We start from the raw sequence: 115343 nt of genomic DNA on the forward strand, positions 1-115343 counted from the left end.
CGGTGAATTAAAGCGTTCCTACGGTACACTGGAGCACCTTGCCCTGATTGCTTCCCATGACCTCCAGGAGCCGCTGCGGACTATTCAGGCTTTAGGCGACATCGTGATCAGCCAATATGCTGATCAATCTGGTGCCGGTAACGTCGAGATTGTTCATCGCATGCAGCGCTCGGCGAGTCAGATGCAATTGCTGGTAAACGATCTGCTCACCTACTCGCGCCTGATACTCCCCCAGCAGGCCTTCCAGAAAATAAATCTGGAAACGCTGGTGCAGGAGATCCTCGCCGAACTGAGCGGTCAGATTCAGGAGAAGCGCGCTCAGGTGGTGGTGGAATCGCTGCCGGTAATCCGGGGTGGTGTGGCCCAGTGGCGGTTGCTGGTGCATAACCTGGTTGCCAACTCCCTGCTGTGTAGCCGGCCCGGTATTGCTCCCGAGGTGCAGATCCGGTCACGCACCATCGCCGGCCGTGCCGCCGGCGGTATTGCCGGTTTAGAGGCCAACAGAACCTATTATGAAATCAGAATATCGGATAATGGTATTGGGTTCGATGCCAATGAGGACCCGGACCATATTTTTGATCTCTCGCAACGGCTGCATCCGGAAACCGGCCAGGCCGGTACTGGTATCGGGCTGGCGGTGTGTAAGCGGGTGGTAGAAAACCACGGTGGTATCATTATAGCGCAGCGTACTCCGGGAGAGGGAACCACATTTCTGATCTATATACCGGTCTCAGGTCGACAGCTCTGAACGACGTGACCATTAGATGAGAGTCGCTTTACCGGTTCGGGCCTGCCCGGCTTATCCGGCATTGACAGCCGGCGAATGGATCAGAGCGTAACCGGGCCGGTTTCCAGCCACTCCCGGCGAAACAGCAGCACCAGATCCTGCAGCTCGTTTATGGCCGAGGGCTTGGTGATGTACATATCGGCCTTCAGCCGTCTGGCAAGGGCTTTGTCAAATTCGTCGTCCGATGTGCTGTAAATCACAATGGGAATATCCTGGTACGCTGTGTTACCTCTCATGGCTTTCAGCACCTCCCAGCCGTCCATGCGGGGCATATTGATGTCGAGCAAAACAAGATCCGGCTTGTCTGTCTGGTGGTTCAGGTGATCGAGGAATTCTACACCGTCGCTGGCAAACTCTACTTTACAGTCGGGATAACTGTCCCGAAAGGCAAGCTGGAGAAAGAAGCGGTCATCCTCATCATCATCGGCAACCAGAACCAGGGGATTTTTATTCTCCATGAGCAGAAGCGTTTAGCCGCTAAAGCTAAGATTTAATCAATTTATCCCCAAATAAAATACAAAAGAAGAACAACGGCCCTTCCAGCGGGCCGTATCATAAATCCACGGGCTCCTGGTTAACTCTTACCAACATACGTTGTTGACATCACGCTAACGTTAAAATTTTTAATCCACTATGACAGCTCCCAAAGGTAAACTTATTCCGATAGGAGGAAGCGAAGCCAGAGAAACCAGTGAAGAAGCGACGAACAGTGAGATCCGGCAACGGGATTTTTTTGGCTCCGGTATTCTCAAGACCTTTCTTAACGAAATTGATAAGTCAAATCCCCGGATTGAAGTCATACCGGCGGCCTCTGAAGTGCCGGAGGAAATGGGGAAACAATATGAAAAGGCTTTCTCCGATCTGGGTGTCAAAAAGATACACATCATGTATATCAAGGACTCGGCGGATGCAGATAACCCAGAAAACCTGGAACGGCTGGAAAAAGCCGATGCCGTGCTGTTTACCGGAGGAGACCAGACGAACCTGATTGACAAGCTGCTCGACACGGAGTTTATCAAGAAGTTGCAGGATGAGTACGTGAATCGGGATTTGGTCATTGCAGGGACCAGCGCCGGAGCAGCCGCCATGTCGAGACTGGTCATCCGGGAAGGAAAAAGCGCGGAGTCGCTGATAAAAGGCATGGTGGAAACTGAAAAAGGCTTGTCTTTGCTGCCGGGTGTGATTGTTGATACCCACTTTATGGAACGGGGTCGCCTGCCCCGGCTGACGGAGGCCCTGCTGCGGAATCCCGGCCTCATTGGGGTTGGTCTGTGTATAGATACCGGCGTGGTCATTACCGAAGGAAATAAAATGCGGGCTATTGGTTCCGGGGGCGCTTTTGTGGTCTTAACCGATGAGTCTACCTATACGAATTATCATAAGGTGCCCGAGATGGAGTCGGTTTATCTGGACAACCTGAAGGTGCATATCCTGGCCAACGGTGCCGGTTTTCTGCTGAACGAACGCCAGTTTGTGCCGAGTGAGCCGGTCAGTGAAGTGAAGTAAAGGCAGTGAATAAAAAGAGTCCGGCCAGAAAATCAGTGCTTTCTGACCGGACTTCTTATAAGCAGCACCACCAACAACGCCGGTGGCTGCCTTTACCCTGGGTCTACGCTAAAAAGGCATCTATAAATCAACCTAATCAAATCTTCCTGCTCCTGTTTTGGTCCCCGGTTTCGCGCTTCAGGTACGAACCTGAGGCTGAAACCGGGGTTAACTCGTAGTGAGTGGCAGAAGAATGAACCCGGCCAAGTGCCGAACTCATTTGCGTCGAATCGAATTCTTTTCAGAACCTGATTATAAAACTCGGACGCTGTAATTGCGGAACAATTATGGCCGGCGAAGTAAGGAAACGGCCCCGCACCAGTTACCTGTTTTCCTCAGGCTGGTTATCAGGGGTGGTGCTGTCACGGGTATTGCCACCGGCCAGCCCTCCGCCACCGGGCATGCCGCTGCCAGCCCCTGATCCAGGACCTGAAGCCGCCGGATTTCCGCCATCAATCAGCCCGCCACGGGTGCCGGTCCCCAGACTACCGCCGGCCATGCCGCCCTCGAGATGGGTTACCACCGTGCCGTCAATGTCCTCACTGTCCCTGTTTATGTCGGGATCATTATCGTCCCGATCCAGGTCGGTCTTATACAATCGCTGTCCCATGTTGGCCATGCCTGCACCGGTACCGGCACCCGTGCCTCCGCCCGTACCGCCATCGGCCATACCACCCCCAGAACCGGTTGCCATACTGCCGCCGGAGCCGGCCCCGGTATCACCGCCCATGCCGCTGTCGGTGCCGCCCCCGTTACTTTCCATACCGCCATCGGTACCCGCAGCGGTGCGGCCGGCAATACCCCCGCCGGTACCGCCGTCAGTCATGCCTCCGCCGGTGCTGTTGCCCATGCCGGCTCCAGCGGCTGCGTTGCCGCCCGTAGCGCCATCCGTCATACCACCCCCGTTACCGGCCTCATCCGTTGGGGCATACATTCTGATTTGTGCTTTCATACAATTTGACGATTTTCTTAGTAAGACTAACCAGGAGCCCTTCCGTTTTCTTTCCTTATGGAATGGCAGTTCAAACGGACAGGAGCGCGTGCTATTGGCTAATTTTAATCTGGCGAAAACGTTTTTTTGTTATTTTTGAAAGAACCGCCTACACAGATTCGCTACCAGTTCATACAATAAACCAGTTCAGTTATACCGTTGTGGTTCTCCTGAACAGCAGCGGTACATCACAGCGTCAGTTCTTTTCAACGTTTGAAGACTGTACGATCAACGTTACAAAGCATGAATCTACTCACTGATTACCTGCGCTATCCGGCGCTGATTTCGCATCTGACCGGGGCCGATAATTATACGTGGCTTTCCTTCCTGAATGGTAAGAAAGTGCTGTTATCCAAGCCGATTTGTTATTTTGAGAAGCGCTTGCCCCACTTTATCCGGGTGCATAAAACGGCGGTTGTTAATCCGGCGTATATTGAGGACCTTCAGTGCCCTCCGCGCCGGAAAATGGCGGGGGCCGTTCATATGAAATGCGGCACGGTACTGCCTGTCGGACGCCGTCGCTGGGCGCAGGTAGTTGAACTACTGCAGCAACCGCTTTCCAAAGAGACCTACCTGGTCCGGGATTCGGGTGAGCAGGTGCCGGCGCTAACTTTTTCCCGTAGGGAAACAAGCAAAGGTCGTCGGGTCTTTATTATCATCAAGGATGATATGCGGGCGCTTTTATTTCAGAAACTGATGGAAGAAAAATGGCCGGATTATGAACTGATCTTTTTTGAAAACGGCCCGGCCATGCGTCAAATGCTGGTTGCCTGCACGGACCGTCAGTTGCCGGCAGCCATCATTCTCGACCTTAGCAAATCCTGTGCGGATATGCAGAAAACACTGAGTTTTGTAAAGTCAACAAGCCGGCTGCAGCATTTACCAATTCTGGCGTTTACCCCCTCCGTTTCGGATGCGAATCAAAACTACAACCTCGGGGTAAATGCCGTCATTAAGACGCCGACCGATATTATGCTGTTTACCCAGGCAGTGGAAAAAGTAGGAAATTACTGGTTCTCAGTAGCTGCTTTACCGAATTCCTGCGACTTGCAGAAGGTCAACGTCTAATAACGTAGTCTTGTATACGTAAGGAAGTGACGTATCCTAACGTCACTTCCTTCTTATTTACTGGTAAAACGGGAAATCAGGCAAGGTTACCGTTTCCCACCAGTATTCCTTGATAACCTGAAAACAGTGCAACCATTCCTGGTATTGCGTTGGCTTTACCAGATAGGAATTAATGCCCTGACGGTACGACTCTGCAATATCCTGTGGATTATTGGAGTGACTCAAAACCACAACAGGTATTCTATCAAAGGGTGGATCCAGCTTCTTTATCTGATTCAGCAGTTGCCAGCCGTCTTTCCGGTCTGGCAGGTATAAATCCATCAATATCAGTTTGGGTGGTACTTCAGCCCGGTTTGAGCAGGTCGTCAGATAATCCAGCGTTTGAGCAGCACTTGTTGTTACTACTGGTTCCACTTCGGTAAAGTTTTCCTGCATCGCTTTCTGCATAAAAACCCAATGGTCAGGGTTATCTTCAACAACCAGCACTTTGGGAGCTACACGGGAACGGACCAGGGTTTGAGCGCCATTATATAAATGCATAGAAGAATTTAGGATGGACACGAATACAAAGATACGGTATTCTACTTGTTACATAGATAGGAGATAGATTTTTTGTCGGCTATTCTGGCAGGCAAAACGCCCTTAAACGAGCAAATTATCGTAAGAAAGCGGGGGCGTGGACCGAATCCTAACAGCAGCTGGTCAATTCAGGCATTATGTCACCGATCTGCTGTTATGTAGGTGTCATTCGGGGATACTTTTACAGTGTAAGCCAGAGGAGCAGAACAGATGATAAATCGAGTAAGGGTATTATCCCTGCTATTGGCTCGTAATCAGTATTAAGATATAACGTTCTGGGGGTACATAACTATCAGGTGAGGCCGGCACCTGGAGGCTGGTCCGCCTGATAGCTTATGTTGTTTGCCTCCTAAATGAATATACCGGATATGATAGTAAGCTATGGCCAGCAGATTGGTGAGTTAGTAGAGGGCTTAACCTGGAAGAGCGCCATTGAGAGCCCAGTTGTGGCGGTAAGCGTTCCTTTTTGTAAAGTGCAGTGGTGGAATCTGATGGGCTATCGGGAGAAGACGGATCCCTTTGAGCACCTGCTTAGTATCAGTTGGGATATAAATCCCTCGGCCTGGTACCAGTTAACCAGACTCTTTGGTAGCCTGCCCAATGTTGAGTCTTCCCTGATGGCATCGTATAAATGCCCCTGTTTACAACCGCTGTATTGTCGCTATTTGCTAATGAACAATGGCCTGAAGTGGGTCGGTGTAAGAGTTTATGTAGTTGAGACCGAATAAACCAGCCAGAGGGTATGGCATTATTTGTAGACCATTTGCCATTATCGATAGCGTTGCTGTCGGTGATGGCCATGTTTATGGCTGGAATTCTCGTCAAGCTAGAAGATAGAAATAAAGCGCGAAAGCGGCTTAAAAAGAAGTTGAAAAAAAATAGACTTAAAGTTCGGATGTAGACTCTTGGTTTTTGACAGTTATTTTCTTGGTTCAAGGTAATTACAGTCAGGCACCCCATTCTGTAGGGTGCCTGATTTTTATATGTTAACGTATAGTACTTAGAGTTTGAAAAAGACAATTAAAAATGGCTTAAAGTCAAGCAGATGATAACCGGTCAGGGTTCCGGATAAAAAGTAAAATAAAACTATCTGTAAAGGAACAAAAATTCTATAGTTATTGTAGGGCTTGCGTAGGAAGTATCCGGTTTTATTCCAATATTTGTGATGCTAAACTGGATAAAATCCAGAGATTAGTCCACCGTATTCAAATTAGCTAGTTCATAGCGTCTCCCGGTTCAGTTTCCTAAAGAACTGAACCTTCATGAAAAGACCGGTCTTGTTAGAATACCGGCCACCTGACAAAACATAAATCATACGCGATTGCCTGTTTGTAAAAGCAGGTTTATCGTACCCGTGTCCTCTGCTACTTCTCAGGAAGAATCAGGGTAACCAGGTTTCTGTGTCGCATCCCGACAGAGGAGCATTTAAGTTTGCCAGAATGGAGAACAGCGTATAAACACATATACCTAATGCGTAACGGTTATCTTGCTTTAGTAGCGGAACAGACTGATGAGAAATCAGTAAACATTCCGGGATTCGATCTCAATGAACCTTCCTCTTATCCGGTGGTGGTGTACCCTTCCGGAATGAAATTACTGGAAACCCTTTCCAAACAACCTGTTGTTTCGCTTCCAGAATATATTGTACTGGATCTTGGCAAAGTGGAAGATGAGGATCTGGAAGCCATCCGGATCTTGAAAGCCGATGAGCGATTCCGGTCTATCCCGGTTCTGACCCGTCGCCTGACTAGTTCACGTCGTTCCATCTATCATCTGGATCCGCCCGCGACTAAGTCACTTCCGTTTGTGCCCTATCAGTAAAGCTACCGGTTCACGCACCGGTCCACATTTCGAGGCAATTTGGTACAAGGCTAATCCAGACTGATCCTATTTTATGAACCAGCAGGCCGGCAGAATATTGTATGGGTCGGTCGGCAGATAATACCCTTACTTTGTTATTTTTGTAGTTTATGCCTCATTCATAACTGACGCTAAACTACATGAAAAAACGTTTCCTGATGCTCCTGATGGCTGCCGGTCTCGCCCTTCCCGGCTGGTCGCAGGTGACTTTCCCGCTTAATGGGGTCTATGACGAACGGCCCGGCGTGTATGCTTTCACCAACGCTACGATCGTTATTGACCCCCAGACCACCCTCGATAACGCGACGCTCCTGATTCGCAACGGTATCATTGAAGCGGTGGGCAAAGATGTGAAGCTGCCCGCTGGTGCTGTAGTAACCAACCTCCAGGGCAAGCGCATCTACCCAGCCCTGATTGACCTCGAATCTACGTACGGTATGCCCGAGGTAAAACGGGCCCCGGGTCAGGGCGGCCGGGCACCCCAGCAACACGAATCAAACAAAAAAGGCGCCTACTACTGGAACCAGGCCATCCAGCCGGAAACCGACGCCAGCCAGTTGTTCAAGGTAACCGAACAAAGCGCCGACGAACTACGCAAACTCGGTTTCGGTGCCGTGTTGACCCACCACCACGACGGCATTGCGCGGGGGAACGGTGCCCTGGTTTCGCTGGCCGACGACCGCGAAAACACGGTAATGCTGCGGGCGGGCGTTTCGGCGCATTACTCTTTCAGTAAAGGTACCTCCACGCAGGCATATCCTAATTCGCCAATGGGTTCGGTGGCCCTGCTTCGACAGGCATTTTATGATGCCGACTGGTACAAACGGGGTGGGGCTAAAGAGCAGGCCAACCTGTCGCTGGATGCGCTGAGCAAACAGAAAAGCATACCTCAGATTTTTGAAGCGCCGGACAAATTCGGTATCCTGCGGGCCGATAAGATCGGGGATGAATTCGGCATTCAGTTTATTGTAAAAGGTACCGGCGATGAATACCAGCGGCTCGATGAGGTAAAAGCCACCGGCGCTTCGCTGATTGTGCCGCTTGCCTTTCCGCAGGCCTACGATGTTGAAGATGCCTGGGATGCCGATAACGTCTCCCTGGCCGAACTGAAGCACTGGGAGATGGCCCCCGCCAATGCCGGTATGCTGGCGAAGGCGAATATTCCTTTTGCCCTGACAGCTGCCGGCCTGCGCAACAAAGCCGATTTCTGGAACAACCTGCGGAAGGCCATTGAATACGGTCTGCCCGAAGCTAAAGCGCTGGAAGCGTTGACTACGGCTCCGGCCCGGCTGATCAAAGCCGATGATCTGCTGAGTACCCTGCAAAAAGGCAAACTGGCCAATTTCATCATCACCTCGGGTAATCTGTTCAGTCCCGATAATATCATCTACGAAAACTGGATTCGCGGAAACCGGCATATCGTCAACGATAAGAGCGTGGCCGACCTGCGGGGAACGTATACCCTGACCATTGGCAACCAGAAGAACCTGAAACTGCTGATTACTGGCAAGTCGGTCGAGAAGCCGGAGTACCAGATCACGGTGAACGATACGACCCGACTAACGCCGAAAGTGGCCGTAAGCAATGACCTGCTGTCGATCCAGGTGCAACTGGACAAGAAACCCGGCACCGGGACCACCCGCCTGACTGGCTATCGTGAGAACGGAAGCCTGAAAGGCGACGGCACGCTGCCCGACGGCACGCCGGTAAAATGGACCGCTACGCTGGCACAGGCGTATCAGCCCACGGCCACCAAAGCGGATACCAGCAAGGTGAACAAGCCCGAAATTGGTAAGCCCCTCTACCCGTTTGTGGGCATGGGGAATACCGAAAAACCGAAAGCCGAGACGCTGCTGATCCGCAACGCTACCGTCTGGACCAACGAAAAAGATGGTATCATGGGCAGTACTGATGTGCTGGTGCAAAACGGCAAAATCGCTCAGGTCGGCAAAAATCTGGCCGCTCCGGCCGGCGCGAAAGTCATTGACGGTACGGGTAAGCACCTGACCAATGGCATCATTGACGAGCACTCGCACATTGCCCTTTTCTCCGTAAACGAAGGCGGACAGAGCAGTTCGGCCGAGGTGCGGATGGGTGACGTGGTCAATTCCGACGACATCAACATCTACCGCCAACTGGCCGGGGGGGTAACGTCTTCGCAGTTGCTGCACGGCTCGGCCAACTCCATCGGCGGACAGTCGGCGCTGATTAAGTTAAAGTGGGGTGAGTCGCCGGAAAATATGCTGATTAAAGGAACTGACGGTTTTATCAAGTTTGCCCTGGGCGAGAACGTGAAGCAGTCCAACTGGGGTATTGCCAACCCGACCCGGTTCCCGCAGACCCGGATGGGCGTTGAGCAGGTGTACTTCGACCATTTTGTGCGGGCCCGTGAGTACGACAATGCCTGGAAGAAATACAATGCCCTGCCGGCCAAAGAAAAGCTGAACGCCGTGCCGCCCCGACGGGATATTGAGCTGGACGCCCTGGCCGAAATTCTGAATAAGAAGCGTTTTATCACCTGCCACAGCTACGTGCAGTCGGAGATCAATATGCTGATGAAAGTAGCCGATTCGCTGGGCTTTAAAGTAAATACCTTCACGCACATTCTGGAAGGCTACAAAGTAGCGGACAAAATGGCCAAACACGGTGCCGGTGGTTCTTCCTTTGCCGACTGGTGGGCGTACAAAATGGAGGTAAAAGACGCCATTCCGTACAATGCCGCTCTGATGCAGCGCGAAGGCGTGACGGTGTCCATCAACTCCGACGATGCCGAAATGGCCCGCCGGTTGAACCAGGAAGCTGCCAAAACAGTCGAGTATGGTGGTATTGCCGAAGAAGACGCCTGGAAAATGGTGACGCTGAACCCCGCCAAACTGCTTCACCTCGACAACCGGCTGGGCAGCATCCGGGCCGGTAAAGATGCCGACCTGGTTCTCTGGAACAACAACCCGCTGTCGGTTTACGCCCGTCCGGAGAAAACGATCATCGACGGCGCCATCTATTTTGACCTGCAGGCCGAAGACCAGAAGCGCGGGGAGATGCAGAAAGAACGCGCCCGCCTGATTCAGAAAATGCTGACGGCCAAAGTCGGTGGGGCCCCGACCCAGCGGCCGACCTTCCGCCGGGCCCGCATGTTCCACTGCGAAGATGTGGAAGGGATTATGGCCGAAGGAGAGACGGAGCACAAGCACTAGACCCAGGTAAAAAGACCCAAAAATTAACATGAAAAAAATAGTAGCATCTATACTGGTTCTGACAACGCTTCAGAGTTTCGCGCAGAACCCGGCCCCGGCCCGGCCGCAGATCCGGCCGGTGGCGCTGACCGGCGGCACCATTCACATTGGCAACGGCCAGGTAATCAACAACGGTACCGTTGTGTTCGATAAGGGCGTAATCACCGCCGTTGGCGACGCCAGTACGCCCATCGACCGCAACAATACCGATGTTTATAACATTGCCGGCAAACACCTCTATCCGGGGCTGATTTCGCCGGCATCGACGGTTGGCTTACAGGAAGTAGCGTCGGTAAAAGCGACGCTGGACTACAATGAGATTGGGGTTCTGAACTCAAACGTGCGGGCGCTCATTGCCTACAATACCGATTCGGAGGTCATCCCAACCATTCGCAACAACGGCGTGCTGCTGACGCAGGCCATGCCCTCGGGCGGTACCATATCCGGTAGTTCGTCGATCATGCATACCGACGGCTGGAACTGGGAAGATGCCGTACTGAAAGCCGACGATGGCCTTTGGCTTAACTGGCCCGGCTACCTGTCGCGGGAGTTCAACATGGAGGATTTCTCGGCCAGTCTGAAGAAGAACGACAAGCGGAATGAAGCCATCGCCGTGCTGAAGGCCACGTTTGCCGACGCCAAAGCCTACGCCGAACTCACCAATGCAGACCCGGTAAACCTGAAGTTGGAGGCCATGCGCGGGTTATTTACCGGTAGCCGCAATCTGTACATCCGGGCCGGTTACGGGAAAGACATTATCGAAGCCATCAAATTTGCGAAGGAGATGGGCGTGAAGAAGCCGGTCATCGTCGGTGGCGAAGAATCGTACCGGGTTGTCGATTTTCTGAAGGAAAACAACGTCCCTGTTATCCTGAGCGAAGTACACCGGCTGCCCGGCCGGCAGGACGAAGATGTGGATATGCCGTATAAACTGCCGGGTGTTCTGCAAAAAGCGGGTATCCTGGTCAGTCTGAGCTACCCCGACGAGTGGTGGCGGACGCGCAACCTGCCGTTCCTGGCCGGAACTGCCGCCGGTTTCGGCATCCCTGACCGCGAGGATGCCCTAAAGCTGATCACGTCCAACAGCGCCCAAATTATGGGCGTGGACCATCTGGTGGGTACGCTGGAGAAAGGGAAGCAGGCTACCCTGTTTGTCTCAAAAGGCGATGCGCTCGATATGCGCACCAACGTCGTTGAAATGGCTTTCATCCAGGGCCGTAACGTCAACCTCGACGACAAGCACAAGCGGCTGTACGAGAAGTACCAGGAGAAGTACGGCCACAAACGCCCGTTGGCGGAGAAGAGGTAAGTTTCGGCCGCAGGGCGGGCCGACGCTTCGGAGCTGACCCGGACAATCAAAAGCGAGCCGACTATGCGTCGGCTCGCTTTTTTTTAGAACTTTGCGGGCGTTTAAGGGCCATCTGTCAACAGCCAGCGCATGATCCGTATCTTCCAGCAGGACGAAACCTCCGTACGTAAAATAAAAGACCTGGATTCTTTTTCCGATACCGAGCATACGCTTTGGGTTGACCTGCAAAACCCCTCCGGCCAGGAAATCAAAAGCGTGGAGGAGAAGTTCGACGTCGACTTTCTGACGCAGCAGGAGCAGGCCGAGATCGAGAGCAGTTCGCGGTACATTGAGGAAGACGAATACCTGATTGCCAACTCCAACTTTCTGATTCCGGATAAAGAGCAGCGGTACCTGAACGTGCCCGTCAGCTTTATGCTCAAAGACGATGTGCTCTTTACGTACCGCAACAATGCCGACCTGAAATCATTTGCCGATACCGTCAAGAAAATCAAATCCAAACGGGCCGTCTTTCGCGATGGGGCCCAGATCCTGATCAACATCTTTGAGTCCCGCATCGACTACGACGCCGACCTGGTCGAGATGGTGGCCCAGGAAGTAAAGGCCATCAACAAACAACTGGACCTGGATGCGCAACTGGATCGTGAAATGCTGCTGAAGATTAACGATTATCAGGAATTGACCATGTCAATCCGGGAGAATATCGTGGATAAACAGCGGGTGATTTCGTCCATGATCCGGAGTGACGGCTGGTTCAACGATGCCGAGCAAGCCAGGTTGCGGACGCTGATCAAAGACATCAATTCACTGATTGATCATACCAATTTCATCTTCGAGCGGCTGGAATTTCTGCAGGATACCTTTCTGGGTCTGGTAAACCTGGAGCAGAACCGGATCATCAAGATCTTTACCGTCGTTTCTATCGTTTTCCTGCCCCCGACGCTGATCGCGAGTATTTACGGCATGAACTTCGACATAATGCCGGAATTGCACATGACCTTTGGCTATGCCCTGGCGCTGGGGCTGATGTTTCTGTCTTCGCTGGTAACCCTGTACATTTTCCGCAAGAAGAAGTGGCTGTAACGCACTGCGTGGTAAGGTGGTAGGGCTACCAGTCGGCGGTAGCCCTTCAGCGCTCCACACTCACGCGGCTGATAACCGGCCAGTGATCAGAGACATATACCTCACCATTCACAATGGGCAGGTAATCGTGCCGTTTAACGCTAATAGCTGGACCGACCAGGATAAAATCGATGGCCGGTCCCGGCTTACCCTTACCAAAGCCGTTGAAAGAGGCTGTACCGCCGGTATGCGCTTCTTCCGAAAGGCGTTCGGTATTGATCAGGCGGAAGTTGGCATCGGTGGTTAGGGTCTGAATAGCGGGAGAGGCCTCCGGGGAATTAAAATCGCCGGTCAGGATCACCGGCAGGCCGGCGCTGAGTTCCTTGATCTTGCGAATCAGTAACCTGGAGCTGTTTTGCCGAGCCTGTTCGCCAATGTGGTCGTAGTGCGTGTTGATGACGAACAGCTTACGGCCGGAGCGTTTTTCCCGAAACTGCCCGTAAGTGGCTACCCTGGTGATGGCGGCATCCCAATTTTTACTGCCTGGTACATCCGGCGTTTCCGACAGCCAGAAGGTGCCTTGGGTGAGTACCTCAAATTTGTCTTTGTTGTAAAAAATGGGAGAGAATTCGCCCTTGGTTTTTCCATCGTCACGGCCAACGCCAATCCAGGCGTACTGGGGCAGTTGCTGCTGCAAATCGTAGATCTGCCCGGCCAGCGCTTCCTGTAAACCAGCGAAATCAACCTGGTAATCGGTAAATACCTTAGCGGCCATCTCTTTGCGGTTCGGCCAGGCATTAAGGCCATCTTGCGGGTTGTTGTACCGGATATTGAAGGAAAGAATATTGAGCGGCAGCGGGCGGTTCTGCTGGGCCGGGGCGATACCGGAGAAAAGCATCAGTAAGGCAGGAAGCAGGTATAGTTTCATGCAAGGTTGACGATTGATACTGGATAAATAATGGTTTTTGGAATGAACACAACTGTAAAAGCGCTGGTGCGGGTTTATTTTACCGTTAATGGCACCATAAAATCAAAATTGACCTATATTCATCAGCCCTGGGCTTTTTCATAGTACTTTCGGTCTTTTGTCGAGAGCCGCCCCGGCTCACCCACACTGTTTTATGTTATCCTCACCAGATACTCCTCTTTCTCTGGACATGAACGGCTTACTGAATCAGGCTCCCTTTGGTGCCTTGATTTTTACGGCAACCGATAGTTCCGGGACCCTTGATGACTATAAACTCACCTATGCCAATCAGACGGCGGTCTGGCTGCTGGGTCGGCCGGCCAATAGCCTGCCGGGGCTGGCGCTGGCCGACCTGCTGCCTTCAACCATTGAGCTAACGACCGCGAATCTGCTCCGGAGCCAGTATGTAGGGCAGCCGGTGCATTTTGTCTGGTTGAACCAGGCCGGGCAGGGCCAGCAGACACGGTGGCTGGAGGCTTCGTTTCGGGAGCTTGACCACGGGATCGCCATGTACCTGCGCGATGTCACGGACGAGCATCCGGAGGCCGTCGGAAAACGCACCGAAGTGGAATTGCTGCGGGCCGTCATCAACAACTCGCTGAACGGGCTGATGCACTGCGAGGCTATCCGCAATGACGAAGGAACGATCATTGATTTTCGGGTCAATATCCACAACCAATCTATGACTGGCCTCACCGGTGTGCCGGGCTCTACCGCCAGGGTGAATACCTTTACGGGCCTGGACCCGTTCGTGATTTCGTCCGGCCTGATGGATGGGTACAGCCGGGTGGCCGTTACCGGCGAACCCCTGCGGGTATCGTACTACTACGAACCGATTGACCGTTGGCTCGATGTGTCGGCGGCCAGACTGGACGATGGCATTGTGGTGTCACTGGTGGATATTACCATGGCGCGGCAGGCGGTACGCGAGAAACAGCAGAATGCCGAGTGGCTCGCCAGACTGTACAACAGTTCCATCAACGGCATTGTAATTCTGCAGGCGGTGCGGGATGAGCAGGGGCAAATCGTCGACCTGGTTTATCAACGCGTCAACCGGGTGGCCGAGCGGATTCTGGGTTACCCCTCCGGGTATATGAATGGCCGGAAAATACTGGAAATTTTTCCGGCGGTAAAAACTACCGGTGTGTTTGACCAGTACGTCCACACCATTGAAACCGGTGAAGCCAGACGCGTTGAACTCCATTACCCGTTTGATGGTCTGGAGATCTGGTTTGACCTCTCGTTCCAGAAACTGGAAGACGGTATCGTCATCAGCTTCCTCGATATAACGCCCATCAAGAAAGCCTCCATACGGCTGGAAGAACAGGCTCAGCTGCTGAACGGAATCCTGGATGGTTCGCTCAGCGCTATTCTGTGGTTAACGGCTATCCGGAGTGAAACGGGCGAGGTAGAAGACTTCCGCATCGAGACGGTGAACCAGGCGGCCAGCCAACTATTGAAAACGCCACTGGAAGGGCTGGTCCAGCAACGAATGCTGCCTCTCTTTCCGGGTGCTATGTCAACCGGCCTGTTCGACCGCTTCAGCCGGGTGCTGGCATCTGGCCAGCCCGAGCGCTTTGAGCAGGTCTACCAACAGGATGGTCAGAATGGCTGGTACGATGCGTCGGTAACCAAACTGAACGATGGCGTGGTGCTGACGTTTCAGGAGATTACCGATAAAAAGCTGGCCCAGTTGCAACTGGAGGAGTCGGTGCAGCAGTTGAAGCGTTCCAACGAAAACCTGGAGCAGTTTGCGTACGTGGCGTCGCACGATCTGAAGGAGCCGCTGCGCAAAATCACCGCCTTTGGCGATGTATTGCAAAGTCAGTTTGGTCATCAGTTGGGGAGCCAGGGGCAGGATCTGATCCGGCGTATGCAGCAGGCCGCCGACCGAATGAATACCCTCATCCGGGATCTGCTGTCATACTCCCGCCTGGCTACCAAAGCCAGAAACCGGGAGCGGGTCGATCTGCAAACGGTCGTTACCGACGTGCTGACCGACCTCGAACAGGTAATCCGGGAAAAAGATGCCGACATTCAGGTGGCCGAATTACCGACTGTGGTTGGTGACGGATCGCAATTGGGGCAGCTGTTTCAAAATCTGCTGAGCAATGCCCTGAAGTTCGTGGCCGACGGAACGCCCCCCCGCATCCGGATCGGCTGCGAAGCCGTAGCGGGTCAGCGTATTCCGGCCTTTGTTGCGCTCGCCCCTAAAGAGCAGTACTGGAAAATCACCATATCCGATAACGGCATCGGGTTCGATCCCAAATATGCCGACCGGATTTTTGAGGTATTCCAGCGACTGCACGGCCGCGGCCAGTACGAAGGTACCGGCGTGGGGCTGGCCATTAGCCGGAAAGTGGTCGAAAACCACCGGGGAGCCATCACGGTCGATAGCCAGCCGGGTGTGGGAACGACGTTTTACGTGTACCTGCCACAGGCCTAAGCCGCCAGGCTTGCCGGTGTTTTGTTGAACCGGAAGAAGCAGTAACTACAAAAACTGCTCAGGGCCGTCAGCAAATGCCAAAGCGCATGGCCCTGAAAGAACGAGTACGGATCGCAACCTACCTTTTGTACATCCAGCGTCCGGATGTAGATGGCCAAAACCACCAGCACCAGGCTCAGCAGCACCACCCAAATGGAGCGTTGGGCCCGGAACTGGGCATAATGGATCACCATACCGGCGTTCAGCAGCAGAATCAGGGCGGGGACTAACCGGGCGCTGGGTACCAGCCGAGCGAGGGGTAAAAACATGCCAATCGCTACAAGGACCGCGGCTATCCAGAGCCATTGCTGGGTGCTGCTCAGCCGGATGCGGTGGCCGAGGTGATAACCGGTAATCCCCAGCAGCGTAAGCAGGATGCTGTAGGTGGCGTTCATATCTACCCGCTGGCCCAGGTAGGTCAGCGAAGCATGAAAAAACGCACTCCCGATACTGAGATAGATAAAGCAGACTCCCATCAGCGCAGACAGCAGGGGGAAGCCAGCTAACCGGTTGGGAGTGTGGCTGGTCCGGTAGCGGTTGTCCTGCCGGGCAACCAGCAGGATGAGGACGCCAAAGAAGAAGTAAGCCAGGTTGGAGTACGTGTTTACAGGCTGGTGGAAGAAGCGCTGGGGGTGATTGAACTCGCAATACTCCACCGTCAGGGCCGACTGGCTGACTTTCATGGCCGACCACACGCTGGCCGTCAGGGTTTTATCCAGCCCAGCCCAACCGATTAGCATGAGGATGGTGGCTACGCCTGCCTGTAAAATTAACCTGGATAAAACGGCGGTCGGCATGGTCTGAATTGGGTGTAAAGCTGAATTTAAGCGACACTTCGTTAAAATGAGCCTGGTTACCGGACACGCGCTACCGGGTAGCGGTTGTGGGTCGGTTCGTAATAAGGTGAGTTTTGGTAGACAAACTCCAGTTGGGCGGCTGCGCTTTCGGCAAACGCTTTGTCGGCGGCTTTGCGTTCATCCAGTTTTCGGCGCACCTCGGGATGGTGTTTCAGGTAATCGGCGGCTGCGTCTTCAAACACATAGTCGGAGAAGTGTTCTTTCTGACCCAGTATGCTGTCGAAGAAGTTCCAGGCAAAAAACGAATCCACGCCCTGCGGCTCCAGCGTTTCTACTATATAGCGGTTTGCCGGCTGGTTGACCGGGATCAGATAATCGCCTTTGTAGTAGGGTAGTTGCCGGCGCTCGGTACGTACCTGCACCCCCGTATGCAGGTAATGCCCTTCGTAGGGGCGCTGGCCGGTTTTGTAATCGGCAATGTAGTAAACCTCCACCTCCAGGGTAATGTCGCGGGCCAGCGGCTGCATCTGCACACCGTTGCGCTTCAGCCGGTCGATCACCTCGCTCCAGCCCTGCGGAATGACGTAGGCGGTGGGCTTTTGCACCTGCACATCCGGTACGAACGTATTCCAGTAGGGAATCTGCTTCGAGAAAGGAGCGGAGCGGTCGTACCACAACCGGCGCAGACCCGATACCTCGCTGGGTTTATAGCGGGCGGCATAGCCCCGGAACGTGATCGAGTCGACTTTCGACCGGTCGGGTTTGTAGCTGACCGTGAAGGTTGTTTGCCGGCTTACGGCTGCATCGGCCTCTCGCTTGTTGGTGGTAAGCTGCGTAGCGTCACGCTGGATCAGTCGCAGGGCTTCTTCCATAAACGCTAGCGTGCCCTTCACGCGGGAGGGGTAATCTTTCAGCATATGCAGCTCCACCACAAAGCCGATGCAGTTGAACAGGGCTGCGTAGCCCGAACTGTAGCGGGGGGCGTCATTGAACCCGGCAATGCCGCTCTCGGGGGTGTCGGTAAAATTGTTGACGTACGGCACCGGCTCGAAGCCCCGGCTGGTCAGCGCTTTGTCCAGTTCCGGTTGCAGGGTTTTGGTCATATAGCCGGACACCATCGGGTGCAACTTGTCTTTCTGGGTGGCAAAATAAGTCAGGATATGCTGGTAGTCGGCCCCGTTGCTGGTATGGTTGTCGATCAGAACATGCGGCTTGTAAGTCTGGAATATCCGCTGCCAGGACACTGCGTTCTTGGAATCCGCTTTGATGAAATCCCGGTTGAGGTCGTAGTTGCGGGCATTACCCCGGAAGCCATATTCTACCGGCCCGTTCTGGTTAACCCGCGATACGCCCCGGTTCAGGCTACCGCCAACATTGTATACCGGCACAATACCAATCAGCACATTTGGGGGAACTCGGTTGGCCTTGAGCATCTCACGGGCCCAGATCATGCTGGCGTCAATGCCTTCGGGTTCGCCGGGGTGGATACCGTTGTTGACCAGCAGCATGACCTTACCCGGAGTGGGGGTAAAGCGTTTATCCGCCGACAGCAGCAACAGGTGCAGTGGTTTGCCGATGTCGGTGGTGCCGGCTTCAATCAGTTTCGCCTGGTCGTACTGCCGGTCGAGTTGCTGGTAGAATGCGATGATCTCGGGGTAGGTAGCCGTCTCCTGGCCGTTGGTTCGTTCGTAGCGGGTGAGGAGGGAAGGGGCGGTCTGGGAATAAAGGAGGAATGGGAAAAGGAGGAGGGCGATCAGTAGGAAAATGAGTCGGGCGGTCATAGACGAATTCAATTGTGACATCCGGCAAAGTTCTCGAAAAATTGCGTTGCCCCTGCAATTTCTGACCGTTTACGTACTGTTTGTGGCTCAGTTCGTGATCGGTAAACGGCTTACCATGATTACCGGCGAATTTAGCAGACCGAAACAATCTATCCATAAACATCATTCACGATCATGACAAACGGAAAAATAATCCTGGTAACCGGTGCCACCGGCAAGCAGGGTGGGGCCCTTGTCCGGCATCTGTTGACAACTGACTTCAAAGTTCGGGCGCTCACCCGTAACGTAAACAGCGAATCAGCCCGCAGGCTTCAGGCGCAGGGGGTTGAGGTGGTTCAGGGCGATCAGGAAGACAAAGCCAGCCTGGAGCGGGCGCTTAACGGTGTCTACGGCGTATTTTCCGTACAGAACTTCTGGGAAAAAGGCGTAGGCTATGCCGGTGAAATCCGGCAGGCCCGCAACCTGATTGATGCCTCCGTGCAGGCAGGTGTCAACCATTTTGTGCAGGCTTCCATTGCCGATGCGGCTGCGGCCAAGGGCGTTATGCACTGGGAGAGCAAGGCAGCCATTGAAAGATACATCGACCAGATAGGGTTGCCCCGCACGTTTCTGCGGGCGGTGTTCTTTATGGAGAATTTCTTCGATCCGAAATCCGGATCTGTTCTGTTTCCCATGCTGGCGGGTACGCTGCATCCCAATACCCGTTTCCATATGGTAGCCGTGGATGATATTGGTGCTATGGGCGCTTTTATCTTCCAGAATCCGCAGGTGTATATTGGTCAGGCTCAGGATGTAGCCGGTGACCAGTTAACGCTCGCCGAAATCAGGGCAACGTTTGAGCAGATCACCGGCCGCAAAACTCCGGCCTATACCATTCCCAAATGGATATCGCGGTTGATGATCAGCGATATGGTGAAGCAACTGGAGTGGAATAACAAGCCCGGCTGGTCGGTCGACATGAATACCTTACGGGCTGTTTTCCCAAATCTGACCAGCTTTGCAGAATTCCTGAGCCAACACCAGACTAAGCAGACCGCCGGCCGGATCACGGTTTGACCACCAGCGCCGGATCGACCGTGACGATGACGCGCCGGTAGCTGAACAAATTGGGCGTGCCATTGTCGCGAACTTCGCAGATCAGGTGAATGGTAACAGGTTTGTCGACCTTGGGAGCGATAAAGCGAACGCTGGACGTTTTGCTGGCGCTGAGGGTAACCGCTCCGGAGTACGTACCGGCTTCCTTGTAGACAAACCAGTTGAACGAAACGGCATTCCCGTCCGGGTCGGTGGTGCCGGTAGCGTCGGCTGTTACGGTGGCTTCGGGCGCTACCGTCATCCGGACAATGGCTTTGCTCTTGTCGCCCTGCAAGGCTACCACCGGGTTATGGTTCGCTTCGGCGTAGGTACGGGCCACGCACCAGTCCATGCGGGCGGCAAAATCATGCTGAAAGGCTTCGCGCCAGCGCCAGATGGTGGCCTGGTCAGAAACATGGATTTTACCGTCTTCGGTAACTACTTCGTCGCGGGAGTCCTGGGAGTTGGTCCAGATCGGGTGGGTCTCAGCGTAGCTCTGGTACCAGACATAGCGGCCACCCCAGCCGCCGTAGGCCGGACTGATGCTGCTGCCCAGCCCGTTGTCGATCAGGCTCAGAAACGATGGGGTGTCGCCTTCCATGATGTACTCCAGCCGGGGGTAAAATTCGCCCAGTGGGCCGTGGTTTTTCATTACGTGCTGCTCCAGCCAGGGGTTGTCTACCAGGGAAAACTTGTGCATCGGCCCGTTTTTATAATGCCGGTCGCCGGAAATACCCGACCAGGTTGCCCGGTAGTATTCACGCCAGTCGTTATTGCTGGGACTAACCACGTAGAACAAACCGGGAAACTCCAGCCGCATCCAGCGGCCGGCATCGTCCTGATCAGAGATGGAGTACACGCGTAGTTTAGCCACAAACTGGTCCAGGGCGGCTTTGCTGCGCGCTTGGCGGACTTCCCAGAGTGCCTGAGCCAGGCAGTTGGCTCCGCCCCAGACGCTGATCCAGATGTGCCGGTCATCGGCGCGATCAACTGCCTTGATGATTAACTGGGAGCCCGACGAGCTTTTACCAGGCCCCACACCCTCCATTCCGAAGAGAGGCAGGTGTTCAGCAACGCCGTTCATCAGGTGCGCCTGGGTCGGGAAACCCGGTGCGTGTTTCAGCAGGTTATCACGTACCTGTCCGTAGCGGTTTACTGCTTCCACCAGCTTGTCTTTCCGCACTTTGCCGCGCAGGTGGGTAGAGGTGGTGGCAATCATGCCCTCCACATCATACTCGTTGGCGTAGACCAGAAATCGCACCAGCGACTCCTGATCGTCCGGTTCGTTAGTTACGTCGGTCAGGACGATCACGCGCGGTTTAGGGACTTTCTCAAAACTGGCTGCCGGAATGGGTTGGGCAAATACCTGACTGGCAAACAGGAATAATACTGTCGTGAACAGGCTGGTTATAGACTTATTACGGGACATAAGGGTATGGTTATCTTAGTTTCAGGTAACCAAGATATAGGCAAATAGCCAGAAGTTTGTTATCCGGTTCCCGAGTCGACGGTGTAAACAAACAAGTCTTTGCCCCATTGCTTCACATGAATTTCCGTGGCACCGGGGAAACTACGGATACCACTCCGCACAGCATCGTCAACCGTACCTTCTACATCGCCACTGCCGAGGGCTTGCTCACCCTGCCAGGCAGAATAGGTCAGACGCTTTCCGTCGATAATCTCGAAAACGTCCTGTTCGATGAGGTCGAACATAAACCTGGTTTTTCCCGTATTCAGGTAATCATTAATATGCCAGTGGCTCTGGCTGTACACGACGGTTATCTCGTCTTCCTCCGACCAGAGTTCAATCGCGTCTCCACCAGTTTCCTCCTCAATCTTGCCCAGCAGATAGTTTTCGGTCTCTTTAATTTGGATACCCTTTACGCCCAGCGATTGGTATTGCTCCAGAAACGCACATAAGTCGCGAACGAATTGGTCTAGTTGCTCTTTTTCAATCATGGATAGAATAGGCTGCGTGATGTGTGAATATAGTGAAGTCTTTTAGTTTACCCGCTTCCGTTCTTCCTCCGACCCAGTGCTGCGTTTGCTGTTGACGCTTACCTTCTGGTTGCCAAACTCCCTTGTATAAGTCAGCCGCACCACGCGAGGTTCACTGAAGTTAAACCATAAACGGGTATCCAGCGATAAGGCCGGAATTTGCGTGATAGTACTATATCGGGCGGTCCAGAATAAATCGCTGACCGACAGGTTCAGCGTGCCCCGGTTAGCCGAAAATTTCTTCTGGATACCAAGGGCTACCTCACCCAGCGACAGCGACCGGCTGAAGCCCTCAATGGCCGGCGCGATGTAATAGGCCGTCAACTCGGCGGTAAACTGCCGGGGCAGCCGGAACGTATGCGCCGTATTGATCTGCCCGCCGAACTGCCCAAGCCGGTACTGCTGGCTGTTGCGGGTGTACTGCACCTGCGCCTGGGTCGCCATCAGGCTGTTCTGACTCTGCCACCAGCGGGTGATGGTGATGGGTAGCGTCAACGTCAGGGTCAGGGCATCGCCGTAGTCGAGGTTGTCGGCCCGGAGGGTAAGCGAATTGGAGGCCGGGTCGACGAACGGAACAAAGCGGCTCATAGGACTACGGTCGTGGCTGTACCGCAGGGCGACCGTATATTGGTTGAAGGAGTAGGACGCATTGAAAATGTCGGCAAAGGTAGGTTGCAGACCCGTATTGCCGGTCATGAAGAATTTGGGGTCGAAGAAGATACTGAACGACGCCAGCAGGTCGAACGGCGGACGGGTAATCCGGCGACTGTACGAAAACTGGTAGTTGTGTTTATCGTCGATCTTCCGGGAGAACAGCATGTTGGGGAACAGGCTCCAGTACCGGCGATTCACCAGTGGTGCCTCCGCTTTGTCGCGCATGATGCTGCGGGTGTACTCCGTACGCAGCCCAAGCACCAGCGTGGTTTTCTCCGAGACACGGGTGTTTAGACTGGCGTAAGCCGCCCCGATCTTTTCGTTCAGCCGGTCGCGCCGGTTAAACGCCGAATCAGCCTGCCAGCCAGTAATCTCCAGCCAATCGCGGGTAATTTCGTTGGTGAGCCGGAACTGCGAACCTTTAATGCCTAGTTCGAGGGTACTCTTCGGCCACAGTTTACGGCTGTAATCGGCCTTCACCACCCCGGCCCGGATTGGCGTTAGCTTCAGTACATTGAAGCGCTCCTGCCGGCTATCGGTCTGCCCCTCGCTACGGTAATTATTAAGGTATTCATACGGATTGTTGTTATAATAGTCTAGATAGTCGGCGTCGACGGTCAGGGTATGGTCGGGCGCAAACTGGTGGCGAAGGTTCACGTTCCCCATGGCATGTTTCCAATGGTTGAGTTCGTGCATGCTGCCGTCGATAAAGCTCAGGCTGCCGGGCCGCGTAATCGCGGTATGGTTGCGCGAGTCGGTTGTGAACCGGTTGGAGTACCCCGACAACAACACCCCTACGGTCGTTTTGGCACTGAGCTGAATATCGGTTCCCAGGCGAAAAGTATGCACCACACGTTGCCACGTACGGTTGATGAACAAGTCGGTGCGGGTGAAAGCGCCATCAGCCGGAATTGTCCGCTCATTAATCAGCCGCTGAAAGCCTTTGTCATTGACCAGCGAATAAGTAGCGTAGAGGTTGACCCGGCCCTGCTGATGGTTCAGGTTCAGTGAGCCGCCATAGCGTGGGTACCAGCCGTAGCCGCCCGTGAGGCTGTATTGGCCGTTGGTGCCGTCCTGCTCCGGCCTATGGGCGTTTTTCTTCAGGACGATGTTAATCAGCCCCGCATCGCCTTCAGCATCGAACCGAGCGGGTGGGTTGACAAAAATCTCAATTTTGTCGACGGTACTGGCGGGCATACCGCTCAACTGCTGAAGCACCACCGAGAGGGGCAGGCGGCTCAGTTTCCCGTCGATCATTACGGCTACGTTGGCTTTCCCCTGCATGGACAGCGCGTTGCTCTGCCGGTTGACCGACAGGCCCGGTGCCCGTTCCAGCACGTCGAGTACATTGCCTCCGGACGAGGTAATACTGCTCTGCACGTTTACGACCAGCCGGTCCATCTGCTGTTCAAACAAGGGCTTTTTGGCGGTAACCTGTACCTCACTGAGTTCCTTGGTATCCTGTGCTACCTGTAGTACCGCCAGCGTGGGCGCTGGAGCATTGGTCGTGATGGTGAACGGGGTAGAGTACGTTTTCCGGTACCCGACCATCGTCGCCATAAGCAGGTAACTACCCGGCGGTACTCCGTCCAGGCTGTAGACGCCCGCATCGCTGGCCACCATACCTTTCACAACGGTAGAGTCTTCGGCTTTTAACAAATGGACATTGGCAAACGCCAGTGGCTTGCCGCCAGCCTCCTGTACCTGGCCCCTGATTTGTGACTGGCCATAAACATTTGTAACGATCGCCAGCAAAATCAGCAACCATTTTGGCAGATTGGTAGTCGTTCTCATATGGTTAAATGAAGGAAGGTTCTTGTAAAGAGCTTTAATACAAGAAGTTAGTCGAAAAACAGCTGCGTTGCGCAAACTTTTGAGCGAAAGGCAGGCTGCTGCGAAAGGGGAATCCAGCTGCGGAGTGACTTTTTGTTTTGTCCGGTACTTTTCATAATATCAGGCAGTTATATGCCGGTTGCCGATATTTCTCTTCCGGGAACGCGCATGCACTCAAACCGCTTAACCTCTGCCTTATGCCACTGAATCGTTTTTCGTATGCGCTTCTGCTGGGTTGTGTCTTGCTGACTGCTCCGCTCCGGGCGCAGCAGATTGATACCACGTACAACCAGAAAATAAAAGAATACACCACTGACCCCCGGTTCCTTCCCACCTCGGTTTTGAACCTGCCCGATGATCCCAGGGTACCGTCACCCCGAAAGCATTTTGGCCAGATCATTGGTACACCCGGAATCCTGCACCGCACAACGGAGATTTACGGGTATTATCAGAAGCTGGCGCAAGCGTCACCCAACCTGACCATGCAGCACGTGAGTACCACCGAAGAAGGCCGGCCCATTCAGCTGGTGGCCATTGGCAGTGAGGATGCCATCAAACGGCTGGACCATTACAAAAAGCAACTGGCGCTGCTGGCCGATCCGCGCCAAGTGGGTAATCAGGATGTATCAAAAATTATCGGTGACAGCAAGCTGGTGTATTACCTGAACGGGGGTATGCACTCGCCGGAAATGGGCTCGCCCGAGATGTTGATGGAACTGGCGTACCGGCTCATTACCAGCCAGGCGGAAGAGATTAAAACCATCCGCGACAACATCATTGTGCTCATCAATCCCATCTCCGAACCCGACGGTTGGGATAAGCAGGTCGACTGGTATTACCGCTTTACCAAAAATCGGAAGGAGTACGACGATGGCTTCCCCAAGTCTCCGCCGTATTGGGGTAAATACACCGTACACGACAACAACCGCGACGGCCTGCAGGTATCGCAGGCCATCACCAAAGCCATTTACAGGATCTACTACGACTGGCACCCCACCGTGATGCTCGACCTGCACGAGTCGGTACCGCTGCTGTATATCTCTACCGGTACCGGACCCTACAACGAGACCATCGACCCGATCACCATCGGCGAGTGGCAGATCATGGCCAACCACGACATTACGACCATGGCGGCCCAAGGTATACCAGGTGTTTTTACCTGGGCGTTCTACGACGGCTGGTATCCGGGTTACGGTATCTGGGTGGCCAACAACCATAACTCCGTCGGCCGCTTTTACGAAACCTTCGGCAATGCGGGCGCCAACACCTACCTGCGCGATCTGGCCGAGCAGAAATACGCCGGTGACCCCGCCACCACCAAGGAATGGTACCGCCCGGCCCCGCCCACCGAAAAAGTCTACTGGTCGTACCGCAACAACATCAACTACATGCAGGCGGGCGTGCTGGCGTCGCTGTCGTACGCGGCCAATAACCGGCGGTTGCTGCTTAATAACTTTTACCAGAAAGGCGTAAACAACCTCCGGAAAGGTACCAACGAGACACCCCGCGCCTTTGTGATTCCCCAAAAGCAGCGCGATCCGGCCATGGCTGCTTACCTGGTCAACCAGCTCCGGACGCAGGCTATCGAGGTCCACAGAGCCGAGTCGGGCCCGAACCAGGGTGACTATGTCGTGCTGCTGAACCAGCCCTACCGCAACCTGGCCGTGTCATTGCTGACCAAACAGAATTATCCCAAAGAAGCCAAATTTCCGCCTTACGATGACATCGCCTGGACGCTGGGTTACCTGAACGGTGTAGAGGTCAAAGCCGAAGACAGCGTGAAGTACGCACCGGCCGACCTGCGGCTGGTCAGCGATGAGGTCAGGTATGCCGGAAAGATCGACGGTGAGGGCACCAGCTTTATGCTCAACTACAAGGCCCAGAACACCGTGTTACCCGCCATGTACTGGCTGAAGACCCAGGCCAAACAGGGGAAAGCTGTTGTGCTGGATACCAAATCGGTACTGGATAAAGATACACTGGCCGCCGGAGCGGTTTTGTTCAGAGGCTTAACCGCCGATCAGGCACGGCGAATGTCAACTCAGTTCGGGCTTGACCTGAAAGCGATCAAAACGGAACCGGAAGGGCTGGGTGCGCCCTTGCGGCAGCATGAGGTCAGTTTACCCCGCGTAGCCATCTACCACACCTGGTACTACACCCAGGACGAAGGCTGGGCACGGTATACCTTCGAGCAGCGCGGCATTCCGTACACCTCCATCCACAAAGACCACCTGAAAGCGGGCGACCTGCGCAAGAAATTCGATGTCATTCTGATTCCCCGGCTGGTAGGTTCGGCCGCCAATTTCATCCACGAGATCGACCGGAAGCATGGGCCGCTGCCATTCACCAAAACCACCGAGTTTCCGGCCCACGGCTTTCCCGATGCTACGGCCGATATGACGGGTGGACCCGGCTTTGAAGGGTTACAGCAACTAAAGCAGTTTGTCGAGGCCGGTGGGGTGCTAGTCACGCTGGACAATTCGTCGGCCATTATTACCGAGACGGGTATTGTCCGCGATCTGGAGCCGTACAATGCCATGGCTGCGGGCTTGTTTCATCCCGGCTCGGTGGTGCAGGTAAAAGCCCGCAGACCCGAGCATCCGGTGCTGTACGGCTTCCCCGAAACCTTCCCGATTTTCCGGGGGAACGGGCCGCTGCTACAAACGCGCAAATACAACCGCGACCTGATGCTGCTCCAGTATGGCACCAAACCGCTGAAAGACGAGGAAGAATACAAAGGACTGATTATGGGGATGCCCGACCGTAAACCCGTAAAACCCGCTGACCCGAAAACTACGCCCAAAGAGCCTTCCTACGTGCTGTCCGGTATGGTGCGCAACGAGCAGGCCATCATCGGCCACGGCGGCATCTTCAACGTGCCGGTAGGGGCCGGGCGCGTCATCGCCTTCACCTTCGATCCGTTGCACCGCTACCTGAACCACCACGATGCCCCACTGCTCTGGAACGTCCTCATCAACTGGAACCACCTGGACACGCCCGCCAACCCGGCAGCGGTGACGGAGTTGGGGAGTGGTAGCGATAAGGCAAAATCGGGTGGGGGGCATTAAATAACGAAGCCTTGGAAGAGTCGGTCCGGGTAAACCGAAACTAAACTGTTTACCCGGATTGGCTCTACCGTTCACTAAATTCAATGCTATAATTCTCCATCATTCCGTTTCTTTCTTTTATTTTCTGGTCAATTTCGGGCTTGTCCGCCCAGCGACTCAGCGTTATATCATCGTGAATGGTTATCACTCCTCCTAAACCCTTCCCTGTATGGATTCGCTGAAAATCCGCATCCCCGGCAGAGTCATCAACAACAGTCCGGACGATGAAGCATACGCAACGTTGCCGGACAGCCGGCTTCAGATAGAAAAAACGTATGAGATCAGCGCGACTACCCGTGGGGAGGCTGCGTCTGCGGCCCCGGAGGTTCTCGATGAACAGAAGGTAGTTCAGTTTGAGTTTACCGACGGCACCGTCTGGCTTGGCGACTACACCACCATCGAAGACATATTTCCCGGTACGTCGGCACAGGTCAGAAGCGTGGAGGCCGGCGAAAAGGACATCATCGACATACCCGTCGAACTGGCAACCGGGGATCAGAGCCGGGGTGATCTGCTGCAAAAAGTGGTGCTGAAAGTGGTGAAAATCTTCACCAAAAAAGCCGTGCTGCCGCCCCTGATCCGCACCCTGGCCGAAAACTTCGAGAAGCGAATGCTGGACAACCGGTCGGGCGTGTACCGGCTGACGGAGGAAACCGTGGATGGGAAGAAGGTCCTAACGCTCGTAAAGCCGGAGTTTGAGCCCGATGCCCATTACCTGCTGTTTATCCACGGTACGGCCTCGTCTACGCTGGGCGCGTTCAGCAAATTACAAGGGTCAAAAGCCTGGGAGTTGATGCACCGGACGTTTGGCCGACGGATACTGGCCTTTGAGCACGAAACTCTCACTAAAAGCGCAGCCGAAAACGTGCTGGATCTGGTACAGCAGTTGCCGGAAAAAGCCGCGCTGACCATTATCAGCCATTCGCGGGGTGGGCTGGTAGGCGATATTCTGAACCGATATTGCGCCGGCGACGGGGCACCGGATGGGTTTTCGGCCAAGGAGAAAAATTTTCTGCGCCGGCAGGACCGGACCGGCGACCTCGATTGTCTGGAAAAGATAGACGAAGCCATCCGGTCGAAAACCCTCACCATCGACAAATTTATCCGCGTGGCTTCCAGCGCAAGCGGCACTACGCTGGCCTCTAAACGGCTGGATATTTACTTCAATGTCATCGCCAACCTGATTGGGATGGCTACCGGGCAGGCGGCCAATCCGGTGTTTGTGGCCCTAAAGGAACTGATCGTGGCCCTGATCGAAAGCAAGGGCGATGCCTCGTCGCTGCCGGGGCTGGAGGTGCAGAACCCGAAGTCGCCGTTCAATCAGATGCTGAACAATGCGGCCCCCGAAACCACCATCGACACGCCCCTGCTGGTCATTGCCGGTGATTCCCGGCTGAGTCTGCGGTGGCAGGCCATCAAAGTAGCCCTGGCCAATGTGTTTTTCCTGGCCGACAACGACCTGGTAGTCAACACCCGCTCCATGTACAACGGAGCCAAACGCGCCGACGGCCGGGTGCAGTATTTCTTCGACCAGGGCGGCACCGTCGATCATTTCAACTATTTCGGCAACGCCCATACCCAGACCGCCCTGTTTCACGCCTTGCAAACCCCGGCCGGGCTGCCCGCGCCGAGCTTTACGAGACTGGACAGCCGGGACTTTACCAAACAGGAAATCCGCAACATCCAACTGTCGCTGCCGGGCGGCAAAGTGTTTGAAGATAAAGTGTCGGGCAGCAAACCCATTGTGGTGCTACTGCCGGGTATCATGGGCAGCACGCTGACGGTCCGCAACGACTTGGTATGGATCAATTACTGGGGTTTTGTGGGCGGGAGCCTGACCAGTCTGGCGTATTCGCCGGCCAACAACCCCAACGTGCGGGCCGACGGCCTGGTGGGTAGTTCGTACCGGAAGCTTACCGAGTACCTGAAACGGGACTACGACGTGGTCACCTTCCCGTTCGACTGGCGTACCGATATGGCCGCCAATGCCTCAGCCCTGAACCAGAAACTGCTTGACCTGATGAAGTTCCGGCAGCCGGTTAAGCTGGTCGGCCACTCCATGGGTGGGGTACTCATCCGCGATTTTATCCTCAACTTCGACAGCACCTGGCAGGTGCTAAAAGCCACCCGCGATTTCAGGCTGCTGTTCCTCGGCTCTCCGCTGGGCGGGTCGTTCCGTATTCCGTACGTGCTGTTCGGGCTGGATTCGCTCATCAACACGCTGGATATGGTGGATTTGACTAACTCGCAGAGAGACCTGCTGGAGGTGTTCTCGAAGTTCCCCGGCATACTCAGCCTGCTGCCGCTGACCACCGATGGTGACTATGATTTTGCCAGTCCGGATACATGGGAAATCATGCGGAACGCTTTCGGTGATGCCAGGTGGCCGATTCCCCCCAAAAACCTGCTGGATGAGTTCAGAACGTACCGGGATACCATTCTCGACAGGATCAGCCGGAACCAGCTCGATCTCGGCGAGGCTATGTACATTGCCGGACAGGCTCGGCACGGTCAGCAGACCGTGAGCGGCTACCGCATTGAAAACCGGACTACCCTGCTTGGCCCCCGCCGGGAACTGGTTTTTCTGGCCACGCAGGAGGGCGACGAGAGCGTAACCTGGGACAGCGGCATACCGGCTTCGCTAAACGCGCAGAACGTGTATTACTCCGACGTGCCGCATGGCGAACTGGCCAATGATAGTAAACTGTTCGGGGCCATTGCCGATCTGCTGAGCTGGGGAGCTACCAGGCAGTTGAAACGGACCCGACCTACGGTGCGTAGCATCGATAAAGAGTTCAGGGCCAAAACCCGGATGGACTTCAACCTGACACCCGAGGGCGTCGAGAAAACCCTTTTGGGGCTGTCGTCGGAGAGTCCGTTTACGCCTGGTAGTGTTCCTATTACGGTGTCGGTCAGTAACGGCCACCTGAAATACGCAGCCTACCCGATCATGGCCGGCCACTTTGAGGACGACGGCATTCAGTTTGCCGAAGCGGCCATCGACGGGTATCTGAACGGAGAGCTAAGCCGCCGGCACCAGTTAGGGCTCTATCCGGGCCAGTTTCTGACCAGCGAGACGGTTGTTTTTGACGGAAAGACAGGCTTGAACGGAGCCTTAATTCTCGGCCTGGGCCGGCAAGGGCAACTCACCGAATTCCGGCTGGCCGCCAGCGTGGAGCAGGGGGTGGCCAACTACCTGGCCGATCTGAATAACAGGCTGATGCGGCAGCCCGACCATGCTGCACTGACGAAACCGTTTGGTATTTCGGCCCTGCTAATTGGCTCCGGCTATGGCGGTCTGCGCATCGAGAACGCCGTCCGGGCCATTATTCAGGGTACGCAGGATGCAAACGAAAAAGTCCGCCGTATCTATAAAGTACCGAGACTGATCGAAACCATCGAGTTTATTGAACTGTACAAAGACCGGGCGCTGGCCTGCGTGAAAGCCATCAACGCCATTGCCCGAGACGAAAACCGCTCACTGGCTATCTTCAGAAGCAGCACGCCCATTAAGAAGCTCACCGGCTGGCGCGAACGCCTGCCGCTCGATGATACCACCGAGTGGTGGACGCGCATCTCGGTCCGTCACCAGACGGAGGAAAAAACACCGGCCGGCAACCCGCAGCCTGTTTTGCGGTTTTCGGTATCTACCGATGCGGCCCGGTACGAAGAGCGGCCGCTGCTGACCATTGATGCAACGCTGACCAGTATGCTGGACGATTTGTCGCGGCAGAACGCCTGGTCGCCGGAACTGGCCAGGGCGATATTTGAATTGATGGTGCCTAACGACTTCAAGCCGCAGGTAAAACGGCAGAGTAATATCAACTGGATACTGGATAAGTACACTGCCGCCTTTCCCTGGGAGTTGCTGCAGGATCGGGTAGCCGGAGCCCGTCCGTTATGCGTCAGCGCCGGTATGATCCGGCAGTTGGAGACGGGCAATTTTCGGATCAACGTCACGCCGGTGGTGGAGACTACCGCCATTGTTATTGCTGATCCGGACCTGAAAAATCCCTTTATGCAGTTGCCGGCGGCTCTGGAAGAAGGGACCAAAGTGGCCGACTCGCTGGCGGTGCAGGGGTTTGCGGTCGATAAGGTTTCGGGCGGTTCGGCGGCTCAGATTCTGCAGACTTTATTCAGCAAAGATTTTAAGGTGGTGCATTTGGCAGGCCATGGGGTGTTCAATGCCGATCCCAGGCAACCAACGGGTATGCTGATCGGCCCGGATGCTTACCTGACCCCGGCGCATATCGATCAGATGAGCAACGTACCTGAGCTGGTATTTGTCAATTGCTGTTACCTGGGCAAGGCCGACGGAGTGGCCGAAGACCTCCGGCGTGACCGTTTCCGGCTGGCGGCTAATATTGGGACCCAACTTATCGAAATCGGAGTAAAAGCCGTAGTAGTAGCCGGCTGGGCCGTCGAAGATAGTGCCGCGCACACCTTTGCCGAGCGCTTTTACCAGTGCCTGTTTGAAGGTAGTCAGTTTGGCGATGCCGTGAAAAAAGCCCGCAAGTCGGTCTACGAAATACACGGGACTATCACTAATACCTGGGGGGCATACCAGTGCTACGGTGATCCGTTCTACCGGCTGTATGACAGTATCCGTAAGCCGAAGCTAACCTACGATTTTGTGATTGCGGAAGAAGCGGAAATTGAACTCAGCAACCTGCTAAATCAGACGGAGGTACGGGGCTACGATCCGGGAGAAATCCTGCAGACGATGGACGCCATTGAGCAGGCCTGCCGGCGGGATGTCATCCAGAGCGTTCGGATTACCGAGCTTCAGGCGCTGTTGTATAGTTCCCTGAATCAGTACGAACTGGCTATCGCTAAGTTTTGCGAACTCTGGAAATCCGAGAAAGCCGGTTTTTCTTTCTCTACTACCGAAAAATATTGCAACACTCAGGCCAAGTGGCAGGTGTACCAGGTAAAGCGGAACGGATTTGACGCGAAGCAGGCCAGGGCCGCCATACAGGAAGCCATTGCCGATCTGCAGCGGCTGCTTGCGTTTGGCGAAACAGCCGAAAGGTTAAATTTGATAGGGAGCAGCTATAAACGGCTGGCGTTTCTCAGTAACGACAAAGACAAACAGCAGGCATACGAACAGGCGGCTACGTATTACCAGAAGGCGTACAGGATACCCGGCAATAAAGCCAGGTATTACCCGCTCTCCAATTGGTTGTCAGTCGAAAATGCGCTGGTGCTGACTGGAACCCGCCATTGGGGCAAAAATGATATGTCGAGGAAAGGTCAGTTGGCTAAGCTGAACGAAGAGCTGGCGGTATTTACCGGAATGCAGGAAGTGGAGCGAGACTATTGGGACTGGATTGCGGAAGCTACCCTGAACCTGACCAGGCTGGTACTGGGTGATCCGGATGTTACCTACCTGGATGTCCTGGACCAATATAAATCAGCCTGGCAGGTAATTGGCAACGAGGGCCAGCGCCAGGCCGAGATCGAACACCTGGAAATACTGGCAGATGCGTTAGGGATGAGTCCCGGGAAGGCGAAAGAAAGCCTGGCTGCTGTCAGCCGCCTGAAGACCGAACTGGAAGTGCTGGTGTAGACTTCGGGGTGGGTCGGGGCCTTACTGGCGTTGGTTTAAGTCTGTAATTTTCAGGTTAGCGAGGACCAGCGCGGCTGCGGTCTTTATCTGCACCCAGTCTTTTTTCTTTTCCAACTCCGGCAGCAGCGAGTAGGGGACAAAAGCATCGCGGGTAATGCGGTTCAAGTCCCGGAAAGGCTGACCGGCTTTCCAGGTTGCATTGGCGAAACGGCACAGGAGATCTCGATCCAGAAGCAGCAGGGATTCGTCGACTATGGATTGTAAAATTTCCGATGGCCGTTTGCGCTTCAGTGTCGCCAGGTAATCAACTCCGCACTCTAAGGCGTAAAATCCGGCCAGGTTCACGGCGATTTTTTCTTCCTGACCAACCTGGGCAACCATCTCCGGTATAACCTGTTCCGGCAAAATGGCTGGTTGGGTGTCGGTGAGGTTCTGGTTGTAAGCGGCTTCCAGTTTTTGAGAAATGTCAAGGGCGAACGCTCTACTGCGAAGCATGCTGCTCAGCTGACCAAACTCCGGATCGCTGGATGGTAGCTGATTTTCTTTAGGTTCCATAATCGCCAAATCTATGAAATACCTCTAACTTTCCCTTTCCGGGGTGTCGAATGTTATTTTGGAACAAGGCTATAATGGCTGTTTCAGACGCTCATCTTCTTCTCCAACTCATTAATCACCAGATTCCAGCCGGCATCATTATCGGGCTTGCCAATGCTGATGACGTTCTTCTTCGTCTCCCCGGAATCGTCGGTTTGCTGAAACTGGGCCAGTTCGGTGCGTTGCCAGCCACAGGGCTGGAGTTCGATAAAGAAGAATTTGGACTTGCTGTCTTCCAGTTGTTTAATGGCCAGCGGAATTTCGGTTTTCATGATGTATTCGGTCGCCAGAAAATCGGGGCTGAGCAGGAAGATAACCACGTCGGAGTTCTTCATTTCGTTCCGGATGGCATCGTCCCATTTGGAGCCGGATTCGATCATGCGGTCGTACCAGGGGTCGATGATGCCGTTGGATTTCAGGATTTCCAGGTGTGTCACGAATCGCCGGATGAAATCGGCGTTTTTGGACGAGTAGGAGATGAACAGCTTTTTGGGCAGTTGCTCAAAGTCCATGAGGTGCTTGAAGTCGTTTACGCTAAAGGTTTTGCCGTTTTGGGTAAACTCAAAGCGCTTATTGGCGGCTTCGTCGCGGAGGTACTGCACATCGAAAAATTCGCTGCTGTTGACGGAGATTTCCTTGCTCACGGTCCAGCCTTTGTTCAACTCATCCAGCGTGGCTTCAATCTCGCGTTCCAGCCCGTTTTTCCGGAAAGGGGTCATGGTCCAGATGTTGACGATGCCCCTGGTCGTATCTTTCAGCAGTTCGACAAACACCATTTGTTTGCCGGTGCCTTCGCCCCGGCTGACGATGATGCCGTTGCGCCAGAAAGGAAAGTTGCGTATCCCGGCCGAGGTATCGATACTGGCCCCCTTCAGGTAGCGCGCAAACAGGTTCAGCAGCAGCGTTTTGTGGAAATAGGCGCGGTACAGGTAACGCAAATTGTTGTGGGTGAAGGCGTTCAGGAAAAAGGCCACCGATGAATCGGGTTTGACGGGCAGAAACTGCGGGGCCAGGTACTCGGTGTCGTTGATTTTCAGAATCGAGTTGTTGCGCAGCAGGAGCGCCAGTACGTCTTCGTGATGTTCTATGTGGCTGACCTGCTCTTTCCGGAAAAAGCCTTTATCGTTGCCTCGTTTGGCTACATCCATGATTTCCTTGATCAGCTCGTTCAACCGGTTGATCCGGGTGAATACCACGCCGTCGTCTTCGGAGCGTTTGTCGTAAAAGACAATGCCGATGGCGTTCAGGATCTGGGCGATGATCTGCGCGTTCTCCTTGGTAAACCTCACCGCCGGGTCGTTGATGATGTCCTGACAGGCTTTCCAGAACTCGTCCAGCGACACGGCCCGGAAGGGTTGCGGCTGGTTCAGGTAGTGGTCGATGATTTTGTACTCAAACTCGATCAACTGGCGGCCGGTCAGGTTCAGCGCATTCAGGTAGTCACTCAGCACCTCAAACAGGATGCCGGTACGTTTCTGTTTCGTCAGCGAGAGGTTGAAATAACCGGCAATGTTGGGGTATCGCTCCGAGAGCGTTTTCTGATCCAATCGGCCCTCCTCCAGGTCGATCTTGTTTTGCAGGACCAGCACGGGCGCCGAGTTGCCCGATCTGGGTATGGCCTGGGTCGATGGCTGAAATGAGGGCCGGAATTTGTCAATCAGGTTATAATTGATCGATTCCAGCCAGTATTCGAGCGGAAAGTTTTCGTAAACGAGCGCATCCGCCTGACCCGCTACGGCTTCCGTTTCGACCGAGTAGTTATTGGTCGTGGTATCCCACAGCAAAATATAGGCCGTATCGTGCGAGTAGTACATCCGGTGGGAGTCGTGGTAGTAATCCTGCCCGCCGAAATCGAAAATATTGACCTTCATCAACGTACCCGACTCCGATCTCAGAAAGGGTGCATCCCAACTTTTAATATCCAGCAGATGGGTGGAGTTGTGGTTGGGGGTCAGATCTGCACCCCGCAGAAATTCGCTGAAATTGGTTTTGCCTACCTTGCTGTTGCCGACCAGAATAAACTTGACGATTTCGAGCTTGCGGGTACCGTAGGTTTTAGCATCCGCGAAGTACTTAAGCACCGCCGACCGGCCCTTTTCAATCACTTCAATAGACGGTTCTGCCAGGGTTGAATTATCCTTGATAAAAATGCCCTGTTCGCTGTCGTCATAACTATAGTGCAGGGCAACGTTCAGGCCATTTTTTATATGGATCAGCAGGGGCTTAATGGAGATAATCTGGTTGTTGGTCAGCGTGATCCGTTTCAGGTTGGGTAACTGGCTCAGTTCGTCGAGTCGCTGGAGCCGGTTGTGCCCCATGTACAGGGTGGTTAGGAGTTGCAGGTGGGTAATGCCGGCCAGACTGTCGATCTGGTTAGACGATAAGCCCAGTAGTTTCAGCTCTGTATTTTTCTCCAGATTTTCAATCCGGCCAATTTTGTTGAATTGCAGATCGAGCACCTGAAGCCGGGTCAACGTATCCAGATGCTCGATCCGCTCCAGTTCGTTGTAGGTCATACTCAGCACTTTCAGCCTGGTCAGCGTCTCCAGGTTCTCAATTTTCCGGATGGCGTTGCGGTCCAGGTACAGTTCTTCCAGCTCGGTCATTTCCAGTAGGTCGCGGGGAATGGTTGTGAGGTTGCACTCTACAAGTTTCAGGGTGCCGGTTTTCTTTTCTTTTTCCTGCCGTATCAGTTCCAGCGCCCGGCTGTTCTGCTTCAGTTGCGCAATCGCCGTCAACGCACCGGCTATTTCGGTATAGGCATCTTCCCGGTTCAGAAACTCCTTAATGGGCTTGCCAAACCGGGGCAGCGCCTGAAACTCGGCGATGGGCGTTTGGCCCCAGGCACACTCCTCCAGAATAATCGGAATTACTTTAATGGCCGGATCACGCTTACCCCTTGCCAGAATCTCCGCCAGCTCGGGGTCTTTCCGGGTCGACTGCAGGTAGTTCTCCGAAACCAGCAGCAGGTACACATCGGCCTGCTGGCGAATCTCCTGTAGCCGCTGCTCCCAAACGTCACCCGGCATCAGGTTTTCGTCGGAGGAGAAGCGAACCGGCTCTTCGGTGGACCCAATAAATCGTTCGAGTTCCTGTTTGATCGATGCGTCGCGGTGAGAATACGATACAAAAACCTGTAAGGGCGGGGTTTGGTCAGCCAGTTTCATGGCGCAGATCGGGTTAGGTTGGGAAAAATTTAGCAATTATTCCGCAGCAACGGGCTGCTTCACCGGAAAAATGTTGTGCGAAGCGACACCGGATAGTGGACCACAAACAGCAGAGGCCGGACCATGGCCAACTGGGATCCGGCAGGTCTTCCGTCTATCGTTCAGCGGCTGAAATCGTCCAACCATGAGTAGTGCGACGGCTGATTGGCCTTTGTTAGGACGAGATCTTCTAACCTGCATGCAACGAAGAATATTTGTTAAAAATACCGGTATGCTGGCGGCAGCCGTGACTGCCGTCGGCTCCGATGCCTTTGCGTTATCGCAACCAGCACAGCCCCTGGCCAAAAACAAACTGCCCAAATGGAAGGGATTTAACCTGCTGGACTTCTTTTCGCCGAACCCGGCCGGGCAGCGGATCAAAACCACCGACGAGCACCTGAAATGGATGCGCGACTGGGGCTTTGACTTTGTGCGGGTGCCCATGGCATACCCGTCCTATCTGAAATTCGACCGCAGCCGGAATATAAAACCCGAGGAGGTGTACCAGATTGACGAGCAGGCGGTGGAAAAGATTGACAATCTGGTGCAAATGGCGCACAAACACGGCCTGCACGTCAGCCTGAACCTGCACCGGGCACCCGGCTACTGCATCAATGCCGGTTTTCATGAACCGTATAACCTCTGGACGGATCAACCGGCGCTGGATGCGTTCTGCTTTCACTGGAACATGTGGGCGAAGCGGTACAAAAACGTATCGGCCAAAAAGATCAGCTTCGACCTGCTGAACGAGCCTAACATGCGGGAGGATATGAATGATCAGCACTCCAAAAGCAGCCCCGTGCCGGGAGATGTGTACCGTAAAGTAGCCATTGCCGCGTCGGATGCGATCTGGAAGGAGAACAAAAAGGCGCTGATTATTGCCGACGGCAACCGGGGCGGTTCAGCCGTGGTGCAGGAACTGGCCGACCTGAACATTGGGCAAAGCTGCCGGGGCTACAATCCGGGTATCATCTCGCACTACAAAGCCCCCTGGGCCAATAAAGACCCGGAAAACCTGCCGGAACCCAAATGGCCGGGACAGGTGGGCGACCGCTACCTCAGCCGCCAACTACTGGAAGAACATTACAAGCCCTGGATAGACCTGAAGAATCAGGGCGTTGGGGTCCACTGTGGCGAGTGCGGAGCCTGGAACAAAACCCCGCATGATGTATTTCGGGCCTGGTTCGGCGATGTGCTGGACATTCTGTCGTCCAACGGCATCGGCTTTGCCCTGTGGGAGTTTATTGGCTCGTTCGGCGTCCTGAACTCTGGCCGTACCGACGTGGCCTACGAAGACTGGCACGGCTACAAACTGGACCGCAAGCTGCTGGAATTGATGCAAAAAGCGTAGAGCGGAAGCCTTAAGCGAGTCCGGATACCTTAGGTTGATGCCCCGGTTGCCCAGGGGATATTAGCTGCTGTAGTCCAGAACCCTGGCGGCTGCCAGAGCGAGCGCATTGATTGTATCAATTTCCGCTTGCGAGGGTTGGCGTTTCTCGCGGAAATAGGTGCCAAACGTACCTAAAACTTTGCCATCATAATTCTTGATCGGGGTGCTCCAGGCCGAAACGAATCCTATGGATAAGGGAAGATGACGTAACTCGGCCCATTTATCACCCTGGAGGAAATCAGAAGTTATTACCATTGAACCCGTTGCCGCAGCAGCCGCGCAGGTGCCAACCCTGGCATTCGGTTTAAGGCCATCAATAGCCGTCAGGTAGTCATACGGTAGTCCGGGAGAAGCACCGTTGCGAAGCAAACCCTCGCTATCCAGCACGAGAATTGATGAAACGGAATCATTGCCGGATGCGAGTTCAGCGGCATGGACAAGGTGCGCCAGGATTTTAGGTCTGGCGACACCTTCTTCCAGCATTTGTAATGCTTCCAGCACGGTTGTTTCAACAATTTCTGATGTCATCCATCCCAACAATTTGACTACTTAACGAAATAAACAACCAACATACTGAAATTATTCTACCTATTCAATAGAGTCTGTTTACTTAAATGGGAATTTATTATCGACAGGTCATTTCGGTTTCGTTTACCATAATCGGTTCATCGTTACGCAAGTCGGGTTATTTTGCTCAGTCCTCAATTGCCTCAATCCCAAGTTCTTTAAGACGTTCCAGGTGATCCTGCATAGCCCTGAGCTGTTCCGGGGTATGACCCTGCCAGTCGGTAACCTCACCGGTGACCCGAAGCGGATCACGGGTACGGTACGACTTTGTGGGGTTTCCGGGGTATTTCTTGTCCGTCAGGTTGGGGTCATCCTCAATCGGGCCGGTCGGCTCTACGATATAGATTCTGCCCCGCCCTTCGCCCAGGGCCAGTTCGGCTCCCCAAACAGCCGCATCCAGGGTGGCGGTCAGGTACACATAGGCCGCCTGCTTCCGTATGCCGTAGTTTGAACGGAAGCCAGGCCCGATCAGGTCCCCCGGCTTCAGGTTGGCCTTCGTGCCATGATAGAATGGCTGTAAATGCAGGTCTTGGTTAGACGCTGCCGGCTTGTCAGCCGGTCTGTCTGTTACCATTATCGTTACACCGGTTGTGGTTGAATGATAATATTAATGATTCTGCACGACCCAACAAACTTGTTAATCAAAAAGTGGCTCCTAACTTGCGGCCCGACTCAAACAGAAAAAACGTAAAGCGGTTTTGTAACGGAAACCAGGTAGAGAATAGATAACATATGCCTTCAGGATTTTTTGCTTTATTAGATGATATTTCGGCGTTGGTAAAAGTAAGCGCTGCCAGTTTAGACGATGTGCCTACCCAGGTTGCCAAAACGACCGGAAAAGTTTCGGGTATTGTCATTGACGATACGGCGGTTACCCCCAAGTATGTCGTGGGCCTCGATCCGTCCCGTGAGCTTTCCATTATTTACCGCATTGCCAAAAAATCGCTGATCAATAAACTGCTTATTTTAAGTCCGGCGGCCTTGCTGCTCGGGTACTTTGCCCCCTGGGCCATTACGCCAATTTTAATGGTAGGGGGTGCCTATTTATGCTACGAAGGGTACGAAAAAGTGCATTCTATGTTTAGCAAGCACCACGATGAGCCCATTGAAAGCGAGGCAGTAAAAGTAATTACGCCGGAGGAATTGGAACAGGAACGGGTTACGGGTGCGGTTCGCACGGATATTATCTTATCGGCAGAAATTATGGCCATTGCGTATAGCCAGGTAACGGGCCAGCCAATTGTAAACCAGATTGTGGTGATGCTGGCCGTGGCGGTTTTTATTACCGTGGCCGTGTATGGGTTTGTGGGCCTGATTGTGAAAGCGGACGATTTTGGGGTTCACCTGGCCCAGGAAAAACACCACCCGGCTACGCAAAAAATTGGTCGTGGTATTGTAACGTTTATGCCGCGCTTCCTGGCTATCCTGGGCTATGTGGGTACGGCAGCCATGCTTTGGGTCGGTGCCGAAATCATTGCCCATGGCATACCATATACCAATCAGTTACTGCACGATTTAGAACATGCCTTAGCTGCCATACCGGCAATAGCCTGGTTGGCCAAAGTGCTGGTTAGTGCTATTGCAGGACTGATGATTGGTTTTGTCGTTGATAAGCTTGTAAAACTGGTAAAGCTGATTTTGCCGGACAAACGGGTGGCAAAAAATGCAGCATAGCCAAAGCAGCAAACCTGCGCCAAGGCAGCTGGACGTCTTGGCGCAGGTGTACAACTTTTATCGACCTCCCTCCGTATACTTCGCTGGAGCGTTGTTCTTGGGCATGGTTTTCTGAATGAACTTTCGCAGGTTTTCGTTGCTGGAGGCCAGGTCTTCTTTGCGCAGGTACATCATGTGGCCACTGCGGTAACCTTCCCAGTCCATGCGGTCTTTCAGCTTACCGCCGGCGTCCATCTGCCACAGGTTGTACTTGGCGTTGAAGTAATCGCAGGCGCCATCGTAATAGCCGGATTGTACCAGCACGTGCAGGTAGGGGTTCTGGGCCATGGCCTGCCGCAGGTTCTCGCCGGTCTGGTTGTTGGTATTGTCCCAGGGGCGCACCGGCCCAAACATGTAATATTTCAGGTCGGTCTTGTAGTTGAGCTCTTCGCGCATAAACAGGTTGATGGCGGGCGTAAACGAGTGCAGCCAGGATGTCAGCTCGGAGTTATAATCGGGGGCGATACCCGCATCCTTGCTGTCCATACCCAGGTAGCGCGAGTCGAGCCGGCCGACGGTTTGTCCCCGGTCGCGGAGGAGTTCTTTCCAGAAGAATTGGGTGGGTACATCCAGGTTCTGCTGCATCACGGCTTTCTCCGACAGACCCGAGTAGCGGGCGACTCTGGCGGCTATCTCTTTCCGCTTCTGGTCGCTCAGCGCACCCCCCATGGCCAGCGCGGGCAGGTACTCGGCCATGGTAAACGTCTCGACCTCCGGCAATATTTCGGTCAGGTCTTTCTTCTGCAGATCGGGCGGAAGCATTTTGTGGTACCAGGCCGTGGCGGTAAAGTAGGGCAGTTTCAGGGCTCCCTGAGCCGGACCGGCGCGGTTGATGCCCAGATCGGTGGGGGATACCAGCACCACGCCGTTCAGGTACATCCAGTGGCTGTTTTGCAGCTCCAGCGCCAGACCTGATACCCGCGTGGTGCCGTAGCTTTCGCCGATCAGGTATTTGGGCGACGCCCAGCGGTTGTAGCGGCTCACAAAGGTATTGATCCAGTCGGCGAGGTATTTGATATCCTGATTAACGCCAAAAAAGAGCTTGGCCGCCGGAACATCTTTGTTGGCGGGACGGGAGAAACCGGTATTCACTGGGTCGACGTACACAATGTCGGCCACATCCAGAATGGAGTGCGGGTTGTCTTTGATACCGTACGGCTGAACGGGGTAGCCCTCGTCGTCTACTTTCAGGATGCGCGGGCCGGTATAGCCGATCATCATCCAGACCGAGGCCGTACCGGGGCCGCCGTTAAACGAGATGACCAGCGGCCGGGTCGAACGGTCGGCAACATCGGAGCGCTCGAAATACGTGAAAAACACACCGGCAACGGGTTTGCCGTCTTCGTCCCAGACCGGAATGGTGCCGGCCGTGGCTTTGTAGGGAACCCGCTGGCCTTTAATGGTGACCTGACCGCTGGTGACCACCTGCGAGTCAAGGTTCAGCGTGCGGCTTTTGGCCTGCCCAATGAATGTTTCTTCCTTCGGAGCAGGTTTGTCTTTATCGGTGGCCGGCTTCTGGGCGTAGCTGCCGGATAGCGTCAGGCAAACAGCCAGACCGAGTAGTAACGTTTTATTCATGATCCTAAGAATTCACAGGCAATAGCGGCCTGCCACAATAAGGTGGGTACTTTTCCGGTGAAGATAAATAAATTTGCTGAATGTAAATTTATTTACCAAAATAACGATATATAAAGTCATAAGCTAAATGGTTAAAATCTCTCTATACTGCCAAAAAAAGCCTTTTTTGTTGCCTTCATTATTGGTTTATTTCGTCTTAGTGCTTGTACCTTTTAGGGGTAGTTTGTACCTTTATCGTATCCTGATGCAAGGGATTCTAATACGAGGTACAAATCTTAGAGCTAAGGAACATGAATGTATCATTACGCGAAAAGCCAATCAGCGACGGGCGCAAAAGTCTTTACCTTGACTTTTATCCTGCCATCCTGCACCCTGACACCGGCAAGCTTACACGTCGGGAATTTTTAGGACTGTATATTTACGCCAAACCCCGTTTGGAGCTTGAACGGCAACACAACAAGGAAACCCGGCTGTTAGGCGAAAACATACGCGCTCAGCGGCAACTGGAGGCCCAACGCGGGTATTATGGTTTCCTCAGCAAGAAAGCGGAAAATAAAGACTTTTTGGCCTACTTCCATGAACTAGCTAAAAAACAGAAGTCAGAAGGGATTTTTAAAGGTAGCCGTAACAGTTGGATGAGCGTTTACCGCCACCTGCATTTGTTCACTGATGGTCAGTTAATGAGCAATGACGTTACCGAAGAGTTTTGCCGTAACTTCAGAGAGTACCTGACCTCAGCCACTTCTTTAACCCTGCCTAAGTATGGCCGCGAATCCAGCCGAAGCCCTGAAAGTCGCAAACTAAATCATAATTCCGCCGTTGCCTACTACACCGTTTTCAAAGCCTCTTTAAAGCGGGCCGTTGATGATAAGATACTAGCCGCCGACCCCTCACAGAAGGTAAAGCGGCTTACCCGAAAAGAAACGCAGAGGGAGTTTTTAAACCTTGCCGAACTGCAAGCCCTTGCCCGTACCGAGTGCGACTTACCCGACCTGAAGAGGGCCGCGCTGTTTTCCGCCCTCACTGGCTTACGTTACAGCGATATTGCAAAGCTGGTTTGGTCGGAGGTGTATTCTGATGAGACGGGCCATTACCTACGCTTTACGCAAAAGAAAACCGAAGGGGTAGAAACCATGCCGTTATCTGATTCGGCCTATCAGCTTTTAGGCCAGCCGGGAACGGCAACCGAAAAGGTATTCCCCCGTCTTGCCTATTCGCCCTGGCAGAACCAGAAGCTACAGTTATGGGTATTTGCGGCAGGCATTCACCGGCCTATTACCTTTCATGCGTTCCGGCATACGTTCGCTACGCTTCAGCTTCAGCAAGGAACCGACATCTACACCATATCCAAGCTACTTGGACACCGCGATATAGCCACTACGCAGATATACGCTAAGATCATCGATCAGCAGAAGCGGGACGCTGTAAATCGGCTAAAGATTGACCTGTAAGTTATTCTCACGTTTTTTACCTCTAACCGCTTCAGTTTATGCAAAAAACTACCCAAAAGGCTAAGGACAATTACGGACAGCTAGCAGGCAAGGATATTAACGCAGAGGCTATAGTTAATCAATCGGTAAGTGGCAGTGGCAATCAGGTAACCGGTACAGGTAGGGATATGATAAGAATTACCCAAATAGGCAACGGCAACATAAACGCAGGCACAGGGGGGAAAAATTACGTTCGGCAAATTCACCACCACAATTACTACCACAACGCCCCGCCCGAACTGCATACTGCATTGACCTACCTTATCGCTAAGATTGAAACCTTAGAGCGAAAAATAGATGCACTATCAGCAGAGGTAAAGCAGCTGAGGCAACCCCAGGCAACAGAACTGCTTAATACCCTGAATTAATCCTAAACCCGGTATCCTGGAACAATACCGGCTTACTTATTACCTCAACATCTGGAGCAATGGAACAAGAGGAACAACCCATTATACCAAAGCCAAAGCCCGTTAATCTGGTTGAACTAGCACTCAGAGAACTAGGAACAACCCCTTACACCAAAGAGAATCAAATAATCTACATTGAACGACGGATTCGTAAGGCCATAGAACACTGGTTGCCTATTCACATAATTAGGATTAAGGCCGATTTAACCTTACTGGCAAACCCCGCACAGGAAACACTACCTTTTCTGCAAAGTCAATTAGAGCAGGCCGGACAGACGCTAAAGGAGTTTGACAACTGGAGAACTCTTAGAACGCAGAGCCTTGAGCAGCTAGTTATTCACCTTATCAGCTACAGCCATTTCATACTAGATCATAACAAAGAATGGCTGATGCAGGAGACCGCGCTAGGAGCAAATGAGTACGTAGAAGGCTGGAAAGAGTTCCTAGACTGCACATTACCAGAAGTGAGAAGATACGAGGAGGCTTGCGGCTTGTCTGCTTATATTGACTGGCTTAAACAGGAAATTGAGTCTAAACAAAACCCAAAAGCAGCTTCTATCCCGCTGTTACCAGAAGTTAACCTAAAGAGGCTAGAATATGCCTACCCGGTAAAAGTTGCTATGGACGAACTAGAAGTACCAAAGCCCTTTACCATTGACAATCTGATTGCTGATGTAGAACGCCGAATGCAGGAGGAGGAAAGCTTATACGGCATAATAGATGCATCCATCCTGAAGGAAGAAATAAAAGCAGAGCTAAGGCAACAGATCAACCCCTCAGAGGAAGCATTACCCTACCTGAAAGGCATTTACAGCCGGTATTTTGATTTCCTGAAAGCGAATAATCCAAGCTGGATAGAGGCAACAAAGCTAAGCCGACAGCAGGCCAGCAAAGAAATTGCAGAATGGGGTTTTCCTATTCCTGAAAAGCTAACCAGCCCCTTAACCTTTCCTGTTATTACAGATCAGGTAGAACTACGGCAAGCCTGGCTTACATTCCGGCAAGCCACTAATCAGGACGTTGTGTACTACAGCCACGCTTACGCCTGGTTAGATTTTCTGGAGTGGCTAAAAACGGAAATGACCAAGCAAACAACCCCTCAGCCGATCAGCCAGCCGCAAGAGCCGACAGCCACCGCAGCCAGTGAGCAGCAGAACGGTAAAGCAGATCAGCCGCCAACCTCAGCCGTATTCATTGTCCCTGAAGCCAGAGCCGGACTATATGAGGAAATTACCCCCTATGTAGATGAGGCTGAACGGTCCGTCCTTAGAGGGCTTTTAGAGGGGGCCACCTTAGAGAAGCCTATTACTATACACTGCCAGCAAAACGAATTTGCCAAAGTCTTTCATCTGTATTTGAAGGCATACCAGATTACCCGTAAAGGCAAGCTTTTTGCTCACTGGTTATGTTCAAATTTTCAGCGTAACGATGGGGGGAAAATAGTACCTCTTACGCCAAGTACGATGGAAGCCCATATGTAAGGGAAATGGCTACCTAAGTCTTAATTTACCGTCTCCGTTGTTTCTACTTTGTTTCTCCGTTAGGGCTTTCCGGTATTGAGTCGGATAGCCCTTCTTTTTGTCTTTTGCGTCGGTACTAACGAACACCGACCAATGACAGTAGACTTTCAAAAACTCGTAGAAGATGTCAGCGGCATAAAAGATATGCTACTGACGCTAACCGCCCGACTGGACAATCAGCAGCCAGCCACCGCCCCGCCCGCTGATGAGATTCTAACCGTAGGACAGGCAGCGGATTTATTAGACCTGACCACCGCAACGGTTTACGGCCTGGTTTGGGAACGTAAGATACCCTTTGCCAAACAGGGTAAACGGCTTTACTTCAGCAGGCAGGAGTTAACAGAGTGGATACGTTCAGGCAGGCAGAAAACCTCAGCCGAACTTACCCAGGAAGCCCGCCAACTAATCGAGCATAGGCAGACCCGCCGAACCCGTTCCAAAGAAGCTAAGAGCAAAGGAGGGCTAACGGCAGCATGAAGCCTATAGCCCTTGCCGATGCCAACGGCCTGCAACTTTCCCCCGCTGAAACCGTCGAACTATTCTTACTCCTCAACAGAGTAGCCGAAAAGAGAACCACTGAGGAGGACCGCCGTTTTGCCTACACCCTGCTTTTACGTTCAGCCAGCCTTTACCCCGGCTACGCTGAAACGACCCGCCAAAAGCCACTAATCCGGCCTACACACGGCAGAGGGAAAGGAGGCAGGCTGTGAACCAATATTTGCAGGAGCTTATCAGGCTTGACCTTGAAGCCAAACGGCTGAAGTGTCCCAATGTTCCGGCCTTTGCCATTAAGCCAACCAAGTACAGCGATAAGACCGCTAACGACCTTACCCGCGCTATCATTCGCTGTATTGAACTGTATGGAGGTTATGCCGTACGGGTACAAACGCAAGGCCAATTCAATGAAAAGTTAGGCCGATGGACAAAGGGAACTACAAAGACAGGTACGGCAGACATTCACGGCATTTACAACGGCCAACACCTCAGCATAGAGGTTAAGATAGGCCGCGACAGGCAGAGCGAAGCCCAACGCAGGACCGCCGATCAGGTTAGCCGTTCAGGAGGCCTGTATTTTATCGCTAAAGACTTTGAATCCTTCTGGCAATGGTTTCATGCCATTGACGCAAACAGCCCCACCAACACCGCTTTTCAGCACCAGCCCGTAACACAAAAAGAAAGGAGGCCCGAATGAGCAGCTTTGCAGCATTACCCACCGAACCCCCTGGAGCGTTGGAACAGTCCGAAGATACGGCTTATTCCCAGGCTTCACAACCTGACGTTATCGACGAACTTGAGGCAACAATCAGCTACGATGCTGAGCAGGCTAAAGACATGAGGCCAACGGTAGTTGTCCTTAAGCCAGATTACGAGGTTGCTATTGACCTATGGCTTTTCAAATTCAACCCAAAAGCAGAGGTTTGGGGGTTTGCCGGAATTTACCGAGATGGAGCGTTAAGGGTACTGGAGCTAAAGGGATATTACAAACGCTACCGGCCCGACGAAAACAGCTTTTACTTTATTCAGTCTGAGGAAAACATCATTCATGAGGTCATTACAACCCGAATGCTGGATTCTGTAAAAGCATATGTCGAGGCAGACCGGACGCATATAAAACAGGGACCGTATGAAGCCACGTATGAGGCCCGCAGCGAAACGCTAAAGCGGCAGGTACACTTACTCTTTAACGACCGCTTCTTACAATCCCTGGCCACCCACACAAGGCCAATCCTGCAGGACACAAAAGACCGCTGTTTTATTCCCTTCAAGAATGGCATAGTTGAGGTAACGGCTAAAGGTATTCGTTTACTGCCTTATTCGATGCTAGATAAATCCTGTGTCTGGAGAACCCACGTAATTCAGCGGGACTTTAAGCCAAACGCGCCTACACATTGCCACTTTGCCACATTTCACCGGAATGTATCTAATGATGAGCCGGACCGAATAAAGTCGATGATGTCGGCAACCGGCTACCTGATACACCACTATAACAGCCCCTCAGACGGACAGGCCGTAATTCTCTATGATGAAGAGATAACAGACGGTAAGACACCCCAGGGAGGAACCGGAAAAGGAGTATTCTGTAAGGCTACGGCTCAGTTTAGGCCCGTTGCTGTAATCGATGGTAAGAAGTTTGACCCAAACGACCGCTTCTGTTTTCAGCAGGTCAACTTAGATACGGTCATTATTCAAATCGATGACCCAGACCGAAAGAAGTTTTCCTTTGAACGGTTTTATTCTGTCCTGACTGAAGGGATAACGGTAGAAAAGAAAAACGAACACGCCTTTAAAATTCCTCTTCTGGAGAGTCCCAAAATTGTTATCAGCACCAACTCGGTTTTGGAAAGTGAAGGGTCCTCCAATATCCGGAGGCAGTTCGTTTTAGAGTTCTCCGACTACTACAAAAAGCGTATAAAGTTTGGGGAAAAGTCTAACCCTATCGTTGACGTTCACGGCTGTACATTCTTCACCGATGATTGGGACGATGACGAATGGAGCCGGTTTGACCGCTACATGGTCGACTGTGTGCATACGTACCTAAAGGACGGATTACAACCGTACAAGTCCCGCAATGTAGCCGCCAACCGCCTGAAGCAAATCACTGGAGACGACTTTTTTGATTGGGTAACGACCTGTGATGAGGGAGCCGGTTTAGTGCCAGATCGGGAGTACCAGACCGCCGAACTGTTCAACGATTTTAAGACCCGCTATGCAATTGACGATCTAAAGCAGCGAGGGTTTACCAACAAGATCAAAGCCTATGCAGCCAGTAAAGGGCTAACCTATAAAGTCAGTCCTGATAAGAAGATACCTAAGTTTTCTCTCCTCAAACAATAGGGGTTAGGGGTTAAGAAAGCCTATTATTATTGGGTATATATATTTTGAGGTAAAAACAGAAAAAACATACATACCCCTCTATAATAGTATCCTTAACCCCTAACCCCCGTTTTTGATTTTGTAAAGCGCTTATTTACAGTAGGCTATAAAAATAGCAGCAAGGAATTAAGACAAAAGCAGCTTACACCCGTAGTGATGAGGTCAACCAAAATTATGCAGCCGAAAACCTACCGTTATCAGCTTCACTCCAAAGCAGGGAAGATCAATTGTCCTGATTGCGGAGAGAGACACAAACGCACCCTCAGCCGGTATATTGATACCCAGACCGGAGAGGCATTACCTGAATGGTTCGGACGTTGTGACAGGCTGGATAATTGCGGTTACAGCCTCAGCCCTTACGACAAAGGACCGTCGGGAATGAGCTACGCTGATGAGGTCAGAGAGCAGGACCGGCAAGAGTGGAAAAGCCGCCAACCGATCAGGCCGACCCTCAGAAGCCCCAAAGCCTCAGCAGCCCCAAACCCGCCAAAGGTTGCAGCCTCAGCAAAGCCCGCCCAGCCTATCTGCAGCTTTCCTGATGAGGTGTACCGCCAAACGCTGACAGCCTACCACCGCAACAACTTTGCCCGCCTGCTATGGCAACAGTTCGGCATAGGAGCCGGTAACGAATTACTAGAACGCTTCAGAGTGGGAACCCTCAGCCGTTGGCCCTACACCGGAGAGGCAGGAGGAACAATCTTTTGGATTGTTGATGAGCAAGGGAAAGCCAGAGGTGGAGAGTTAAAACTTTTTGGCCCTGATGGACATACCCTTGATAAAAGTTGGGTTCATACTGCCTTAACTCAGAAATACAAAAAGAACCGTCAACCCGTACCTGACTGGCTAACCGATTACAGCAACAACGCCCCTAAATGCCCCTTTCCTTTTGGCCTTCACCAGTTAGCGACCGAACCGACAGATAAGCCCGTTGCTATTGTGGAAGCCTGCAAAACAGCGGTCCTGTGTTCGGGCTATTTCCCGGCTTTTATTTGGATGGCTACCGTTGGGCTATCTTATCTTAAAGAAGAACGCTTACAGCCCTTAAAAAGCCGTTCTATTGTCCTGTATCCTGATGCCAGTACCACCGGCAATGCTTACCAGACCTGGAGCCGCAAAGCTGAGGAGCTAAGAGCCGTTGGCTATAAGATCAGCGTATCTGATTACCTGGAGAAGCGGGCAACGCCAGAGGAGAAAGCAGCCGGATACGACCTGGCAGATTACCTCCTCAAAAGAGGTAGAGGCTACCCGCCTGAATGGGATAACCTACCAGATCAGCAGCCAACCCACCGGCTAATTATCAGCCCCAGGCTGAGGGAACTTGCCCCGGCATTGGCTGAATGGTTAGGTATTGATATTGATGAGGTGAAGCTATGGGGCTTTGCCCCAATCCTATAAGCCTGTTAACTCTTATCAGTATGAGATACACCCAACGAACAACCGTTAAATTTAGGCAGGGTTACCCCGCAACGACTGTTTACTTTCGTATCTGCAAATACACAAAACAGTGGTATTGCTCACCTGAACGCAGAGGTAACTATTCCCCCATTGGAGCCGAATTGCTACGATTAGAACGAGCCGCCCGCAAACTGTCATGCCTTGTATTCTTTCGCCAATGTCCCGAAACCAAGCAATACTTCACCACCCGCGACCCTAACCAGCGCTGGAGTGATGAGGGCAGACGGATTTGTGAGCAGCGGGAAAAAGAGAAGAAAGCGGTACTATGGCAGCGGTATAAAGACCGCCCAGAGGTCAGAGCTAAACGCAAAGAACAGGACCGGATGAGGAACGGAACCGAACGGCGAAAGGCAAGCCAGCGCACCTGGAGAGAAGCCAAAAAGAGCAGTTAGTAGGGCAGACCACCCCACCGCTAAGGGTATGAAGTTAGTTTAGTGTCAAAATTATTACCCCCCCCCCAGGGGGGCTAAAGTAGTCCTCAAAAAAACGCCTTTTTGTACACCGCTGATGCCCTAAAAAAAATCCGTGTCAAAATTCGTTTGGTTTTCTTTCACTGGTAACATGGAAATATACCCCGTAAATCAGCCCTAATACGCCGTTTTTAAGTCCATAGATCAGCAAAATACAAATCATAAAAGGTAAAAAACTGCCATAAACTGCCATTTATTGCCCTATTTTATGCCATTTTCAGCACTTTTTGAGCCTTAAAACAGGCATTTACAGGCTATTCAACCCCTATTCAGACCCATTTCAGTAGGTCTGTTTTTGTAGCTTTTCTGCCTTTCCAGAGCCTACAGCGGCTTTTTGTGTGGAGGTATACCCCCCCCGGTAATTTTGCACGCGTTTACTTGCGCCTGGTCATGCGGTCGTATTTAATGAAGTCGGCAGAGATGCAAACCACCCCCCGGCCTTTGCCTAAGTGAATAGGGCATTGTAATTTGTGTAGCACACATTCTGTAACCCAATGGGACTAGAGATCAGAAACGGCAGACCCTATTATTACCGCAAGGTCAGAAGAGACGGTAAAGTTACCTCTGAGTACGCAGGCAGCGGCATAGTAGCCGAATACGCTGCATTGATGGATGAGGCAGACCGACCCGACAAAGAACAGCAACGGGAAAGCAGTCGACAGCAGCGAGAAGCTGACCGTAAAGCCGATCAGGAGTTACTAAGCCTGGAGCAATCATTAAACGAGTTATTCACCGCCGTAGCCCTGGCCAATGGCTACCACAAAGTAAAACGACAATGGAGAAAGAAACGCCAGCGGTAAACCCACCGGCTCAAACTAATCAGGAAAGGTTAGAAGAAGCTAAACAGGTTAACGACCGCCTGTATGACCTGATGCACCGATGTAACAACCCGGCCAAACCTGACCCCCAGGCCAGAAAGGAGCTAAACAGCTTTATTGCTGAGGGAGGGCCAATCGTTACCGAAATAATGAAACGGCAGAACGGACTTTACAGCTACGCGCTAAGCCAGCGAATAGATAAATACGGTGGAACCGATGCCTTCAAAGAAACAATCCTATTCAAGTGCAATGACCTTAGAGATAGGCTAGGGTATCAGGACGCTAACCAGCTTGAACGGCTTGCTATTGCTCAGGTTGTTCTTTGTTGGCTAAACCTTCACCTAACCGAGTTAGGCTATAGCGATGCCTTTTCACGGTCCCTTACCTTGACATTGGGTATCTACTGGGAGAAGCGGTTAACAATGGCTAGTAAACGCTATAACAAGGCACTGGAGACGCTTTCTAAAATGCGTAAGATGAAGCTTACCGTTCAGATCAACAACGCCCAAAACCAGATAGTAAACAACGGGTAAGGCTACGCGCCCGCGTAGTGACCCCCGAAAAATCTACAGTTCGCAGGAAACAGGCTTTTTTACCTTTTTTCTGGAGTCGAAAAACTCTTCAGCCGCGAACAGTAAAGCCGTTGCCGTACGACCCTAAAACAATACTGCCAACTGCTAAAACCTATATAGGCCCGTTGGCAGTTGGCAGTATCAGCAGACCAGCCAACCGACCAACCAGAGCAGCAAGGCCAATCCAATAAGGCAGGCAATGTAAGGAGCTAGTAAGCGGAGGTACTTTATCAGCTTCATACGCTGGAGACGCTGACACCTGGAAGCGGTCACAACTTGGAGCAAAAAGCCCAAAAAGCTGTTAGTTTGTCGTTTTTAGTGCCTTATTTGTACCTTAACTTTTGTGTACTTCAATAAGTGCAAGATTTACAGGCAGTTACTATAAAACTATAATTTTCTGAATGCAAACCAGCCAGATCATAGCCAATTTGGGTATCGAAGCCTTGAACCCAATGCAGGAAGCTGCCCACCAGGCGATTTTACAGGATACCGATACGTTCCTGATTGCCCCCACCGGTTCCGGTAAGACGGTGGCCTTTCTGTTACCCATTCTGCGGCTGCTTGACCCTGACCAGTCGGGCGTTCAGTGCCTGGTGCTGGCACCGTCGCGGGAGTTGGCGCTCCAGATCGAGCAGGTCTGGCGTAAAATGGCGACCGGCTTTAAAGTCAACGTCTGCTATGGCGGGCACCCCATGGCCGTCGAAATCCAGAGCCTGAGCCAGCCGCCGGCCCTGCTGATCGGCACGCCCGGCCGTGTTGCCGACCACCTGGACCGGGGCACCGTCGATCTGTCGGCCGTGCATACGCTGGTGCTGGATGAGTTCGACAAATCGCTGGAACTGGGCTTTCACGACCAGATGGCGTTTATTGTTGAAGGCCTGACAGGGCTGCGCAAACGCGTGCTGGTCTCGGCCACCGCCGGCGTTCGGATTCCCTCGTTTGTCGGGTTACGGTCGCCAACCAAACTCACGTTTGAGCGCGAAGAAGAGGCCGGGAGTTTGGCCATGAAACTGGTTCTGTCAGACGAGGAAGACAAACGAACCACGCTGATTAACCTGCTCGGTTCATTCAACGGGGAGGCCGCCCTGATCTTCTGCAACCTGCGGGAAACCGCCGAGGACGTCAGTGATGCCTTGAAGCGCAAAGGGTTTTACGTCACCTTTTACCACGGTGGCCTGGAGCAGGACGACCGCGAACGGGCCCTGATCCAGTTCCGGAACGGCAGCATTCCGTACCTGGTCACCACCGATCTGGCAGCCCGTGGGCTGGATATTCCCGAGATGAAGCACGTGATTCATTACCAGCTGCCCATGCACCAGCACGAGTTTCTGCACCGCAACGGCCGCACGGCCCGCATGCACGCGTCGGGTACGGGGTACGTGCTGCTCCACCCCCAGGAGCCGCGACCACCTTACCTGGATGCGTCGATGGAGGAGTTGGCGGTAGCTTCGCAAAATTTCCGGCCGGAGCCGCCGGAGTTTGTAACCGTGTATATCAGTGGTGGCAAGAAGAACAAGCTGAACAAAGTCGATATCGTCGGCTTTTTCTCGCAGAAAGGGGGGCTGGAGAAAGGCGACCTGGGGCTAATTGACGTGAAGGACTTTATCTCGTTTGCTGCCGTCAACCGGCGTAAAGTGAACGACCTGCTGGCGCGTATCAAAGACGAAAAAATGAAAGGCAAAAAGTATAAAATTGAGGTAGCCCGGTAGGGTGTTGGTAGACTGGTTGATTGGTTCATTAGTTAACTGGGTGTTCGGAAAACCAATAAACCAATTTACCAGTTAACCATTGAACGAATCAATCAACAAAACCATGTCATTTTACTCAACCCGGCCCGAAGACCTGCTGTTTGATGCTGCCCGCAAAGGGGATGTCGACTACCTTAAGCAACTTGTAGAGGCCGGAACGGATATGAACATCCAGGATCGTAAGGGTTTTACGCCACTCATCATTGCCGCCTACGATGGCCACCTGGAAGCTGCCCGCCTGCTGCTCGACGCCAACGCCGACGTAAATGCCCAGGATGCCAGCGGCAACACGGCCCTGATGGGCGTCAGCTTCAAGGGCTACGCCGATATTGCCCAACTGCTGCTGGAACGGGGTGCCGACGTGAATCTCCAGAACGGCAACGGTGGCACCGCCCTGATGTTTGCCACCATGTTTGGTCGTAACCAACTCGTCAAACTCCTGCTCGAAAACGGGGCCGACCGCTACATCCAGGATCTCCGGGGCCAGACCGCCCACGACATCGCCATGATGCAGGGGAACGAAGAAGCGCTGACGATGTTATAGGCTTGATCCGGTAAGGGTCGTATCACCTTCAAATTTGAGCCGGCGTTATCTCAACGAATCTGAGGTAGCTCCGGCTTACCTTTTGCAAGCATTCAACTCACGGTTAACTGAGCCGATAAGCGAGTTAATCTGCCGGACCGATTTTGTGTTTTTTGGGTTCAGAAGTATTCTCTTCGTTCTTCACCTGCGTTTTAAATATAATTAATACCGGTTCAAGGGGCGTTTTTCACGGTTCGGTGTTAAGGTTGCCGGAGAACTCATGAATAAAGCAAAACTTTGTCATGCCCAATGGGGCAACGGCGTATCTCACGCTGGAAAAAACAACCACATCCACACGATCACTCATGAAAACGTATGCATTCCTGATGCTGGCTGCGCTAATCAGCCTGGCATCCTGTAAAGATGGAGAAGTAGGTCCGCAGGGACCAAAGGGCGATACCGGTGCCCAGGGTCCTAAAGGGGATACCGGCGCTCAGGGTCCGAAAGGTGATCCGGGTATTCCAGGTACCGGCAGCGCCTGGAGTTATATCTACGAAAAGCAGTCGTCAAACGTGATGGCCGGAGGGCCCGTGTATGATGCCACTACCAAACAATACACGTCCTTTGGCCGCAAATCATTTACTCCCGAGAAGTATGCCACCATTGCCGACAAGGGTGTTGTGCTGGTTTACCTGCGGGATGGCGTTAATGCCTGGACGCTCAGTACGATAACCACCCACTTTGTGATCAGCGATTTGGAAACACAGGGTGCCCGCATCGAGACAGTCGCACGGACTGAACGGGATAAAGTAGAGGTAACGGCGAAATTCATTAATGATTTGAACAATGACCAGTCGCTTAAAAACTACCGATTTGATGTCAAGATCATTCTGATTGAGCCAACGGCAACGGTCGTCAACGACATTCGGACGGGTCGGCTGGACCTGACCAATAGTCAGGCTGTTGAGAAGTATCTGACCATTCAAAAACAGCAGTTGATTCGATAAGCGCTTTACGTACCCAGAAAACCCAGGCTCTTCGCATCACTGTGAAGAGCCTGGGTTTTCTGGGTATTCTGCCATCCCGCAGAAATTGAATGGCAAAGCCTACTTTCCCGGTCGCGACGGGCGAACCTCGATCTTACTCGGCAGCGTGCGCGGGTGCATACGAAGAATGTCCAGCACCAGGTGACCGATGTCTTCCGGTTGAATCTTCCAGGCATCTTTTTCGCTGGGTTCGTGGTTGTTGAAGTGCGTAGCCACCGAGCCGGGCATAATGGTGCTTACTTTGATGCCTTCATTGCGCAGGTCGAGCATAACGGCCTGCGTAAAGCCGACCAGTCCAAATTTGCTGGCGTTGTAGGCGGCACCATTCTCAAAGAAGTTGGTACCGGCCAGGCTGGCAATGGTAATAAAGTAGCCCTCTGATTCCTTTAGGGCGGCAATAGAGGCTTTGGCAGAGTAGAATACGCCGGTCAGGTTGATGTCGATGGTTTCGTGCCATTGCTCGGGCGTCAGTTCCTGAATCGGGGCGAAATGCCCGATACCGGCATTGGCGATAACGTAATCCAGCCGGCCCCATTGTTGCAGGATGGTGTCTACGGCCCGCTGCTGCGAAGCCAGATCCCGAACGTCTGCTTCAATGCCGATGGCGGTGGCCCGGTCGGCCTGCGCCAGGTGAATGTTGTTGAGTTTAGCAGCCGCTTCGTCCGCAGCCTGCTGAAAGCGGCTTGTAACGGCTACGTTTACGCCTTCCTTGATGAGTACTTCGGCAACGCCGTAGCCAATGCCTTTGGAGCCGCCGGTAATAAGGGCTGTCTTTCTGATGTCTGCCATGGTTTGGGTGACTGGTTAATTGGTTGATTCATTGGCTGGAGTGCCAGCTTACCTGGATTTGGTTAAACAGGCCAGGGAACCTTAAAAATAACGGTTGTGGGCGGTGAAGGTTTACCGGTCAGGGACAATTTGGCGCAACGGGATACGGCATCCGATTGGAAAGCAGGTCAATAATGAATAGAATTGCTGCATGATTACCTACCGCGAAGCCTTACCGGTCGATGCCGAGCCTATTGCCCAACTCCATGCCCGAAGCTGGCGACATGCCTACCGGGGGATTCTGTCTGACGATTACCTCGATAGTAATGCGCTGGACGATCGCCGGGCCCTATGGCAGGAACGCTTTAATCGGCCGGCCTATAGTCAGTATATCCTGACGGCCATCGAAGACGATCAGATCAAAGGATTTGTCTGCGTGTACCGGGATTATGATGAGCAGTGGGGAGCCCTGGTGGATAATTTGCACGTAAGCCGGGAGTTGAAAGGACAGGGAATTGGTAGTGAACTGTTGCGTGGTGCAGCGCGCTGGGTTCGCCAGACCAGTTCGCATCCGGGCCTGCATCTGTGGGTGTTTGAGCAGAATCTGGCGGCCCGGCGGTTTTACGGTTATCTGGGTGGTGAGAGCGTTGAACGGGCTGTTAAGGCAAATCCTGGCGGGGGAGATGCCGTCTCGCTCCGGTACGTCTGGCGGACAGTAGATTCCCTGCTTTAACTACTTAGAACAACGATCAGGTAATTTCCTGTACACGGTACATCGTATGTTAAAAGCTGTTCTAGCCGGGGTGGTTCTTTGTTTGCTGCAGTGGCCGCTGCTGCCATCGATTCAGTCAAAAGTATATACCTGGCGGGAAACCCCGGTCATCCGGAAAGCTAACTCCGAACAGCGAAAGATTCTGGACGGAGAAACACTGGACTTCCGGCATATGGCGGTCCATGCGACTACGCTGCCGGCGCATCAGGCTCCGCACCCGGCGCACAAACACAATGACGAAGAACTCATCATCATCAAAGAAGGTGAGCTGACCGTAACCATCGAAGGGAAGACAAAAACGCTCGGTCCCGGCAGTGTCGCCCTGATGATGCCCGGCGACGAACATGGCTTCGAAAACAAGGGGGATAAACCGGCGACCTACTATGTCATGCGCTATGAGTCAAAGGAGCCGGTGGATCTGGAGCGGGGCCAGAAAGCCGGCGGCTCATTCTGGGTCGATTGGAACGAGGTAGCTTTTAAACCCCATGACAAAGGCGGTATCCGGCGCATGTTTGACCGCGCTACGGCCATGACCAAACGCTTTGAGATGCACGTCACCACCCTGAACCAGGGATTATGGAGCCACCCGCCCCACACGCACCGGGCCGCCGAGATCCTGCTGATGATCGACAATAACGCGCAGGAGAGCATCAACGGCGTTCTGCAACCAGCTACCACCGGCGACCTGATCTTTCTGGAGTCCAGCGTTCCGCACGCTATCCAGAACACCAGCCCCGGTGCCTGCACCTACTTCGCCTTCCAATTCGAGTGAAGAGAGAGGAGTGATGAGTTAAGAGTGATGAGCGATGAGTTGCTGGCGCGTCAACTTAACTCATCACTCAACAGTCCTCCGCATCGGCAGAATGATGTGGAAGGTAGCGCCCTGGCCTTCCCGGGCCTCGGCCCAGATCCCGCCCTGGTGGTTGTTGACGATCCGCTGGCAGAGGGCTAATCCGATACCGGTACCTTCGTACTGTTGCCGGTGGTGGAGTCGCTGAAAAAGGCCGAAGATCTTGTCGGCAAACGCCGGTTCAAAGCCAATACCATTGTCGGCTACGATAATCTCACAATGCGGCAGCCGGTGATTCAGCGTTTCAAAACCGTTAACCTCCTGCGCCGACAGTTGCCGGCTGGTGATGGTAATGACCGGCGGTACACCCTCCCTGGTAAACTTAAGCGAATTGCTGATCAGGTTGTAAAAAAGCTGATTCATCTGCAGGGGAACGGCGTCGATGGTGCCTAAATCCCGGTACTCAACCCGCCCGTTTTTCTGGGTCAGCAGCAGGTCGAAGTCCTTCAGGACGGTGGCAATGGTCTCGTTCAGGTCTACCTCCGCAACGGACTGCGCATTGTGGTTGATGCGCGAAAAGTCAAGGATGTTTTTGATGAGCACCGACATGCGGTTTGCCGACTCCTCGATTTTGTGCAGGTACCGGCGGCTTTCGGCGCCAATGTCCTCCTGAAATCGTTCGGTCAGCAGGCCGGAGTAGATCTGAATTTTGCGCAGGGGCTCCTGCAGATCGTGTGATGCCACGTAGGCGTAGCGCTCCAGTTCCTGGTTTGACTGCTGAAGCTGGAGGTTCGATTTCTTGAGTTCTTCCGTCCGTAACTGCACCAGTTTTTCCAGCGCCTGCTCGGTCATGCGCTGGGCGGTAATGTCCTGCGATGTGCCCCGGACCAGGTACGGAACCCCCTCGTCGGTGAAAAATACCCTGGCCTGCGTGTGGAGGATGCGTTCTTCGCCGGTCTGCTGGTTGATAATGCGATACTCCAGGTCCATCCGGCCACCCGACACCGGGTTCAGGGCCGCCTGAAACCGCCGGTCAAGTTCCGCCACGTCGTCGGGATGCATGCACCGGGCAATCACTTCCGGCGTAACCGCTTCCGTGACGCCCAGCCACGTTTTCGTGCGGTCGGCGGTGGTCATTTTGCCCGTCACCAGGTTGTTGGTCCAGGTGGCCAGTTCCGCCAGGTCAACGGCTTCGCGGAGGCTTTCTTCGGCTTCCTTCAGCTGCCGGTTAGCCAGTACCGATTGGGTAACATCCACCGCCATGTTCAGGATAGCGTATACGTTGCCGTCGGCATCCCGCAGGGGTTTGTAGGTAAAATTGAAGTAGAAGGTCTGCAGTTTTCCGTCGACCATCAGGTTGGCCTGGTCTTCGGTCGCCTGGTAGGCAACACCGGTGGTATATACCTGAGTCAGCAGCTGGTAGAAGGGCTGGCCCTCCAGTTCCGGCAGAGCCTCACGCAGCTTTTTGCCGATGACGGAGGCATCTTTGCCCCAGAGTTTCAGCATGGCCTCATTGGCGAGCTGAATCACCATGTCCGGGCCCGAATACACGGCCGTGGCCATGGGCGCGTCCAGCACTAGGTTTTTGAAACGCTTCTCACTTTCTTCCAGTTCTTTTCGGGCCTGCACCTGCAACGTCACTTCGGTGGCAACGACCATGATCCCGTTGATGGAGCCGCTGGCTTCCCGAACGGGGGCATACACGAAGTTAAAGAAACAATCTTCCAGCCGGCCTTTGCGCTGGAGCTGAGCCAGCACTTCGTAGCCGTAGTGCGCGTTGCCGGATTGGTAAACCCCTTCGAGCAGTTCAACAAAACCCTGCCCTTCAATTTCCGGCAGCGCTTCCAGCAGGGGCTTGCCGATGATCTCCGGCCCTTTCCCCCACAGGTTGAGAATGGCTTCGTTGGCCGATTCAATAACCAGCGTCTCTCCCCGCAACAGGCCAATGGCCATGGGGGCCTGCATGATCATGCTGCGGAACCGGGCTTCGCTTTCAACCAGAGCCTGCTGGGTGGCCAGTTCAGGGCGCATATCCCGCATCACGGCTCCTACCGCTACCGGATTGCCGCTGTCGGGGTCATCGATGCGAATGGTGTTGTTGAAAACGGGAAAGATTTCGCCGGTCTTAAGGTGGCGAACCAGCATCACCCCCGACCAGCGCCCCGTATTCATCACCGACGGTAATACTTCCTGTTCTACAAGCGGGAAATGCTCGGGCGCGTGGAGTTCAGAAATCGGCGTCTCCAGCACCTCCTGTTCGTTTTCGAAACCCAGCATGTCCCGACCGGCTTTGTTCAGGTAGGAGTTACGACCGTCCAGTTCCAGGATCGACATCAGCTCGATGCTGTTATCGACCAGGGCCAGCATTTTTCGCTGTGCTTCCTGGGCGATCAGTTCCGGCCGGAGGTCGCGCATGGTAAATCCCCGGCCAATGGGCTTGCCGGTATGCGGATCATCAATCCGGATGCCGCTGGCGTGGCACGGTATGAGTTCACCGGTTTTAAAATGCCGGAGGGTTACGCGTCCCGACCAGGATCCCTGGCTCAGCAGGGTTGGTACGGCAACATCCCTGATCACGCTGAATTGGTCGGGGGTGTAAAACTCGGGTACGGTCTGTCCGGCGGTACTTCCTTCGTCCAGCCCGACCAGGTCCCGGCCCGCCCGGTTGATGTACACCACCTGACCTTCCAGCGTGGCAATGGCCATAAAGCTGAGGCTGTTGTCGACCAGCGCCTGTAACCGCTGCTGGTCCTCCCGCAGCGCCACATCCTGGGTGATGTCCTGGACAATGGAAAACAGGCTTTCGGGCTGTCCGGCATCACCCGGATTGACGGTCGTATGGAGGCTGATCCAGATGACCCGCTTGTCTTTGCGGACGCACCGATGGCGCGTGACCAGCGAGCCTGACCGGTTGGCGGCCAGGTCGGCCAGTTGATGCTGAATACGGAGCATATCTTCGGGATGCGTTATCAGCGTAAAAGACCTGGCGAGGAGATCGTCCGGTTCGTACCCCGTCATCCGGCAGAATGCCTGGTTAACTTCGACAAAGTTGCCGGTGGGGTCGGAGACGACGATGCCGACCGCTGCATGCTGAAACGCACTCTGATACCAATTCCCGGCTTGACGATGGGCGTTCTCTTTACCGGTTCTGATAGGGGTATAGTCGTTGGTCATTCCTGTCGGGTTGCTCCTGCCTGGATTAAGAGGGACGAAACTACATGTTTCAATCGGTATTCATTCGCCTGTATATAACTTTTCCTGCCCGCCATAGGAATGTCCATCCGGTAAAAACTTATTTTGTTGCCTGTTAACTGGTGTAATCCGCGTAACTTCATCAACAACTGCCATAAATTAGCGTTTTAGGAATATACGATGTAATTAGCAACAACCATTCATACTTGATTTAATGGAGAAAGAGCCCAATAGCCTGTTGCAGCAGCTGAGCAGGCTCCTTGTTCCGAAGGTCCCGCAACAGTCGGGTGGGGCTGCCAATGTGGTTACCAATGAGCGTATCCTCGGCGAACTGGCAGACTGTTTCAAAACGTCCCTGCTGGCGGAGAGTGTAGGGCATAGTTTGTTATTCAATACGAGCTATTTTGTGATCCTGCACCCCAAAACCTACGAAGAGCGGTTGCCGGCTCTGCCCGTGATCGTCGACGAAGCCGTGCGACGCTTTTATGAGCTGCTTCGGAAGCGCAAAGGCCCCGAAGACAAGATCATGCCGGTGGCGTCGCACTGGTATTTCAAGTTTGGGCCGGGTACGGAGTTCAACGGCCGGCTGATCGGCCGCGAAGACATCGAGGTGGTCGGCTCCCTGGCCGGGGTTTCGCTGGCGGAACCGGCCCAGCCCGAAGCGTTTTCGGCGGCCAGCGTCAAAGCTACCGTACGGGTAAAAAACACGAATATGTTCGATAAGCTGGATATCAACCAGCTTGCGTTTCAGCATATCGATTTTCGGGAAGCCGGCACTTTTGCTATTAAATTTAATCCGGAACTCGCCGGTGAAGACAAACCCCTGATCCTGCCGTCGGCTCCGCCGGTGGCCGCTCCGAAACCGGTTCATCCGTCGGCGCTGGCCCGGATCGACTGTTATATGGCCGACACAAATACCGAAAAGACGTATTGGGTGGAGGAGCGTGAAATGGTGGTAGCCCGCAAGGACCCCGACAATGAAACCTTTCCGAACTACCTGCGCCTTGACTCTCCTTATGTCTCAAATCCGCACGCCCGCATCCGGTACAACGAGGACGATGGCCGTTTTCAGATGGTATCGTACAGCCGCAACGAAACGCGGGTGAACGAGCAGGTAATCGAACGGAGCGAACCCGCCAGTCCGCAGTGGGTGGACCTGCCCGACCGGGCGCAGATCCTGCTGAACGGTGTCGTCACGCTCACTATCCATTATAACCCCAAAGGCTAGTCTGTTCAATGAATTCTTTGTTACTTTCGGCGCAGACCGACACGGGACAGCAGCGGCAGGATAACCAGGATACGTTTATCAGCACTCCGCTTTGGGGGGCGCATACGGCCCTGTTGGTGGTAATTGATGGCGTAGGGGGCTATGCCGGGGGCGACAAAGCCGCTACCATCGCCCGCGACTGCATCAGCCGCTACATGGCCACGCCCAACGGTGATCCCCTGACGATGCTGCGCGAAGCGGTCGTGTACGCCAATAACCAGATTGTTGCGTATCGGGGGCATGACCCGGCCCTGGCGCAGATGTGTTGCGTGCTGACGGCCGCCCTGGCCGATGCGCAGGCCGCTACCCTGTCGTTTGTGCACGTAGGCGATACCCGGCTGTACCGGTTCCGGCAGCATTCCGTCGAAAAGCTGACGCGGGATCATTCGCTGGTGGGTGCCCGCGAAGATGCGCAGGAACTTACCGAAGCCGAAGCCATGAACCATCCCCGGCGGAACGAAGTGCTGCGGACGGTCGGGTCCGAGCTGCACCGGGTCGATGATCCGGATTTTCTGGAGTGGGGCCAAACGAATTTCCAACCGGGCGATCAACTGCTGCTGTGCAGCGACGGATTAACGGATATGCTGACGCTGGCCCAGGTAGCGGCTGTGCTGAACCGGCCCCTGTCGCTTGACGATCAGGTAACTGAACTGATCCGGCACGCAAACGAACGAGGGGGGCAGGATAATATTACCGTGGTACTGGCGTGCTTTCCGGCGGAGAGGGCAGAAGGGGAGGGGGAAGCGCCGGCGGAGGTGCCCGTCAATAATCGTACGCAGGTGGTAACCACCTATCAAAACCAAACTGATTGAGCCCCAAGGGCCACAACCAATGCCGACTGTTAGTTTCAATACACAATTTCCGGGGTACACCATACTGGGGGAGTTAGGGCGAGGTAACGCGAGGGTCCTGAAAGCCCGCCATGTCGATACCGGCACGCTGGTGGCGATCAAGCATTTTGCTTTTAATACCGATGCGGATACGCTCCGCCGGTTTCAGCAGGAATCGGAGATCATGACCCGCATTAACCACCCTAATATAGTGGGCGTGCGGGAGATCCGGCTGGATGCGCCCCTGCCGTACCTCGTGATGGAATTGATCGAGGGCGGAAGCGTGCGTAAACTGCTCGATGAACAGAAAACCTTACCCGTCGCGACGGTAGTCCGGCTGGGCCTGCAACTGATCGAAGCGTTTAAGGCCATCCATGCGCAGGGGATTATTCACCGGGATGTCAAGCCTGAAAATATCCTGTACCGGGTGCTGCCCACCGGCGAGCTTCATTTTCTGCTCACCGACTTCGGTATTGCCCGGCTGCGCGAGCAACCCAAGACCGTAACGGGGCAGTCGCTGATGACCTACGAGTATGCCTCGCCTGAGCAGTTTGAAGACCCCGGCAGCCTGGGCGCAGCCACCGATTATTATTCCATGGGGGTGGTGCTGTACGAGTGCCTGACCGGCCGGGTGCCATTCCCGATGGGAAAAGATACCGGTATCGTTTCGTTTATGACGATGCTGCTGAATGATCCGCCACCGTCAGTAGCGTCACTGACCGATAAACCCATTGCCGGTTCGCTGGAGGACCTGTTACAGGCGCTGATGACCAAAAAAGCAGCTGACCGTCTGAGCAACCCGGATGCCGTTATTGTAGATTTGAAAAAGGCGGAAGTTGAGCAGTTGCTGCTTGAGCAGGAGGGCCGTCAGGCGGAGGTCGTCCCGGCCGGTGGTTTGGCACAGGGCGCAACCCGGCCGGTGGCAGGCGCTGTACAACCGGCCGAGACCCGGAAAGCTCCGCCCGAATTTCTGGTGCGGAAAGCTGCTCAGGAGCCAACAGACCGGACCAGCCGCCGGACGGGGTTGTGGGTGGGGCTGCTCGCGTTGGGGCTGCTGGGAGCCGGGTTGGGTACTTACTACGTTTTGTCTAAAGAACCGGAAACGACTACTGAATCGCAGCAACCAGACGCCGAGGACCAGCAGGACCTGACGGTAAATACGCCGGTCCAGACCGGAACTGTGGTGACAACGTCGAAAAAGGCACTCATCGACGAAGCGAAGCGGAAGGAAGAAGAGAGCCGGAAGCAGCAGGAACAACGGCGTCAGGAAGGGCTCAAAGCCGCTAAACGACTGGCGGTAAAAAAAGTGCCGGGGTATAAGGTTGGCCTGATAGGGGGGATCAAAAATTTACAAATCCGGCTGGATAATCCCACCAACCTCCGCTTCTCGGAGGTACAGGTACGGGTCAGTTACATTCTGGAGAACGGTAAAATCTTCAAAGCCGAACAACTGACCATTAATGACATTGAACCGAAATCCTCCAAAACAGTCAATGCGCCCGACAGCCCGCGGGGTACTAAGGTATGGCCGCGTATACTGGATTATAAATCACCGGACATCCCGCCCAAACCGGTAAAGCCGTCGGTCACGGCGGGGGCCGGTGATTCAACCGGGCAGGAACCCTGACAAACAAAGGCCGGTCTGGTTGATTCCAGACCGGCCTTTGTTTTATCCGCCCAAACAACTGATGCCGCCAGGGGTTGACAGTATAGTTGAGGTAACTGGAGAATGAGAAGCACAGTATGGCTAAATGGGTAATTAGTATTATTTCATCGACGGGGAGCTGGGGTATCGCTTTACTCATGTTCCTGGAAAATGTTTTTCCGCCTATTCCGTCGGAAGTCATCATGCCGTTAGCCGGCTATATGGTAACGAATGGAGAATTGTCCTTTATCAGCATAGTGATTGCCGGGACGGTGGGCTCGGTGTTAGGGGCACTACCGCTTTATTATGCTGGCCGGCGTATGGGTGAGCACCGGCTGAACGAATGGGCCGACCGCCACGGGTGCTGGTTGACGATTTCCAGAAACGATATTGAAAGTGCCAGCCGCTGGTTCGACCGGCACGGCGGAGTGGCCGTATTTTTCTGCCGGCTTTTGCCGGGCATACGGTCCCTTATTTCCATCCCGGCTGGTATCAAGCAAATGAATATGGCCTCTTTTCTCGCCTTTACCGCCGTGGGCTCGGCAATCTGGACGGCGGTCCTGGCATTTCTGGGCTATTGGCTGGGGAGTAGTTTTCAAAAAGTGGATGAATACCTGAACCCGATCTCCTGGGTGATATTCGGTGGCCTGGCAATCCTCTACATTGTGCGGGTCATCAAACAGCGCAGGCAGGGAGCCGCTAAACAAAACGCCTGAGTTTTTGGCTACCTCTGTGCCGGTGAGTCAATCAGGCAGAAACCTGGACAAACAAAAGCCGGTCTGGAATCAACCAGACCGGCTTTTGTTTTAATCCTCGTTGGCTTACCGGGTTTTGATATAATCGTCCCAGTTGATTTCGGCCTGGGGCCGGGCCAACTGCCGGAAAATCGTACCCCGGTCGAGGGTTACGTCCACGTTCTCGGCATTCAGCCGGTTGTAGCGACGAAGGTCGATCCACCGGTGGCCCCAGGGCTCGGCCCAGAGCGAATACCGACGCTGGAACAGGATCTCGTTGATCAGCGCGTCGCGGGTAATCGCGCCGGTGTAGGTGCCGATGTTGGCGGCTGTGCGCACCCGGTTGATGGCCGCTACGGCAGCTTCCGTATTGCCTAGTTGCGCCTGCGCTTCGGCCAGGATCAACGCCAGCTCCTCACTGCGGATAAACTTTAGTTCGCTGGTGTTGAGCGGAAAACGGCGGTCCTGGTACTGCCCCGACAGCGGTGTGCCGTCGGAGGTTACCGAAACGGGCGTGGTTCGCCGGAGGAACTTGTTGCGGACGCGCAGGTCGCCGGGAATGGTATCGCGCAATACCGATGGGTGCACCACCATCATCGTGGTCACGTTGGCATTCGGTACAAAAAACAGGGGGTTAAAAGTATCCGGTGGCGCTCCGTAGGTATGCGCCGGACCGGCATCCAGACTCCCCGTTGCGCTGTAGAACGAGTTATTGACCGCCTCGACGGCCCCCTGCCAGTCCTGCCGGTACACGGCCAGCCGGGCCGCAATGGCGCGGTTCATCTGGCGCAGCGACGCAATGGTGTTGAAGCCGTTGGCGGTAAACCCACTGGTCAGGCGGAGCGGGAAGGCTCCCGTACCCCCGTTACCGAGTTCGGTATTTCCTTCGTCGACAATGCGCTTGATCTGGGTCAGCGCTTCGTTGAGCGGGAGTACCGGCCCCGGATTTTGCGGATCACTGATGTCGATCCGCATCCCATTCTCGTATTGCCCCATGGCTACAATCAGGTACTGGTAGGCCATGATGGTTTTGGCAAAGCCCGACACCGCATTCTTCTCCTGCTCGGTAAACGTATTGGTATTACGAACGGATTCGATGACCGTCAGCGCCTGCCGGACCGCAAAGTAGGGGTTCTGGTACGTTGGCAGGTATTGGAACATATTTACCGTCGCGGTGCGGCCGTTCATGCCCAGCCAGTCGGTTTGCCAGCGCGGATCGGAGGCATTCAGGTACCAGAGTTCACGACCCATGGCCCCGAATAACATCGTCACGTTGAACACATAGTCCCGGTGGCGCGACTCCAGCCCGGTCACCAGGTTCTGCACCTGTGTGCGGGAGGCATTTTGCGACACGCTGCCCAACGACGGGTTATTCGGGTCATTAGGTGCTTCCAGTTCGAAAAAGCTGCACGAATTTGTTAGCAGCAGCCCCGCCAGCAGCGGGATATATAAAAATGTTTTTTTCATGTTTTGAAAAGCTTGGCTTAAAATTCGATTACCAGGTGGCCAAAGAAACGACGCTGTGTCGGATACGGAGCGATGTCGACTCCGGAACCGACCGCCTGAATCCCGAAAGTGGAAGTCTCGGGATCGTACCCAAAATACTTGGTAAACGTCAGCGGGTTCTGGCTCGATGCGCCAATCCGGATGCGTGAAACGCGGTTGCTGAACCAGCCCCCGAGCTTCTGAACTGGGAAGTTATAGTAAACGGCTACCTCCCGTAAGCGAACATACGACGCATCCTGCACCCAGCGGTCGGCGCCGTTGTGCGGAGCCAGGCCCCGCTGCCGGCCATTGGGCGTACCGTCGCCGTTATCATCATCGTCCCAGTCAGGTGTATTGCCGCCCGAATCCAGCAGGAACTGCGTCAGGTTAATGTTGTCGCCCCCTTCCTTCCAGTGCCAGAGCATATTCACATCCACGTTTTTGAATAGGGTAAATTCGTTCATCCAGGACATCTGAAAATCCGGCTGGCTGTTGCCCAGAAGGAAAGCGCCGGTCCGGACGCCCTGCGCCAGCGGAGTATCGTTGGCATCGGCGGCCGGGCGCGTCCCGACAATGGTGGTCGGCGCGAAGCCTTCCTGGTACAGGAACGTACCCAGCGTGGGACCGAACGCCCCTAAATTATAGGGCGGTATACCCAGGCGGGTGAGCTTCAGGTCGTTCCGCCACCACATCAGGCGCGTGTTCCAGCGGAGATTCTCGGCCTGCACCGGCACCACGCTCAGCGAGAGTTCGACACCCCGGTTCTGCAACCGGGCCAGGTTGGTGGGAATGGTGCTGATACCCACCGCCGGCGAGAGCTGCAGGTTCTGGATGTTGTTGCGGGTTTGCTTGTCGTAATAGGTGGCCTCCAGCAGGACGCGGTTGTTGTACAGGCCCAGGTCCAGACCAAACTCCAGCTCACCGGCCCGCTCGGGTTCAATCAGGCTGTTACCAGCGGCCGTGGTGACGACCGAGCCCAGCAGACCACCAATGTTGGCGGAGTTAAGCGGAGTGAATGTAGTACCAAAGGTGGGTACCCCTGCCGTTTCGCCATAAGCCACGCGTGGTTTGATCTGGGAGAACACGTTTGCCAGACCCGACGAACGGATAAAATCGAAATTGGCGACGTTAACGGCCAATGAGGCTTTCGGGAACGCCCAGAACCGGTTGGCGTCGCCGATGAGCGTTGATTTGTCCCAGCGAACGCCCACGGTGGCAATGATCTTATCGTCCCAGTTGGCTTCCTGCTGCGCAAAGACCCCTACGTCGGTCACCTTCTGAAAACGCTGGTCAAAGATTTCCTGGACGGTTCCCTGCCGCAGGTTATTCTGCCCCCCGGCCAGACCCCGCGAGCGGTTCAGCAGACGGTCTTCCCGGAAGTTCAGGCGAACTGTACCGGCCTGCGACGTAAAATTGATGTTATTGATGTTCCAGTTCAAGACCAGGGCTCCCTGCAGGTTGGTATTGACGTTTTCGGTCTTACCCCAGATCACGTCGCCCGGATTACCCTGCGCCCGCTGAAACTGCAGGTCTTCGGGCAGGTAAACCTGCGTGGTGTTCTGCGCATAGTCAAGCCCACCCTGACCGATCAGCTTCAGCACGGCCCGCTCCGATTTGAACAGATTAGCCGTCAGGCTGAAGGACTGGATGAACCGGTTTACGTTGGAGTTGTTGGTTCCCCGCTCGGTAACCGCTACCGGATTTTCCGAGAAGTACGGGTTGTCGGGGTAGCGGCCGCTGGCATCCGCAAACAGGTTAAAGTAATTAGGTACGTAGGCAATGTTATAGCCGATACTGGCCCCGGAATTGTTCTGGTTACCCGTGAAGCCCCGTTCGGTATTGGAGTTGATGAAATTGGAGCCCACCGCCAGGGTAATATCCTGCGTCAGCTTATGGTCGATATTAGCCCGGACCGAATACCGTTTGAATCCGGTACGCCGGATGATGCCTTTCTCGTCGGTGAACGCGCCCGAAATAAAGAACCGGGTTTTGTCATTCCCGCCCGACAGGCCCAGTCGGGTGTTCGACAGGGGAGCGGTATTGCCGTAGAAATACTTTTCATAGTCCCAGGTCTGCCCGTTGGCGGCCCGGAAGCGATCCAGTTCAACGGGTCGCCGGGCGGCTGCAAAGAACGTGTTGATCTTGGCCTCTGACCAGTCATCGAAACCCAGCAGCCGTTGTGCTTTGGCAAAGCCGTAGTCCTGGGCAAAAGTCAGCCGGGTGCGGCCGGCGCTGCCCCGTTTGGTGGTAATGATAATCACACCCGCATTGGCCCGCGTTCCGTAAATGGCGGCCGCCGAGGGACCTTTCAATACCTCGATGGTTTCAATGTCGTTGGGGTTGAGGTCGGAGATGCGGTTGGATGCGTCATCCTGATTTTCTATGGCCGATGCGCCCGTTACCGAACCCCGTCCGGTCCGATTGACGGCGTTGTTGGCGTATACGCCGTCGATGATGTACAGCGGCTGAGACGCACCCACCAGCGACGAAATACCACGTAACTGGATTGAAACGCCACCACCCGGTGCCCCGCCGTTGGTGTTCATGTTTACGCCCGTGAGTTTACCGTAGAGGGCATTGTCGACGGTCTGAATCTGCGTGGTACCGACAAGCTCCCGCGCCGATACGGTGGAGATGGCATTGGCCAGGTTGGAGCGTTTGATGCTGGTTGCCAGACCCGTTACAACCACTTCTTCCAGGTAGGCAACATCTTCGGACAGGGTAACATCAATGGTGCTGCCGGAGCCTGTAGCTACCTCTTTTGACTGGTAACCAATTGAAGAGAACACAAGGGTTGCGTTGGGGCGTGAGACGGCAATGCGGTAGGTGCCGTCCGCAGCGGTGGCCGTACCGGTGGAGGTGCCTTTAACGACCACATTAGCTCCCGGAATAGGCGATCCATTTTCTGCCCTGACAGTGCCGCTGATGGTATTCTGGGCGAATGCTGCGGTACCCAGCAGCCACATTCCTGTCCAAAGCATCAGCCTGACCACCAGGCGACAGGTAGTTGTTTGCATAAAGTGTATTGTTTAGATTAAGAAAGGAAATGATTGGACAATAATTAGCAGGCAAATTTATTCAGACGGATTCAATTCAAGTAGCCGAAATTATTAGAATATGATTAGAAAAGCGCTTTATTTTCCCCTGAAACAAAACAGGCACTGTTCTTCTGATGAGAACAGTGCCTGTGGAAGGCAGAAATGGTTGTATGACATTACGCAGGGCAAATCCATTACGCTGCATGTTCCGGAATTTACCGCTTCTTTTTCTTTGCGGAGAATTGCTTCTTAAATGGCCTTAATGGCTTTTTCCCTTCTGCTTTTTTAGGCACACCCAGTAGTTTTTCGATCAGATCGGGGCGGCTCATGCGATTCAGCCGGTTCCGTATCCAGTCTTTGTATTCGGGTTTATACCAGAAGAAAAAGGCGTTCTGGTTCTGCTTTTCCTCGCGGGTTTTTGCCGTTTTCACGGGTTTCAGCGTGTAGGGGTGTACGCCGGTGTAATAGATCACTTCAGCTACCGTCATCGGCGTCGGCGTAAAGTCCTGCACCTGCTCCAGTTGAAAGCCCATGTCCTTAGTTTCGGCCGCCAGGTTGGCCATGTCTTCTTCTTCGCAGCCGGGGTGCGACGAGATAAAGTACGGGATCAGCGGCTGCTTCAGGTTGTGCTTATCCGAAATCTGGTCGTACTTCTCCTTGAACTTGTGGAAATATTTGAACGACGGCTTGCGCATCACCCGCAGCGTAGCATCGGATGTATGCTCCGGCGCAACCTTAAGCCGGCCCGAGACGTGCCGGGTAATAAGCTGCTCCATGTACTCATCGTGGTTGCCGTCCTGGTTGTTCTTGTTGAAATCATCGACCAGCAGATCATAACGCACACCAGAGCCGACAAATGCTTTTTTGATCTGAGGGTTCGCGTCGACTTTCCGATAGAGTTCGGTCAGCGGCTTGTGCGAGGTATCCAGGTTGGAACAGATGACCGGGTGAATACAGCTCGGACTCTGGCATTTGGCGCAGATGGATTCATCCTTACCCTTCATCTTGTACATATTGGCCGACGGGCCGCCCAAGTCGGAGATATACCCTTTGAATTCCGGGTGTTTGGTGATCTCGTCTACCTCTTTCAGAATAGACTTTTCACTCCGCGAGGCAATGAACTTACCCTGGTGCGCCGAGATGGTGCAGAAACTACAACCGCCGAAACAGCCCCGGTGCATATTCACCGAAAACTTGATCATCTCGTAAGCCGGAATGGTACCCCGCTTCTTATACTTGGGGTGGGGCTGCCGGGTATACGGCAAGTCAAATGATTTATCAACCTCAACCTCATCCATCGTCTTGAACGGCGGGTTAATCACCAGCGTCTGGTTACCTACCTTCTGAATGATCCGGTTGGCCTGCCACTTATTCGACTCAACCTCGACAATTTTAAAATTCGCTGCGTACCTGATTTTGTCTTCCAGGCAGGTTTCGTGACTGGCCAGCTCAACGGTGTTCCAGTTATTGTAGTCCCGTAAGGTAGTACCGGGCTCGTGCAGATAGGCTACCTGGTTGATGTTGCGCATCGACGACAGCGGTACGCCTTTCTGCGCCAATTTCAGAATTTCGCGCAGGGGCTGCTCACCCATCCCGTACACCAGCAGATCGGCCCCTGAATCGTACAGAACAGACGGCATCAGTTTATCCTGCCAGTAGTCGTAATGCGTCACGCGCCGGAGCGAAGCCTCGATACCGCCGATCAGCACCGGCACATCGGGGTATAAAGTCTTAAGAATTCGGGTATAGACCGTAGTGGCGTAATCGGGCCGGAAACCTGCCTGACCACCGGGGGTATAGGAATCGTTGGAGCGCAGGCGTTTGTTGGCCGTGTAGTGGTTCACCATCGAATCCATACAGCCGGCGGTGACGCCAAAGAAGTATTTAGGCTTGCCAAACTTTTTGAAGTCCCGCAGGTCGTCTTTCCAGTTCGGTTGGGCGATAATGGCTACCCGTAATCCCTCGCTCTCCATGATGCGACCGATCACGGCCGTACCAAACGCCGGGTGGTCTACATAGGCGTCACCCGACACCAGTATAATATCCACTTCATCCCAGCCTCGCTTTTCGACTTCTTTCATCGTCAGAGGCAACCAGTCTGTAATGGGTCTTTCAATCATAGATACGAGGTACTAGAAGACGTGTAAAGATACCAGAGTATAAGGCGGGAAAGGGGGAAATAGTTCCAGGAACCCCCAACCCCCTTCAGGGGCGGTCCGCCGATGCGGTTGGGGGTAAATCATTACTTCACCGCCTGCCGGGCTATTTCCACATCCTTTGCCACCTCGGGCCGGAGTATAGCCCAGTGAAAACGGAGTTTATCGTTTTGCGCCCGGGTATTCCCCTGCTGCTCACTAAAATGCACCAGCGGCATGTCGTGGTAAATCGGCCGGGTTATGGCAACCACCTCATCCCAGTTGCGCAGGGCTTTTTCCAGGTGAGTAATAGCTTTCTGTTTGTTTATCTCGCCACCGGTGGTGCGGTAGGTCTGAAGCGCCACGGCCCCCCGTAGTTTCTCCGCGAAGTACAGGCCGAGGTTAGCCCATGCTTTTACATCAGCTACCTCGTACATCAGCGATGCGTTACCCGCCGTTTTAATTGGGGCAACCAGGCTCAGCGCCTTGCGGCAATCCTGCTCCAAACGGTCGGCCAGCACGAGCGGAGTGATTTTATTGGCCGCAAATGAACCTCCCAACGAGACGGTTTTTACGTAATCGGCCACTGATACATAATCCGGATCCAGCGGTGGGTGACTGATCTGCCGGTCGACGGAGATATATTTGACGTTTTTGTCCTGCAGCGCCATGAACCCTTCACTGTAGAGCGAGAAATCCCAGGTGAAGTCGTACGACGAGGCCAGGCGTAAAGGCGTTTTACCGGCCAGGGCCGATGCTTCCAGTAGGGTGCTGCCTGCCGGACCATACCGGCGGATAAATTCAGCCTTAAATATGGCATCGGGTGTGGCCGGGTTATACAGCAGCCGGCCCCACAGTTTATAAAACAGCCATTGCCGCTCGAAGGCGTATGTCCAGTCGACGGGCTGGGTTGTTTTGGTGAAGTAATCCTTGGCCGGTATATAGGTCTCCGAGCCAAGGATGTACCCGCCCAGGTACGGCTGGTTGTTGGTACTAATATGTTCACGGATGAACTCCGGAACGCCCCAGCGGAGGCAGAAGAAGTCCTCGTTGCGGGCGGTCCACACGATTTTATACTTCGTCGGTGTCGGTTTAAAATACGTGTCGTACAGCTTGCCGCCATGTACTTTGACCAGTTTGGGCGTCGAGTGGGCGTGCGACCAGTTGTACTTCAGATCAGCCCAGACTGGTCCTTCGAGAAACGCTAAGTCGCCTTCGGCTTCGATAGACTTGCGGGTCAGTTTCTCCGTCTCGACACTGGTGACGCCCAACGAGCCGGTGGTGCTGGAGAACGGAATGCGGTGGATCAGTTTTGATTTCCGACCAGCCTGGCGCATACCTTCGATGATGGTCGCTTTCATCCAGTCTTCGCGCTGCTGGGGTGTCATGCCGCCCATGCCTTCGCCCAGCGTCAGCCCGAAACCGGTCAACTCCGGGTACTCCTGCAAGACCTGCGTCACGCACTCGCGGGTGTAGCGCCTGACAATCGCTGAGGTATCGCCATCCACAAAATGATGATGCTCCAGATTGTTCATGGCCACATTATGGGCTTTGGCAAACTCCGGGCTCACAAAGATGTTGAACGGCACCAGGTACGTGTCGATACCCCGCTCCCTGGCCATCCGGAAAATAGCGCGGTGCAGGGTCTGCCACTCCTTCATCTCATTTTCGTTAAAGGGCGTGGCCTCCGGAAAGTTGGTCGGCCGGATCATGAAGGTATACGGGTGGAGGTTCCACAGCGATAGTACATTGAAGCGGTTCTCGACCATCATATCCAGAAAACGCTCCCAATAGGCCACATCGCGGCAGGTTTCGATATGCTGGTCGAGGGCGTAGCTGTGCCGGTAGGTATCCCAGGGCAGGTCATACTTGATGGCCCGGAACGGCAGGGTTGGGTTTTCGCTTTTCGCTTTGATCTGCGGCAGCGATACGCCGTTGCGCAGGTCTTCGGCCAACGATAGGCAGCCGTAAATTAATCCGGCCGGATCACCGCCCGTAATCCGAATGGTTTTACCTTCCGGTGCCAGCGTATAAGCCTCTTTTCCCAGTTTGCCAGCATCCAGGGTCAGGCGTATGGTGTAATCGGCCGGCGACGTAAGCGTATACCGGCGTTCCTGTAAGGCTTTTTTCAGCCGGTTAGCCGCGTAAGTGGTTTGCGGGGAGGTATCGGGGGTTTGGATATGGACCCGCTGGGCCACGGCGGTTGACGTAAATCCTACGTACGTAATAAGCAGAAGCAGTAGTTGTTTCATTCTGTGGCCAATAGTTGTACCTCGGGTTCTGTAAAAGTCGGTGGCTCAGTCAGACTACTCTTGCGCTAACCCACACCCACAAAAGTCAGTAAGTCCTTATAGATGATATTTTTCCTCCAGAACAACTGCAGCACCATGCCGATGTGCGATTTGCCCGGCAGGGTGGTAAACTTGTGCCGGATGCCAAGCTGCTGTAGCTGCCGGCGAAACTTATCCGTGCTGTTGAGGATGCTCGGATAGGTCTTTTCGCCCACGTACACCAGCATGGGTGGGGTGTCTGCCTGAAGGTGATAAAGTGGGGATACCGTCCGCCAGACAGTCGAGTCTTTGCCGAAAGGCACCAGATACTGCTCGTCGTTGGGGTACTCCATTTTCTGCAGGTAATCAAACATATCCAGTCCGCCCGGATCGTCGAGAATGGCTCCCTTGACAGGATTTGTGGCTAAGCCCCGGCCCATAAACAACGCATCGTTGGTAGCCAGCAGCGCGGCCAGACCACCCCCGGCCGAGTGCCCCATTACATAAATCCGGTTCGGGTCTCCGCCGTATCCGGCAATGTTCTGTTGGGTCCAAACAACGGCGCGTGCACAATCCTCCGCCATGGCCGGTACCGTTACGGCGGGAGCCAGCCGGTAGTTGATGATTACGCCGATGACCCCCTGCGCGGCCAGTCGCCGGCCAACAAAGGTGTATATGTTCTTGCTGCCGCTGTTCCAGCTGCCACCGTGAATGAACAGGACTACCGGATGGGATTTGTCGTCGCGGGGGCTATAGACATCGAGTGTGTGCCGGTCGGGGCTGAAGTATGGCATCCCGGTATTTATATATGGAATATCTTTGGTACGATGGCCGGCACGGGCCATGGCGCATTCATTGATCAGGAGCAGCAACGAAACCAGGACGGTGAGCGCAACCGGAATCTGCCATAGCAAGCGGAGTAGTGTCATGAAACAAGGTATTCGTAAAACTATGGGTAGTACTTATCCGACATACAACGATGCCTGGCGTCACAGCGATACAGGTGAATTTCAGGGGTCAGGCCACAAACTTAAAAAATTTGTGTCTTTCGCCTGTAATGTTTTTCAGCCTCAAACGTCTTTGTCACTGAAATGGATCTGCAAGCCTTCAAACAACGCATATTGCCCGTGCAGGGCCGGCTCTTTCGGGTCGCTCAACTGTTTCTGCGCAACCGCGAGGAAGCGGAAGATGCCATGCAGGATGTGTTGCTGAGGCTGTGGACCAACCGGCAGCAACTGGAAAGCTACCAGAGCCTTGAAGCGCTGGCGGTGAAAATGACCAAAAACCTGTGTCTGGACCGGTTGAAAGCCCATCATCACCAGAAAATAAGCAGCGGAGATGATCTGCTGGATGTTGCCGGCTCCGATGTATCGCCGTACCGGCAAGTGGAACTGGCCGACAGCGCCGGACTCATGCACCGGCTCATGGATGCGCTGCCGGAGCCGCAGAAATTGGTTCTCCACCTGCGCGATGTGGAGGAATACTCGTTTGAAGAGATCGAGGAAGTGACAGGGTATAGTGTAAACAACATTCGGGTGATGTTGTCGCGAGCTCGTCAGCGATTGCGCGATGACTACGTAAAAGCAAACAACTATGAAGCAGGACGTTGAAAAGCTGCTGGAGAAATATTACAATGGGGAGACCTCGCTGGAGGAAGAAAAGCAGCTTCGCCAGTATTTTCAGCGGGAGTCGGTTCCGGCGCATTTACAGGCGCATGCCGGCCCGTTCCGGTACTTTGCCGAAGAGCGTAACCAGCAACCATCGGAAACGGTGAATACACAACTGGCGGCCAAACTCGATGAGCCGGTACCGGTTGGCCGGGTTATAAAATTTCCGGCCTGGACGAGGCAGGTAGCGGCCAGTGTTGCCCTGCTGATCGTCGGCTTTGCGGGTGGGCTTTTTTACGGCGAATGGCAGACCCGGCAAACAGACGCTCCGGCGGTTGCTTTATCGGGTAAGGTAACCAATACAACGCCGACGTCAACCGGCCATGAAATCAAGCAGGTGCTGGCATTTGAGCAGGTGGAGACGACCTCGGCCAGCGAACGCATCCAGGCGGTCAACCAGTGTACCGAACTGGATCAGGCGGATCAGGAGATTACGCAGTTGCTCATCAATACGCTGAATTTTGATGCCAACGTGAATGTCCGGCTGGCGGCCTGTCAGGCACTGCTGCGCTTCGAAAGCGAACCGGGTGTGCGGGAAGCCCTGATCCAGTCGCTCCAGATCCAGACCGATCCGAACATCCAGATTACGCTGATCGAAGCGCTGGTGGCGATGAAGGAAAAGCGTGCGGTCAACCAGATGCAGCAGTTGCTTCGTAATCACGAGGTGCTGGACATCGTCCGGGTAAAAGCGGAAGAAGGCCTGAACGCCCTGAGCGGTAGCCCAAATTCAGTTTCCTGATTCTTAGAAAAATACAATACCAGATTAGTTTACAGTTAACCAGATCAATTCCATCAATGAAAAAACACTTGTTCACCATCGCCTTACTGGGGTGGAGCATCGGCTCCTATGCCCAGGAATACAAAGCTAAGCTGACCAATACCAGGGAAAACAAAGTTACCATCGACGGCGACGCCAGCGATTTTCAGATCGAAGGCTATAACGGCGATGAGGTCATCATCCGCGCATCGTCGGGCTACGAAGCGCCACCCGAGCGGGCCAAAGGCTTAAAGCCGCTGTACTACTCGGCGGTCGATAACTCCGGCATCGGTCTGGCGGTAACGCCGGAGGGGAAAGGGCTCCGCATCGAAAAAGCTACCCGCAAGCAGATCAAGTATACGGTCCGGCTGCCGCGTAAGGTATCGGTCCTGTACCACCAGACCAACTGGATGGGCTCCAATGTATCGGTTGCCAACATGGAGGGCGATCTGGAAATCCGGACCAACAACGCCAACATCAACCTGCAGAACGTCACCGGGCCCGTTGTGGTTAATACCACCAACGGCGAGGTAAAGGTGGTGTACTCCAGCCTGAGTCAGGATAAGCCCACTGCCATTTCAACCGTCAGCGGACCGATTGATATTACCCTACCCGGCAACGCCAAAGCGAACATGAAGCTGCGGTCTGTCACCGGCGAGATGTACACGGACTTCGACCTGGGCGTGAAGAACAACAAAGATGGCCTGGCTCGGGTAGGCGGAGGACACAGCATTGAAGGAACGGCCAATGGGGGAGGAGTCGAACTACAGCTCAATACCATTAGCAGCAACATCTATATTCGTAAACAGAAATAATTGGTCAAACGCATCTGCACCATGAAAAAGAGTCTAATTATCCTGCTGATCGGCCTGTTCATCCACCCGGTTTTTGGCCAGAAAATCATCGACAAAAAGCTGCCGTTCTCGGCCAGTCAGCTCGTCAACCTCGACTTTAAATTTGCTGATAGCATCCAGATTAATTACTGGGACAAGCAGGAAGTATCTGTGCGTATAGCAGTCACCGTTAATGGCGGGCGACTCAACGATGCTCTGATCGTCGAAACGGGCTCGACCGCCCAGGAGATCACCGTGAAAACTGATTTCGACAAAGAGATGATCAAGCAGGGTAAGCCCGAGGATTGTCCGGGGGAGAAATCGACCTGGAGTACCGAAAAGAACGGCACCCGACACACCATGTGCAGCGACATCAACTACACAGTGTATCTGCCCCGGCAGGCCAAGCTGAAGCTGGAAACCATCAACGGCAACATCGACATTCGGGGAGCTACCGAAGCGGTATCGGCCAAATCCATCAGCGGCTTTGTCGACATGAGCTGGCCTAAAGGTAAAGGCGCCGATCTGGCCATGAAAACCATCACCGGCGAAGTCTACTCCGACCTGGACATTGATCTTAAAGGCAAAAAACAGAAAAACCCGATGGTCGGTTATCAGCTCGAAGGAACCTTCAACGGCGGAGGGCCCAGAATCCAACTGGAGTCGATCAGCAATAACGTATACCTGCGGAAGAAATAAAAATACATTCCTGTTATCTCCGGCGGTAGGCCGGGTGCAACGGGAGCTACATATACTACCAAAATTGGGGATGGTGTGATTGTAGGGAGTTGTCCAACTTTGGATGTCATAAAAACTGAAGTTTATGTCATCCGTTACCCAACTTTTCGCCCTCCTCTGTTTAGCCTCTACGGCTTACGCCCAGCAAGCCATTACCGGCTCGGTGCGCGCCACCGACGGCCGGCCCCTGGCTTATGCTAATGTTCTGCTACTCCACGCCAATGATTCTTCCCTGGCCAAAGGAGCCGTTGTCAATGATAACGGCTCCTACGCCTTTGAACAACTCTCGCCCGGTCGCTACCTAGTGGCGGCCCGGATGGTAGGGTACCAGATCCGCTACTCCAGCATCGTAACCCTATCCGCCACTACGGGTACGCACCGGCTGGAACCGCTGGTGGCAACTGCTGCGGAAAAGCAACTGAACGAGGTCACCATAACGGCCCGAAAGCCCATTTTTGAGCAGCAGATCGACAAGCTGGTCATCAACCCGTCGGCCATGATTTCGGCGGCTGGTGGTACCGTGCTGGATGTGCTGGAGCGGTCGCCGGGGGTGCGCGTCGACCGGCAGAACGCGGGTATCACCCTTAGCGGGCGGCAGGGGGTGATGGTGATGATCAACGGCAAACTGTCCCGGCTGCCGCTGGAAACACTGGCGCAGATGCTCGGTGGCATGAACGCCGACAATGTCGAGAAGATCGAACTAATCACCAGTCCACCGGCGAAGTATGATGCTGAGGGAAATGCCGGGCTGATTAACATTGTCCTGAAGCGCCGGCAGGACGAAGGCACCAACGGCGGTTTCTCGCTCATGGGTGGCTACGGCAAGTACGAAAAAGCGGGCGGCAGCCTCAATGTCAATCACAACCAGGGGCGGGTCAATCTCTTCGCCAATGCTTCTTACAACTACGACAACCGCTGGTTCGACTTTTTAGCCAATCGAATCCAACCGGTACTGGACGAGTTATGGCACAATGAACAGTACTCCGACCGATACACTAAATTAGTTAACGGCGATTTTCGGGTCGGTGCCGACATTTCGCTGACCAGACGGACTACGCTTTTGGCCCAGGTGCAAGGCCTGACCAATCGTTTCGTGGCTACTTCCTATAATTCCTCCTCTACCCGATTGCTCAACGCTGGTAATCCCTTTACCGAATCTTCCTTATTGTGGTTGAGTGATAGTCGCTGGCATAACTTGGGCGGTAGTATTGGGCTGGCTCATGAGTTTGCCGGTGGCCAATCGTTCACTGTCGATGCCGATTACCAGCACTATACCAACAGCGGCCCGAATAGTCTGGAAGTTGGTCAATTTTATTCGTCAAGACCGGAAATTACGCCGGTGCAGTCGGTCAATACCACCAAGCAGACGAGTATTGACTTCTGGGTACTCAAAGCCGATTATGCGCAGCCATTGGGCAGAGGCTGGAAGCTGGAAACGGGCGTAAAGCTCAACCGCTCGGATATTGACAACGCCCTGGGGGTAGAAAAGAAAATAGACGGCCACTTTATCATTGATTCGGCCATGACGAATACAGCCATATTTTACGAAAACATCGGTGCGGTGTACGGCAGCGTATCGGGTAAGCTGGGGGCAAAGACCGATGTCCAGGGTGGATTACGGGCCGAAGCTACCCACACGAATATTCGGAACTTAGCTGGACAAAAGTTGCTGGATCGCCGGTATCTTAACCTGTTTCCGAGTGCGTCGCTGGCGCATAAATTGAGCCCTCAACACACGCTGAATCTGACCTACAGCCGACGAATTACCCGACCCGGTTATACGGACCTGACACCTAACTTCTTTTTGACCGACCCCAATACCTATTACGTTGGGAACATTAATCTGAAACCCGCCTTTACCAGCAGCATACGGGCCGGGTACCAGTACAAAAGCCGGTATTTTGTCTGGCTCGGCTACAGCCGGGAGCGCAACACTATTTTCCGGCATCAGCCAGTGATTCGCCCCGGTCGTCCCGAACTCATCCATATGGTGCAGAATTTCGACCAGGTCGATGTCTTCTCCGCCGAATTGACGTTACCGCTGACGCTTACCGACTGGTGGTCGGTGCAAAACAATGTATTGGCATTCATCCGTACGGCGCAGACGCAATTCGATGTGGCTCCTTTCTACCAGCGCAACCTGATCTGGAATGTTAATTCGGTCCATTCCTTCCGCCTGGGTAATCAACTGACGGCCGAGGTAAGTGTGCTGTACCGGTCGCTACTTCCGGCGGGCGTAATGAATCTGCGCAGCATGACCAATGTGGTGGTGGGGATACAAAAAGTATTGCCCAATAACCGGGGTCGGCTTAGTCTGACGGTAAACGATCTGTTCTGGACAAACCAGCTAAAATGGTATGTGGCCTTCCCGGAGCAGCAGATTGATTTTGAAGCCACGTTGCGTGATGCACCGCGTATTGTGAAAGTTACCTACACCCGCTCCTTTGGTAGCAAGTCGATCAAAGCGACCCGTGACCGCCGGGCTGCCGATGACGAAAAGAAACGCATATCGTTTTGAAAACGTACCTATGGGCTTTAGCCCGTTATTGCATAAACACCCCTACCGATAACGAAAAGGAATAACTATCGCTTTGATTCACAGTGTCCATTGCCTACCTTTCTCTACCTGAACCTCTTTTCCTGTTAACCTCATGCGCTCCCTCTTCATCATGCTACTGTGGGGCATCGTGCTGCCGGCGCTAAGCCAGCCGGTACTGACCATCACCGATGCCCGGACGAATACGTCCATAGAGACATACGCTTATTTCCTGGAAGACAAAACGCATAAACTGAGGTTTGATGAGGTGAGAAAAATGCCGGAGGATTCCTTTCAGACTTATACCAGCAAAGGGCCTTTCAATTTTGCCTCTCCGTCTGCTACTGTATGGGTACGGGTTGCAATCAGGAACGAGACGGATGAGGATTTATTTCTGAAGTTTCTTCAGCAATTGTATGGTTCGTGGAAAGTGTATGTACTGGATACAGAGGGTAAGTTATCAACCCATCAGGTCGGTTTGAACCAATCGGCAAGTAAGCGGCAGGTGCCCACCGCGCAACCTGTCATTCCGCTGGGCCGGCATCCGGAATTGATTTATGTGGCCGGCGAAAGAGGTATATTTAATGAGTATCTGCGAATTTCGAATGTTGGTCACACCATTTTGGAACGCAAGCAGACGGGTTTCTGGCAGGGTATAGTCGTGGGCACTTACCTTTTGCTGCTCGTGTATGCTGTTGTGTTCTGGATTCGTTTACGATTGGATGTTCTGGGTTGGTATACATTGTTTTTGTTTACCAACATCCACTGGTTTCTGCAACGAAGCGGGTACTTTTTTGAGTTTCTGAGTGACGACTCCCTATACTTTGAATTTAGCCAGTACTATCCGCAGCGGTTTGTTTTCAGTATATGCTGGGCTATTTTTCACATTAAGGTCTTACAACTTAGGAAATACAACAAATTTCTGTATTATCTGCTGATTGGCTGGATAAGCATTGATGTGCTCAACCATTCCATAGCTTCCCTCACCAGGATGTGGGGGGAGTCAGTTGCGCCTCTTAACTTGCTGCTTGCTAACATAGGTATCGACTGGGCCAGCAAGCTCATCATCACCCTTTCGTTAATGCTCATCAGCCTAATTTACGTAAGCCTGAAAAACTTTCGGCAAGTGCACTGGTATGCGTTAGCTTTCGGTTTTGGTATTTCGGCAATGCTTGTGAGCATGTTTTCGCTTTACAATATACCCTGGCTTCCGTATTATCCCTACAATTACCTGTTTGTGTTTGGCTCCGTTCTGGAAATGATAATTCTCGCCTACGCCCTGGCGGAACACGCCAATGAACATCGCCGAAAACAAACCCAAACACAGCAGCAACTCATTACCCAACTTCAGGAGAACCTACAACAGCGGGATAAGCTGCTGCGCATCCGCGACGAAATTGCCCGTGATCTCCACGACGAAGTAGGCGCTACCCTGACCAGCATTGCCATCTCCACCAAACTGGTGCAGAAGAAAGTAAACGGACAACAGCCCGAGATTCAACCCATTCTGGACCAGATCAAAGCCGATTCGGAAGAGACCATTCACAGCATTCGGGATACGGTCTGGGCCTTGAATCCGGATAATGATGCACCGGAAAAGTTTCTGGAGCGCCTGCGGTCGGTAGCGCTTCAGCTTTTGGCGAATCAGAGCATGACTCTGAGCTTCGATTGTGACCTAACTCCAACTGAACTGCCTCCATTTTCGATGGAGCAGCGCCGTAACATCTACCTGGTTTTCAAAGAAGCCATTCACAACATTGTGAAGCATGCTCAGGCCAGTCAGGTGCGGGTACAGATTCACCGGCAGGCTAAGCAGTTGCTGATTGCCGTTTCAGACGATGGACGCGGGTTTGACAAGGCGGCTCAAACCGATGGAAATGGGTTAGCCAATTTTCGGAAGCGAGCGGCTGAAGGCGGATTTTTGGTGGAAGTAAAGTCTGGAATAGGTCAGGGGACGGTGGTGAGGATGCAGGTGCCGGGGCTGGCGATAGCTGAACAAATTGGCACAAGGCTGCCACGGGCTACGTCGTTGGCTGGGCAAATAGTTCGATGAACATTCTATATTTGTCATAAACCCGCAAAACCTATTTAAACCCCTGCCAGCGCCATGAATACTCCGAACCAAAGCTGCTCAGCGTCGATAAACCGGCGTCAGTTTATTGCTACGTCTGCCCTGGCGGCAGCTTCGGCCGGCAACTTGCCAAATACGTTTGCCAAATCCGTTGCCCCAGCCAAATCCAAGCGTGATCTGGTGATGCAGGTGCTTGACAAATCGGGCAAGCCCAACTACGTACCGGCTGCCTTCTTTCTGCACTTCCCCGCCGGGCAGCATACCGGCGATGCCGCCATCAAGGCGCACCTCGACTACTTCCGGGCAACCGGTATGGATCTCGTCAAGGTGCAGTTTGAGCAGCGGTACCCCAAAACCTTAGAAGTAAAAACCCCTGCTGACTGGGCCAAAATACCGATACTTAAGGAGGAGTGGTTTGAGCCGACGCTGTACGTCATCCGGGGCCTGGTCAAAGCTGCCAAACCGGAGGCCCTGATTATACCCACGATGTACTCGCACTACCAGATGGCCAACATGGTGGTGCCCAAAGAAACCCTGCTGAAGCACGTGCAGGAAGATCCCGAAGCCGTCAGCCGGGGTATGGAGAACATCGCCTTGTCGATCATGAACTACGTGCGGGCCGCTGCCAAAGCCGGAGCCGATGGGTTTTACACCTGTTCGCAGGGTGGAGAGTCAAACGCCGTGGCCGACCGGGCGCTATTCAACCGGGTAATTAAAAATTTCGATATGCTGGTGCAGAAAGAAGTGGCCCAGCTAACGCCGGTTAACATTCTGCACGTGTGCGACTACGAAGGCGCCTACGGCGAATTTAACAACCGGTTTGCCGATTATCCCGGTCAGGTGGTAAGTGTGCCCCTGGCAGCTGAGGGTAAGCCTTTGTCCCTGAAACAGGCAGCAGACTTGTTCAACCGGCCAGTGATGGGTGGGCTGGATCGGCACGGTGTCTTGTCGACGGGAACACCGGCTGAAGTGAAGAAGGCTGTTGAGCAGGTGCTGAAGGATGCCCCTTCGCATGTGATTCTGGGGGCTAACTGTACCGTTCGCACTGATATACCCGTCCAGAACCTGCAAATGGCGATCAAAACAGCCCACGGGTTTAGGGCGTAAAAACCGATTACAGCGTCACACCCAGGTTGCGCAGCTCGTCCCAGACGAAGTGAATGCTACAAACCCGGACTCTTTCCGGAGCCAGTAAACTTTATTGGCCATTAACCAAGTAAATTTTCATTCAGATTTAAAATTTACTTGGCTAATCTGCTGTCCTACACCCTTAAAAATTGGCTACTAGTCATTTTGACCATTACGCACCACCGCACGCGAACGCAATTTACAGCCTGTTAACTCCCCAATATTGGGGATGGCGTAAGGGTTGGTCAAGCAGTAGATTTGGTTTCTTAACAAAGGTATTGATCTTCGCCCCGGCGGTGAGGGTTACTAAACCAATTTCTTATGGAAACGCAACAAATCAAAGCAGAACGTATTTTCCAACATCATTTAGAGGCTTTAAGGAATAATGATTTAGGCGAGCTCATGAAAGATTATACAGAGCAGTCTGAAGTCTGGACACCAGATGGCGAGATTGTTGGTTTAGACGCTATTGCCGCTTTCTTTTCCTACGCGTTTACCCTTTTGCCCAAAGGGAGTACGACCTTGGAGATAAAAAAGTTGACGGCTAAAGAGGACAAAGTATTTATTATCTGGACAGCCGACAGTCCGCTCGTTGCCGTCCCCTTTGCCACAGATTGTTTTGAAATTAGGCGGGGTATGATCGTATGGCAAAGCACGGCGTTTGTCATGGAACAAAAATGAATCCTGGCAGGCCGAACAAGTGCCGCTGTGTTCCTGCTAATACCGATATTTTGATATATTCGGTTGAAAAACAGCATAATTAAGCAACTTTTATTCGTGCACTTCCGATGCGAGTCCGTACGCTTCTGCTGCTCCTGTTTTTGTCAGCACCAGCCATAAGCCAGCCGGTGCTGAACATCACCTACTCCCGTAAAGCCAATCCGGTGGCACCTTATGTCTATTACCTGGAGGATTTGACCCATGCGCTGACCTATGAGCAGGTATCCCGTTTTCCGCTCGATTCGTTTAAGTCCATTAACCGGCAAAAGGCTATACAATTGGGTATACGCCTTGGTACCGTTTGGCTGCGTTTCCATATAGAAAACCGGACCGGTACGGAGCTGTTCCTCTACTCGTCGGTATGGCGATACAAGCGAATGGATGTGCATGTATTGGATGAGAATGGGAACCTTACCGTTACGCATGGCGACTCAAAGATGCCTTTCGGAAATCGGGTAGCTACCATCGCTCAATCGTTTGTATCAATAGGTAAGCGGCCTCGTACGGTTCATCTCGCCCTGACGGTTGCTCCTCAGGATTTTTTTAACGACTATTTACAGGTGACTACTCTGGGTGAGGCCATGCGTTACCAGAAAGAAACAACGTTCTGGCAAGGTGGTCTGGCCGGCGTTTATGTACTAACCTTTCTGCTCGCACTGGTATTTTTTCTGCGGCTTCGAGACCCCCTTGTTGGCTGGTACGCCTTGTTCGTGTATGTCAATGCACACTGGTTTCTGGATCGTAGTGGCTATATGCTAGAGATTTTTGGGCAAGACACCTTTTATACTCGTTTTCGTACTGTTTATCCGCTTCATCTGATTTTTGCAGCTTCATGGACAATCTTCCTGATTAAACTTACTCAGGTAGGCAAGTATTCTAAAGTACTCTACTACCTCATCATTAGCTGGCTTTGCGTAGACATACTTGATTATCTGGTGTCTGTTTTTGTTGGAATTACCGGCCAATACTATGGTCAGTACCTCACCCCGCTTCGTCGTGTACTTCACTGGATTGGTATTGAGTACGTCGGTTACATTGCCATTAATAATTGTTTTCTACTCATCAGTGTAATCTATGTGAGTGTAAAGGATTTTAAAAGGGTACGGTGGTACGCATTGGCTTTTTGTATCGGCCTTACCTCTATGATTATCGGTATTTTATCGCTATTTGAGATTGTGTGGTTGCCGTATTATCCGTTCAATAACGCTTATTTTGTTGGCTCTTTGGTAGAAATTTTCATATTGGGTCTGGTTTTGGCCGAACGCACCAGTAAGGAGCGCCAACAACAAACCATCACACAGCAGCAACTCATTACCCAACTTCAGGAGAACCTACAACAGCGAGACAAACTCCTGCGCATCCGCGACGAGATTGCCCGTGATCTCCACGACGAAGTAGGCGCTACCCTGACCAGCATCGCCATCTCCACCAAACTGGTGCAGAAGAAAGTAAACGGACAGCAGCCCGACATCCAGCCTATTCTGGCTCAGATCAAAGCCGATTCGGAAGAGACAATCCATACCATTCGCGATACAGTTTGGGCGCTCAATCCGGATAATGATGCCCCTGGAAGATTGCTGGAGCGGCTCAGGACGGTGGCGGTCACGATGCTGACTAACCAGGGTATCTTGCTGAACGTCGATTGCGATGTGGTTTCTGATGCGTTACCGCCATTTTCCATGGAGCAGCGCCGGAATATTTATCTGACCGTCAAGGAAGCCCTGCATAATATCATTAAACACGCCCAGGCTACCGGCGTTAGCCTGCAGATTGGGTTGGCAGACCGGCAACTGGAGATTACCATTTCCGACAATGGGCGGGGTTTTGATCCGGCGGCTCATACCGAAGGTAACGGTCTGCTGAATTTTCAGAAGCGGGCCGGTGACGGTAATTTCTCTGTTCAGGTAACGTCGGTCAAGGACGTTGGCACTGCGGTCGCGATCCGGGTGCCGGTGCCAGCGTTTGATGCCGTAGTCAATCATCCGTCTCCGGCCTTATGATTACCGTACTCCTGTTTGAAGACAACAAAAGCCTGCGGCAGAGCCTGAGCCGCTACTTCGAAAGTACCGACGCGGTACTGGTGACTGGTGCCTACGAAAACGCTAACGAAGCCGTTGCCAAAGTGCGCAAACACAAGCCCGATGTGGTGCTGATGGATATTCAGATGCCGGGCTTATCGGGCATCGAAGCCCTGCAGCACATTAAGGCAGTCTATCCGCAGACCAAAGTGCTGATCCACACGGTGTTTGAAGATGAACATCGCATCTTCTCGGCTATCTGCGCCGGTGCCTCGGGCTACGTGCTGAAAAGTCCGGACCCGGATGAGGTCATGCTGGCGATTCAGGATGTGTACCGGGGCGGGGCGCATATGTCGCCGGGCATTGCCGCCAAGGTGCTGCGTATGTTCCAGAACCAGTTTGTGCAGGCGCAATCCGCTTACGTAGACCTCACCACCCGCGAACGGGAGGTGCTGACCTGTATGGTAAAGGGCATGAGCTACAAGATGATTGCCGATGCCTGCGCCATCAGCTTCAACACGGTCCACCACCACATCAAGAACATCTACGAAAAACTCCACGTCAACTCTGCCCCCGAAGCCGTTGTCAAAGCGATTGCGCAGAAGCTGGTGTAAACGCCGGCCATATGGCGGTGGAATCGCCCGGTTGTCTCTTACCTCTTATGGTGGTTTTACAACTATTCAGTAGAGTCCGGGTACTACTCACGGTATTTATTTTGGAAACCGCCCTGCCTGTGTCCCACCTTTGACTCATCAAAACAACGGGGCCGCCGAAAACCGAACCGAGTAGGCATCTAAACAAATTCACACACCATCATGAACACATTACCTAATTCAACCGCAGCAACCTCAACTGGCTTTGTCGCCGTAGACTATTACCTCACCGTCCTGAAGAAGTACGCCGACTTTAACGGCCGCGCCCGCCGGAGCGAGTACTGGTATTTTGTCCTGGTTAATTTTGGCATATCGTTTACCCTGGGCTTTATCGAAGGCCTGCTCTTCGAGAGTGCCGGTATACTGAGCACCCTGTACACACTAGCCATTCTGGTGCCGTATGTGGCTGTATGTATTCGCCGGATGCACGATGTGGGCAAGAGCGGCTGGTTTGCGCTCATCCCCATCTATAACTTCATTCTGGCTATTACAGAAGGCACCAGAAGCGCCAATGAATACGGTGCCGACCCGAAGAAATAAGGTGCCGGTAAGGCAGCCGCCTGCCTGAATAGACGGAGTTCCGGCCGCGGAGGCTCTGTCACCTGGCCCGTTACGACTCGTTGCCCGTGAGTGATCCCTTACGGCTACGGGGAGTAACGGGCCTTACTTTTTATAGAAATCAGCCATTAGCTGGCGAAAGACAAGCAGGTAAGGAGCAAAGATTCGGGGTTGTTCATTAATTTGCACCCTGGGTCGCTGTTTTGACTCCCGTCACCTCCTAAGCCTGAATCGTCTATGCATAAATTGTTGTGCCTGTTTCCTATACTTGCGGTTGCTGCGCTGCTGGCGGCCGGTTTTGCTCCCCAACCCCGCCCCATTGTTCTGGCGTATGTCGGTGGGTATCGCGGACTGGTGGATACCGAACAGATTGCCGCTGAAAAATTAACACATATCAACTACGCTTTTGTCGACATCAAAGATAATCGGGCGTGGCTGCACAATCTGCGCACGGATACCACCAACTTTCGCAAACTCAACCAACTGAAGGTACGGAATCCCGACCTGAAGATCCTTATCTCCATTGGCGGTTGGACCTGGAGCGAAAATTTCTCCGACGCTGTGCTGACCGATACCTCCAGGGCGGCTTTTGCCGCTTCGGCGGTGGATATTGTCCGGCAGTACCAGTTGGACGGCATCGACATCGACTGGGAATACCCCGGCATGAAAGGAGAAGACAATGTGTTCCGGCCCGAAGACAAGGCGAACTTCACCCTTATGTTCAAAGCCCTGCGGGAGCAGCTTACCGAGCTGGGTCGGCAGACCGGCAAGACCTACCTGGTGACCACCGCCCTGCCCGGCTTTGAAGGTATCTTCACGCATACCAATATGGCCGAAGCCCAGCAGTACCTGGATTTTATCAACGTGATGTCCTACGACTTTTTCACCGGCGGACCTAACGCCGGGCACCATACGAACCTCTACCCAACCGGGCGGGTCACGAACGAAAGCTCCGGTGACCGGGCCGTACAGTTGTATCTACAGAATGGGGTTCCTGCCGAAAAACTGGTGCTGGGCATCGCCTTCTATGGCCGGGCGTGGCAGTTGCAGAACGATGATCCGAAAGCGCATCCGCGCACCATTACGAAAGTCGAGCGGGGCGGTGGCTATACGTTCATCAAAGACAGTCTGCTGACGAACCCCTCCTATAAACGCTATTGGGACCGGCAAGCCAAAGCGCCCTACCTGTACAATGCCAATCTGAAGCGCTTTATCTCGTACGATGACGAAAAATCGGTAAAGGCCAAGGTTCGTTACGTGAAAAAGAACGGCCTGGCCGGTGTCATGTTCTGGGAGTACTTCAGTGACCCCAAAACGTACCTGCTGAGCGAGATTGACCGCCGGATTCGGTAAGGAGGTCAGACGTTTTTCCGGTTCAGGTAATTAACCCGCTTCAGTCCTGCTGTGAAGGTAGCTTTTCGGGGGGAGTTGCTGAACCTTGCCGGCGGGCAATCCGGTACGTGACCTGAATCACAACGTTGTTTTTAGCGGATGCCGACTGCGGGGTAAAGATGCCCTTTTCAAAAGAAGCCGGATTGTAGTTGGTCTGGTTCACCCAGCCAAGCTGTAGCGTCAGGGCGTTATTTAGCTGGTAACCAATTCCGGCATACAGGCGGTTTCGCTCAAAGGTAGGCCCCGTCGGATTCAGGAAAATCTCGTCGAATGCCGACAGAAAGAATGTATTGCTGGTAATGGTCCGCTTATTCACGGGCAAAAACATATTCAGGCGATACCGGATGCGGTTGCGGAATGACTGCGAATCATCGCGGAAGGTAAACCACCGTTGCTCTACGCGGTACCGGTGCTCAAACCGCAGCCGGTCCAGAAAATGGTTGATGACCAGTTGTTGCCAGAACCGTTTTTCGGTATTGAGCGGGCCGTCGGTCAATTCCTTGTAATCATAAGTGGCGTAGCGGCCCCCGGCCAGCGTAAAGGTGAAACTGGGGCTCAGGTCGTAGCTGATGCCACCTTTCAGCTCATAATAGAAAAACTCCCGGAACAGCGTGTTGCTCCGGCCCTGTACTTCGGCGAAACCACCCCATTTTTTAGGGCCACCCGGTACGGAAAGCGTGCCGATAAACCAGGTACCCAGCGGCTCGCTGGGCAGGGGCGTGGTTTGCGCAAAGGCACCGATTAGGGTAGAAGTAGTCAGTAAAAGACCGAGTATGCGTCTGGTCAGGGCAGCGTAAGTCGTGAACACGGAGGGCCTGAAGTTAACTATAGCAAAGGTAAAGGTGGGAACGGAAAGTTAATCCGGTGCCTGTCTGTTTTTTGACATTGCCCACTTCCCGCCAATAGGAAACGTTTAGTTGAGTGTCATGGATAGACAAGTCCACCCAAAGCTCCCATTAGCTGCGTTTTGGCTCGTAATGAAGTACAACAATTCCGCAGTCAAAGGCCGTAGCGCGGATTAAGGTTAGCTGCTGGTTAGCATCAAGCTCCCTGAAAATGACCATTCCTTGCCCAATGGCCGTGGGGTTGATAAATAAATGATATTCGTCAATCAGCCCCTGTCTGATTAGTGCCGATACAAACGTGGCACCCCCATACGCAATAATGTCTTTTCCGTTTTGGCTTTTCAGGGCATTGATTTCTTCGGTAAGGTCACCTTTCGCCAACACCGTATTGGCCCAGACTGGCTCGTCCAGCGTTTTGGTAAAAACAACTTTGTGGGTATCGGTAAATTTTCTGCCGGCCGAAAACTCAGGATTATGCGGATCGGCCGCTACCGATGCCCAATACGGGATAAAGCCCTGAGCAAGATTCCGGCCAAGCACGATGCAGTCGACGGGCTTGGTAAGATTGGTTACGTAGTTTTTCAATGCATCGTCCCAGTTATACGTCATCCAGTCCATTTCCCCATTTGGGCCTGCTATGTATCCGTTGAGGGTTGTTTGCACCTGAAGCTTTAATTTTCTCATTGCAGTTTGGTTGTGTGCCTGTTTGCAAAGGTAACTACCCATGCGGCAACTAACGGGGATTACGCCAACAAATAGCACTATAGGAAGCTGGGGTCTCGAGAACTTGGTCGATCCCGCCTACCGCAATGAAACGCTTGTTTCTACAGGGTTATTATCGTGGGTAGACAGTCAACAGTCATTCAAAACCATAAACAACCAGCAAGAACGCTCGAATGGTTCGCAAATTGGTGTTCTCACACAAGACTGTCAGGAATGGGTAGCCGCCGGCGGGCGCTTACAACGTCATTTTCTTCTCTCCGGCATCCACACCCTTCAGGAATTTGATGAGTCCCTTCATGTAGGTCTGCTGATCGTCGTACATGGCCATGTGGCTGCCGTTGGGGCAATGCAGGTAGCTGCCGTTGGGAAGTTGGGTTGCCATCCACTTCATATGGGCCGGGTCCATGGTATCGTGCTGGGCACCAATTACCAACGTCGGCACGGTGATTTTGGGTAAGTCGGCTTTGCGGTCCCACTTTGCCAGTTTGCCGGCAATGCCAAATTCACTTGGCCCCTGCATGGTCACGTAGAGCGACTGATTCATCTTGCCGTTGGCACGCTGCATGGGTTCCGGCCACTGGTCCAGCGGCAATCGGCAGAAGTGCTGGGTATAGTAATTCGGTACGAGAAGTTCCATGTAGCGCGGGTCGCTGTAGGCTCCTTTGGCTTCCAGAGCCCGGATTTCCTTCAGCACGGCCGGGTCCATCTGCTTCGCCAATACCTCATCGGCGTATTTGCCGTACTCCGGGCAGCTAGCCATCATGTTGGAGATGATCAGCCCCTTGAGGTTACTGCCATACTTCAGCGCGTATTCCATCGCCAGGATACCGCCCCAGGAGTGGCCCAGCAGGTAGAAGTTATCTGTCGACAAGCCCAGGGCGGTACGGACCTGCTCCACTTCTTCCACGTAGCGGGGCAGATCCCAGAAGGCCGTGTCTTTAGGGTTGTCTGAATTGCCGGTACCAAGCTGGTCGTAGTAGATAAACTCAATACCTTCGGCGGGCAGGAAGCTTTCCATCCCTTCGAAGTACTCGTGCGTAGAACCGGGGCCGCCGTTGAGCAGCAGGAGTTTGACGGTTGGGTTGTTGCCGAAACGTTTAGTCCAAACGTTGAGTTTTCCTTTCGGCGTCTGGATGGGGATGATTCGAACGCCCCCGTCGGCTACTCCGCTTGTGTCTGCTGCAAAGTAGGTTTTCAGCGTGGCCTCGTTATTGACCGTGTCGGTTTTCGTGGATTGGCAGGACCAGAGCAGGCCGATGGCTCCGAGGAACAGAAAGGAGAGGTATTTCATAGCAGGAAGAAGAGGTGAGTTTGTTCCCAAGTATAGACACTTTTCGACAATATTCCAGAGGTTCGATTACCCAAACTGTGGCCATGCTATCCAGGGCAATCTTTTCTAAGAAGAAATTCAGCTATTAAGCGTAAACTGCCGAGGGCTGCAAAGTCGCAACCCTCGGTGAAGCAGTTAGCTAATCGTCATGTCCAGCCTGGCACCAGTAGTCAGCGGGTAGCCCGTGCTAATGAGGAACGGACACCCATGGCAACAAACACAAGCCACGCTACACAAGCCAGCACAAAGATTCGCTGGGTGAGCCCCTGTAGGACCGTGTCAAGGACCATGGAAACGATAAAGGAGATAAAGATGATGGCCACAATAACCAGGGCGGTAGTTGCCATCCAGCGTAATAATGGCATTTTTTGGAAGCGGAGCGAGAGCAGCAGGGACGCAGCCATCAGGGCAAGAAAGGCAACCATGGCTGCCATAAGATGAATCTGACCGGAAGAGGTTACCGGCTCCACTCCTTCGTCAATCGGAAATATGCCATCCAGCATCACGCTAACTCCCCATATCGTGAGTAAGGCGATTCCGGCTTTCCACACCAACCCACCCGCGTTTTCCAGCCGAAAAAGAGCCAGCACCAGCAGGAGAGAGCCGGCCCCCAGAGCTAGAAAACCCGCCGTCAGCAGGTACCCAAACGACCCCACGCCGTACTCGCTGATGAAACGAATCGTGGGGTCAAACTCCGGACTGATCAGGTGAAGAAGCAGGACAGCACCGGTAAACGTTAGCGTGCCGACCCCACTCAACAGGGTTAATAGCCGAATGGATTCGAGATTTTCGCGGGAGAGGGTACCAGCTGCAGGAGTCATGGCTTACCTGATTAAGGATTTGACTGTAATGTTACCTCAATGTAGCTAAGCCAGACGCCTGTTTCTTAAACCATTTATTTAACGGTAAGCGGTTGAAAGTGATTGGCCAATTTTCAGTTGTGTGTTCGTCAGAAGTGAAACAAATAGTGTTTAAAAATCCGTATTCGCGTCCTTGATGTCCATTTCTTTAATCCAGATGTTGCGGTAGAGTACATCGTGGCCTTCGGCCTGGAGTTTCAGGCCGCCGGGCGCATCGGTGATGCCTTTGCCGCCATTGTTGCCGCCATCCATGCCGGAGTTGGGGCCACCCCAGACCTGGTTGATCTTCTGGTTGGTATGTACCTTTTTGCCGTTGAAGTACATCGTCACCATGGCCGGTTCGGTGCGCTGGCCGTTCTGGAAGCGGGCGGCCCGGAACAGGATGTCGTAGGCGTTCCACTTGCCTACGCCATTGTAAGCGAAGTACGGCGAAGGCGATTCGTTGATGACTGCGGCCATACCGTGCGAGGTGGTGTCTCCGTCGAGCACCTGAATCTCGTAGCGGTTTTGCAGGTAAACGCCACTGTTGCCGCCGGGCTTACTGATGTAGAACTCCACGTGCAGGCGAAAGTCGCGGAAAGGCTTCTTGGTCACAATGTCGGCGGCTCCGTATTTACCACCGGCACCGGCGGGGTCGTTGCTGCTCATGGCTGTGCCAGCACCGGCCGGATCTTTCACGATTTCCCACTTAATGGGCAGGCTGGCAGCTAGTCGTGGCCCTTGCCAGTAGGTCCATTTGTCGTCGAGCATCTGGCGCGAACCGTCAAACAGCACTTCGGCGCCTTTGGGCGGTCTGGTGCCTACGCCAACGGGTTCTTTGAGAATAGTTGTGGCTGTTAAACCAACGGTAATGGCCAGAAGGGTAGTGGTTAGGGTACTGCGGAATAAGGTGGGCATATCGGTTGTTACGTGTTATTGATTGGCTAAGGTAGTGTTTATTTCGGCCACTGCGCTAGGGGTTGAACCGGTTTCGTGGCATTACCAGCGGTTTTTTCCGGGAGTAGCAACACCGTGATTGCTCCTTTGGAACTGGCCGGCATCGGGGCATCGAACGTCAGCAGCGTGGTGCCTGGGTTAGGGGCATCGTAGTCGTGCGAAGGATTGGTGGGTGAGGTTTTGAGCGTTATACCCGCCGGTTCCTGTACCTGCAAAATCAGTTTTTTGCCGTCTTTAGTGAGTTCGGCCCGGTTGGGAGCCGTAATTTTTACGTCGGCCGGCGTGAGCATTGTCCACCGCACAAGGGTCTCTTTCGGCAGCGTTTCCACCTCATCCCGAACGACTACGTAGGCTTTGTCGACAATGGCAATGCCGCGGTTTGCTTTGGCCAGGGAGTTTTTATACGCCTGGGTTATATCCGTGGTGGCACTGGTAAAGGACGGCGAAGCAGACGTACTGGTCATCGGGGCAAAGCTCTCCACCACCTGCAGCTCGTTGTTAACCGTTAGCGTGTTATGAACAAAGTTATTGTAGCGGTATACCTGCCAGCGTTGGGCGTTCTGATCCCGGCCCCAAAGCTGCACACCTTTTGACTCCAGCGAGTTATAATCCTGCATGCCGAAATCCATTGCCCACCGCACGCCGTCGGCCTCCATCACAAACGAGCCAATATCCATATGGGCATGACTGGCCGATGGGGAGCCGGCTTTCAGGCCGACAAATATAGCGGCCGGATCGCTCCACGACGATCGCATCAGCGCTACCGGATTCTTGCCGCCCCCTGTCCACAACAGGCTTTTGGGTTCAGCTACGTTGTTCAGGTCAATGCCTCCACCCCAAATTAGGGTAGCCGGCAGCAGGCGGTTGTTTACGAACTTGCCGGCACCGTCCTTCGTTAAGCGGTCCCGTTCTACCCACAGCAGGGAGGGGTCGTTTAATTTGGAAGCAAACCAGAACATAGCAGGCTGTAAGCTACCGCCGGTTCCGGCATCTGAGTAGTTGAACGAACTGCCGGTGGGCCCGGTCATGTTGGCCAGATACCCCGCCGTTTTCAGAAAGCCGGGTTGCTGCGAAACGCCAAAATCCTTCCCAAACGCTTTTTCGAGGGCGCTGATGAACATGACGTTGAAACCGGTTCCGTAACCCCAGTAGCCATAGCCTTCCGGATAGGCCCCTTCCGGTGCATATTCCTTCATTGGGAGAACAATGGTTTCAATGGCGCGGTTGAAAACCTTCCGGGCCAGTTCGGGCTGATCCTCATAAATGGCCAGCGCTCCATAGGTCATACCCGCATTGCAGACCTGATTCCAGTTGTTGGTCACTTTCAGAAAGCCATTGTATTTTGAGTCGAACGAGGGCTCAATTCCTTTTTTTAGAATGGCTTCTTTGATGGTTGCCCGCGACTGGGCGGACAGGCCCTTGTGCAGCCAGTCGTAACCGATGGCAGCCGCCATGGTCATTTCGGCCACATCCAGAAAGTGAGACGGATTCCAGTCGCTAAAGGCAGAAATGGCCAGTAATTCTTTTTCCCCCCGCTGCAGGTATTTAGGCTGCTGGGTCATCCGGTATGCATAGGAGAGGAAGAATAGCCGGCGCAGGGCTTCCCGGGATTTGTCCAGCAGCCGGCGGCCAATCTGAATCCGTTCTACCGGGGCTACCGTGAGCAGATTGTCGCATTCCGTCAGGATGGCCTGGTGAAAGTTGTTCCAGGTTGGATTGGCCCCGATCGTTCGCTTCAGGGCCTGCTCTTCACCCTGGAGTAGCAGAATGCGGGGATGATCGGGTAGCTTTACCGATGGGCCAATGGGGTCGGCCTGCGCCAGGGCAGATGCCCGGATCAGACACAGAAGTAGTGCCGTTTTCAGGAAAAATATCAGCGGTTTCATGTTGGTAAGGGCTTTCTGTACAAAGATGAGGACCAGCCTTTTATACCGCTCCTGAAAACCTATTAAGGCTTATAAGCAGAAAAGGCCGGTAGCCCGGCCTTTTCACGTGATGCTTTGTTACTTATTTTGACGCCAGTTGTACAGCGGCATTTTTCTGGGCGATATCGTTGTGGATCTTCGGTACCGTCTTCAGGTACTCGTAAATAGCGCCTACCTCATAATCAGACATACTCGGGCGGGGAGCCATCGGCTGGCGCAGCATAGAGCCGTCGGGCCGGACGCCATACTTTACCGCCTGGACAAACTGCTCTCTGGTATATTTTCTGGCGATTCCAGTCTCTTCATCAAACGTCAGGTTGGCCGTATAGACCGGCTTCCCATCAGGTCCGATCAGCTCGATACCGCCACCATAGAAACCCTTCGACTTTTCGGGATTTACTTTATCCTGCTGAATCATGTCGCCCGAATGGCAGGCATAGCAATCGGCTACGGCATTAGCGGTATACCGGCCAAAAGCCACCTGGTCGGTGCTGTCGGGAGCCAATATCGGCTGCTGTGGGTACTCTGCCGGCTTCATAATGGTATTCGCCAGGACTTTGGAGAAGAAGCTATACTCGATTTCCGGCGCTTCATTCTTGCTGGGCTGAACCGGAAAGCGGTCAGAACGCAGCCACGCTACCACCGATTTCACATCTTCGTCGGACATCAGCGTGTATTTAGGCATTACGCCGGCAAACGTACCATCGGGTCTGATGCCTGTGCGCAGAAAGTAGATAATATCGCCGTCGGTCCATTTACCAATGCCTTTCTCGGAATCCTGCGTAATGTTCTTGGAATAGATTTTTCCAAACAGGGCAGGCACATCGTCCATATGTTTGCCGGTAAGCCGGTTCTCCTGATCGGCATGGCAGGCCATACACTGCAAGTGGGCAATGGCTTCGCCCCGCTGAATCCGGGCCGGGGTACGCTCCACCGTAATTTTGGGGGTAACGGGCGGCTCGTAGGTTGGAATCCCGGTAACCAATACGTATCCGCAGAAGGCTGCCAGCAGCAAGACCAGGCTTCCCAGCCCAATGCCGATAATCTTCAATGCCTTTTTCATGGTAATGGTGTGATTAGAAGGTTGTTAGTCACTAGTCAGTAGTAAATGTGGCACCTTGCCTGCTGGTTTCCAGCCTGAATTGCCCTGAAACGGAAAAAGCCCGCTTTGAACTGGCTCAAAGTGGGCTTTAATTGATTTGACCTAATCTTATCGTAGGAACATACTACCGTTACTCATCCATTAGCGATAGGGTTATTTCTGACGAAATCGTTAGTTTCTTATGTTTTGATTTAGCTTCTGCAACAATGTATGACAATTTTTCTAACTGCTTTTTTAACTCAGGAATCCTTCTTACTGCAGTTTCATCTTGCTTTCCGAACCGTTCTTGTGAACTAAAATTCTTCATTTGATGAAAGTGAATTTTAGTTAAAAAAATATTCGTTAAAACTTCTCGTGCTTCTTCAACGGAGAAATCGCCTTCAATTAAGTTTAACGTTTCAATGTCAATCTCAGTCATTGTGCATGCTTGCATAGTATTTTTCAGTTAAGTGAATTGTAGTTTCAGTAAAGGATTCTACACCTCAGGTGAAAGTCATGGCACAAAAGTCAGTGACAAATACTATAAATGAAAATTTATATATTTGATAAATGGCATAAGAGATATTTATGATATATACTTTGCATGTAAGATTAGCCACTTTTTACTCAAAACACCTCATGTCTGATACTTTGCAAAGAGACCGTCTGTTTACCGAATCAGGTTGGCGAAGCTTTCGATCAGTTCACGAGGAGCGCCTATCTCGCGCTGGTACGCGTGGTAAAAAGCCATATCGATTGGTCTGAATCGCTCCGCCTGTTTGGCCTCTGACCATCCTGATCGTAGGCTGATGAGGGCACCTGGATACTGCTGGTGAAGAGTTAACAGCACTTGTTGAATCTTTTTTTGTACAGGAACTGATATCGATTTTTTGAGCAGTACGGGACCAAGTGGAATTTCACCTGATAGCCAGATAAGTTTGACCTGCCGGGTAGCCAGGGAATCCCGGTGAATAGCCTTGTAGTATTCTTCGCTGCCAAACGCGGCCAGGTCTGTTTGTCCGTCTATCACTTGCTGAACGGCGGCCGCATGGGTTTTGCTGTAAGTTACCTGTTTAAACTGTTTCTCGGGTTGGGTAATACCTGATCCGTACAGGAATGCCCTCGGTATCAGGTTGCCGGACGTAGACGTTTCACTGACGAACGTCATGCGGTAAAGAGCCGATCGGTCTTTTAGCTGCGTCAGGTTGTCAATAGGCAGCGACTTACGGGCAATAAGGGCTGTCTTATAGTTGTCGCGGGTAGAGGAGGCTGTCTGAAGGGCTGCAACCGGTATATACTGCTGGTCGTTTCGGTTTGTGAGCAGCAGATAGCCAAAGGTGCTGATCAGGGCAATATCAACCTCTCCGGCCTCCAGACCCTGAATGAACGCTGATACGTTCGGATAGCTTTTGATATCGACCGGCAGGCCTAGCTCCCTGCTGAGCGCCGAGGCCAGCGGCTGAATATTTTGCAGCCGGTTGTTATCGGCGTAGGTGTATGTGGCTAAGGTTAACTTTTTCGGTTGCGCATAGGTCAATACGGTGACTAAGCAAAATACCAGGAAGACCAGGCGTTTGGCTGAAGAAGCATTCATGTGGTGTGGATTTACAAATGGATTCCGCAAAACTACGTCTCCCGCCTTTGCGAACGTAAAGCTGTTAGTAATCGGTAAAGGGTGTCGGGTCAGCTTGCCGAAAATAAATCCTGATAATGCGGAGACGGCGCGAAGATGCCGCCACTTTTCTGATAGTAGTCGTCGGTCAGCTCGAATACCCCCTTCCGTACTTTTGTCCAGGACGCCGATGCGTAAGGGTGATACTGGGCCAGTGTATGCCAGTTCCTGTAGTACTGGTGGCCGTTGGCTTCCTGCAGGCCGATGCTCATGCCGGGGAAGGGGGGCAGCCGGGCCGCTACGTTTTTGTTCCAGTCAACCAGAATGGGGTTCACGGTCAGATCGGCGCAGAAACAAGGTACCTTTTTTTCGTAAGCGAGCTGCGCAATCTTCATGGTCATGCTGAGGGTCTTGGCAATGGCTTTGACGGCAATGGCCGAATACCCCAGCTCGATGCGCCGGGCGGCATCCTCTACGGTATGGGCGCTCTCGTCGGCGGCAACCCGGACACCCAGATCGCCTACGTATTCCTCTACGTGTTCCGGGAAGGGTTCTTCGATGACGGCAATCTGGTCGAAAGCCCCAATCTTTTGGGCGTGGTCCAGAAAGCGCAGCAGTGTTTCTTTTTTCTCGTACCGGCCGTTGGCATCGAAGTAGTACGGGATTTTGCCGCTTTGGGTGTACGGCGTTTCGTAGTGGCCGATTGCTTTATGAAGGGCCGTCAGAAAGGCAATGTCCTTCCCGATCATCTCCTGCTGCGTACCGGCGGAGCCCGTTTTGAGTTTCAGGATAAAATAGCCCTGGTCGGCGGCCGCTTTGATCGCGTCGGGCGTGGTGCCAACGGCGAAGGCCGGAATGCTGGCTACCTTGGTATGACGGTAGGACAGACCCGGCTTATACCGGGCCGGAATCATATCATCGAAGGTCTTTATGCCGTTCTCCTGCGCGTAGAGCAGCCAGGCAGCATTATCGACGCTAACGAGGGCATTCAGAGCGAAGGTCTTCCGCAGATCGGGGTTACTGGTGATTTTTTTGGCGTAGGCAAATACCTCTGGCAAGAGGGTATCCAGGAGTTCCACCGGATTGGTAAACGAGGTGCCTTTGATGAGCTGAAGAGCGCGGTCGGTGACGGCGTACATCAGGGCATTCCCCGCCCGTTCCGAATGGGCGGCAAACACGGTTGAGTCTGACCACAATACACCCTGGGTGCACAGGCCTACTTTCCGGATACCCGATTCGCTCTCCAGTAAAGCTGCCGTCTGCCAGCTCTCCGTGATAGCACTGCCTTTGAAACGGTAGGGAATCAGCGGCTCCCGCTCAAACGTAGAATCGACCCGTTTAATGCGGATGGTGGTAACTGGTAGCGTGGTGGTCGTGTCCCGGGCGAGGGCAGTTATGGAGGGATTCAGGCCCAGCGTCAGTAAGGCACCCGACTGCTGGATGAAATCACGGCGACTGAAACGATTGCTTCTGGTAGTTGGGTGCTGCATAAAGAGCCTAGAGTAGTAAACGGATACGCGAGATGTCCTGATATAAACAAAAGCCGTGGCGCAATCTACCCATTACCATTGTGCGGACAATTTATACGATTCGGCTCCACATCCTGTCAGTTCAGGCAGATTCACGTTGGCAGCGGAAGCTGGTCCGCTGATCTTTGTCTGACAAACATCCCATAACTATCTCCCATGCAAACCTTTTTTGATCAGTACATCGACCTGGCCGTTCTGGCGCTTTGTTTTGTGTTTACCATCATTAACATGATCAGGATGGTCCGTCAGGCTGCGGTACCTGTCCGGATAGTACCCGCCATTCTGCTGGTCTTTGGTGCCACGGCCATCGCCAGCTTTCTCGGTTTCGGCCACCTGTTTGAAATCAGCTTTCATGCCGTAGAACGGATGATAACCGGTACGTTTACATTCGACTTCAGGTTTTATTCGCTGATCCTGCTGGGCATGGTCCTGCTTTCGCTCAGCGTCCGGATGCTTCGCCAGATTACTGGGTTGTTCCAGGGTGTGCCGGGCAGTCAAATGGCTATTATTAAAACAATGGTGCTGATTGTAGTCGTTAGCGCGCCTACAGGGGCGTTTTCGCCGATCGGCTTTGTCCCTTCCATCGCCTGCGCTATTTCCCTGCTGGGCTTACCGTTTGCGTTAAAAGGAGGGGTAGCCGCTCCGATTGAGGAGGAAATAGCGGTTTACTAAGCTGACTTGTCAGCGCTCAATAGCGGCCGCGAATCTATCCGCTGACTTTGCTGTCGTACAACCTGCGCAGAGCGGTATTGCTTTACCTGTTCGTATTCGCCAGCATCATAGACCCTTCGAGTTGTTGTTTCAGATAGGCAGTAAAACGGCCACTATCTCGATAGGTCAAATGTATCCCATCCGTTGTTACGTAGGGTTCCTGCGGCAGTTTTATGTGCGTATAAGCCGGCTCCGGAAAGTATTCACAAATGTATCGGCGAATCTGTCGCGCTACAGGAAGTGTCTGTAGTTCAGCCTCAGTAGGTACTTCAAAGAAAACCACGCTGGCCCCCCGCTGTCGAAGTAAGTTGACTTGGTTTTTGATTTCACCGAAAATACATCGAAACTCCGAGTCTGCCTGGGTTTGTTGGTGGCTGGTAAATTCATAAATTGTTCTCTGCCGTACGGCGGAGTCTACCCGAAAAGCAGTTTCAGGGATAATGGTCCTTGTTTTACCGTAATGCCAATCACGCACGAGTGCTTTAAGGACGCCGACCGGTTGGTATTTCTGCCTGAAAAACGGTAAGTATTTTTTAGCCGTTTGCCAGTACGAACCGTCTGCTACGTTGCTCAGAAAATCTGATTTTGGCAGGCTGAGCGTATTGATCTCAATTAGAATTAATTTGGGCGTACGATCACTCATCGTTATCAATTGTAGGCCTTCCCGTGCCGATAATCCGCCGAATGACAGATCCCGACAACCGTTCGGCAGACTATCCAAAAGCAAACGACTACTTAAAGAGGAGCCAAGTATAAGTGTATCAAAATTTTGCTTTGATTCATATAGAAACTCCTCCGCCTTTACAATATTCCGCTGTTCTATCGTTTGAGCTGAGCGGCTTATTGTATGCCCGAATTTGTGGATCCAACTGCTATAAACTACCAGTAAAAGAAAGGTTACCAGTAAGGTTTTACGCATCATTTCGTGAAAAGATTTATTTCCTCAGATTCTGTTCATTTTTTATCAAGTAAATAAAATACACCCGGTAAATGAGCTGCCCTAGAATTGGAAATAGATAAAAGTACTACTGGAACCACTATTGGTGATGATCATGAACAACATAAAACTATTGATAGCTACATCCAAATGAGGCCATTGCGCCGACAACGCCTGCTGGTTTGCTCCCTGTTTTCGAAGCAGATAAAACCAATGATAAGCTAAAACCGGTATAGAATATACGGCGATAAAGCCAACGCTTAATACTTCGTGTGGCTTTCGAGAGTTCATAAAAAGGGAGCGCCCATACGCCAGTACATGGTCAAAATCAGGCAGCCGGAATAGCAGCCACGCGAACGTGACATAGCCAAATACAAGAACAACTTTAACAGCCTGTAACCAGGAAGCACGGGGCAGGCGAATGTAATCCCTGACCAGCCGTTCTCCTGCCAGCGCCAGGCCGTGGGCAAGTCCCCACACGGCGTAGCTCCAGGCGGCCCCGTGCCATAAACCCCCTAACACCATTGTCAGTAACAGGTTTATATACGTCCGTACGGGACCGCGTCGGTTGCCTCCCAGCGGAATGTATAAATACTCACGTAAAAAACTTGACAGCGAAATGTGCCAGCGTCGCCAGAAGTCTGAAAATGACGTAGCCATGTATGGAAAATTAAAATTTATTGGAAACCGGTAGCCGAACAGAGCCGCAAGGCCTAAGGCTATGAGCGAGTAACCGGCAAAATCAGCGAATATCTGCATCGAATAGCCAAAGAGAAGCGCGATCAATGTGAACGAGGATACCGTTTCGAAATAGGGGTAAGTCATCAACACCGTGTAATCTTTGAGATTGTCGGCAACGACCATCTTCAAAAAGTAGCCAAGCACCAGTGTTCGGAAGCAATACTCCCACTGGACATCTTTTAATAACTTCGGGCTGATTTGAGGTAAGAAAAAATGAGCTTTTACGATGGGTCCGGCTATCAGCTGGGGAAAAAACGCCTTGAATAATAAAACTGTTCGGGCATGTTTAATCAGACTCCGGGCAATCAGCGTTCGGTACTCGTTCACCTCGCGGTTGCGGTAGGTATCTACAATCAGACTAATGCCCTGAAATGTAAAAAATGAGATGCCAATAGGCAGAGGGAGACTGACCAGCCATTCGCCTAAGGCGGTGCCGGATGGAAAAAAAGTCTCACCAAGCAGCGGACCATATTTGTAAAAGCATAGGATCGATAGATTGCCCACTACTCCACAGATAGCAATTGTTTTTCTCAACGATTGGCGACCAAATACGACGAAATAGCTGGTCAGAATGTTGATCAATACTGACAATAATAATAGCCAGAGTAGGTCAGCCTGGCCATAGGCGTAAAAAAGGAGACTGGCAATAATTAATAGTGGAACCTGCCAGCGGCCAACGCCAGGGAAGTAGTATAAACAGAAAGTAATCAGCAGGAGCCTGATGAATTCAAAACTGTTGTACAGCATACACCATAGGCGCTATTTTTTTAGATGGTCTTATAGACAATCTTTGCAAAGCAACCAATAAGAATTATGTTTAAATATAAGATTAGTGAATATAAAGGAGATGAAAAGTAATATAAAAATTTAAACATTTTTATTAAATGGTTACTATCCAAAAATAACTCAACAAAATCGATGGAGTTGTCTGATTTCTGTAAAACTAATTAACATGCAGTTCGGCTGAAGGTATTGATGAACGACTTATTTTAAGACCGGTATATTCAAACTTTTTGCCTTTTTGCGGAATGCCAAGGTAGCAGATGGCCTGCTGAAAATGAGCCCGTGTCAGAATATTCTCTGCAATACTCAACAGCCGGTCGAGCACCGACCGGGGTGCCGAAGCCTTTACTTCGGCCAGCACCGCTTGCCGCTCCGGATTGTTTACGGCCGGTAGCAGGTAGCGGTACGTGATAGCCACATCGGTCGGCGAAGTGTTGGCCAGAATCTGCTGATTCATATCCGTGAGTTCCTCGTCCGTACATAGCGCGTAGACCTTTTCGGCCGTGTCGGTCTCCTCTTCGTCCAGTTGGGTGAGGTATAGGGCCACAAAGCGGTTCAGCGACAGATAAAACGCGTAGCCCAACTGATTCTTCAGGCGGTCAGGGCTGTTGACAACCTCGTTCAACTGAGCCAGCAGTTCGTTTAGCATCCGCTCCATTTTCTCGTGCTGTTCGCAATCATGCGCAGCCATCCCCGACGATTTGGCGTCCAGCATGGGCAGGCAGTACATATCTTCGTTGTATGCGTGCTGCTGTAGAAAGTGGGTCATCTCACCAAACTGAGTCAGGAGACTGGCCACGTCGCCGGCGCTGGTGAAGTCCGTGTAACCAGCCTGGTAGGCGGTGTTGAACAGGGCTTTCCGGATCGCTTTATGGATCGTGCGGAAGGTGTCGGGGCGGTTGTGCGTGTTCATAGCCTTTGTTGTATGGTGGTGTGGAGATCTCGCTTTGTGCTTAATTAAAACTAGAAACTCTTTTCCGAATTTTCAATGGTATTTTGACTAAACGGAAAAAGTGGCTCGTTAACTGTCAAAAACGCTGTCTGAATGGGAAACAGACCGGGCAATCTACGTTTCGTCGGTACGCTTCACCGGTGGAGTCGTAAAATGGGTCGGATTTGTTTTGGTGACGGAAACATCAAGTTAGTTTATGGCGGGTGCAAACAGGAACCGGAGTTACCGGAAATCCTGCAGTAGACTGGTTGAAACATCGGTCCGACAGCGGATTTGTCCTATCTTTGTGGCTATATTGGTCGGTCATTTGGCACCACCAGCCTTAGACGACCTTACATGATATATGAAAAAAACGACCCTTTTTCAACGTCTGGGCCCGCACCTGCTCTTTGTGCTGGCCTTATTTTTGCTCGCATCCATCTATTTTTTACCGGCCTGGCAGGGGAAAGTCATCAATATGCCCGATACCCAGCAGAGTCTGGCAGCCGCCCGCGAAATCCGGGAGGTAAAGGAACAAACCGGCCACGCTCCGCTCTGGACCAATGTGCTGTTCAGCGGGATGCCGTCGTATATGGTGAGTTTTCCCAACCCAACAGCCTTTGTGGGTATGGCCGCGCTGGCCGTTAAAGCCATGTTTCCGGTGCCAGTGATTCTGCTGTTCATGCAGATGCTGGGTATGTATATTCTGATGATCGTTCTGGGAGCCGGCGGCTGGCTGGGCGTTTTAGGGGCGGTTACCTTTGCCTTTGGTACCTACAACCTGGTTAGCATTGAAGCCGGCCACATCTCCAAAGTGTATGCGCTGGCTTACGCGCCGGGTATTCTGGCGGGCGTAATTCAGGCTTTGAGGGGCCGCTACGTGGCCGGTATGGCGCTGACGGCCTTATTTCTGTGTCTAGAGTTCGGGTCCAATCACCTCCAGATTACCTACTACCTGTTTCTGATCCTGGGCATCTACGTTGTTTTTCGGGCGGTGGAACTGGTGCGGGAAGGAAACGTCCGGCAACTGGCGCTGGGCCTGGCTGCCCTCCTGGTAGCCGGGGCCATTGGGGCTGGTAGCTGGAGCACCCGCCTGCTGGCCGTTAATCAGTATTCAAAAGAAACCATCCGGGGCCGCTCGGAACTGACGGCTACCACTACGAGCCAGGGGCAGGACAAGGATCAGACCAACTCGCGGGCCACTTCCGACGGCCTGACCGAAGACTATGCCTTTACCTACAGCTACGGCAAGCTGGAAACCTTTACCCTGCTGGTGCCGGGGTTTATCGGCGGTGGATCGGGCGGAGGGCTTACCACCAGCTCCAATCTGTACCAGGCCATGACGGGGCGGGGTGTCGACCCGGCCGCAGCCAAGCAGTTTGTGGAGCAGGGCGCACCGGTGTACTGGGGAGACCAGCCGATTGTGGGCGGTCCGGCCTATGCCGGTGCCATCATGGTGTTTTTGTTTGTGCTGGGTATGCTCATCAGCCGCAACCGCCTGAAATGGTTTGCGCTCGGGGTTACCCTGTTGCTGATCATGATTGCCTGGGGCAAAAACTTTATGCTGCTCAACGGCTTCCTGTTCAACTATTTTCCGTACTTCAACAAGTTCCGGGCCATGACCATGACCCTGGCCCTGGTGCAGATCTTTATCGGCATGGGTGCCGTGCTGGGGCTTCAGGAGATTGCCCGCCGGAACCTGACTTTTGCCGATTTAAAGAAGCCGTTTCTGATCAGCCTGGGCGCTACGGGTGGGCTGGCGATGCTGTTCGCCCTGCTGGGTGGAACACTGTTCGACTTCCGGGCCGCAAACGATACGCAGGTTTTTACGCAGATATTCGGGGATGCCAACCTGGGTAATGAGATGTTGCGGGCCCTGATCAGCGACCGGCAGAGCCTGTTGCGCAGCGATGCGTTCCGGTCGTTTATCTTTATCGGGCTGGCGGCCGGCCTGCTGTGGCTGTACCTGAACAAGCGACTGAAACCAGCCCTGTTCTACCCCTTACTGGTTGGGCTGGTTGTTATTGATCTGTTTCTGATCGATAAGCGCTGGGTGAACAACGCCGATTTTGTGTCGAAATCTGTTATCCAGAACCAATACGAACCGACTGCCGCCGATCAGCAGATCCTGCAGGATACGGCCATGAGTTACCGGGTGCTGGACAACACGACCAATTTCATGAGCAGCAACAATGCCTCGCAGTACCATAAATCCATCGGGGGCTACAACCCCGCCCGCCTGCGCCGGTACGATGAGTTAATGCAGTATGGCTTTCAGAAGAACCCGGTGGGTATTCTGAATATGCTCAATGCGCGGTATGTTATCCGGCAGGACCAGAACGGCCCCGCTGTGCAGCATAATGCCGAAGCGCTGGGGAACGCCTGGTTTGTGGGAACCGCACGGCTGGTCGATAATGCCGATCAGGAAATGGCCGCTCTGCAGTCGCTGAATCCGAAAGATACCGCTGTGGTGGATAAACGCTTTGCCAACCAGTTGGCCGGCCTGAACTTTCCGCTCAATACCACGGGTAACGCCATCCGGCTGACATCCTATCAGCCGGAGCATCTGAAGTACAGCAGCCAGGCCAGTTCCGATCAGCTGGCGGTATTCTCCGAGGTCTATTACCGGGGCGATTCAGACTGGAACGCTTACATCGACGGGCGTAAAGTGCCCCACTTCCGGGCCAACTACGTTTTGCGGGCCATGCGGGTGCCAGCCGGTAAGCACATCATTGAATTTAAGTTTGAGCCTCCCGTGATCGCCGTCGGCAACACCATCGACCTGGTGGCCAATAGCCTGCTCCTGGGTCTGCTGGTGCTGGGACTGGTGGTGGCTGCCCGGTCAAAAAGCCGGGATGAGGAGGATGACCTGGGTGCATCGGCTCCAGAGTCCCGACCGGCAACCGGTACGGTAGCGGAGCCGGCTAAGACGAAAACTAAAGGAACCGCCAGATCCTGATGGTGTTTCACTCGATTGGTCATGGTCCGGTTATGCCTGCATAGCCGGACCACGTTGTTTATAGGGAAGTAGCCATCGACTCCTACTCATCGTTAACCGGATTACCTGCATTACGATGTATATTTGACAGGCTGTTTGCGAAGTTGTCTGCTAACCCGAAACCGTGCTGAGACCGAATCTCATCGGAATGATTATCTGGATACTGAGCCTGGCAGGCGGTAGCGGGTCGGCATTTGCCCAATGCACCACGCCAAATACATTCACGGGTTCGCTCCGGATCCGAAACGGAATTGGCTGTGTGCCGCTCACGGTTCGCACTACCAGTGATCTGACCGGTGTCCGCAATGTCCGGTACATTTATGACTACAACGGCCGGAATGAAGCAGCCACCACTACCGATTCGACCCATACCTATACGCGCCCCGGCTTGTATCAGATCCTGCAGTTTTCGGAGAAAGACGGATTACCGCTACGGGCCTGCGGGACAGTGATGGTGTACGATACCGTACCGCCGGTTTTTTCGCTGAGCACCTGCCGTAACGATGTTAGCCTGACGATCCCTAACGCCAGTTCCTACCCATACGATTTCTTCCTGGTCAACTGGGGCGACGGACAAACCGATACCCTCCGGGCAACCGGACCCACTGCTGCCCATTCGTACCGCGATAACGCCACCCGGCAAGTTACCGTCCAGGGATCTTTCCGGTACGCCAGCTGCGGGGGGAAAACCAGCCAGACCTTTAGGCCGGCCTCAGCGGCCCAGGTGCCGTTTATCCGGGAGGTGGTGCGCACCGCCCCCCAGACGCTTCAACTTACGATCAGTAATGCCGGTAATGTGCGGGTGCGGGTCCAGCAAAAAGGCCCTGATGGTCTTTATTCGGCGGTCGCTCCAATCGTCGATGGCTCCTCCGTCCAGGTCCGCGTTGGTAATGACACTACCAGCATTAGCTGCTTCCGGCTGGTACTGGCAGATACCTGTGTCGCGGCTACCCCCTCCGGCGACGTGTGCTACGAACCACCCATCAAAACGGCCGAACCCGCATCGGCAGGCTGGTTTCTGCCGGATGCGTTTACCCCGAATGGCGATGGCGTCAACGATCGGTTTGGCGTATTGGGAACCATACCGGCTGGGCGGTTCCGGCTGACTATTTTTGACCGGTGGGGGCGGGTGGTGTTCGACACCGACGATGCCGCCCGGTACTGGGACGGAACCCAGGCTGGGCAACCCGCTGCCAGCGGCATTTACGTCTATAAAGCAGAAATACAGGAAACTGGCGCGCCCTTGCGCCGAAAAACCGGCACCGTACTGGTTGTCCGGTAAATCAGTTCAGCCGTTCTAACGCTGTTAAGTTTTGCCTGGCTTCCTCGTAAGTCGGGTTCATGGCAATGGCCTGGCGGATATCGGCGACAGCACCGGCCCGATCACCCAGGTTAAACCGGCACACCCCCCGATTGTGCCAGGCAGTGGCATTGGCGGGTTGCCGGTCGATGGTCCGGGTATAATCGTCGAGGGCGGCCTGGTACTGTTTGGCCTGGAGGTGGGCGAAGGCCCGTTGCGGCAGCACCAGCGTATCTTTATAGGGCATCAACTGCAGGGCTTTTGTGAAATCCGGAACAGCCGCTGCGGGATTCAGCTTCAGCCGGGTCAGGCCCCGGTTATAATACGTATCGCCCTGGGTACTGTCCAGGCGCAGGGCCTGATCGTACATCGCGAGGGCTTTTTGGGGCTCTCCTTTCAGGCCGTATACGTTTCCTAAGCCTTCGTAGATCCGAAAGCGATTGGAGCCATCTTTAAGGGCTGCGGTGAAATGCAATTCGGCCTGGTCAAGCTGGTTTTGTTTCCCGTAGTAAGTAGCCAGCCGTTCGTGGATCTGATCATCCTCAGGGTAATACCGCAGGGCGTTGGTCCAGAGCGTTTCGGTATTCTGCCAGACGGCTACCTGTTGGATGGTCAGGTAGAAAAAAACGACGGCAAAAAGTCCGGCGCCCACCCGCCAGGCCATGCGATTGGTGGGATTCGATCGGCTGAACTGCTCAAAACAAGCCACAAGCATGAACAACAGGCCGAAATAGGCCAGATAGCTGTAGCGGTCGGCCATCAGGGCGGTGCCGACGGTCATAAACTGCAGGACCAGCACAATGGTTACCAGAAAAAAGCTCATACCAAACGCCACCACGCGTCGGTTGTGTCTGAAGGCCCATGCCATCACTACCAGATAAAGCAGAAAAGCGACTGGCCCCAGCCAGTACGCAGGGGGTATTTTGGTCACATCGGCCGGGTAGGGGTACAGCGCCGACAAGCCGTAGGGTATAACCAGTTTGATGAGGTAGAGCAGAAACCCGTAGGAGCCATAGACCAGCCACCGAAGGGCAAACGGCTCCTGGCCAAGCGCTTCTTTTTGTTGGCCCGCCATGGTCAGCAGGCCGTAAAAATTACCGCCCCCCTGCACATTTACCGCCAGCCAGCCGAAAAACAGCGCAGCGGCAAAGAAGGGAGCTTTGCCCGTAAGACTCGCCCGGCTCAGCGGCCGACGCCCCTGTATATAGTCGAGGAGCAGCAGCACCAGCGGCAGCACTACCGCCATCGCTTTGGATAGGCACGCCAGTACAAACAAGCCGAATGTAATGAGAAACCAGCTTTTGTGCCCGGTTGTCTGGTAGCGAAGGTAGCTCAGGCAGGCCAGCAGAAAAAAGCAGGTATACAGCACATCTTTCCGCTCCGACACCCAGACAACCGACTCTACGTGCATGGGGTGCAGTCCCCACAGCAGGGCCGTAAAAAAGCCGATCCACTGGTTGCGCCGGCTAAGTTGGTAGGCCAGCGCGAACACCAGACCTGTATTCAGTACGTGCAGCAGGGTGTTGGTTACGATGAAGGAGGTGGCTTTCGGGCCGAACAGCGCTGCGTTGGCCGCCAGCGTCATCATGGTCAGCGGGTGGTAATTTAGCGCAACCGGCATTTGCCAGAGGGCTTTCAGGCCGGCGATCGAGGGCTGGCGTACGTACAGATTCTCGACCACGTATTCCATATCGTCCCAATCGACAAACTCGTTGCCGAAACCAAACGAGTAGGCAATGAAAACCAGCAGGGCGGCCGTAGCCATCAGCCCGTAACGACCGGCCGGCGATAGTTTTGGGCCCCGATGCGGTACCGGAGCGACTTTTCCGGCCAGGGGTGCAGCGGTTACCGGCGCGTTGGTACCGGCTTTACGGGATGCTGTTTTAACAGGTCTGGCTTTTGCCATACGGGTTGGTTTGGGGTCAGGTCGTTAACAAAACTATCCGATCGGTGGCGTATTGTCAAGGTTCCACCACAAACAGAAGCCCCCGCAGCAAACTGCGGGGGCTTCCGAAGATAGGGCGATCCTTCCTTAACTTTTGTTCTGTCCGGCGGCTTTTTCAGCCTGACCCTTCTCGGCGGCCGGTCGGCGGGTGTTGCCGAAGGTGCCGCGCCAGATTTTACCTCGTTTTGATTTTCGATCTCCTTTTCCCATAAAAAACTTGGTTTTACGAATTAGCAGGGGTGCAAAATAGGCAATAGTCCCACACGGATCAACCCACTGGCTTAATTCACCGTGCCGTTCTTCAGGTTTCTCTCCAGAAAGTCGGTGTACTGCTGATAGAGCAGCAGGTAGCTGGGGCTATTGTAGGCCACGCCATGGGCACCCGGCGGGTAAATGCGCAACTCATGATCTTTGCCGTTGTCGATCAGGTTTTTCACGAGCTGCATGGTGTTGCGCAGGTGTACGTTTTCGTCCATGGCCGAGTGGGCAATAAACATCTTGCCTTTCAGGTTTTTGGCGTACGAGGTAACGGCGCTCTGGCGGTACTTCTCGTCATTTTCGGGCAGAAGTCCCATGTAGCGCTCGGTATAAATGCTGTCGTACAGCCGCCAGTCGGTCACGGGCGCGCCCACAATCGAGACGCGAAATACATCTGGGTAGGTCAGCATGGTGTAGCTGCTGGTATACCCGCCGTAGCTGTGACCGCGAATGCCCATCCGGGCGCCATCAACCCATGGCTGCGTGGCCAGGTACCGTGCGGCTTCGGCAAAGTCTTTGCTTTCGTACTGCCCTAATTTTTCGTACACCATTTTTTCGAAACGCCGGCCGTAGCCCCCGCTGCCCCGGTTGTTGACCCCCACAACCACATACCCTTGCTGCGCCAGGTACTGATGCCAGGCCGACGAGGCAAAATCATTGTAGACCGACTGGGCACCCGGACCTCCGTATACATCAATCAGCACCGGGTACTTACGCGAGGCCGTGAAGTCGGACGGCCGGATAATGGAGATGTCGATCTTCTGGCCGTCGGAGGTCGTAAAACTCGTCAGTTCCTTTGGGGCGTAGGCGAGGTTGTTCATCAACTCTCTGACCCGGCTGTTTTCTTCCAGCGTCCGGATCTTCTGTCCTTTGGTATCCCAGAGTTCTACCTGCGTGGGCGTCGATACGTTGGAGTAGCGGTCGATGTAGTACTGGCTGTTGGGCGAGAAGTCCACCGTATGCCTGCCAGGGGTTTGCGTCAGTCTGCGCTTGTTGCGGCCGTCGAAATCCACCACGTACAACTGGCGCTCCAGGGGAGACTGTTCTGTAGCGGTATAGTAGACTTTTTTGTTTTTGGCGTCGATCTGGTGAACGTAGGTTACCTCCCAGTTGCCTTTGGTGACCTGGTTCAGTAATTTGCCGGCATAGTCGTACCGGTAGATGTGGGCGAAGCCGTCGCGCTCCGATACCCAGAAGAAATCCTGCGAATCGGCCGGAAAATAGAAGTAGTGCATGATACCAGCGAAGAAATCAAAGACATCGATCCAGGCGTCAGACTTCTCTTCCATCAGCAGGCGGGCGTCGCCGGTGCGGGCATTGGTAAAAAACAGTTTCAGCTCATTCTGTTTGCGGTTGAGGTGTACCACAGCCAGTTGCCCTTCCTGCGAGGTCCAGTAGATGCGCGGGATGTACCCACCAGCCAGATCGACTTTCATCCACTGCTTCTGACCCGTGGTAACGTCGAGCACCCCGATCCGGACAACCGGATTGGCATCGCCCACGCGGGGGTAAGGAACCGAGTCGTAATTCTCGTCGAAGCCGGCAAAATCCGTCAGGCGGTAGATGGGTACCTGCCGCTCGTCCGACTGCCAGAAGGCAATGTATTTGCTGTCGGGCGACCAGCTCCAAGCCTGCGCCAGGCCGAACTCTTCTTCGTACACCCAGCCGAAGCGGCCGTTGTAGAAGAACCGAGCGGCATCGTTGGTCAGCTGGGTTTCTTTCTGGGTGGCAAAATCGTACACAAACAGGTTTCCGCCCCGCTCGTAGCCAACCTTGCGACCGTCGGGGGAGAGTTCGGCCGTCTGGGCGTCTTTGGCAACCAGCTTTAGGCTTTTGTCGGCAAGGGTGTAAACATAGTAGTCAGAGATGCCGGACCGGCGCCAGACCGGGCGGAAATTGCTCTGGAAAACCAGGTTCTTTGAGTCTTTCGACCACTGAAACGCGGTATAGCGAAACGGCTGGGTGGTACCGGGCAGGGTAAGCTGACTACCGTCGAAGGCGACCTCTTCACGCTGGTCTTTTGGCGAAAAGATCTTGATGCGGTTCTGGCCTTCAATGAACGAGAACCGGTTGCCGTCGTCAATCCAGTTGACGCTCCTTGGTCCCTGAGAGCCGGCCAGTTGGCTACCGGTGCTGAGGGCCTGCGCCAGGTCGGTAAAGCGCTGCTTCTGCTGGGCCTGCGCCAGAGGACCGGCGAGTAGCCATAAAAGAATGAAGTGTAAGTATGAGAATCGATGCTGCATAGAATAGGTCTTGAAATCAGGAAAAAATCTATCAAACATAACGAAAAAGAGCCTATCCTTAGCGTCCGGCAGGGTAATATGCCTCGGCTGTGCGATCCCGTAATTGAACGAAGGTGACCGTGATCAGCGGTTTAAAACCCCATTGCCAGCGGTCACTGACGAGCCGTACCGCCTGAATCGGGTTGACGGCGCGATGGTTGGCATCCATGAATTGGATAAATGACGCGGTAGTGGCTTCCGGGTAGGTGAGAATGACTCCGTTTGCCAGCATGGGCGCTGAGATCTTGTGCCTGAAGTGCTTACCATCCCTTGATTCAATCTCCAGCGCCAGGGGGGGCGGCTGAAAAATAAACCGGACCAGTTGCCCGAAAAATGAATACTGCACCTGCGCCTGCAATACCTGAAGGCCGTTATACGCCGGAATCGTAATCTGGTTATTAAGCCGCGTTCTGAGGAACTGCCGGCCTGCCGTGTCGATGGGGGTTGGTCGAATTTTCCGTTTCAACAGCAGCCAATCCTGGTGCTGGTCTGCTACCTGGTAGTATTGACGCATAGCGATTTTAGTTCGCGCTTCGTCGGCAAAGGGAAAGCGGTTGTCGAGCGTACTTTTGGCAGCATGAGTAAAGAGAATGTAAGCGGGCGCTTTGGCCGACCGATAAAAGGTCGCATTCAGCGAGTCCAGGTACCGGTTCGTCACCTGATACGTTTGGAAAACCGGACGGGGACGGTAATTCAGAGTCAGGTTATTGGCATATATCAACGAAACATCCAAAGGACCTGCATCTACCGTCGACGATTTCAGCGCAGAAAGCCAGTGGGCCGGCAACTGGTTAGCCGCCGGGACTTCGGGCTTTGGCGGAGCCGGTTCGCCAAGGCTTTGCCCATAGGTTAGTAACTGCCGGAACTGGTAAACGTTAAGACCCTGCTTTACATACCGTATATTGACGTACAAGCCACACATAATAAACAGAAAAGCCGGAATCAGCATGGCTCTGGCTAACCGGACTGACTGACCGAAGAATATGATCAGGGAAACGGGTAGTAATCCCAGCTTGAAAAACAGCGCCAGGTGCCAGATGTCGGCCCGGACAAAGGCTTCTTTAAACAGAATAAATAACTGCATTCCCGCCAGTGTTACCACAAAAAGCTGATCTAACCTGCCGATTGTAACTACTTTTTTTCTGGTCTGTATCAGGTAGCCAAAAGGAATAGCAGCGGTAAGTCCGAGTAATCCAAAGCCCAGGGCCATTACCCGGTTGCTGTTGGGGGGCAGGGCATGCATGGTGTCGTTATAAGAATCAACTACCTGAAGACATACCGCAACAAAGTTTACCAGATCGGTATTCAGCCAGACCGAAGACAGCCATAGACTAAGCAGAGCAATGGCCCAGCCGAAAACCGGCCAGTACCAGGGCAGCCTCCGGGTGAGACTGTAATACGTTACGTAGGTCAGCACACATAAAAAAGTGACCAGCCCCACATTGGCTTTCACATAAAAGGTAAAGAGACTTAATAGCAGTGCGTACCCGACTAACCAGTGCCGGTTGGTGCGTAAATGATAAAACAGGACAAACAGACAAAAATAGAAGACGTAGAATGGGGGCTCACCACCAAAAACACTGTGCAGGTAGAGAACGGCCCCAACCAGCATTACCATGTTGAAGACCGTGAACCGGCGGGTGAGAAAAGCCCAGATGACGAAGCCGGTTTGAACCAGGAGCCAGGCATCATAGACGATAATCTCCCATTTTTGGGTAGCGATCGGCAGGCGGGTACTGCATAGGAAACCGAGCGGACCGTAGGTAAACGCAAATTCGGTGCCGTACCGGAGGTTGAGTAGCCGGGCGAGTTGCAGGGCAATGGACCAGGAGCCGTCGGCATTACCCATTGAAGGGGTATTGAAAACCGTCCAGTTGTCGAACGTGAGCAGGGTAATAAAAACGCAAAGGGGCTTTGTTGCATGGCTCATCCGGTGATAGCTAAACATAAAAAAGCACTGGTAACTTTGAGATCGCCAAACCATCAAAGTTTCCCCGAATGGGTACCAGTGCTCAGCGAAAGATACGCTTTTTTACGCCTAAACAAGCCGCAAAAGGCCCTAAAATTGGCAAACACTCCCAACCAGTAGCCTCTAAGCAGCCCAAAACCGCGTACCGACTGACCAATTGGCCCGCCTACAACCAGGCGCTCATCCAACGCGGTAGTCTGCAACTCTGGCTGGATCAACAGACCCTGGAAAACTGGTATTTCACCGGCCCCCAAAAGCCCGGTGGGGCCTTTCGCTATTCGCAGGCCTGTATCGAATGCGCTCTACACGTTAAGTATGTGCTAGGACTGGCTTTCCGGCAAACTCAGGGCTTCCTAACCAGTTTACTACAGACGCTCAAGCTCGACCTGAAGATACCCAGTTATACCCAATTATGCCGTCGGCAAGCTCAACTCAGCCAACAACTAGCGCCTACTCCAGCCGCTTCTACCGATTCACAGGCGGTTTACCTGGTGGTGGATAGTACGGGCGTGAAGATGTATGGAGAAGGGGAATGGAAAGTCCGTCAACATGGCTCCAGTAAACGCCGGAGCTGGCGCAAAGTGCATATCGCTTACGATGAGGCTACCAACCAGGTGTTAGCTATCGCGCTGACTAGCAGTGATGTGGATGATGCCTCTATGCTGCAACCCTTGCTCGAAGAGCTTACCATCCCCGTCAATAGAGTAGCTGCCGACGGGGCTTACGATCAAAAGAAAGTGTATGCCTACCTCCAGCAACAGCAGATTCAGGCTATCATTCCCCCGCGAGCCAATGCCATCTTGTGGACTGATCGACAAGGCCGACTCCTGGTGCACGAGCGCAACCAGGCGGTGTTGGCCATAAAAGCGCTAGGCTTGGCCGAGTGGAAATGGCAGGTGGGCTATCACCGACGCAGTAAAGCGGAAACGGGCATGTATCGGCTAAAAGTGATCTTTGGGGAACGCTTACGAAGCCGGGGT

At 53.4% G+C, this 115343-nt stretch carries 88 protein-coding genes (2 of these 88 running past the window's edge); 50 read left to right on the forward strand and 38 right to left on the reverse strand.

Annotated features, from left to right (window positions below):
- A protein-coding gene (locus ABD949_RS29560) for a PAS domain-containing protein (RefSeq protein ID WP_345249971.1) crosses the window boundary here: on the forward strand, positions 1–748 show its end. It extends 1961 nt beyond the left edge of the window; only the last 748 of its 2709 coding nucleotides appear in the window; the start codon falls outside the window, past its left edge; it ends in the stop codon at positions 746–748.
- A gap of 80 nt (positions 749–828) precedes the next feature.
- Here the strand turns inward: ABD949_RS29560 and ABD949_RS29565 are convergent, their stop codons facing one another.
- A complete protein-coding gene (locus tag ABD949_RS29565) occupies positions 829–1245 on the reverse strand; it encodes a response regulator (protein WP_345249973.1) in 417 nt (138 codons plus the stop codon).
- Between the two features lie 175 nt (positions 1246–1420).
- Here ABD949_RS29565 and ABD949_RS29570 point away from each other — a divergent pair, with 175 nt between their 5' ends.
- Positions 1421–2293 carry a cyanophycinase gene (locus ABD949_RS29570; protein ID WP_345249975.1) on the forward strand — a complete coding sequence of 291 codons (873 nt, stop codon included), beginning with the start codon at positions 1421–1423 and terminating at the stop codon, positions 2291–2293.
- 361 nt (positions 2294–2654) lie between these two features.
- Here the strand turns inward: ABD949_RS29570 and ABD949_RS29575 are convergent, their stop codons facing one another.
- Positions 2655–3284, reverse strand: a complete 630-nt coding sequence (locus ABD949_RS29575) for a hypothetical protein (RefSeq protein ID WP_345249977.1) — start codon at positions 3282–3284, stop codon at positions 2655–2657.
- A gap of 282 nt (positions 3285–3566) precedes the next feature.
- Here ABD949_RS29575 and ABD949_RS29580 point away from each other — a divergent pair, with 282 nt between their 5' ends.
- A complete protein-coding gene (locus ABD949_RS29580; RefSeq protein WP_345249979.1) occupies positions 3567–4391 on the forward strand; it encodes a response regulator transcription factor in 825 nt (274 codons plus the stop codon).
- Positions 4392–4448: 57 nt separating this feature from the next.
- On the opposite strand, the gene ABD949_RS29585 is transcribed toward ABD949_RS29580, so the two are convergent.
- Positions 4449–4931 carry a response regulator gene (locus tag ABD949_RS29585; RefSeq protein WP_345249981.1) on the reverse strand — a complete coding sequence of 161 codons (483 nt, stop codon included), beginning with the start codon at positions 4929–4931 and terminating at the stop codon, positions 4449–4451.
- Positions 4932–5338: 407 nt separating this feature from the next.
- Between ABD949_RS29585 and ABD949_RS29590 the strand changes: the two genes are divergently transcribed.
- From ABD949_RS29590 to corA, 5 genes are all read left to right on the forward strand, one after another.
- Complete coding sequence (locus ABD949_RS29590) at positions 5339–5698, forward strand: hypothetical protein (RefSeq protein WP_345249983.1); 360 nt, start codon at positions 5339–5341, stop codon at positions 5696–5698.
- 742 nt (positions 5699–6440) lie between these two features.
- On the forward strand, positions 6441–6791 hold the full coding sequence (locus tag ABD949_RS29595; RefSeq protein ID WP_345249985.1) for a hypothetical protein: 351 nt from the start codon (positions 6441–6443) through the stop codon (positions 6789–6791).
- Between the two features lie 179 nt (positions 6792–6970).
- Positions 6971–10024, forward strand: a complete 3054-nt coding sequence (locus ABD949_RS29600; RefSeq protein ID WP_345249987.1) for an amidohydrolase family protein — start codon at positions 6971–6973, stop codon at positions 10022–10024.
- A gap of 28 nt (positions 10025–10052) precedes the next feature.
- Entirely contained in the window at positions 10053–11372 is a 1320-nt protein-coding gene (locus tag ABD949_RS29605) for an amidohydrolase family protein (RefSeq protein ID WP_345249989.1), read from the forward strand.
- Between the two features lie 129 nt (positions 11373–11501).
- Positions 11502–12455 carry a magnesium/cobalt transporter CorA gene (gene corA, locus ABD949_RS29610; protein WP_345249991.1) on the forward strand — a complete coding sequence of 318 codons (954 nt, stop codon included), beginning with the start codon at positions 11502–11504 and terminating at the stop codon, positions 12453–12455.
- Between the two features lie 46 nt (positions 12456–12501).
- Here corA and ABD949_RS29615 read toward each other — a convergent pair whose 3' ends face one another.
- Entirely contained in the window at positions 12502–13362 is an 861-nt protein-coding gene (locus ABD949_RS29615; RefSeq protein ID WP_345249993.1) for an endonuclease/exonuclease/phosphatase family protein, read from the reverse strand.
- A gap of 193 nt (positions 13363–13555) precedes the next feature.
- On the opposite strand from ABD949_RS29615, the gene ABD949_RS29620 reads away from it, so the two are divergent.
- Positions 13556–15847 carry a PAS domain-containing sensor histidine kinase gene (locus ABD949_RS29620; protein ID WP_345249995.1) on the forward strand — a complete coding sequence of 764 codons (2292 nt, stop codon included), beginning with the start codon at positions 13556–13558 and terminating at the stop codon, positions 15845–15847.
- On the opposite strand, the gene ABD949_RS29625 is transcribed toward ABD949_RS29620, so the two are convergent.
- Both ABD949_RS29625 and ABD949_RS29630 read right to left on the reverse strand, forming a co-directional pair.
- Positions 15844–16683, reverse strand: a complete 840-nt coding sequence (locus ABD949_RS29625; protein ID WP_345249997.1) for a ceramidase domain-containing protein — start codon at positions 16681–16683, stop codon at positions 15844–15846. The genes ABD949_RS29620 and ABD949_RS29625 overlap by 4 nt on opposite strands.
- A 56-nt stretch (positions 16684–16739) precedes the next feature.
- The gene (locus ABD949_RS29630; RefSeq protein ID WP_345249999.1) at positions 16740–18485 is read right to left on the reverse strand and encodes a M14 family metallopeptidase; all 1746 of its coding nucleotides are present in this window, start codon (positions 18483–18485) and stop codon (positions 16740–16742) included.
- 153 nt (positions 18486–18638) lie between these two features.
- Here ABD949_RS29630 and ABD949_RS29635 point away from each other — a divergent pair, with 153 nt between their 5' ends.
- Positions 18639–19520, forward strand: coding sequence for an NmrA/HSCARG family protein (locus ABD949_RS29635; protein WP_345250001.1), 882 nt, complete (start codon positions 18639–18641; stop codon positions 19518–19520).
- On the opposite strand, the gene ABD949_RS29640 is transcribed toward ABD949_RS29635, so the two are convergent.
- The 3 genes from ABD949_RS29640 to ABD949_RS29650 are packed head-to-tail and all read right to left on the reverse strand — an operon-like array spanning position 19510 to position 23984.
- Positions 19510–20967: a DUF1593 domain-containing protein gene (locus tag ABD949_RS29640; RefSeq protein WP_345250003.1), complete on the reverse strand. Its 1458-nt coding sequence runs from the start codon at positions 20965–20967 to the stop codon at positions 19510–19512. The two genes, ABD949_RS29635 and ABD949_RS29640, sit on opposite strands and share 11 nt — an antisense overlap.
- A 59-nt stretch (positions 20968–21026) precedes the next feature.
- Entirely contained in the window at positions 21027–21497 is a 471-nt protein-coding gene (locus ABD949_RS29645) for a hypothetical protein (RefSeq protein ID WP_345250005.1), read from the reverse strand.
- Between the two features lie 42 nt (positions 21498–21539).
- Positions 21540–23984: an outer membrane beta-barrel protein gene (locus tag ABD949_RS29650; protein WP_345250007.1), complete on the reverse strand. Its 2445-nt coding sequence runs from the start codon at positions 23982–23984 to the stop codon at positions 21540–21542.
- 236 nt (positions 23985–24220) lie between these two features.
- Here ABD949_RS29650 and ABD949_RS29655 point away from each other — a divergent pair, with 236 nt between their 5' ends.
- Together ABD949_RS29655 and ABD949_RS29660 are read left to right on the forward strand one after the other, a co-directional pair.
- Complete coding sequence (locus ABD949_RS29655; RefSeq protein WP_345250009.1) at positions 24221–27091, forward strand: M14 family zinc carboxypeptidase; 2871 nt, start codon at positions 24221–24223, stop codon at positions 27089–27091.
- A 208-nt stretch (positions 27092–27299) separates the two neighbouring features.
- Complete coding sequence (locus ABD949_RS29660) at positions 27300–32699, forward strand: CHAT domain-containing protein (RefSeq protein ID WP_345250011.1); 5400 nt, start codon at positions 27300–27302, stop codon at positions 32697–32699.
- 21 nt (positions 32700–32720) lie between these two features.
- On the opposite strand, the gene ABD949_RS29665 is transcribed toward ABD949_RS29660, so the two are convergent.
- A complete protein-coding gene (locus tag ABD949_RS29665) occupies positions 32721–33254 on the reverse strand; it encodes a hypothetical protein (protein WP_345250013.1) in 534 nt (177 codons plus the stop codon).
- 83 nt (positions 33255–33337) lie between these two features.
- Positions 33338–36460: a TIR domain-containing protein gene (locus ABD949_RS29670; protein ID WP_345250015.1), complete on the reverse strand. Its 3123-nt coding sequence runs from the start codon at positions 36458–36460 to the stop codon at positions 33338–33340.
- 238 nt (positions 36461–36698) lie between these two features.
- On the opposite strand from ABD949_RS29670, the gene ABD949_RS29675 reads away from it, so the two are divergent.
- Positions 36699–37850: a glycoside hydrolase family 5 protein gene (locus ABD949_RS29675; protein WP_345250017.1), complete on the forward strand. Its 1152-nt coding sequence runs from the start codon at positions 36699–36701 to the stop codon at positions 37848–37850.
- A 60-nt stretch (positions 37851–37910) separates the two neighbouring features.
- Here ABD949_RS29675 and ABD949_RS29680 read toward each other — a convergent pair whose 3' ends face one another.
- Positions 37911–38417: a GAF domain-containing protein gene (locus ABD949_RS29680; RefSeq protein ID WP_345250019.1), complete on the reverse strand. Its 507-nt coding sequence runs from the start codon at positions 38415–38417 to the stop codon at positions 37911–37913.
- Positions 38418–38583: 166 nt separating this feature from the next.
- A complete protein-coding gene (gene arr / locus ABD949_RS29685; protein WP_345250021.1) occupies positions 38584–39030 on the reverse strand; it encodes an NAD(+)--rifampin ADP-ribosyltransferase in 447 nt (148 codons plus the stop codon).
- 158 nt (positions 39031–39188) lie between these two features.
- Between arr and ABD949_RS29690 the strand changes: the two genes are divergently transcribed.
- On the forward strand, positions 39189–40130 hold the full coding sequence (locus ABD949_RS29690; RefSeq protein ID WP_345250023.1) for a DUF808 domain-containing protein: 942 nt from the start codon (positions 39189–39191) through the stop codon (positions 40128–40130).
- A 57-nt stretch (positions 40131–40187) separates the two neighbouring features.
- Here ABD949_RS29690 and ABD949_RS29695 read toward each other — a convergent pair whose 3' ends face one another.
- Positions 40188–41747, reverse strand: coding sequence for a S10 family peptidase (locus ABD949_RS29695; RefSeq protein WP_345250025.1), 1560 nt, complete (start codon positions 41745–41747; stop codon positions 40188–40190).
- Between the two features lie 290 nt (positions 41748–42037).
- Between ABD949_RS29695 and ABD949_RS29700 the strand changes: the two genes are divergently transcribed.
- The 14 genes from ABD949_RS29700 to ABD949_RS29765 all read left to right on the forward strand — a co-directional run bounded on the left by ABD949_RS29700 (position 42038) and on the right by ABD949_RS29765 (position 54631).
- Positions 42038–43198, forward strand: a complete 1161-nt coding sequence (locus ABD949_RS29700) for a tyrosine-type recombinase/integrase (RefSeq protein WP_345250027.1) — start codon at positions 42038–42040, stop codon at positions 43196–43198.
- A gap of 38 nt (positions 43199–43236) precedes the next feature.
- Positions 43237–43605: a hypothetical protein gene (locus tag ABD949_RS29705; protein ID WP_345250029.1), complete on the forward strand. Its 369-nt coding sequence runs from the start codon at positions 43237–43239 to the stop codon at positions 43603–43605.
- A 59-nt stretch (positions 43606–43664) separates the two neighbouring features.
- Positions 43665–45125, forward strand: a complete 1461-nt coding sequence (locus ABD949_RS29710) for a hypothetical protein (protein ID WP_345250031.1) — start codon at positions 43665–43667, stop codon at positions 45123–45125.
- A gap of 132 nt (positions 45126–45257) precedes the next feature.
- Positions 45258–45641: a helix-turn-helix domain-containing protein gene (locus ABD949_RS29715; RefSeq protein WP_345250033.1), complete on the forward strand. Its 384-nt coding sequence runs from the start codon at positions 45258–45260 to the stop codon at positions 45639–45641.
- A complete protein-coding gene (locus ABD949_RS29720) occupies positions 45638–45874 on the forward strand; it encodes a hypothetical protein (protein ID WP_345250035.1) in 237 nt (78 codons plus the stop codon). The genes ABD949_RS29715 and ABD949_RS29720 overlap by 4 nt, the downstream gene beginning before the upstream one ends.
- Positions 45871–46356 (forward strand): VRR-NUC domain-containing protein, encoded by a 486-nt coding sequence (locus tag ABD949_RS29725; RefSeq protein WP_345250037.1) that lies wholly within the window; start codon positions 45871–45873, stop codon positions 46354–46356. The genes ABD949_RS29720 and ABD949_RS29725 overlap by 4 nt, the downstream gene beginning before the upstream one ends.
- Positions 46353–47999, forward strand: coding sequence for a hypothetical protein (locus ABD949_RS29730; protein ID WP_345250039.1), 1647 nt, complete (start codon positions 46353–46355; stop codon positions 47997–47999). Before ABD949_RS29725 ends, ABD949_RS29730 begins: the two co-directional genes overlap by 4 nt.
- 213 nt (positions 48000–48212) lie before the next feature.
- The gene (locus tag ABD949_RS29735) at positions 48213–49433 is read left to right on the forward strand and encodes a DUF6371 domain-containing protein (RefSeq protein WP_345250041.1); all 1221 of its coding nucleotides are present in this window, start codon (positions 48213–48215) and stop codon (positions 49431–49433) included.
- Between the two features lie 161 nt (positions 49434–49594).
- Positions 49595–49885, forward strand: a complete 291-nt coding sequence (locus tag ABD949_RS29740) for a hypothetical protein (protein WP_345250043.1) — start codon at positions 49595–49597, stop codon at positions 49883–49885.
- A gap of 572 nt (positions 49886–50457) precedes the next feature.
- On the forward strand, positions 50458–50763 hold the full coding sequence (locus ABD949_RS29745; RefSeq protein ID WP_345250045.1) for a hypothetical protein: 306 nt from the start codon (positions 50458–50460) through the stop codon (positions 50761–50763).
- On the forward strand, positions 50739–51314 hold the full coding sequence (locus ABD949_RS29750) for a hypothetical protein (protein WP_345250047.1): 576 nt from the start codon (positions 50739–50741) through the stop codon (positions 51312–51314). The genes ABD949_RS29745 and ABD949_RS29750 overlap by 25 nt, the downstream gene beginning before the upstream one ends.
- Positions 51315–51754: 440 nt before the next feature.
- Entirely contained in the window at positions 51755–53062 is a 1308-nt protein-coding gene (locus ABD949_RS29755; protein WP_345250049.1) for a DEAD/DEAH box helicase, read from the forward strand.
- Between the two features lie 103 nt (positions 53063–53165).
- Positions 53166–53645 carry an ankyrin repeat domain-containing protein gene (locus tag ABD949_RS29760; RefSeq protein WP_345250051.1) on the forward strand — a complete coding sequence of 160 codons (480 nt, stop codon included), beginning with the start codon at positions 53166–53168 and terminating at the stop codon, positions 53643–53645.
- A 344-nt stretch (positions 53646–53989) separates the two neighbouring features.
- The gene (locus ABD949_RS29765; protein ID WP_345250053.1) at positions 53990–54631 is read left to right on the forward strand and encodes a collagen-like triple helix repeat-containing protein; all 642 of its coding nucleotides are present in this window, start codon (positions 53990–53992) and stop codon (positions 54629–54631) included.
- Between the two features lie 99 nt (positions 54632–54730).
- Here ABD949_RS29765 and ABD949_RS29770 read toward each other — a convergent pair whose 3' ends face one another.
- Positions 54731–55459, reverse strand: coding sequence for an SDR family oxidoreductase (locus tag ABD949_RS29770; protein ID WP_345250055.1), 729 nt, complete (start codon positions 55457–55459; stop codon positions 54731–54733).
- Positions 55460–55649: 190 nt separating this feature from the next.
- Between ABD949_RS29770 and ABD949_RS29775 the strand changes: the two genes are divergently transcribed.
- Positions 55650–56171: a GNAT family N-acetyltransferase gene (locus tag ABD949_RS29775; RefSeq protein ID WP_345250057.1), complete on the forward strand. Its 522-nt coding sequence runs from the start codon at positions 55650–55652 to the stop codon at positions 56169–56171.
- A 46-nt stretch (positions 56172–56217) separates the two neighbouring features.
- Positions 56218–56982, forward strand: a complete 765-nt coding sequence (locus ABD949_RS29780; RefSeq protein WP_345250059.1) for a cupin domain-containing protein — start codon at positions 56218–56220, stop codon at positions 56980–56982.
- Between the two features lie 63 nt (positions 56983–57045).
- On the opposite strand, the gene ABD949_RS29785 is transcribed toward ABD949_RS29780, so the two are convergent.
- Positions 57046–60174, reverse strand: coding sequence for a PAS domain-containing sensor histidine kinase (locus ABD949_RS29785; protein ID WP_345250061.1), 3129 nt, complete (start codon positions 60172–60174; stop codon positions 57046–57048).
- 232 nt (positions 60175–60406) lie between these two features.
- Between ABD949_RS29785 and ABD949_RS29790 the strand changes: the two genes are divergently transcribed.
- The 4 genes from ABD949_RS29790 to ABD949_RS29805 all read left to right on the forward strand — a co-directional run bounded on the left by ABD949_RS29790 (position 60407) and on the right by ABD949_RS29805 (position 64650).
- Positions 60407–61420 carry an FHA domain-containing protein gene (locus ABD949_RS29790; protein ID WP_345250063.1) on the forward strand — a complete coding sequence of 338 codons (1014 nt, stop codon included), beginning with the start codon at positions 60407–60409 and terminating at the stop codon, positions 61418–61420.
- Positions 61421–61428: 8 nt separating this feature from the next.
- Complete coding sequence (locus ABD949_RS29795) at positions 61429–62271, forward strand: PP2C family protein-serine/threonine phosphatase (RefSeq protein ID WP_345250065.1); 843 nt, start codon at positions 61429–61431, stop codon at positions 62269–62271.
- 19 nt (positions 62272–62290) lie between these two features.
- Positions 62291–63916, forward strand: a complete 1626-nt coding sequence (locus ABD949_RS29800) for a serine/threonine-protein kinase (protein WP_345250067.1) — start codon at positions 62291–62293, stop codon at positions 63914–63916.
- A gap of 116 nt (positions 63917–64032) precedes the next feature.
- Complete coding sequence (locus ABD949_RS29805; RefSeq protein WP_345250069.1) at positions 64033–64650, forward strand: DedA family protein; 618 nt, start codon at positions 64033–64035, stop codon at positions 64648–64650.
- A gap of 105 nt (positions 64651–64755) precedes the next feature.
- Here the strand turns inward: ABD949_RS29805 and ABD949_RS29810 are convergent, their stop codons facing one another.
- The 5 genes from ABD949_RS29810 to ABD949_RS29830 form a co-directional block, all read right to left on the reverse strand.
- A complete protein-coding gene (locus tag ABD949_RS29810; protein ID WP_345250071.1) occupies positions 64756–66135 on the reverse strand; it encodes a RagB/SusD family nutrient uptake outer membrane protein in 1380 nt (459 codons plus the stop codon).
- 17 nt (positions 66136–66152) lie between these two features.
- Complete coding sequence (locus ABD949_RS29815) at positions 66153–69170, reverse strand: SusC/RagA family TonB-linked outer membrane protein (RefSeq protein ID WP_345250073.1); 3018 nt, start codon at positions 69168–69170, stop codon at positions 66153–66155.
- A gap of 236 nt (positions 69171–69406) precedes the next feature.
- On the reverse strand, positions 69407–71311 hold the full coding sequence (locus ABD949_RS29820) for a YgiQ family radical SAM protein (RefSeq protein ID WP_345250075.1): 1905 nt from the start codon (positions 71309–71311) through the stop codon (positions 69407–69409).
- 122 nt (positions 71312–71433) lie between these two features.
- Positions 71434–73578: a glycoside hydrolase family 20 zincin-like fold domain-containing protein gene (locus ABD949_RS29825; protein WP_345250077.1), complete on the reverse strand. Its 2145-nt coding sequence runs from the start codon at positions 73576–73578 to the stop codon at positions 71434–71436.
- A gap of 65 nt (positions 73579–73643) precedes the next feature.
- Positions 73644–74525, reverse strand: a complete 882-nt coding sequence (locus ABD949_RS29830) for an alpha/beta hydrolase (RefSeq protein ID WP_345250079.1) — start codon at positions 74523–74525, stop codon at positions 73644–73646.
- 162 nt (positions 74526–74687) lie between these two features.
- On the opposite strand from ABD949_RS29830, the gene ABD949_RS29835 reads away from it, so the two are divergent.
- From ABD949_RS29835 to ABD949_RS29890, 12 genes are all read left to right on the forward strand, one after another.
- On the forward strand, positions 74688–75206 hold the full coding sequence (locus ABD949_RS29835) for an RNA polymerase sigma factor (protein ID WP_345250081.1): 519 nt from the start codon (positions 74688–74690) through the stop codon (positions 75204–75206).
- On the forward strand, positions 75190–76002 hold the full coding sequence (locus ABD949_RS29840; protein WP_345250083.1) for a HEAT repeat domain-containing protein: 813 nt from the start codon (positions 75190–75192) through the stop codon (positions 76000–76002). Before ABD949_RS29835 ends, ABD949_RS29840 begins: the two co-directional genes overlap by 17 nt.
- 56 nt (positions 76003–76058) lie before the next feature.
- Entirely contained in the window at positions 76059–76835 is a 777-nt protein-coding gene (locus ABD949_RS29845; RefSeq protein WP_345250085.1) for a DUF4097 family beta strand repeat-containing protein, read from the forward strand.
- Positions 76836–76856: 21 nt separating this feature from the next.
- Positions 76857–77552 carry a DUF4097 family beta strand repeat-containing protein gene (locus ABD949_RS29850; RefSeq protein WP_345250087.1) on the forward strand — a complete coding sequence of 232 codons (696 nt, stop codon included), beginning with the start codon at positions 76857–76859 and terminating at the stop codon, positions 77550–77552.
- Positions 77553–77676: 124 nt separating this feature from the next.
- Positions 77677–80109, forward strand: coding sequence for a TonB-dependent receptor domain-containing protein (locus ABD949_RS29855; RefSeq protein ID WP_345250089.1), 2433 nt, complete (start codon positions 77677–77679; stop codon positions 80107–80109).
- 133 nt (positions 80110–80242) lie between these two features.
- Complete coding sequence (locus ABD949_RS29860) at positions 80243–82180, forward strand: sensor histidine kinase (RefSeq protein WP_345250091.1); 1938 nt, start codon at positions 80243–80245, stop codon at positions 82178–82180.
- Positions 82181–82234: 54 nt separating this feature from the next.
- Positions 82235–83305 (forward strand): uroporphyrinogen decarboxylase family protein, encoded by a 1071-nt coding sequence (locus ABD949_RS29865; protein WP_345250093.1) that lies wholly within the window; start codon positions 82235–82237, stop codon positions 83303–83305.
- 342 nt (positions 83306–83647) lie between these two features.
- Positions 83648–84007, forward strand: a complete 360-nt coding sequence (locus ABD949_RS29870) for a nuclear transport factor 2 family protein (protein WP_345250095.1) — start codon at positions 83648–83650, stop codon at positions 84005–84007.
- A gap of 107 nt (positions 84008–84114) precedes the next feature.
- The gene (locus tag ABD949_RS29875) at positions 84115–86046 is read left to right on the forward strand and encodes a sensor histidine kinase (RefSeq protein ID WP_345250097.1); all 1932 of its coding nucleotides are present in this window, start codon (positions 84115–84117) and stop codon (positions 86044–86046) included.
- Entirely contained in the window at positions 86043–86678 is a 636-nt protein-coding gene (locus tag ABD949_RS29880) for a response regulator (protein ID WP_345250099.1), read from the forward strand. Before ABD949_RS29875 ends, ABD949_RS29880 begins: the two co-directional genes overlap by 4 nt.
- A 201-nt stretch (positions 86679–86879) precedes the next feature.
- Positions 86880–87257: a DUF805 domain-containing protein gene (locus ABD949_RS29885; protein WP_345250101.1), complete on the forward strand. Its 378-nt coding sequence runs from the start codon at positions 86880–86882 to the stop codon at positions 87255–87257.
- Positions 87258–87512: 255 nt separating this feature from the next.
- Positions 87513–88628 (forward strand): glycoside hydrolase family 18 protein, encoded by a 1116-nt coding sequence (locus ABD949_RS29890; RefSeq protein ID WP_345250102.1) that lies wholly within the window; start codon positions 87513–87515, stop codon positions 88626–88628.
- Positions 88629–88668: 40 nt separating this feature from the next.
- Here ABD949_RS29890 and ABD949_RS29895 read toward each other — a convergent pair whose 3' ends face one another.
- The 10 genes from ABD949_RS29895 to ABD949_RS29940 all read right to left on the reverse strand — a co-directional run bounded on the left by ABD949_RS29895 (position 88669) and on the right by ABD949_RS29940 (position 99469).
- A complete protein-coding gene (locus ABD949_RS29895) occupies positions 88669–89475 on the reverse strand; it encodes a DUF2490 domain-containing protein (protein ID WP_345250104.1) in 807 nt (268 codons plus the stop codon).
- Positions 89476–89623: 148 nt separating this feature from the next.
- Positions 89624–90196, reverse strand: coding sequence for a dihydrofolate reductase family protein (locus tag ABD949_RS29900; RefSeq protein WP_345250106.1), 573 nt, complete (start codon positions 90194–90196; stop codon positions 89624–89626).
- Positions 90197–90470: 274 nt separating this feature from the next.
- The gene (locus ABD949_RS29905) at positions 90471–91526 is read right to left on the reverse strand and encodes a proline iminopeptidase-family hydrolase (RefSeq protein ID WP_345250107.1); all 1056 of its coding nucleotides are present in this window, start codon (positions 91524–91526) and stop codon (positions 90471–90473) included.
- 209 nt (positions 91527–91735) lie between these two features.
- Positions 91736–92386 carry a DUF998 domain-containing protein gene (locus ABD949_RS29910; RefSeq protein ID WP_345250109.1) on the reverse strand — a complete coding sequence of 217 codons (651 nt, stop codon included), beginning with the start codon at positions 92384–92386 and terminating at the stop codon, positions 91736–91738.
- Positions 92387–92536: 150 nt separating this feature from the next.
- Entirely contained in the window at positions 92537–93322 is a 786-nt protein-coding gene (locus tag ABD949_RS29915) for a 3-keto-disaccharide hydrolase (RefSeq protein WP_345250111.1), read from the reverse strand.
- A gap of 38 nt (positions 93323–93360) precedes the next feature.
- A complete protein-coding gene (locus tag ABD949_RS29920) occupies positions 93361–95247 on the reverse strand; it encodes a heparinase II/III domain-containing protein (protein WP_345250113.1) in 1887 nt (628 codons plus the stop codon).
- 121 nt (positions 95248–95368) lie between these two features.
- A complete protein-coding gene (locus tag ABD949_RS29925) occupies positions 95369–96349 on the reverse strand; it encodes a c-type cytochrome (protein ID WP_345250115.1) in 981 nt (326 codons plus the stop codon).
- A gap of 169 nt (positions 96350–96518) precedes the next feature.
- Positions 96519–96806, reverse strand: a complete 288-nt coding sequence (locus tag ABD949_RS29930; protein WP_345250117.1) for a hypothetical protein — start codon at positions 96804–96806, stop codon at positions 96519–96521.
- 231 nt (positions 96807–97037) lie between these two features.
- Positions 97038–97961 carry a phosphate/phosphite/phosphonate ABC transporter substrate-binding protein gene (locus ABD949_RS29935; RefSeq protein ID WP_345250119.1) on the reverse strand — a complete coding sequence of 308 codons (924 nt, stop codon included), beginning with the start codon at positions 97959–97961 and terminating at the stop codon, positions 97038–97040.
- A gap of 89 nt (positions 97962–98050) precedes the next feature.
- The gene (locus ABD949_RS29940; RefSeq protein WP_345250121.1) at positions 98051–99469 is read right to left on the reverse strand and encodes an enolase C-terminal domain-like protein; all 1419 of its coding nucleotides are present in this window, start codon (positions 99467–99469) and stop codon (positions 98051–98053) included.
- Between the two features lie 195 nt (positions 99470–99664).
- On the opposite strand from ABD949_RS29940, the gene ABD949_RS29945 reads away from it, so the two are divergent.
- The gene (locus tag ABD949_RS29945) at positions 99665–100180 is read left to right on the forward strand and encodes a hypothetical protein (protein WP_345250123.1); all 516 of its coding nucleotides are present in this window, start codon (positions 99665–99667) and stop codon (positions 100178–100180) included.
- Positions 100181–100262: 82 nt separating this feature from the next.
- On the opposite strand, the gene ABD949_RS29950 is transcribed toward ABD949_RS29945, so the two are convergent.
- The 3 genes from ABD949_RS29950 to ABD949_RS29960 form a co-directional block, all read right to left on the reverse strand.
- Entirely contained in the window at positions 100263–101141 is an 879-nt protein-coding gene (locus ABD949_RS29950) for a hypothetical protein (protein ID WP_345250125.1), read from the reverse strand.
- A gap of 78 nt (positions 101142–101219) precedes the next feature.
- Complete coding sequence (locus ABD949_RS29955; protein ID WP_345250127.1) at positions 101220–102644, reverse strand: MBOAT family O-acyltransferase; 1425 nt, start codon at positions 102642–102644, stop codon at positions 101220–101222.
- A 196-nt stretch (positions 102645–102840) separates the two neighbouring features.
- Positions 102841–103593, reverse strand: coding sequence for a hemerythrin domain-containing protein (locus tag ABD949_RS29960; protein ID WP_345250129.1), 753 nt, complete (start codon positions 103591–103593; stop codon positions 102841–102843).
- A gap of 382 nt (positions 103594–103975) precedes the next feature.
- On the opposite strand from ABD949_RS29960, the gene ABD949_RS29965 reads away from it, so the two are divergent.
- Together ABD949_RS29965 and ABD949_RS29970 are read left to right on the forward strand one after the other, a co-directional pair.
- Positions 103976–106570, forward strand: a complete 2595-nt coding sequence (locus tag ABD949_RS29965) for a YfhO family protein (RefSeq protein WP_345250131.1) — start codon at positions 103976–103978, stop codon at positions 106568–106570.
- A gap of 187 nt (positions 106571–106757) precedes the next feature.
- Entirely contained in the window at positions 106758–107891 is a 1134-nt protein-coding gene (locus ABD949_RS29970; protein ID WP_345250133.1) for a T9SS type B sorting domain-containing protein, read from the forward strand.
- Between the two features lies 1 nt (position 107892).
- Here the strand turns inward: ABD949_RS29970 and ABD949_RS29975 are convergent, their stop codons facing one another.
- The 4 genes from ABD949_RS29975 to ABD949_RS29990 all read right to left on the reverse strand — a co-directional run bounded on the left by ABD949_RS29975 (position 107893) and on the right by ABD949_RS29990 (position 114342).
- The gene (locus ABD949_RS29975) at positions 107893–109815 is read right to left on the reverse strand and encodes a tetratricopeptide repeat protein (protein ID WP_345250135.1); all 1923 of its coding nucleotides are present in this window, start codon (positions 109813–109815) and stop codon (positions 107893–107895) included.
- A 126-nt stretch (positions 109816–109941) separates the two neighbouring features.
- The gene (locus tag ABD949_RS29980) at positions 109942–110064 is read right to left on the reverse strand and encodes a 30S ribosomal protein THX (protein ID WP_345250137.1); all 123 of its coding nucleotides are present in this window, start codon (positions 110062–110064) and stop codon (positions 109942–109944) included.
- Between the two features lie 71 nt (positions 110065–110135).
- Positions 110136–112355 (reverse strand): S9 family peptidase, encoded by a 2220-nt coding sequence (locus tag ABD949_RS29985; protein ID WP_345250139.1) that lies wholly within the window; start codon positions 112353–112355, stop codon positions 110136–110138.
- A gap of 58 nt (positions 112356–112413) precedes the next feature.
- Complete coding sequence (locus ABD949_RS29990) at positions 112414–114342, reverse strand: hypothetical protein (protein ID WP_345250141.1); 1929 nt, start codon at positions 114340–114342, stop codon at positions 112414–112416.
- 50 nt (positions 114343–114392) lie between these two features.
- Between ABD949_RS29990 and ABD949_RS29995 the strand changes: the two genes are divergently transcribed.
- Positions 114393–115343, forward strand: the 5' portion of a protein-coding gene (locus tag ABD949_RS29995; RefSeq protein ID WP_345250143.1) for an IS5 family transposase. The gene runs 99 nt beyond the window's last position; 951 of the gene's 1050 nt are visible here — the first part of the coding sequence; it begins with the start codon at positions 114393–114395; its stop codon lies beyond the right edge, outside the window.

The organism is Nibrella saemangeumensis, assembly GCF_039541915.1.
Lineage (GTDB): Bacteria > Bacteroidota > Bacteroidia > Cytophagales > Spirosomataceae > Nibrella > Nibrella saemangeumensis.

What these genes read in the sequence shown, in the direction of transcription:
- ABD949_RS29565 (WP_345249973.1), bottom strand. Translation starts at nt 1,245, where the DNA reads ATGGAGAATAAAAATCCCCTGGTTCTGGTTGCCGATGATGATGAGGAT.
- ABD949_RS29570 (WP_345249975.1), top strand. Translation starts at nt 1,421, where the DNA reads ATGACAGCTCCCAAAGGTAAACTTATTCCGATAGGAGGAAGCGAAGCC.
- ABD949_RS29575 (WP_345249977.1), bottom strand. Translation starts at nt 3,284, where the DNA reads ATGAAAGCACAAATCAGAATGTATGCCCCAACGGATGAGGCCGGTAAC.
- ABD949_RS29580 (WP_345249979.1), top strand. Translation starts at nt 3,567, where the DNA reads ATGAATCTACTCACTGATTACCTGCGCTATCCGGCGCTGATTTCGCAT.
- ABD949_RS29585 (WP_345249981.1), bottom strand. Translation starts at nt 4,931, where the DNA reads ATGCATTTATATAATGGCGCTCAAACCCTGGTCCGTTCCCGTGTAGCT.
- ABD949_RS29590 (WP_345249983.1), top strand. Translation starts at nt 5,339, where the DNA reads ATGATAGTAAGCTATGGCCAGCAGATTGGTGAGTTAGTAGAGGGCTTA.
- ABD949_RS29595 (WP_345249985.1), top strand. Translation starts at nt 6,441, where the DNA reads ATGCGTAACGGTTATCTTGCTTTAGTAGCGGAACAGACTGATGAGAAA.
- ABD949_RS29600 (WP_345249987.1), top strand. Translation starts at nt 6,971, where the DNA reads ATGAAAAAACGTTTCCTGATGCTCCTGATGGCTGCCGGTCTCGCCCTT.
- ABD949_RS29605 (WP_345249989.1), top strand. Translation starts at nt 10,053, where the DNA reads ATGAAAAAAATAGTAGCATCTATACTGGTTCTGACAACGCTTCAGAGT.
- corA (WP_345249991.1), top strand. Translation starts at nt 11,502, where the DNA reads ATGATCCGTATCTTCCAGCAGGACGAAACCTCCGTACGTAAAATAAAA.
- ABD949_RS29615 (WP_345249993.1), bottom strand. Translation starts at nt 13,362, where the DNA reads ATGAAACTATACCTGCTTCCTGCCTTACTGATGCTTTTCTCCGGTATC.
- ABD949_RS29620 (WP_345249995.1), top strand. Translation starts at nt 13,556, where the DNA reads ATGTTATCCTCACCAGATACTCCTCTTTCTCTGGACATGAACGGCTTA.
- ABD949_RS29625 (WP_345249997.1), bottom strand. Translation starts at nt 16,683, where the DNA reads ATGCCGACCGCCGTTTTATCCAGGTTAATTTTACAGGCAGGCGTAGCC.
- ABD949_RS29630 (WP_345249999.1), bottom strand. Translation starts at nt 18,485, where the DNA reads ATGTCACAATTGAATTCGTCTATGACCGCCCGACTCATTTTCCTACTG.
- ABD949_RS29635 (WP_345250001.1), top strand. Translation starts at nt 18,639, where the DNA reads ATGACAAACGGAAAAATAATCCTGGTAACCGGTGCCACCGGCAAGCAG.
- ABD949_RS29640 (WP_345250003.1), bottom strand. Translation starts at nt 20,967, where the DNA reads ATGTCCCGTAATAAGTCTATAACCAGCCTGTTCACGACAGTATTATTC.
- ABD949_RS29645 (WP_345250005.1), bottom strand. Translation starts at nt 21,497, where the DNA reads ATGATTGAAAAAGAGCAACTAGACCAATTCGTTCGCGACTTATGTGCG.
- ABD949_RS29650 (WP_345250007.1), bottom strand. Translation starts at nt 23,984, where the DNA reads ATGAGAACGACTACCAATCTGCCAAAATGGTTGCTGATTTTGCTGGCG.
- ABD949_RS29655 (WP_345250009.1), top strand. Translation starts at nt 24,221, where the DNA reads ATGCCACTGAATCGTTTTTCGTATGCGCTTCTGCTGGGTTGTGTCTTG.
- ABD949_RS29660 (WP_345250011.1), top strand. Translation starts at nt 27,300, where the DNA reads ATGGATTCGCTGAAAATCCGCATCCCCGGCAGAGTCATCAACAACAGT.
- ABD949_RS29665 (WP_345250013.1), bottom strand. Translation starts at nt 33,254, where the DNA reads ATGGAACCTAAAGAAAATCAGCTACCATCCAGCGATCCGGAGTTTGGT.
- ABD949_RS29670 (WP_345250015.1), bottom strand. Translation starts at nt 36,460, where the DNA reads ATGAAACTGGCTGACCAAACCCCGCCCTTACAGGTTTTTGTATCGTAT.
- ABD949_RS29675 (WP_345250017.1), top strand. Translation starts at nt 36,699, where the DNA reads ATGCAACGAAGAATATTTGTTAAAAATACCGGTATGCTGGCGGCAGCC.
- ABD949_RS29680 (WP_345250019.1), bottom strand. Translation starts at nt 38,417, where the DNA reads ATGACATCAGAAATTGTTGAAACAACCGTGCTGGAAGCATTACAAATG.
- arr (WP_345250021.1), bottom strand. Translation starts at nt 39,030, where the DNA reads ATGGTAACAGACAGACCGGCTGACAAGCCGGCAGCGTCTAACCAAGAC.
- ABD949_RS29690 (WP_345250023.1), top strand. Translation starts at nt 39,189, where the DNA reads ATGCCTTCAGGATTTTTTGCTTTATTAGATGATATTTCGGCGTTGGTA.
- ABD949_RS29695 (WP_345250025.1), bottom strand. Translation starts at nt 41,747, where the DNA reads ATGAATAAAACGTTACTACTCGGTCTGGCTGTTTGCCTGACGCTATCC.
- ABD949_RS29700 (WP_345250027.1), top strand. Translation starts at nt 42,038, where the DNA reads ATGAATGTATCATTACGCGAAAAGCCAATCAGCGACGGGCGCAAAAGT.
- ABD949_RS29705 (WP_345250029.1), top strand. Translation starts at nt 43,237, where the DNA reads ATGCAAAAAACTACCCAAAAGGCTAAGGACAATTACGGACAGCTAGCA.
- ABD949_RS29710 (WP_345250031.1), top strand. Translation starts at nt 43,665, where the DNA reads ATGGAACAAGAGGAACAACCCATTATACCAAAGCCAAAGCCCGTTAAT.
- ABD949_RS29715 (WP_345250033.1), top strand. Translation starts at nt 45,258, where the DNA reads ATGACAGTAGACTTTCAAAAACTCGTAGAAGATGTCAGCGGCATAAAA.
- ABD949_RS29720 (WP_345250035.1), top strand. Translation starts at nt 45,638, where the DNA reads ATGAAGCCTATAGCCCTTGCCGATGCCAACGGCCTGCAACTTTCCCCC.
- ABD949_RS29730 (WP_345250039.1), top strand. Translation starts at nt 46,353, where the DNA reads ATGAGCAGCTTTGCAGCATTACCCACCGAACCCCCTGGAGCGTTGGAA.
- ABD949_RS29735 (WP_345250041.1), top strand. Translation starts at nt 48,213, where the DNA reads ATGCAGCCGAAAACCTACCGTTATCAGCTTCACTCCAAAGCAGGGAAG.
- ABD949_RS29745 (WP_345250045.1), top strand. Translation starts at nt 50,458, where the DNA reads ATGGGACTAGAGATCAGAAACGGCAGACCCTATTATTACCGCAAGGTC.
- ABD949_RS29750 (WP_345250047.1), top strand. Translation starts at nt 50,739, where the DNA reads ATGGAGAAAGAAACGCCAGCGGTAAACCCACCGGCTCAAACTAATCAG.
- ABD949_RS29755 (WP_345250049.1), top strand. Translation starts at nt 51,755, where the DNA reads ATGCAAACCAGCCAGATCATAGCCAATTTGGGTATCGAAGCCTTGAAC.
- ABD949_RS29760 (WP_345250051.1), top strand. Translation starts at nt 53,166, where the DNA reads ATGTCATTTTACTCAACCCGGCCCGAAGACCTGCTGTTTGATGCTGCC.
- ABD949_RS29765 (WP_345250053.1), top strand. Translation starts at nt 53,990, where the DNA reads ATGAAAACGTATGCATTCCTGATGCTGGCTGCGCTAATCAGCCTGGCA.
- ABD949_RS29770 (WP_345250055.1), bottom strand. Translation starts at nt 55,459, where the DNA reads ATGGCAGACATCAGAAAGACAGCCCTTATTACCGGCGGCTCCAAAGGC.
- ABD949_RS29775 (WP_345250057.1), top strand. Translation starts at nt 55,650, where the DNA reads ATGATTACCTACCGCGAAGCCTTACCGGTCGATGCCGAGCCTATTGCC.
- ABD949_RS29780 (WP_345250059.1), top strand. Translation starts at nt 56,218, where the DNA reads ATGTTAAAAGCTGTTCTAGCCGGGGTGGTTCTTTGTTTGCTGCAGTGG.
- ABD949_RS29785 (WP_345250061.1), bottom strand. Translation starts at nt 60,174, where the DNA reads ATGACCAACGACTATACCCCTATCAGAACCGGTAAAGAGAACGCCCAT.
- ABD949_RS29790 (WP_345250063.1), top strand. Translation starts at nt 60,407, where the DNA reads ATGGAGAAAGAGCCCAATAGCCTGTTGCAGCAGCTGAGCAGGCTCCTT.
- ABD949_RS29795 (WP_345250065.1), top strand. Translation starts at nt 61,429, where the DNA reads ATGAATTCTTTGTTACTTTCGGCGCAGACCGACACGGGACAGCAGCGG.
- ABD949_RS29800 (WP_345250067.1), top strand. Translation starts at nt 62,291, where the DNA reads ATGCCGACTGTTAGTTTCAATACACAATTTCCGGGGTACACCATACTG.
- ABD949_RS29805 (WP_345250069.1), top strand. Translation starts at nt 64,033, where the DNA reads ATGGCTAAATGGGTAATTAGTATTATTTCATCGACGGGGAGCTGGGGT.
- ABD949_RS29810 (WP_345250071.1), bottom strand. Translation starts at nt 66,135, where the DNA reads ATGAAAAAAACATTTTTATATATCCCGCTGCTGGCGGGGCTGCTGCTA.
- ABD949_RS29815 (WP_345250073.1), bottom strand. Translation starts at nt 69,170, where the DNA reads ATGCAAACAACTACCTGTCGCCTGGTGGTCAGGCTGATGCTTTGGACA.
- ABD949_RS29820 (WP_345250075.1), bottom strand. Translation starts at nt 71,311, where the DNA reads ATGATTGAAAGACCCATTACAGACTGGTTGCCTCTGACGATGAAAGAA.
- ABD949_RS29825 (WP_345250077.1), bottom strand. Translation starts at nt 73,578, where the DNA reads ATGAAACAACTACTGCTTCTGCTTATTACGTACGTAGGATTTACGTCA.
- ABD949_RS29830 (WP_345250079.1), bottom strand. Translation starts at nt 74,525, where the DNA reads ATGACACTACTCCGCTTGCTATGGCAGATTCCGGTTGCGCTCACCGTC.
- ABD949_RS29835 (WP_345250081.1), top strand. Translation starts at nt 74,688, where the DNA reads ATGGATCTGCAAGCCTTCAAACAACGCATATTGCCCGTGCAGGGCCGG.
- ABD949_RS29840 (WP_345250083.1), top strand. Translation starts at nt 75,190, where the DNA reads ATGAAGCAGGACGTTGAAAAGCTGCTGGAGAAATATTACAATGGGGAG.
- ABD949_RS29845 (WP_345250085.1), top strand. Translation starts at nt 76,059, where the DNA reads ATGAAAAAACACTTGTTCACCATCGCCTTACTGGGGTGGAGCATCGGC.
- ABD949_RS29850 (WP_345250087.1), top strand. Translation starts at nt 76,857, where the DNA reads ATGAAAAAGAGTCTAATTATCCTGCTGATCGGCCTGTTCATCCACCCG.
- ABD949_RS29855 (WP_345250089.1), top strand. Translation starts at nt 77,677, where the DNA reads ATGTCATCCGTTACCCAACTTTTCGCCCTCCTCTGTTTAGCCTCTACG.
- ABD949_RS29860 (WP_345250091.1), top strand. Translation starts at nt 80,243, where the DNA reads ATGCGCTCCCTCTTCATCATGCTACTGTGGGGCATCGTGCTGCCGGCG.
- ABD949_RS29865 (WP_345250093.1), top strand. Translation starts at nt 82,235, where the DNA reads ATGAATACTCCGAACCAAAGCTGCTCAGCGTCGATAAACCGGCGTCAG.
- ABD949_RS29870 (WP_345250095.1), top strand. Translation starts at nt 83,648, where the DNA reads ATGGAAACGCAACAAATCAAAGCAGAACGTATTTTCCAACATCATTTA.
- ABD949_RS29875 (WP_345250097.1), top strand. Translation starts at nt 84,115, where the DNA reads ATGCGAGTCCGTACGCTTCTGCTGCTCCTGTTTTTGTCAGCACCAGCC.
- ABD949_RS29880 (WP_345250099.1), top strand. Translation starts at nt 86,043, where the DNA reads ATGATTACCGTACTCCTGTTTGAAGACAACAAAAGCCTGCGGCAGAGC.
- ABD949_RS29885 (WP_345250101.1), top strand. Translation starts at nt 86,880, where the DNA reads ATGAACACATTACCTAATTCAACCGCAGCAACCTCAACTGGCTTTGTC.
- ABD949_RS29890 (WP_345250102.1), top strand. Translation starts at nt 87,513, where the DNA reads ATGCATAAATTGTTGTGCCTGTTTCCTATACTTGCGGTTGCTGCGCTG.
- ABD949_RS29900 (WP_345250106.1), bottom strand. Translation starts at nt 90,196, where the DNA reads ATGAGAAAATTAAAGCTTCAGGTGCAAACAACCCTCAACGGATACATA.
- ABD949_RS29905 (WP_345250107.1), bottom strand. Translation starts at nt 91,526, where the DNA reads ATGAAATACCTCTCCTTTCTGTTCCTCGGAGCCATCGGCCTGCTCTGG.
- ABD949_RS29910 (WP_345250109.1), bottom strand. Translation starts at nt 92,386, where the DNA reads ATGACTCCTGCAGCTGGTACCCTCTCCCGCGAAAATCTCGAATCCATT.
- ABD949_RS29915 (WP_345250111.1), bottom strand. Translation starts at nt 93,322, where the DNA reads ATGCCCACCTTATTCCGCAGTACCCTAACCACTACCCTTCTGGCCATT.
- ABD949_RS29920 (WP_345250113.1), bottom strand. Translation starts at nt 95,247, where the DNA reads ATGAAACCGCTGATATTTTTCCTGAAAACGGCACTACTTCTGTGTCTG.
- ABD949_RS29925 (WP_345250115.1), bottom strand. Translation starts at nt 96,349, where the DNA reads ATGAAAAAGGCATTGAAGATTATCGGCATTGGGCTGGGAAGCCTGGTC.
- ABD949_RS29930 (WP_345250117.1), bottom strand. Translation starts at nt 96,806, where the DNA reads ATGACTGAGATTGACATTGAAACGTTAAACTTAATTGAAGGCGATTTC.
- ABD949_RS29935 (WP_345250119.1), bottom strand. Translation starts at nt 97,961, where the DNA reads ATGAATGCTTCTTCAGCCAAACGCCTGGTCTTCCTGGTATTTTGCTTA.
- ABD949_RS29940 (WP_345250121.1), bottom strand. Translation starts at nt 99,469, where the DNA reads ATGCAGCACCCAACTACCAGAAGCAATCGTTTCAGTCGCCGTGATTTC.
- ABD949_RS29945 (WP_345250123.1), top strand. Translation starts at nt 99,665, where the DNA reads ATGCAAACCTTTTTTGATCAGTACATCGACCTGGCCGTTCTGGCGCTT.
- ABD949_RS29950 (WP_345250125.1), bottom strand. Translation starts at nt 101,141, where the DNA reads ATGATGCGTAAAACCTTACTGGTAACCTTTCTTTTACTGGTAGTTTAT.
- ABD949_RS29955 (WP_345250127.1), bottom strand. Translation starts at nt 102,644, where the DNA reads ATGCTGTACAACAGTTTTGAATTCATCAGGCTCCTGCTGATTACTTTC.
- ABD949_RS29960 (WP_345250129.1), bottom strand. Translation starts at nt 103,593, where the DNA reads ATGAACACGCACAACCGCCCCGACACCTTCCGCACGATCCATAAAGCG.
- ABD949_RS29965 (WP_345250131.1), top strand. Translation starts at nt 103,976, where the DNA reads ATGAAAAAAACGACCCTTTTTCAACGTCTGGGCCCGCACCTGCTCTTT.
- ABD949_RS29970 (WP_345250133.1), top strand. Translation starts at nt 106,758, where the DNA reads ATGATTATCTGGATACTGAGCCTGGCAGGCGGTAGCGGGTCGGCATTT.
- ABD949_RS29975 (WP_345250135.1), bottom strand. Translation starts at nt 109,815, where the DNA reads ATGGCAAAAGCCAGACCTGTTAAAACAGCATCCCGTAAAGCCGGTACC.
- ABD949_RS29980 (WP_345250137.1), bottom strand. Translation starts at nt 110,064, where the DNA reads ATGGGAAAAGGAGATCGAAAATCAAAACGAGGTAAAATCTGGCGCGGC.
- ABD949_RS29985 (WP_345250139.1), bottom strand. Translation starts at nt 112,355, where the DNA reads ATGCAGCATCGATTCTCATACTTACACTTCATTCTTTTATGGCTACTC.
- ABD949_RS29990 (WP_345250141.1), bottom strand. Translation starts at nt 114,342, where the DNA reads ATGTTTAGCTATCACCGGATGAGCCATGCAACAAAGCCCCTTTGCGTT.